The 110,488-nt window shown below is 68.9% G+C and carries 111 protein-coding genes and 2 tRNA genes (2 of these 113 running past the window's edge); 21 read left to right on the forward strand and 92 right to left on the reverse strand.

Annotated elements, in window-relative coordinates:
• The 13 genes from AC6CHX_RS13655 to mpaB form a co-directional block, all read right to left on the reverse strand.
• Positions 1–448, reverse strand: the 5' portion of a protein-coding gene (locus AC6CHX_RS13655; protein WP_498273254.1) for an ABC transporter permease. 281 nt of this gene lie to the left of the window's left edge; 448 of the gene's 729 nt are visible here — the first part of the coding sequence; the start codon lies at positions 446–448; its stop codon lies beyond the left edge, outside the window.
• A complete protein-coding gene (locus AC6CHX_RS13660) occupies positions 445–1,161 on the reverse strand; it encodes an ATP-binding cassette domain-containing protein (protein ID WP_498273255.1) in 717 nt (238 codons plus the stop codon). The genes AC6CHX_RS13655 and AC6CHX_RS13660 overlap by 4 nt, the downstream gene beginning before the upstream one ends.
• A 156-nt stretch (positions 1,162–1,317) precedes the next feature.
• On the reverse strand, positions 1,318–2,154 hold the full coding sequence (locus tag AC6CHX_RS13665) for a protein kinase family protein (RefSeq protein ID WP_498273256.1): 837 nt from the start codon (positions 2,152–2,154) through the stop codon (positions 1,318–1,320).
• Entirely contained in the window at positions 2,151–3,860 is a 1,710-nt protein-coding gene (mpaP, locus tag AC6CHX_RS13670) for a daptide biosynthesis intramembrane metalloprotease (RefSeq protein ID WP_498273257.1), read from the reverse strand. Before mpaP ends, AC6CHX_RS13665 begins: the two co-directional genes overlap by 4 nt.
• A complete protein-coding gene (mpaM, locus tag AC6CHX_RS13675; RefSeq protein ID WP_498273258.1) occupies positions 3,854–4,666 on the reverse strand; it encodes a daptide-type RiPP biosynthesis methyltransferase in 813 nt (270 codons plus the stop codon). The genes mpaP and mpaM overlap by 7 nt, the downstream gene beginning before the upstream one ends.
• Before the next feature lie 97 nt (positions 4,667–4,763).
• Entirely contained in the window at positions 4,764–4,889 is a 126-nt protein-coding gene (locus AC6CHX_RS13680; RefSeq protein WP_498273259.1) for a hypothetical protein, read from the reverse strand.
• 44 nt (positions 4,890–4,933) lie between these two features.
• Positions 4,934–5,053: a daptide-type RiPP gene (locus AC6CHX_RS13685; RefSeq protein WP_498273260.1), complete on the reverse strand. Its 120-nt coding sequence runs from the start codon at positions 5,051–5,053 to the stop codon at positions 4,934–4,936.
• A gap of 49 nt (positions 5,054–5,102) precedes the next feature.
• Positions 5,103–5,234 (reverse strand): hypothetical protein, encoded by a 132-nt coding sequence (locus AC6CHX_RS13690; RefSeq protein WP_498273261.1) that lies wholly within the window; start codon positions 5,232–5,234, stop codon positions 5,103–5,105.
• Between the two features lie 14 nt (positions 5,235–5,248).
• On the reverse strand, positions 5,249–6,502 hold the full coding sequence (locus tag AC6CHX_RS13695; RefSeq protein WP_498273262.1) for an iron-containing alcohol dehydrogenase: 1,254 nt from the start codon (positions 6,500–6,502) through the stop codon (positions 5,249–5,251).
• Positions 6,499–7,746: a daptide-type RiPP biosynthesis aminotransferase gene (mpaD, locus tag AC6CHX_RS13700; RefSeq protein ID WP_498273263.1), complete on the reverse strand. Its 1,248-nt coding sequence runs from the start codon at positions 7,744–7,746 to the stop codon at positions 6,499–6,501. Before mpaD ends, AC6CHX_RS13695 begins: the two co-directional genes overlap by 4 nt.
• Complete coding sequence (locus AC6CHX_RS13705; RefSeq protein ID WP_498273264.1) at positions 7,743–8,798, reverse strand: hypothetical protein; 1,056 nt, start codon at positions 8,796–8,798, stop codon at positions 7,743–7,745. Before AC6CHX_RS13705 ends, mpaD begins: the two co-directional genes overlap by 4 nt.
• On the reverse strand, positions 8,795–9,010 hold the full coding sequence (locus tag AC6CHX_RS13710; protein WP_498273265.1) for a hypothetical protein: 216 nt from the start codon (positions 9,008–9,010) through the stop codon (positions 8,795–8,797). Before AC6CHX_RS13710 ends, AC6CHX_RS13705 begins: the two co-directional genes overlap by 4 nt.
• Positions 9,007–10,083: a daptide biosynthesis RiPP recognition protein gene (gene mpaB / locus AC6CHX_RS13715; RefSeq protein WP_498273266.1), complete on the reverse strand. Its 1,077-nt coding sequence runs from the start codon at positions 10,081–10,083 to the stop codon at positions 9,007–9,009. The genes AC6CHX_RS13710 and mpaB overlap by 4 nt, the downstream gene beginning before the upstream one ends.
• A 177-nt stretch (positions 10,084–10,260) precedes the next feature.
• Here mpaB and AC6CHX_RS13720 point away from each other — a divergent pair.
• Together AC6CHX_RS13720 and AC6CHX_RS13725 are read left to right on the forward strand one after the other, a co-directional pair.
• Positions 10,261–10,348: transfer RNA gene (locus AC6CHX_RS13720), tRNA-Ser, on the forward strand.
• 126 nt (positions 10,349–10,474) lie between these two features.
• On the forward strand, positions 10,475–10,921 hold the full coding sequence (locus tag AC6CHX_RS13725) for an NUDIX domain-containing protein (protein ID WP_498273267.1): 447 nt from the start codon (positions 10,475–10,477) through the stop codon (positions 10,919–10,921).
• A gap of 25 nt (positions 10,922–10,946) precedes the next feature.
• Here the strand turns inward: AC6CHX_RS13725 and AC6CHX_RS13730 are convergent, their stop codons facing one another.
• From AC6CHX_RS13730 to AC6CHX_RS13765, 8 genes are all read right to left on the reverse strand, one after another.
• Complete coding sequence (locus AC6CHX_RS13730) at positions 10,947–11,549, reverse strand: GNAT family N-acetyltransferase (RefSeq protein ID WP_498273268.1); 603 nt, start codon at positions 11,547–11,549, stop codon at positions 10,947–10,949.
• Between the two features lie 28 nt (positions 11,550–11,577).
• Positions 11,578–12,207, reverse strand: coding sequence for a phosphatase PAP2 family protein (locus tag AC6CHX_RS13735; RefSeq protein WP_452326604.1), 630 nt, complete (start codon positions 12,205–12,207; stop codon positions 11,578–11,580).
• A 31-nt stretch (positions 12,208–12,238) separates the two neighbouring features.
• Positions 12,239–13,633 (reverse strand): multidrug effflux MFS transporter, encoded by a 1,395-nt coding sequence (locus tag AC6CHX_RS13740; RefSeq protein WP_498273269.1) that lies wholly within the window; start codon positions 13,631–13,633, stop codon positions 12,239–12,241.
• 159 nt (positions 13,634–13,792) lie between these two features.
• A complete protein-coding gene (locus AC6CHX_RS13745) occupies positions 13,793–14,947 on the reverse strand; it encodes a cystathionine gamma-synthase (RefSeq protein WP_498273270.1) in 1,155 nt (384 codons plus the stop codon).
• A 71-nt stretch (positions 14,948–15,018) separates the two neighbouring features.
• Positions 15,019–16,395 (reverse strand): cystathionine beta-synthase, encoded by a 1,377-nt coding sequence (locus AC6CHX_RS13750; protein WP_498273271.1) that lies wholly within the window; start codon positions 16,393–16,395, stop codon positions 15,019–15,021.
• A 96-nt stretch (positions 16,396–16,491) separates the two neighbouring features.
• Complete coding sequence (locus AC6CHX_RS13755) at positions 16,492–17,451, reverse strand: carbohydrate ABC transporter permease (RefSeq protein WP_136040768.1); 960 nt, start codon at positions 17,449–17,451, stop codon at positions 16,492–16,494.
• Positions 17,448–18,587 (reverse strand): carbohydrate ABC transporter permease, encoded by a 1,140-nt coding sequence (locus AC6CHX_RS13760; RefSeq protein ID WP_136040770.1) that lies wholly within the window; start codon positions 18,585–18,587, stop codon positions 17,448–17,450. The genes AC6CHX_RS13755 and AC6CHX_RS13760 overlap by 4 nt, the downstream gene beginning before the upstream one ends.
• Positions 18,588–18,690: 103 nt before the next feature.
• Complete coding sequence (locus AC6CHX_RS13765) at positions 18,691–20,007, reverse strand: ABC transporter substrate-binding protein (protein ID WP_498273272.1); 1,317 nt, start codon at positions 20,005–20,007, stop codon at positions 18,691–18,693.
• A 288-nt stretch (positions 20,008–20,295) separates the two neighbouring features.
• Here AC6CHX_RS13765 and AC6CHX_RS13770 point away from each other — a divergent pair, with 288 nt between their 5' ends.
• Positions 20,296–21,300 (forward strand): LacI family DNA-binding transcriptional regulator, encoded by a 1,005-nt coding sequence (locus tag AC6CHX_RS13770; RefSeq protein ID WP_498273273.1) that lies wholly within the window; start codon positions 20,296–20,298, stop codon positions 21,298–21,300.
• An 80-nt stretch (positions 21,301–21,380) separates the two neighbouring features.
• Here the strand turns inward: AC6CHX_RS13770 and rplL are convergent, their stop codons facing one another.
• The 3 genes from rplL to AC6CHX_RS13785 all read right to left on the reverse strand — a co-directional run bounded on the left by rplL (position 21,381) and on the right by AC6CHX_RS13785 (position 23,684).
• Positions 21,381–21,764: a 50S ribosomal protein L7/L12 gene (rplL, locus tag AC6CHX_RS13775; protein WP_029261007.1), complete on the reverse strand. Its 384-nt coding sequence runs from the start codon at positions 21,762–21,764 to the stop codon at positions 21,381–21,383.
• 48 nt (positions 21,765–21,812) lie between these two features.
• Entirely contained in the window at positions 21,813–22,301 is a 489-nt protein-coding gene (rplJ, locus tag AC6CHX_RS13780) for a 50S ribosomal protein L10 (RefSeq protein ID WP_029261006.1), read from the reverse strand.
• 396 nt (positions 22,302–22,697) lie between these two features.
• Positions 22,698–23,684: a hypothetical protein gene (locus AC6CHX_RS13785; RefSeq protein WP_498273274.1), complete on the reverse strand. Its 987-nt coding sequence runs from the start codon at positions 23,682–23,684 to the stop codon at positions 22,698–22,700.
• Between the two features lie 289 nt (positions 23,685–23,973).
• Here AC6CHX_RS13785 and AC6CHX_RS13790 point away from each other — a divergent pair, with 289 nt between their 5' ends.
• Positions 23,974–24,657, forward strand: coding sequence for a YqaJ viral recombinase family protein (locus AC6CHX_RS13790; RefSeq protein WP_498273275.1), 684 nt, complete (start codon positions 23,974–23,976; stop codon positions 24,655–24,657).
• Between the two features lie 15 nt (positions 24,658–24,672).
• On the opposite strand, the gene AC6CHX_RS13795 is transcribed toward AC6CHX_RS13790, so the two are convergent.
• Genes AC6CHX_RS13795 through AC6CHX_RS13815 form a run of 5 tightly spaced genes read right to left on the reverse strand, consistent with a single transcriptional unit; the run spans position 24,673 to position 27,674 of the window.
• Positions 24,673–25,215, reverse strand: coding sequence for a hypothetical protein (locus AC6CHX_RS13795; RefSeq protein WP_498273276.1), 543 nt, complete (start codon positions 25,213–25,215; stop codon positions 24,673–24,675).
• The gene (locus AC6CHX_RS13800; RefSeq protein ID WP_498273277.1) at positions 25,212–25,856 is read right to left on the reverse strand and encodes a hypothetical protein; all 645 of its coding nucleotides are present in this window, start codon (positions 25,854–25,856) and stop codon (positions 25,212–25,214) included. The genes AC6CHX_RS13795 and AC6CHX_RS13800 overlap by 4 nt, the downstream gene beginning before the upstream one ends.
• Positions 25,853–26,476, reverse strand: coding sequence for a signal peptidase I (locus tag AC6CHX_RS13805; protein WP_498273278.1), 624 nt, complete (start codon positions 26,474–26,476; stop codon positions 25,853–25,855). Before AC6CHX_RS13805 ends, AC6CHX_RS13800 begins: the two co-directional genes overlap by 4 nt.
• Before the next feature lie 8 nt (positions 26,477–26,484).
• Positions 26,485–27,150, reverse strand: a complete 666-nt coding sequence (locus tag AC6CHX_RS13810; protein WP_498273279.1) for a SipW-dependent-type signal peptide-containing protein — start codon at positions 27,148–27,150, stop codon at positions 26,485–26,487.
• On the reverse strand, positions 27,117–27,674 hold the full coding sequence (locus tag AC6CHX_RS13815; protein WP_498273280.1) for a SipW-dependent-type signal peptide-containing protein: 558 nt from the start codon (positions 27,672–27,674) through the stop codon (positions 27,117–27,119). Before AC6CHX_RS13815 ends, AC6CHX_RS13810 begins: the two co-directional genes overlap by 34 nt.
• 278 nt (positions 27,675–27,952) lie before the next feature.
• Between AC6CHX_RS13815 and AC6CHX_RS13820 the strand changes: the two genes are divergently transcribed.
• Positions 27,953–29,689 carry a DHA2 family efflux MFS transporter permease subunit gene (locus AC6CHX_RS13820; RefSeq protein WP_498273281.1) on the forward strand — a complete coding sequence of 579 codons (1,737 nt, stop codon included), beginning with the start codon at positions 27,953–27,955 and terminating at the stop codon, positions 29,687–29,689.
• Complete coding sequence (locus AC6CHX_RS13825) at positions 29,676–30,164, forward strand: MarR family winged helix-turn-helix transcriptional regulator (protein WP_136040686.1); 489 nt, start codon at positions 29,676–29,678, stop codon at positions 30,162–30,164. The genes AC6CHX_RS13820 and AC6CHX_RS13825 overlap by 14 nt, the downstream gene beginning before the upstream one ends.
• Here AC6CHX_RS13825 and AC6CHX_RS13830 read toward each other — a convergent pair.
• A complete protein-coding gene (locus AC6CHX_RS13830) occupies positions 30,103–31,047 on the reverse strand; it encodes a LysR family transcriptional regulator ArgP (protein ID WP_498273282.1) in 945 nt (314 codons plus the stop codon). The genes AC6CHX_RS13825 and AC6CHX_RS13830 overlap by 62 nt on opposite strands.
• A 70-nt stretch (positions 31,048–31,117) precedes the next feature.
• Between AC6CHX_RS13830 and AC6CHX_RS13835 the strand changes: the two genes are divergently transcribed.
• Positions 31,118–31,786: a LysE/ArgO family amino acid transporter gene (locus AC6CHX_RS13835; protein WP_498273283.1), complete on the forward strand. Its 669-nt coding sequence runs from the start codon at positions 31,118–31,120 to the stop codon at positions 31,784–31,786.
• Positions 31,787–31,790: 4 nt separating this feature from the next.
• On the opposite strand, the gene AC6CHX_RS13840 is transcribed toward AC6CHX_RS13835, so the two are convergent.
• The 9 genes from AC6CHX_RS13840 to AC6CHX_RS13880 all read right to left on the reverse strand — a co-directional run bounded on the left by AC6CHX_RS13840 (position 31,791) and on the right by AC6CHX_RS13880 (position 37,549).
• Positions 31,791–32,147 (reverse strand): iron chaperone, encoded by a 357-nt coding sequence (locus tag AC6CHX_RS13840; protein WP_498273284.1) that lies wholly within the window; start codon positions 32,145–32,147, stop codon positions 31,791–31,793.
• A 48-nt stretch (positions 32,148–32,195) separates the two neighbouring features.
• Positions 32,196–32,999: an amino acid ABC transporter ATP-binding protein gene (locus AC6CHX_RS13845; RefSeq protein WP_498273285.1), complete on the reverse strand. Its 804-nt coding sequence runs from the start codon at positions 32,997–32,999 to the stop codon at positions 32,196–32,198.
• Positions 32,986–33,651, reverse strand: coding sequence for an amino acid ABC transporter permease (locus AC6CHX_RS13850; protein WP_498273286.1), 666 nt, complete (start codon positions 33,649–33,651; stop codon positions 32,986–32,988). The genes AC6CHX_RS13845 and AC6CHX_RS13850 overlap by 14 nt, the downstream gene beginning before the upstream one ends.
• 3 nt (positions 33,652–33,654) lie before the next feature.
• Positions 33,655–34,467 carry an amino acid ABC transporter substrate-binding protein gene (locus tag AC6CHX_RS13855; RefSeq protein WP_498273287.1) on the reverse strand — a complete coding sequence of 271 codons (813 nt, stop codon included), beginning with the start codon at positions 34,465–34,467 and terminating at the stop codon, positions 33,655–33,657.
• A gap of 190 nt (positions 34,468–34,657) precedes the next feature.
• On the reverse strand, positions 34,658–35,347 hold the full coding sequence (rplA, locus tag AC6CHX_RS13860) for a 50S ribosomal protein L1 (protein WP_029260994.1): 690 nt from the start codon (positions 35,345–35,347) through the stop codon (positions 34,658–34,660).
• 11 nt (positions 35,348–35,358) lie between these two features.
• Positions 35,359–35,790 (reverse strand): 50S ribosomal protein L11, encoded by a 432-nt coding sequence (gene rplK / locus AC6CHX_RS13865; protein ID WP_017829145.1) that lies wholly within the window; start codon positions 35,788–35,790, stop codon positions 35,359–35,361.
• A 284-nt stretch (positions 35,791–36,074) separates the two neighbouring features.
• Entirely contained in the window at positions 36,075–37,121 is a 1,047-nt protein-coding gene (gene nusG / locus AC6CHX_RS13870; protein WP_498273288.1) for a transcription termination/antitermination protein NusG, read from the reverse strand.
• A 42-nt stretch (positions 37,122–37,163) separates the two neighbouring features.
• A complete protein-coding gene (gene secE / locus AC6CHX_RS13875) occupies positions 37,164–37,436 on the reverse strand; it encodes a preprotein translocase subunit SecE (protein ID WP_029260992.1) in 273 nt (90 codons plus the stop codon).
• Positions 37,437–37,476: 40 nt separating this feature from the next.
• Positions 37,477–37,549, reverse strand: a tRNA-Trp gene (locus AC6CHX_RS13880).
• Positions 37,550–37,744: 195 nt separating this feature from the next.
• Between AC6CHX_RS13880 and AC6CHX_RS13885 the strand changes: the two genes are divergently transcribed.
• The gene (locus AC6CHX_RS13885; RefSeq protein WP_498273289.1) at positions 37,745–39,568 is read left to right on the forward strand and encodes an HSP90 family protein; all 1,824 of its coding nucleotides are present in this window, start codon (positions 37,745–37,747) and stop codon (positions 39,566–39,568) included.
• Positions 39,569–39,591: 23 nt separating this feature from the next.
• Positions 39,592–42,390, forward strand: coding sequence for a hypothetical protein (locus AC6CHX_RS13890; RefSeq protein ID WP_498273290.1), 2,799 nt, complete (start codon positions 39,592–39,594; stop codon positions 42,388–42,390).
• A gap of 3 nt (positions 42,391–42,393) precedes the next feature.
• On the opposite strand, the gene poxB is transcribed toward AC6CHX_RS13890, so the two are convergent.
• The 8 genes from poxB to gabT all read right to left on the reverse strand — a co-directional run bounded on the left by poxB (position 42,394) and on the right by gabT (position 53,447).
• On the reverse strand, positions 42,394–44,118 hold the full coding sequence (gene poxB, locus AC6CHX_RS13895) for a ubiquinone-dependent pyruvate dehydrogenase (protein WP_498273291.1): 1,725 nt from the start codon (positions 44,116–44,118) through the stop codon (positions 42,394–42,396).
• A 110-nt stretch (positions 44,119–44,228) separates the two neighbouring features.
• On the reverse strand, positions 44,229–45,119 hold the full coding sequence (locus AC6CHX_RS13900) for an endonuclease domain-containing protein (protein WP_498273292.1): 891 nt from the start codon (positions 45,117–45,119) through the stop codon (positions 44,229–44,231).
• Between the two features lie 173 nt (positions 45,120–45,292).
• Entirely contained in the window at positions 45,293–46,657 is a 1,365-nt protein-coding gene (locus tag AC6CHX_RS13905; protein WP_498273293.1) for an NAD-dependent succinate-semialdehyde dehydrogenase, read from the reverse strand.
• A gap of 25 nt (positions 46,658–46,682) precedes the next feature.
• Positions 46,683–48,149, reverse strand: coding sequence for an NAD-dependent succinate-semialdehyde dehydrogenase (locus tag AC6CHX_RS13910; RefSeq protein WP_136040700.1), 1,467 nt, complete (start codon positions 48,147–48,149; stop codon positions 46,683–46,685).
• Positions 48,150–48,171: 22 nt separating this feature from the next.
• Positions 48,172–49,719 (reverse strand): APC family permease, encoded by a 1,548-nt coding sequence (locus tag AC6CHX_RS13915; protein WP_498273294.1) that lies wholly within the window; start codon positions 49,717–49,719, stop codon positions 48,172–48,174.
• The gene (locus tag AC6CHX_RS13920; protein WP_498273295.1) at positions 49,719–50,603 is read right to left on the reverse strand and encodes a universal stress protein; all 885 of its coding nucleotides are present in this window, start codon (positions 50,601–50,603) and stop codon (positions 49,719–49,721) included. Before AC6CHX_RS13920 ends, AC6CHX_RS13915 begins: the two co-directional genes overlap by 1 nt.
• On the reverse strand, positions 50,603–52,006 hold the full coding sequence (locus AC6CHX_RS13925; RefSeq protein ID WP_498273296.1) for a flavin monoamine oxidase family protein: 1,404 nt from the start codon (positions 52,004–52,006) through the stop codon (positions 50,603–50,605). The genes AC6CHX_RS13920 and AC6CHX_RS13925 overlap by 1 nt, the downstream gene beginning before the upstream one ends.
• Before the next feature lie 79 nt (positions 52,007–52,085).
• Positions 52,086–53,447: a 4-aminobutyrate--2-oxoglutarate transaminase gene (gabT, locus tag AC6CHX_RS13930; RefSeq protein ID WP_136040705.1), complete on the reverse strand. Its 1,362-nt coding sequence runs from the start codon at positions 53,445–53,447 to the stop codon at positions 52,086–52,088.
• 97 nt (positions 53,448–53,544) lie between these two features.
• Here gabT and AC6CHX_RS13935 point away from each other — a divergent pair, with 97 nt between their 5' ends.
• Positions 53,545–55,053 (forward strand): PucR family transcriptional regulator, encoded by a 1,509-nt coding sequence (locus tag AC6CHX_RS13935; RefSeq protein WP_498273297.1) that lies wholly within the window; start codon positions 53,545–53,547, stop codon positions 55,051–55,053.
• A 418-nt stretch (positions 55,054–55,471) separates the two neighbouring features.
• Here AC6CHX_RS13935 and AC6CHX_RS13940 read toward each other — a convergent pair whose 3' ends face one another.
• Complete coding sequence (locus tag AC6CHX_RS13940) at positions 55,472–56,116, reverse strand: response regulator (protein ID WP_498273298.1); 645 nt, start codon at positions 56,114–56,116, stop codon at positions 55,472–55,474.
• Between the two features lie 281 nt (positions 56,117–56,397).
• Between AC6CHX_RS13940 and AC6CHX_RS13945 the strand changes: the two genes are divergently transcribed.
• Positions 56,398–58,110, forward strand: a complete 1,713-nt coding sequence (locus AC6CHX_RS13945) for a sensor histidine kinase (RefSeq protein ID WP_498273299.1) — start codon at positions 56,398–56,400, stop codon at positions 58,108–58,110.
• 25 nt (positions 58,111–58,135) lie between these two features.
• Here the strand turns inward: AC6CHX_RS13945 and AC6CHX_RS13950 are convergent, their stop codons facing one another.
• The 3 genes from AC6CHX_RS13950 to AC6CHX_RS13960 all read right to left on the reverse strand — a co-directional run bounded on the left by AC6CHX_RS13950 (position 58,136) and on the right by AC6CHX_RS13960 (position 59,653).
• Positions 58,136–58,474: a sporulation delaying protein family toxin gene (locus AC6CHX_RS13950; RefSeq protein WP_498273300.1), complete on the reverse strand. Its 339-nt coding sequence runs from the start codon at positions 58,472–58,474 to the stop codon at positions 58,136–58,138.
• 238 nt (positions 58,475–58,712) lie between these two features.
• Positions 58,713–59,147 (reverse strand): riboflavin kinase, encoded by a 435-nt coding sequence (locus AC6CHX_RS13955; RefSeq protein ID WP_498273301.1) that lies wholly within the window; start codon positions 59,145–59,147, stop codon positions 58,713–58,715.
• Complete coding sequence (locus AC6CHX_RS13960) at positions 59,144–59,653, reverse strand: flavin reductase family protein (RefSeq protein WP_498273302.1); 510 nt, start codon at positions 59,651–59,653, stop codon at positions 59,144–59,146. Before AC6CHX_RS13960 ends, AC6CHX_RS13955 begins: the two co-directional genes overlap by 4 nt.
• Before the next feature lie 102 nt (positions 59,654–59,755).
• Here AC6CHX_RS13960 and AC6CHX_RS13965 point away from each other — a divergent pair, with 102 nt between their 5' ends.
• Positions 59,756–60,361, forward strand: coding sequence for a PadR family transcriptional regulator (locus tag AC6CHX_RS13965; protein ID WP_498273303.1), 606 nt, complete (start codon positions 59,756–59,758; stop codon positions 60,359–60,361).
• Between the two features lie 4 nt (positions 60,362–60,365).
• Here AC6CHX_RS13965 and AC6CHX_RS13970 read toward each other — a convergent pair whose 3' ends face one another.
• From AC6CHX_RS13970 to AC6CHX_RS14005, 8 genes are all read right to left on the reverse strand, one after another.
• Positions 60,366–61,250: a ribokinase gene (locus tag AC6CHX_RS13970; protein ID WP_498273304.1), complete on the reverse strand. Its 885-nt coding sequence runs from the start codon at positions 61,248–61,250 to the stop codon at positions 60,366–60,368.
• Positions 61,243–62,622 (reverse strand): NtaA/DmoA family FMN-dependent monooxygenase, encoded by a 1,380-nt coding sequence (locus AC6CHX_RS13975; RefSeq protein WP_498273305.1) that lies wholly within the window; start codon positions 62,620–62,622, stop codon positions 61,243–61,245. Before AC6CHX_RS13975 ends, AC6CHX_RS13970 begins: the two co-directional genes overlap by 8 nt.
• A gap of 108 nt (positions 62,623–62,730) precedes the next feature.
• Complete coding sequence (locus AC6CHX_RS13980; protein ID WP_498273306.1) at positions 62,731–63,579, reverse strand: ABC transporter permease; 849 nt, start codon at positions 63,577–63,579, stop codon at positions 62,731–62,733.
• Positions 63,572–64,369 (reverse strand): ABC transporter ATP-binding protein, encoded by a 798-nt coding sequence (locus AC6CHX_RS13985; protein WP_498273307.1) that lies wholly within the window; start codon positions 64,367–64,369, stop codon positions 63,572–63,574. The genes AC6CHX_RS13980 and AC6CHX_RS13985 overlap by 8 nt, the downstream gene beginning before the upstream one ends.
• Complete coding sequence (locus AC6CHX_RS13990; RefSeq protein WP_240744969.1) at positions 64,369–65,472, reverse strand: ABC transporter substrate-binding protein; 1,104 nt, start codon at positions 65,470–65,472, stop codon at positions 64,369–64,371. The genes AC6CHX_RS13985 and AC6CHX_RS13990 overlap by 1 nt, the downstream gene beginning before the upstream one ends.
• Positions 65,473–65,724: 252 nt before the next feature.
• On the reverse strand, positions 65,725–66,351 hold the full coding sequence (locus tag AC6CHX_RS13995; protein WP_498273308.1) for a TetR/AcrR family transcriptional regulator: 627 nt from the start codon (positions 66,349–66,351) through the stop codon (positions 65,725–65,727).
• Between the two features lie 37 nt (positions 66,352–66,388).
• Positions 66,389–67,945 (reverse strand): glucoamylase family protein, encoded by a 1,557-nt coding sequence (locus AC6CHX_RS14000; protein ID WP_498273309.1) that lies wholly within the window; start codon positions 67,943–67,945, stop codon positions 66,389–66,391.
• 246 nt (positions 67,946–68,191) lie between these two features.
• Positions 68,192–69,664: a helix-turn-helix domain-containing protein gene (locus AC6CHX_RS14005; RefSeq protein WP_498273310.1), complete on the reverse strand. Its 1,473-nt coding sequence runs from the start codon at positions 69,662–69,664 to the stop codon at positions 68,192–68,194.
• Positions 69,665–69,796: 132 nt separating this feature from the next.
• Here AC6CHX_RS14005 and aceA point away from each other — a divergent pair, with 132 nt between their 5' ends.
• The 3 genes from aceA (at position 69,797) to AC6CHX_RS14020 (ending at position 73,426) form a co-directional block, all read left to right on the forward strand.
• Positions 69,797–71,122 carry an isocitrate lyase gene (gene aceA, locus AC6CHX_RS14010; RefSeq protein ID WP_498273311.1) on the forward strand — a complete coding sequence of 442 codons (1,326 nt, stop codon included), beginning with the start codon at positions 69,797–69,799 and terminating at the stop codon, positions 71,120–71,122.
• 106 nt (positions 71,123–71,228) lie between these two features.
• Entirely contained in the window at positions 71,229–72,884 is a 1,656-nt protein-coding gene (gene aceB / locus AC6CHX_RS14015; protein WP_498273312.1) for a malate synthase A, read from the forward strand.
• A 110-nt stretch (positions 72,885–72,994) separates the two neighbouring features.
• The gene (locus AC6CHX_RS14020; RefSeq protein WP_498273313.1) at positions 72,995–73,426 is read left to right on the forward strand and encodes a hypothetical protein; all 432 of its coding nucleotides are present in this window, start codon (positions 72,995–72,997) and stop codon (positions 73,424–73,426) included.
• A 13-nt stretch (positions 73,427–73,439) separates the two neighbouring features.
• Here AC6CHX_RS14020 and AC6CHX_RS14025 read toward each other — a convergent pair whose 3' ends face one another.
• Positions 73,440–74,438: an aldo/keto reductase gene (locus AC6CHX_RS14025; RefSeq protein WP_498273314.1), complete on the reverse strand. Its 999-nt coding sequence runs from the start codon at positions 74,436–74,438 to the stop codon at positions 73,440–73,442.
• 67 nt (positions 74,439–74,505) lie between these two features.
• Here AC6CHX_RS14025 and pdxR point away from each other — a divergent pair, with 67 nt between their 5' ends.
• Complete coding sequence (gene pdxR / locus AC6CHX_RS14030) at positions 74,506–75,933, forward strand: MocR-like pyridoxine biosynthesis transcription factor PdxR (RefSeq protein ID WP_498273315.1); 1,428 nt, start codon at positions 74,506–74,508, stop codon at positions 75,931–75,933.
• Positions 75,934–76,042: 109 nt separating this feature from the next.
• Here pdxR and AC6CHX_RS14035 read toward each other — a convergent pair whose 3' ends face one another.
• Entirely contained in the window at positions 76,043–76,561 is a 519-nt protein-coding gene (locus AC6CHX_RS14035) for an Lrp/AsnC family transcriptional regulator (RefSeq protein ID WP_136041027.1), read from the reverse strand.
• A gap of 102 nt (positions 76,562–76,663) precedes the next feature.
• On the opposite strand from AC6CHX_RS14035, the gene ald reads away from it, so the two are divergent.
• Together ald and AC6CHX_RS14045 are read left to right on the forward strand one after the other, a co-directional pair.
• Positions 76,664–77,749, forward strand: coding sequence for an alanine dehydrogenase (ald, locus tag AC6CHX_RS14040; RefSeq protein WP_452326635.1), 1,086 nt, complete (start codon positions 76,664–76,666; stop codon positions 77,747–77,749).
• A gap of 180 nt (positions 77,750–77,929) precedes the next feature.
• Positions 77,930–79,129, forward strand: a complete 1,200-nt coding sequence (locus AC6CHX_RS14045; RefSeq protein WP_498273316.1) for a pyridoxal phosphate-dependent aminotransferase — start codon at positions 77,930–77,932, stop codon at positions 79,127–79,129.
• 131 nt (positions 79,130–79,260) lie between these two features.
• Here the strand turns inward: AC6CHX_RS14045 and AC6CHX_RS14050 are convergent, their stop codons facing one another.
• From AC6CHX_RS14050 to AC6CHX_RS14110, 13 genes are all read right to left on the reverse strand, one after another.
• A complete protein-coding gene (locus tag AC6CHX_RS14050) occupies positions 79,261–79,662 on the reverse strand; it encodes a VOC family protein (protein WP_136041030.1) in 402 nt (133 codons plus the stop codon).
• Positions 79,663–79,708: 46 nt separating this feature from the next.
• Positions 79,709–80,842 carry a UDP-N-acetylmuramate dehydrogenase gene (locus AC6CHX_RS14055; RefSeq protein WP_498273317.1) on the reverse strand — a complete coding sequence of 378 codons (1,134 nt, stop codon included), beginning with the start codon at positions 80,840–80,842 and terminating at the stop codon, positions 79,709–79,711.
• A gap of 13 nt (positions 80,843–80,855) precedes the next feature.
• On the reverse strand, positions 80,856–81,254 hold the full coding sequence (locus AC6CHX_RS14060) for a MaoC/PaaZ C-terminal domain-containing protein (RefSeq protein WP_498273318.1): 399 nt from the start codon (positions 81,252–81,254) through the stop codon (positions 80,856–80,858).
• Positions 81,254–81,721 carry an FAS1-like dehydratase domain-containing protein gene (locus tag AC6CHX_RS14065; protein ID WP_498273319.1) on the reverse strand — a complete coding sequence of 156 codons (468 nt, stop codon included), beginning with the start codon at positions 81,719–81,721 and terminating at the stop codon, positions 81,254–81,256. The genes AC6CHX_RS14060 and AC6CHX_RS14065 overlap by 1 nt, the downstream gene beginning before the upstream one ends.
• A 46-nt stretch (positions 81,722–81,767) precedes the next feature.
• Positions 81,768–82,970 (reverse strand): glycerate kinase family protein, encoded by a 1,203-nt coding sequence (locus tag AC6CHX_RS14070; RefSeq protein ID WP_498273320.1) that lies wholly within the window; start codon positions 82,968–82,970, stop codon positions 81,768–81,770.
• A gap of 119 nt (positions 82,971–83,089) precedes the next feature.
• On the reverse strand, positions 83,090–84,733 hold the full coding sequence (locus AC6CHX_RS14075; protein WP_498273321.1) for an SLC13 family permease: 1,644 nt from the start codon (positions 84,731–84,733) through the stop codon (positions 83,090–83,092).
• Complete coding sequence (locus tag AC6CHX_RS14080; RefSeq protein WP_136041035.1) at positions 84,730–85,389, reverse strand: response regulator transcription factor; 660 nt, start codon at positions 85,387–85,389, stop codon at positions 84,730–84,732. The genes AC6CHX_RS14075 and AC6CHX_RS14080 overlap by 4 nt, the downstream gene beginning before the upstream one ends.
• A 1-nt stretch (position 85,390) precedes the next feature.
• On the reverse strand, positions 85,391–86,953 hold the full coding sequence (locus AC6CHX_RS14085; RefSeq protein WP_498273322.1) for a sensor histidine kinase: 1,563 nt from the start codon (positions 86,951–86,953) through the stop codon (positions 85,391–85,393).
• On the reverse strand, positions 86,946–87,230 hold the full coding sequence (locus AC6CHX_RS14090) for a hypothetical protein (RefSeq protein WP_498273323.1): 285 nt from the start codon (positions 87,228–87,230) through the stop codon (positions 86,946–86,948). Before AC6CHX_RS14090 ends, AC6CHX_RS14085 begins: the two co-directional genes overlap by 8 nt.
• A gap of 70 nt (positions 87,231–87,300) precedes the next feature.
• Complete coding sequence (locus AC6CHX_RS14095; RefSeq protein WP_136041038.1) at positions 87,301–88,098, reverse strand: sulfite exporter TauE/SafE family protein; 798 nt, start codon at positions 88,096–88,098, stop codon at positions 87,301–87,303.
• A gap of 51 nt (positions 88,099–88,149) precedes the next feature.
• Positions 88,150–89,697 (reverse strand): tripartite tricarboxylate transporter permease, encoded by a 1,548-nt coding sequence (locus AC6CHX_RS14100; protein WP_136041039.1) that lies wholly within the window; start codon positions 89,695–89,697, stop codon positions 88,150–88,152.
• Positions 89,697–90,227, reverse strand: coding sequence for a tripartite tricarboxylate transporter TctB family protein (locus AC6CHX_RS14105; RefSeq protein ID WP_498273324.1), 531 nt, complete (start codon positions 90,225–90,227; stop codon positions 89,697–89,699). Before AC6CHX_RS14105 ends, AC6CHX_RS14100 begins: the two co-directional genes overlap by 1 nt.
• 40 nt (positions 90,228–90,267) lie before the next feature.
• Positions 90,268–91,290: a Bug family tripartite tricarboxylate transporter substrate binding protein gene (locus AC6CHX_RS14110; RefSeq protein ID WP_498273325.1), complete on the reverse strand. Its 1,023-nt coding sequence runs from the start codon at positions 91,288–91,290 to the stop codon at positions 90,268–90,270.
• 163 nt (positions 91,291–91,453) lie between these two features.
• Between AC6CHX_RS14110 and AC6CHX_RS14115 the strand changes: the two genes are divergently transcribed.
• Positions 91,454–92,674, forward strand: a complete 1,221-nt coding sequence (locus AC6CHX_RS14115; RefSeq protein WP_498273326.1) for a PAS domain-containing protein — start codon at positions 91,454–91,456, stop codon at positions 92,672–92,674.
• A gap of 92 nt (positions 92,675–92,766) precedes the next feature.
• Entirely contained in the window at positions 92,767–94,341 is a 1,575-nt protein-coding gene (locus tag AC6CHX_RS14120) for an AMP-binding protein (RefSeq protein WP_498273327.1), read from the forward strand.
• Between the two features lie 28 nt (positions 94,342–94,369).
• On the opposite strand, the gene AC6CHX_RS14125 is transcribed toward AC6CHX_RS14120, so the two are convergent.
• From AC6CHX_RS14125 to AC6CHX_RS14180, 12 genes are all read right to left on the reverse strand, one after another.
• On the reverse strand, positions 94,370–95,803 hold the full coding sequence (locus tag AC6CHX_RS14125) for an FAD-dependent oxidoreductase (RefSeq protein ID WP_498273328.1): 1,434 nt from the start codon (positions 95,801–95,803) through the stop codon (positions 94,370–94,372).
• A complete protein-coding gene (locus AC6CHX_RS14130; protein ID WP_498273329.1) occupies positions 95,800–96,084 on the reverse strand; it encodes a (2Fe-2S)-binding protein in 285 nt (94 codons plus the stop codon). Before AC6CHX_RS14130 ends, AC6CHX_RS14125 begins: the two co-directional genes overlap by 4 nt.
• Positions 96,081–97,253 (reverse strand): NAD(P)/FAD-dependent oxidoreductase, encoded by a 1,173-nt coding sequence (locus tag AC6CHX_RS14135; RefSeq protein ID WP_498273594.1) that lies wholly within the window; start codon positions 97,251–97,253, stop codon positions 96,081–96,083. The genes AC6CHX_RS14130 and AC6CHX_RS14135 overlap by 4 nt, the downstream gene beginning before the upstream one ends.
• A 2-nt stretch (positions 97,254–97,255) precedes the next feature.
• A complete protein-coding gene (locus tag AC6CHX_RS14140) occupies positions 97,256–98,185 on the reverse strand; it encodes a dihydrodipicolinate synthase family protein (RefSeq protein ID WP_498273330.1) in 930 nt (309 codons plus the stop codon).
• Positions 98,186–98,214: 29 nt separating this feature from the next.
• Positions 98,215–98,601, reverse strand: a complete 387-nt coding sequence (locus AC6CHX_RS14145) for a nuclear transport factor 2 family protein (RefSeq protein WP_498273331.1) — start codon at positions 98,599–98,601, stop codon at positions 98,215–98,217.
• Complete coding sequence (locus tag AC6CHX_RS14150) at positions 98,598–100,292, reverse strand: DUF885 domain-containing protein (protein ID WP_498273332.1); 1,695 nt, start codon at positions 100,290–100,292, stop codon at positions 98,598–98,600. Before AC6CHX_RS14150 ends, AC6CHX_RS14145 begins: the two co-directional genes overlap by 4 nt.
• The gene (locus tag AC6CHX_RS14155; RefSeq protein ID WP_498273333.1) at positions 100,289–101,515 is read right to left on the reverse strand and encodes an amidohydrolase family protein; all 1,227 of its coding nucleotides are present in this window, start codon (positions 101,513–101,515) and stop codon (positions 100,289–100,291) included. The genes AC6CHX_RS14150 and AC6CHX_RS14155 overlap by 4 nt, the downstream gene beginning before the upstream one ends.
• Positions 101,512–102,348, reverse strand: coding sequence for an ABC transporter ATP-binding protein (locus tag AC6CHX_RS14160; RefSeq protein ID WP_498273334.1), 837 nt, complete (start codon positions 102,346–102,348; stop codon positions 101,512–101,514). The genes AC6CHX_RS14155 and AC6CHX_RS14160 overlap by 4 nt, the downstream gene beginning before the upstream one ends.
• A complete protein-coding gene (locus AC6CHX_RS14165; protein WP_376100692.1) occupies positions 102,345–103,169 on the reverse strand; it encodes an ABC transporter ATP-binding protein in 825 nt (274 codons plus the stop codon). Before AC6CHX_RS14165 ends, AC6CHX_RS14160 begins: the two co-directional genes overlap by 4 nt.
• The gene (locus AC6CHX_RS14170; protein ID WP_498273335.1) at positions 103,166–104,071 is read right to left on the reverse strand and encodes an ABC transporter permease; all 906 of its coding nucleotides are present in this window, start codon (positions 104,069–104,071) and stop codon (positions 103,166–103,168) included. The genes AC6CHX_RS14165 and AC6CHX_RS14170 overlap by 4 nt, the downstream gene beginning before the upstream one ends.
• Positions 104,068–105,090 carry an ABC transporter permease gene (locus AC6CHX_RS14175; RefSeq protein WP_498273336.1) on the reverse strand — a complete coding sequence of 341 codons (1,023 nt, stop codon included), beginning with the start codon at positions 105,088–105,090 and terminating at the stop codon, positions 104,068–104,070. The genes AC6CHX_RS14170 and AC6CHX_RS14175 overlap by 4 nt, the downstream gene beginning before the upstream one ends.
• An 80-nt stretch (positions 105,091–105,170) precedes the next feature.
• Positions 105,171–106,769, reverse strand: coding sequence for an ABC transporter substrate-binding protein (locus tag AC6CHX_RS14180; RefSeq protein WP_498273337.1), 1,599 nt, complete (start codon positions 106,767–106,769; stop codon positions 105,171–105,173).
• Between the two features lie 178 nt (positions 106,770–106,947).
• Between AC6CHX_RS14180 and AC6CHX_RS14185 the strand changes: the two genes are divergently transcribed.
• Positions 106,948–107,493 carry a helix-turn-helix domain-containing protein gene (locus AC6CHX_RS14185; RefSeq protein ID WP_498273338.1) on the forward strand — a complete coding sequence of 182 codons (546 nt, stop codon included), beginning with the start codon at positions 106,948–106,950 and terminating at the stop codon, positions 107,491–107,493.
• 88 nt (positions 107,494–107,581) lie between these two features.
• Here AC6CHX_RS14185 and rplQ read toward each other — a convergent pair whose 3' ends face one another.
• The 6 genes from rplQ to infA form a co-directional block, all read right to left on the reverse strand.
• On the reverse strand, positions 107,582–108,148 hold the full coding sequence (gene rplQ / locus AC6CHX_RS14190; RefSeq protein WP_498273339.1) for a 50S ribosomal protein L17: 567 nt from the start codon (positions 108,146–108,148) through the stop codon (positions 107,582–107,584).
• A 33-nt stretch (positions 108,149–108,181) separates the two neighbouring features.
• Entirely contained in the window at positions 108,182–109,171 is a 990-nt protein-coding gene (locus AC6CHX_RS14195; RefSeq protein ID WP_029260932.1) for a DNA-directed RNA polymerase subunit alpha, read from the reverse strand.
• Between the two features lie 133 nt (positions 109,172–109,304).
• Positions 109,305–109,703: a 30S ribosomal protein S11 gene (gene rpsK / locus AC6CHX_RS14200; protein WP_017829189.1), complete on the reverse strand. Its 399-nt coding sequence runs from the start codon at positions 109,701–109,703 to the stop codon at positions 109,305–109,307.
• 31 nt (positions 109,704–109,734) lie between these two features.
• On the reverse strand, positions 109,735–110,109 hold the full coding sequence (gene rpsM, locus AC6CHX_RS14205; protein WP_017829190.1) for a 30S ribosomal protein S13: 375 nt from the start codon (positions 110,107–110,109) through the stop codon (positions 109,735–109,737).
• Between the two features lie 178 nt (positions 110,110–110,287).
• Positions 110,288–110,404: a 50S ribosomal protein L36 gene (rpmJ, locus tag AC6CHX_RS14210; protein WP_005050492.1), complete on the reverse strand. Its 117-nt coding sequence runs from the start codon at positions 110,402–110,404 to the stop codon at positions 110,288–110,290.
• 64 nt (positions 110,405–110,468) lie between these two features.
• Positions 110,469–110,488, reverse strand: partial view of a translation initiation factor IF-1 gene (gene infA, locus AC6CHX_RS14215; protein WP_017201569.1) — the 3' end only. It continues 202 nt past the right edge of the window; the window shows 20 of its 222 coding nt (coding positions 203–222); the start codon falls outside the window, past its right edge; its stop codon occupies positions 110,469–110,471.

Raw genomic sequence — 110,488 nt, forward strand, 5'->3', positions numbered from 1 at the left:
CCGCCCCCAGCAGAGCGCCTGCGTACATGCGCCAGGCATCCGTCGTGAGCGCAAGCACCAGTCCGTCTTGGATCAGGACGAAATGAACGCCCACGGTCCACAGCACCATGATGCAAGAAGACAGTGCGACGGCGACGAGGGCACCGGCCACGAGCTTCCCGGTGAACACTCGACGGAAGCCGACTCCGGTGAGTGTCCGGTCCATCGAGCCGTAGTAGTACTCACGGGTGACACCGTATGCCCCGACGAACGCCGCAGCGACGGCGGACCAGGCGAGCGGCTCCAGGAGCCGGACGGTCGCCGCACCGGCATCGAGGCCGGCGAGATCGAAGCGGGAGCCGTCGGAGAAGAGCACGAACAGAGGCATGAGGATCGCTATGAAGTACACCGGCAGAATAGAGAGTCCGCTCACCGCACGCAGCACTTCGCTTCGAATGGCGCTTCTCATGCGGGTGCTCCTTCGACGAGGTCGAAGTACTTGCTCTCGAGCGAGTCGCCGTCACTCGTCACGAGGTCGCCGAGCCGTCCGGCGTACAGCGCGCGCCGCTTGATGACGACGACCTCATCCACGACCTGTTGCAGTTCGGGCAGTTGATGACTGGCGATCAAGCCGGTGCCGCCGCTGTCCGCGAAGCCGCGGAGGAACCGCCGGAGCCACCGGATGCCGTCGGGGTCCAGCCCGTTCGCCGGCTCGTCCAGGATGAGAGTCCGGGGCGAACCGATGAGAGCAGCAGCGAGTCCGAGCCGCTGGGCCATTCCCGTCGAAAAGGTCTTCACGCGGCGACGCGCATCTGCTGCGAGTCCGACCACCTCCAGCACCTCGTCGACCCGGTCGGGTGATGCGCCCGCCGCGACTCGGGATATCTCCAGATGCCTTTTCGCGGTGATACCCAGCTCGAACCCGAACCCGTCCATGTGGACGCCGACGTGCGATGCGGGGTTGTCGAGTGCGGTGAACGGCGCACCATCGATGAGGCTGTCGCCGCTGGTCGGCGCGAGCAGGCCCACGATGCTGCGCAGAGTCGTCGACTTGCCCGCGCCGTTGGGACCGAGCAGACCGACGATGGAACCGCGCGGCACAGCGAAAGACAGCGCTTCGACGGCCGTCCGCTTCCCGTATCGCTTCGTGAGTGCTCGGACTTCGATTGCATGATCGTTCATCTTGATCCTCTTCCTACTTCTCGCTCGGGTGGGCCGACAGCCGGCAGCCAGCAGCCGTCGCAAGAGTGCGACGCGTGGGAGGCCGGAGCGATAGCCGGCGGCAGTCGTCGACCCGGTGAAGGTTATCCGCGGTGCGGATGCGCTGGGACTCATCCACTACCTCTGTGGAGAAGCAAATCGGCGGACGGCGGCGTGAACCGGATCGATGAGTTCCGGGTATTCGCCTGCCATCGCGCGCGCCATCATGCGCGAAGCCTGGAACACGAGTCCGATCTGCCCGGACGCCGAGAGCAAGTCGCTCTCGAAACGCTCGAGGATCGTTGCGGCCACCTTCGGAACCAGCAGCGAATGCAGATAGAGACCGGCGATGTCGCTGCCTATCGGCGCATTCCCCCAGGCCTCCCAGTCGATCAGAGCGAACTCCGGCGCGAACAGGTTCGCCCAGTGCAGGTCTCCGTGCGACGTCGCCCATACGGCGCGGGAGAGATCGAAGCGCCGACCAAACAGCACATGGCTCCTATGCGCGATCGATTCCGCTGTCGTACTCGCCCGATTCGTCGGATGCGCGGCGAGCACCGCGAGGTTCTCCTCGAGGGCCGACCACCATCGCTCATCCAACGAAAGATCCTCGCGGAGTTCGGGCGTCGTGGAGCAGGCGCTTCCCGGAAGGAGTTCCATCAGTTCGGCGCGGATGCACGCGGCCCCTTCCTCCCAATCGTGCACGGCGAGCACCCGCGGTCGCCGGATTCCCCGCAGCTTCCCCGCATCGGTGTTACCGTTCCACCATTCCCCGCGCGCCAGCTCCTTGCGGGCGACGACCACTCGCAGCCATGCGAGATCTCCGCGGGAGTCGCCCACCTTGACCCCCGCGGTCCTTCCTTGCCAACCGAAGAGCGGGACGCCGACAACAACGCGCTCGAACCGATCCGCCGCACGCATCAGGGCTGCGGTCAGCAGCGGTGCAGGACGGAGATCCGCGGCGTTCGCCATCATGCGCTTGCTCCCTCGAAGACGACCCGCAACGGCTCGATCACGAGGACATCGAGGAGGAACACACCTGCCGGACATTGGCGGCCTATGCCGATGTCCGCCGCGCCGGCCGGCGGTAGGGGACCGGACGATTCGACATCCCGGAGGGGAATGCCCCATCCCGCCATCGTCGAATCGGGAGCGGACACCGGAGCGATCGCCGTCAGATCGACATCGACGTCGCGGCCGCTGCCACCCACGACGCCCGTGCCGATCTCGGGTCGAAAGACGATGCCGTTTCTCGACAGGCGGACTCGATCTCCTCGATGCACCGGTTCGAAGAGGGACTGAGTGCCGGCCACAAGAAGAACCTCGTCACCGCGCTTCATGAACCCCGCATGCACCGCGACCTGCACCGGCGCGAGAAGAACGACGGCGACGACGATGAATGCCACGCCGGAGCCTGCCGCGGAGCGCCAGAACCCGGGGCGCCTGCGCAGACCTGCGGCGAAGAACCCTGCGATCCGGCGCGCCATGACGAAGAGGAAGGTGACGACGAGGGCGAGATATGTCAGCGCCATCCACCGCCCCATACCCAGGAACGCCGGCTGCAAGCGGATGGAAGCCCAGACGAAGAGCAGGATGGGGAAGAGAACGCACAATGCTCCGAACACGACGAGCGCTGGCGAGCTCCGCGGGGCATCCAGGGGCGCCCTCCCACCGAACAGGAGTCGCACCGATGCGCTCCGCGCGGCTGCCACGGCATTCGCGCGCAGGTACGGGGTATCAGTGATGGCCACCAGCGCCAGGTAGCCGTCGAGCTTGAGGAAGGGGATCAGGTTTGCGACCACGGCGACCGCGCACGCCGATCCGTAGAGGACGAGGAACGCACGTGGTCCCGGCGTATCGACGACCAGCAGGATCGTAAAGGCCGCCGCGGCCAGGACCAGGTGCAGGGCAGGTCCCGCGAGTGCGACGGCTGCCCGTCGCCGCCGCTCGCCTATCCGCCACCCGTCCGTCACGTCGCAGAAGAACGCGGGCATCAGGTACAGCAGCATGAATCCCATGCGAGAGGGGCGCCCGCCCATCGCAGCCAACGTCACTGCATGACTCAACTCATGCAGGCACCCGGTCAGGACGATCGCAAGAAGAATTCCGGGAAAGAGGCCGACCGGCACGGGAGCGGCGAGCACGCCGAAGATCGAGGCGAAGTCGACGGCCACCGAGAGGACGGCGAGGACTAGCAGAACGCCGACCGCGACCGCGCACGCGGCAACGAACCCGCGGTGTCGAAACGGACGGGCGAGCATCCGGGCGAGCGGCGACGGGTCGAAGATCATCCATTGAAGGGTCAGCGGTGCGCGGAAGCTGAAGCGGGTGTGGGGTCGGCGGGCGCCGCGCCGGGTGCCGTGAGCTCGACGTCCCCGGTCGGTTTCGTGCGGACCGTCGGTGCGGAGAAGACTGGCGTCCGCGAGGGCGTCCACCACGGTGAGCGCTTGCGCCGAATCCGCCACCACCCCTGCCGAACGAACGGCCTCGCGCAGTGAGCGCCGTCCGTCCAAGAGCCGCGCGACCCGCGCGAAGTCCTCGCCGACTCGGGCGCGCGGAACCGCATCGACCGCGATCACCCACGGCGCCCCGTCCGCCAGTGGCGGATCCACAGTGACCCCAGTCGCCAGCTCTGGCCGCAGAGCATCCCAGGACCGCACGTCCGATGTCTCGCTCAGCATGCCGCGTACCCCGCGATCCGCAACGCACCGTCAACCTCACTATCCTCGACGCCGATCGATCCGATGGGGACGAGGCCGACGGCCGCCAGTTCCGCATCGAGCTGCTCCTCGGAGATGAGGAAGACCGTGGAACCGAAGGCAGTGACCTCGAGCGCGCCGTCGTCACCGCGGGCCACGCGGAGCGCCAAGACTTCCCTCGTATACGCCTCCGCGTCGACGACATCGCTGAGGACGACCACCGCGGGGCGGTCGCCGGATAGTGGTACAACACGGGTGGAGGTCACGCCTGCGCGCAGCGGTGACGCGTGGACGGTCACGAAGAACCTCCCGTCCGAGTCCAGATGCCTCTTCACGGACTCGAACAACGCCTGCCGACCGCGACGATCCAGCAGCGATATCGAGGTCGCTGCGAGGACGATCGCGCCGAACCGGCGGTCGAGCTCGAAGCTCCGCATGTCGGCGATCAGCGTCGTGAGGGTGACATGGCGTCGCGATCCAGGAAGGCGATCGTACCGGGCGCGAAGCATGCGGATCATCTCCGGAGAGAGGTCGAGGCCCACGACAGGACGGCCGAGTGCGAGCAGGGGCAAGGTGAGTCGTCCGCCTCCGCAGGCGAGCTCGAGGATGTCGCCTCTTGTCCGCGAGAGACATCGCAGAAGCTCCTTCCGCTCCGAGCCGTCGAACTCGGCGATCTCCTCGTACAGCTGCGATCCTGCGACGGAGTAAAGGTCCGCCGGCTCTCGTCCACCCGTCAGAAGCGTGGCCAGGAGATGCGGGGCTGTCTTCCGAGGGGTGGCGCTGACCATGATCTGTCTCCTTTTCCGAATCGGGTGAACGGGTGCTCGAGGTGCGGCCGGTTCCGCACGATGGGTGGACGGCCGCGATCACGACCGTCCACCTCGGTCACGTGGCGAGCCCGACGAGCGCGACTCCGAACGTGATGATGTTGAAAGCCCATTCCTCGGGACTCATCGGTGCGTCGGCCTCGTCGAGTTCCTCGAACCACAGGCCGGGCGACTTCGCGTCCATTCGTCACCCCCCTTCATTGGTCGATGAATATGCTCATGGTGGAGTCAGGTGGCTACGGCGATGACCGCGAGCACGATCGCCAGCTTGAGACCGACGTAGAAGTCGGAATCAGGAGCATCCATTCCTTCGATCTCTTCGAATCGAAGCTGCGGAGAAAGTTCCATCCGGTTACCTCCTCTCTGGTATCGGGTTCTGAACGACGGGTCGTGGGCCTCAGGTGAGGAACACGACGCCTGAAACGATGCCGAGACCGGACCACATGCCCCACCAGAACGTGTCAGCGCTCGGGGCGTCCGCCGCTTCGATCTCTTCGAAGGCGAGCTCGCCTTCCCATTTCCTGTTCATCGATTCACCCCCTTTCATTTCCGTGACATCGGCTTGTCGAGCGGCGCTCTCGCGAACGCCGCCACGTAGATCGAGACGATTTCTGTTTCAGTGAGTCCGGGCAGCGCCGGACGCCCGTCAGCCCAGATCTCGAAGCACCTCCGCGCGGCGGCGATGACCAGATCCGCCGCGAGGGACGGGACCTCGATGCCCCAGCGGCGCCCCCATGCCACCGCCCCGCGCACCGGATCGCCGGGAAGGTCGAGCCGTCCGGCGACGATCTCCCACAGCCGCCGGAGGCGTCCCGCATCACCGAGGCGGCCATCGCCGTCGAGGATCCGCTGCCAGATCGCGGGGAGCAGACCGAGGGTGATCGGCACCTTGCGGGCGCCGGCCGCTGAGGAGAGCTCGTTGGCCAGGTACCAGTGCTTGGCACCGAACGGCGATCGCCCCACCAATGTCCACCCGGTGTGAGTCTCAGCCGAGGCCAGCATCAGGCTCTCGCGAAGCGGCTCGTCGAAACCCTCGCGGATACCGAGGTCGGCGAGGCCCGCGACGCGGAACACCAGTTCCTCCGCCGCGAGGTCCGGAACTCTGCGCGGAGGGCTGCCGACGTACCCCCCGATCACGCGGAGCAGGATCTCCGCGACCCCCTCCCGTACGGCACCGTCGTCGAGGGATCGGGTGAGCGCGGCGTCGAGCACCATGACGTCGGCGCGCATCAGGCCACCGACGACGAGCCGACGTGCATGGTGCGCGCGGTCGTCGAGCAGACAGGCGACAGCGCTCGCCTCCGAGCCGGTTCCCAGGGTTGTCGGGATCAGGGTGAGCTTCGGCGTGCCTCGCCCCCAGGCGTCCGGCACCATCGATACGCCGAACGTGTGGGCGCCGTGCCGCGCCGTGCGATAGGACGATGCGCTGAGCAGGCGGAGACGCAGCAGCTTCGCCGCATCCATGACCGACCCCCCGCCGATCGCGACGACATCGTCGTGGGCAGGCGCTCGCGAGCGTCCACCAGTGTTCGCGGCGACGTCAGTCCGCAGTACGTCGGCGCACGTCCGCTCCAGAAGGTCATGCTGGGACTCGGTCTCAGGATCGAAACGAAAGACGTGCCGCATGCGGATTCCCAGCTGCGGATGCCGATCGTGGACGTGCGCGTCGATGAGCATGAGGCCGCCGGCGCTCGAACCCGAGCGCGGTGTCATCCGCGCCGCAGACCCGACGCCCACCACCATTCGCGGAGTCCCTCCATGGGTGAGCAGCGGCGTCAGGCCAGCACCGGCGCTCACGCGGCATTCCCCGCGTTCAACGCCTCGAGGATCGCGTCGGTGGCTCGATCCAGATCGGCCGGGGTCGAGACTGCAGCGGGGATCAGCTGCACCCCGGACGGTCCGGGGTGCACCAGGACGCCGTGCCGACGGGTCCGCTCGACGAGATGCAGGACTTCTTCGCGCGATATCCCCTGCCCGGTAAGAGCCTCGGCAATGTGGAGAGCTCGGAAAGCACCCCGCCCGTGCACGCCGAGGACCCGCGGATTCTCAAGCAGCCGCTCCTGGACACGATCGAGCTCGACCGAAACCGACCGCAACAGCTCGTCGGCGCCCATCGCCTCGAAGAGATCGAGCGTGGCGATGATCGCCGCGCAACTGGCTGGCGTCCCCGCCTGGGTCTCACCGTGGACGAGCAGGGCGTCGCGCTGGTGAAAGGCCGAGGCGACGCGTTCATTCACCGCGACCGCGGATGCCGGACACGCCCCGTTCGTCAACGCTTTGGACATCACGAGCACATCCGGATGCTCCGACCACTCGCTCGAAGCGAAACGCGTGCCCGTACGCCCGAACCCGGTTGCGACCTCGTCCGCGACGAGGAGGAACCCGTGATGTTCTCGCAGGCGCTGCATCGCCTGCAGGAAGTCCGCGGGCACCTCGAACGCTCCCGTACCCAGCACCGGTTCGATCACGACCGCGGCGATCCGAGCGCCCTCGCGTCGGAACAACGACTCCAGAGCAGCCCCGCCATCGTCGAAGGGCACGTGCCGCACGTCTCGCCCATCCACTCCGTAGAGCGCCTGACCGAGATCCTCACCGCCCAGCGCGTGGGCTCCGAAAGTGAGCCCGTGGTAACTCCCGCGGAGGCCCACCACGACGCGCCTCTGCGCCCCGCCCTCGATTGACCAGTACTGCCGACAGAGCTTCATCGTCAGATCGTTGGCCGCCCCACCGGAGGTCGCGAAGAGCACGCGGGAGAACGGCATCCGGGTGAATTCGATCAGCCGCTCGGCGGCGTCTTCGGCGTAGACGTGCGATCTGCGGAAGAGCGTGAGATAGGACGCGTCGCGCAGTGCGCGGGCGACAGCCTCGGAGATCTCCTCGCGACCGTATCCGAGCGGCACGTTCCACAAACCGCTGGTGGCGCAATACGTCTCAAGCCCGTCGGCGAAGACCACACGCGTCCCGCGGGCCGAGACGGCCCAGTCCGACGGAGGCGGTTCTTCGCTCGGACGCATCAAGAAGGTCCAGGATCGGGACATCATGACTGCTCGCTTTCTGATGTCTCCACGTCCACGCCGACCGCAGCGAGCCTGATGCGCAGATCGTCGAGCTTGGCGTCCAGATTTGATCGGGAGAGCCCCGCCGCACTCGCGGTGGCGACTGCCTCGTGTCGGGAGGACGACTCGAGAAGGGAATCGACCGCGATCGCCGACTCGCGATCCAATTGAAACCGTCGTCCGGACTCCGCCACGAGCCGGTACTCGTCGTCGCGCCAGATGATCAGGTGTGCCGATCTACGGCCTCCGGGACCACCCTCCGGCGTCGTGAGACGATCGCCGAACCCCGAAATCGTCCACGTCTCCCCGTCGTCGCCACCCACGACGCGCAACGCCGCCAAGTACTGACGGATCCATGGACGCGCCGCGAGTCGCTTCTCGAGGGCGACCCCGGCGATCTCGGGCTCTCGGTCCGATCGCAGCACGACCGACGCCGGCTGATCTCGGAGGTCGGCTGTGGCGACGGATCCGACGACGGCACCGCCGAGACGATATCGAACGGACGCAGCGGTAGGGATCGAGAGTCGATCGATTGCCACCGCAGTCCCTCGGATCGCTGCGTCGACGGCGACGCGGTCGCACAGCACCGTCGAAAGGGACGCGAGTTGAGGTATGAACACGCCTGTCGTGCGCGCCTCCTCGGCGTCCTCGATGAGCGCGCTCCACGAGGCGGAGGTCGTGCAGGCGACGATCGTCGGACGCGTGATCGGCGTGAAGGGAAGAGCCAGGTAGTCCTTCAGCTCGATCTCATAGCCGCTCCCGATGTGCATCACGTCGCCCGGTTCGTCGAAGCGTCCGTCGAAGGTGAGCACCTGGTCGCGGTCGACACCATCGGGGAGCGTGCTGTCACCGGACGGGGCCAGGTACACATCAGCAGCGCTGCCCCGACCGGCGAAACCTCCGAAATCCTCGAGAGTTCCGCACAGCATCACGCGGCCGGATGCGCCGCGCGAGTCACCTGTCGCCCATCGGAAGATCGTCGCCGAAAGGCGCTTCTCTTGTGAGGGCGCAGAGCCGCCAGCACTGCCGTCTTTCATTCGCCGCTCCGTTCAGCTCGCTGCCTGCTGATGCGCTTCTGCTCATGCCATGGGTCGCGAAACGCGAAGCCGATGTTCAGAATCCCGCCGAGTATGCAGATGACCCCGCCCACGTAGCCCTCGATCTGCCTGTCTGCCCCCGTGAGAATCACCGCCGCGTTCACGAGCAGGATCACGCCGACGACGAGCACCCACTGCCGGTCCCGCGTCATGCTCCATCCCGCCGCATCGCCGTGAGGTCGAGCCCTGCCGCCGCGAATCTGTCTCGCAGCTCGCGCACCAACGGAGTCACACTGCTCACCCGGCGCCCGAGTTCGATCGCAAGCAGTGCCGCGGCCTCCGACTCGTCAGACGTGGCGATCAGACATTCGGCCGCCCTCGCGGCATCGACGGTGAGACGTAAGTGTCTGCGGTTGATCCGATCGACCAGGACGTATTCATCGCCGTCCCCCGTGACGAGGAAGGGAGCGCGTGCCGACAGCGCCGCGGGGTACGACCCGCCCTCGTCGAGCGCCGCGACAAGGTGGCCACCGAAGCCGGAAATGGCGGGGCGCTCGGGCGCTCTGCCCCAGAGTCGCAGCAGGTCGAGAGCGGCCAGATAGCGCTCGAACCACGGGCGGTCGTCAAGGTCCGCCTCGAGGACACACGGGTCGACGATCCCGGCGAACGATCGGCCGCGCCCCGCCCTCGACGCTGCCTCCGACTCGACGTCGGCCCGTTCCTCCCCCACTTTCCCGAGGAGAAGCCCATCGGGTCCGTCTCGATACTCACCCCGACGCGTGACGTGGATTCGTACAAGAGAATCGCCGACGGAGTCAGCCGGGAGAAAGGAGTCCCGGGAATCCAACTGCACGTCGGCACTCAGGAGCTGCCCGACGAAGGCCCCGGACTCCCACGCCGTGTCGGCATCGCTGAGGAAGGCGGCGATGGCTGCTGCCGAGCGCTGCCGGACGACGGTCGGTCCGACGACGGAGAGGAACGGGAGGGCGATGTAGTCCTGCAGCTCGAAGGTGTGTCGTCCGTTAAGGGTGATCTCGTCGCCAGGCTCCATGTAAGAACCGTCGTATCCGATGGTCCGGGGATCCGCATGTGGGGCGAGGGCGGCGGCGGGGGCGATCACGACGTCGCAGGGCTCTGCCACACGAAGCACTTCGTCGAGGTGGTCTCCGGATTCGAGAAAGAACACCGCACCCTCGACGATCCCCCGCCTTCCGGTGACGTACTGCTCGAAAGCGGTCGCCGTGCGGTGGCCGGGCCGTGACGCCGTGGTCGAGCTGTATTGCATGTTTCCCCCAGAAGCACGAATCCCGTTTGAAGATGATCTGTCCTCATCTGAGGTTATACACGCGACGTGTGACATGCAATATTCCGTCCACAGGCCCGTCGGAAGCAGCCATCGCTGAGCGCGACGACCCTGTCACGCCGCCCTCCCCCGATCGGATAGGATGGACAGGTTGTTCCTGGTGACGTGTCCGAGCGGCCGAAGGAGCACGCTTGGAAAGCGTGTGTTGTGCAAGCAACCGCGGGTTCGAATCCCGCCGTCACCGCCAGAAACGCAAGAAGGGTCTCCGCGCCAGCGGGGGCCCTTCTTGCGTTTCTATCGAGTACTGGGGATTCGGGGAGGAGCGAGCACCGGAGTCCCGCCGCCAGCGCCGAGTGAGAGCTAAGCTCCCGACATGCCAAGGTCTGACTACGTCGAATCGATCCGGACGCGCATCGGAACCGATCTGCTCCAGCTCCCCGCGGTGACGGCGGTGATCCGAGACGCGGACCGGTTCATGCTGGCACGCAATGCACATTCCGACCTTTGGAGCCTGATCGGCGGGGCCGTGGAACCTGGGGAAGAGCCTTTGGACGCCGTTATACGCGAAGTCGAGGAAGAGGCCGGGGCGCGTTTGGGTGTGAACGCGATCGTCGGCGTATACGGTGGGTCACCGCTGGTGGTTCAATACCCGAATGGCGATCGGGTGGCCTATGTGACCACCGCATACGACTGTCATCTCCTGTCGCCTGCTGAGCCGGACATGGACGAGCTACTCGAGCTCGGATGGTTCACGCGCTCTCAGATCTTCGAGTTGCCGCGACGAGAGTGGATCGACCGAGTCATCGCCGACTGCGCGTAGAGACGGTGGCGAAATACCTCAGCCGTCAGCCGTCGAAGTGCACGCCGTAGATCTGCCCGCCGGGCGCCGCGGGCAGCCGCGTCATCCCGAGCCGCTCGTAGAACGCGGCCGCTCCGGCGTTGTTCGGGTCGATCCCCAGGTGCAGGCCGCGCACCCCGCGGCGGGTGAGCTCGGCGAACAGGGTCTCCATGAGCCCACGCCCGAGCCCCTGCCCCTGCGTCTCCGGCAGCAGATCGATGTGGAGGTGCGCGGGGTATTCCACTGCGTTCGGCTCGATGCCGGGAGCGCGCTCGTACCCGTACTCCACCATGCGGTCCTCGCGGGTCGTGGGCTCCGCGGGCCGCGGGTAGCGCTCCTGCAGCGTGGGCCACCACTCGTCCCGGAACCAGGCGTAGAACACGTCGGTGTCATCCGTCGCCACGATGTAGCCGATGGTGCGCTCGTCGTCGCTCTCCACTACCCAGGCGAGGTCAGGGTGCCGTTCGGCATAGGGAACGGCGAACAGGTCGCCCCACAGCGAGTCGTCGGGGAGGATGCCGGTCGCATCGCCTCCCGCATCGGCGGTCTTCACGCAGATGTCGTACAGCGCGGCACGATCGGTGGGGCGGTAGGGACGGATGCGCGACACGAAGACTCCTCTGACTGAACGGTCGGAATCAGCCTATCGGCGCGTCGACCTCGGACTTCTTCCGCTGCACCCACGGCAGCAGCCAGGCCGCCAGCACGAGCACCACGCCGGCGCCGACGAGGGCACCGCCGAGCGTGTCGGTGGCCCAGTGCACCGACAGGAACGTGCGCGAGAGCGCCATCGCGAGCACCCACAGTGCACCGAGGATCGCCGTCCACACGCGCGGGAACAGCACCCAGATCACGAGCGCGATCGTGGCGGCGTTCGCGGTGTGGCCCGACGGGAACGAACCGTAGTCGCTCACGACCAGCATGTCCTCGGGCCGCGCTCTCCCGAAGAGCTGCTTGAGCAGCTGCACCGCCCCGGCGCTCACGGCGAAGCACACGGCCGCGAACACCGCGCTACGCCACCGGCGCGCCAGCAGGAGAGCGAGGATCGCCAACAGCGGCACCCCGAGGATCGCCACCCAGCCCCCGCCGATCCAGTCCATGACCAACGCGAACTGCAGCAGCCAGTCGCCCCGGATACCCGCGACCATCTCGTTCCACCAGTGGTCGAAGCCGGGCGTCTCGGGATAGACGAACACCACCACGGCACCGAGGGCCGTCGCGAGGGCGAGCAGGCCCACTCCCCACCACAGCAGCATCCGTCTGTCCATCGTCCCATTCTGCGGGACGACGTGGTGCCGATCAGGGATTGAGCATTCCTACGGTCCGCGGTCGCACGACGAACCAGAGCGAGAGGATGCCTATGACGGCGCAACCCACCATGACCGAGGCCATGGTGGTCGCGGTGATCCCGGAGCCGTGGGAGAGCCATCCGACGACCGGGGAGATGAGCCCGGCGACACCGAAGTTCGTCGCGCCGATGATGGAGGCCGCGGTGCCGGCCGCCTTCCCGTGACGATCCAACGCGAGCACCTGCACGTTGGGGAACGTGAAGCCGCAGGCGGTCATGAACACGAAGAGCGGGATGACCGTTCCCCAGAGCCCGAGACCGAGCTGATCGGTGACGATGATCGCGACGCCCGCGAGCAGCAGCACCCCGGTGGAGTACGCCATGACCCACTGCGGTCCGAAGCGCGCGGCCAGCCGAGACGCGGTCTGCACGCCGGCGACCACGCCGAGCGAGTTCACGGCGAACAATAGGCCGTACTCCTGCGCATCGAGCCCGTGCGTCTCCTGGAACAGGAAGGGCGATGCCGAGAGGTAGGAGAACAGGCCGGAGAAGGTCATGCCGCCGATCACCAGCACTCCGATGAACACCCGGTCCGAGAGCACCGAGCGGTAGCGCTGCAGCATGGTCGCGCCCCCGCGGTCCTGCCGGCGGGCGACGGGCAGCGTCTCGGGGATGAACAGGATCGCCGAGAGGAGCATCACGATGCCGTACGCGGCGAGGACCACGAAGATCCCCCGCCAGGGCATGAGGGTGAGGAGCCACGAGCCGATCAGCGGCGCGATGACGGGGGCGACACCCGACACGAGAGCGAGCCGCGAGAGCATCACGACCAGGCGGCGGCCGCCGAACAGGTCGCGCACGATGGCCATCGCCACGACGCCACCGGCCGCGGCCCCCACTCCCATGAGCACGCGCGCGGCACTGAGCAGGGCGAGGTCCGGGGCGAAGGCGGCGCCGATGCTGGCGAGGACGTGGAGCGCCGTGACCGCGATCAGCGGCACCCGGCGGCCGACCTTGTCGCTGAGCGGACCGACGACGAGCTGCCCGAGGGCGAAGCCGATCATCGTGCCGGTGAGGGTCAGCTGGATCGCGGCGGCCGTGGTCTGGAAGTCCTCCTCCAGCACCGGGAAGGCCGGGAGGTAGAGGTCGATCGTGAACGGTCCGAGCGCCGTGAGCGCGCCGAGCAGGATGATGTAGAGCGTCCGGCGACCGAGGGGGATCGCGTCCCCCGGGTGCAGCATGATCGGGGCGGTCGCCGGGTTCGCACCGAGGGTGCGGATGGCGCCGGTGGCCGTGGAGGTGCGGATGCTGCCCGTGGCGGTGCGCTCGGGTTCTGCGGACGGAACGGCGTCCGACCCGTCGGGTCGCGAGGTGGGGATGGAATCAGTGCGGGGAGCGTCGGACACGACGTCCTTCCAGAGTTCGGGTGCGCGCGGTCGAATCGATTCGGCCGGAGGGGAAGCCCCCATGTTACCGCCGCAGCGGCGTCGCCATCCCTCGCCTAGATCGAGAACGCACCCCCGACCGTGCCGGAGGTGCGTTCTCGGAGCCGCGTGATGCGGAGATCAGGCGGTGATCCGCTCCAGCCCCTGCTCGAGGTCGGCGATCAGGTCGCCGATGTCCTCGATCCCGACCGAGAGCCGCACGACGTTCTCGGGTACGGCGAGCTCGGTGCCGCGCACCGACGCGTGCGTCATGTCCGGCGGGTACCCGATGAGGGATTCCACACCGCCCAGCGACTCGGCCAGCTGGAACAGCGAGGTGCTCTCGGCGAAGGCCCGTGCGGCGTCGGCGCCCGCGGCGAGGCCGAGCGAGAGCATCCCGCCGAAGCGGGTCATCTGCTTCGCGGCGATCTCGTGACCGGGGTGCGAGGCGAGTCCGGGGTAGTACACCTGCGCGAATTCGGGACGCGCCGCCGCCCACTCCGCGATCGCCTGCGCGTTCTCGGAGTGCTGCCGCATCCGCAGTGCGAGCGTCTTGATGCCGCGAGTGGTGAGCCAGGCGTCCAGGGGCGCGGACACCGCACCCACGGCGAACTGCTGGAACTTCACCGGCTCGAAGAAGCGGTCGTCGCCGAACACGACGGCGCCGCCGAGCACGTCGGAGTGTCCGCCGAGGTACTTCGTCGTGGAATGCACGACCAGGTCGGCCCCGAGCGCGAGCGGCTGCTGCAGCGCGGGCGAGGCGAAGGTGTTGTCCACGACCGCGATCGCGCCGGAACCGTGTGCGATCTCGGCGATGAGCGCGATGTCGACGACCTTCAGCAGCGGGTTGCTCGGCGTCTCCAGCCACACGATCTTCGTCTCGGGGCGGATCGCGGCGCGGAGCACGTCCGCGTCCGAGAGCTCGACCGTCGTCGTGTCGATGCCCCACGGCGCCAGCACCTTGGTGAGCAGTCGGTAGGTCCCGCCGTACACGTCGTTGCCGAGGAGCACGTGATCGCCGGGCTTCAGGATGCCGCGCAGCAGCGCATCTTCGGCGGCAAGTCCCGAGGCGAATGAGAGGGCGCTCGCACCGCCTTCGAGCGCGGCGAGCTGCGTCTCGAGCGACGACCGGGTGGGGTTGCCGGCGCGATTGTACTCGTAGCCCTCGCGGAAGCCGCCGATCCCATCCTGCACGTGCGTGGAGGACTGGTAGATCGGCGGGATGATCGCCCCCGTCGTCGGATCGGGAGCTTGTCCTGCATGGATGGCGCGGGTGGCGAAGGCGTGGTCGGACATGCCCTCAGCCTACGACCGCCCTCGCGGCGGCGGCCTTCCCGTTACGCCCGGGGTCATCGGCCGCCCGACGCTCAGCGGGACAGGTACCCGAGCAGATCCTGGCGCGTCAGCACGGTGTGCGGCTTGCCGTCTTCCGTGACGAGCAGCGCATCGGCGTCGGCGAGCGCCGTCTTCGCCTGGGCGACCGAGGCATGGATGCCGATGAGCGGAAGCCGCTCCCCCACATGTGCGCCGACGGCATCCGTCGCACTCGCGTCGCCACGGAACAGCAGGTCGAGCAGTCCCTTCTCGTCGACCGTGCCGACAACCTCGCCCATCATGACGGGCGGTTCGGCGCTGAGGACGACCAGCTGCGAGACGTCGTATCGCGTCATCATCCCGATGGCCTCGAGCACCGTGTCCGTCGGGTGCGCGTGCACGAGGTCGGGAATCCCCTCCCCCTGGCGCGACGCCCGTGCGGCGAGCACGTCGGCGACGGTCTCTCCCTCCTCCACGTCGCTGAATCCGTAGGACCGCATCCACCCGTCGTTGAAGATCTTGCCGAGGTAGCCGCGGCCACCGTCCGGAAGGAGCACGACCATGACGGCATCCGCGGGCAGATCCCGCGCCACGCGCAGCGCGCCGACGACGGCCATGCCGCTCGATCCGCCGACGAGGATCCCCTCCTCGCGCGCCAGCCGCCTCGTCATCGCGAACGAGTCCGCATCGCCCACGGCCACGATCTCGTGCGGGACGGTCGGGTCGTAGGCACCGGGCCAGATGTCCTCCCCGACGCCTTCGACGAGGTAGGGGCGACCGGTGCCGCCGCTGTAGACGCTGCCCTCCGGGTCGACGCCGACGATGCGCACGCGGCCTTCCGACACCTCGCGGAGGTATCGTCCGGTACCCGTGATCGTGCCGCCCGTACCGACTCCGGCCACGAAATGCGTGACCTTCCCGTCGGTGTCGCGCCAGATCTCCGGCCCGGTGGTCTCGTAGTGGCTGCGGGGGCCGTTCGGGTTCTCGTACTGGTTCGGCTTGAACGCGCCGGGGATCTCACGGGTGAGTCGGTCGCTGACGCTGTAGTACGACTCCGGGCTGTCCGGCGCGACCGACGTCGGGGTCACGACGACTTCCGCCCCGTAGGCCCGCAACACGTCGATCTTGTCCTCGCCCACCTTGTCGGGCAGCACGAACACGCACTTGTAGCCGCGCTGCTGGGCGATCAGCGCGAGACCCACTCCGGTGTTGCCGCTGGTGGGTTCGACGATGGTGCCACCGGGCTTCAGGTCGCCTGATGCCTCGGCGGCATCGATGATCCGCGCGGCGATGCGATCCTTCGACGACCCACCCGGGTTCAGGTATTCGAGCTTGACGAGCACCGTGCACGCGACGCCCTCGGTGACGCGCGTGAGCTTCACGAGGGGCGTGTCGCCCACGAGGTCGACGATCGAGTCTGCGTACTTCATGACTTCAGGGTAGACGCGCGGATGCCGCGGGCGGGGCTGTGTTTCGCCCGCCCGCGGCATCCGTTCTCACGAAGGCCCTCGGAGTCCTTCGATGCGTCAGCCCTTCGTCGATCCCGCCAGCAGCCCGCGGACGAAGTAGCGCTGAAGTGCGAAGAACACGATCAGCGGAACGATGATCGACACGAACGCGCCCGCCGTCAGCAAGTACCAGCCCTCGCCGCGACCCGTGATCTCGGCGAGCACCTTCGTGATCGGCGACGCGGCTCCGTCGGCGAACACGAGGGCCACGAGCAGATCGTTCCAGACCCAGAGGAACTGGAAGATCGCCACGGACGCGATCGCCGGCATCGTGAGCGGCAGCACCACCCGGAAGAAGATCTGTCCGCGTGAGGCACCGTCGACGCGCGCGGCCTCGATGATCTCGCCGGGGATCTCCGACATGAAGTTGTGCAGCAGATAGATCGCGAGCGGCAGCGCGAACATCGTGTGGGCGAACCACACCTGCGCATAGCCGCCGGCGACGTCGAGTCCCTCCGTCACCTGGACGCCGAACAGGTTGATCCCGCGGGAGAACGACGACAGGAGGGGGACGAGCGCCATCTGGATCGGCACGATCTGCAGCGCGAACACGAAGATGAACAGCGCGTTGCGGCCCTTGAAATCGATCCACGAGAACGCATACGCCGCCATCGCCGCGATCATCAACGGGATGAGCGTGGCCGGGATGGTGATGACGATCGAGTTGAAGAAGGACTCCAGGATCGTCAGCTGGGTGGTGCCGGACTGCAGCACCGCCACGTAGTTGTCCAGCGTCAGCTGCGGGTTGGTGAAGACCGTCCACCACCCGGTCGTCTCGATCGCGTCCCGCTCGCGGAACGACGAGATGAAGAGCCCGAGCGTCGGAACGGTCCACATGACGGCGATGATGATCGCTGCGACACTCGCCCAGGGCCGGCTGAGGCGCTTGCGCGCGCGTCCGGCGGAAGCATCGAACCGGCCTGCGGTCGTGATGGCCCGCGTGCTGTCGCCGGTGTCTGTCTTCACGGTGTCGGTCATCGGATCTCCCGCTGCTTCTTGATCTGGCGTGCGTTGTAGATGACGATCGGCAGCACCAGGATGAACAGGATGACGGACAGCGCAGCGCTGCGACCCGCCTCGAACTTCGAGAACTGGGTGTACATCTCGTTCGCCAGAACCGAGGTGCCGTAGTTTCCACCGGTCATCGTGCGCACGATGTCGAACACCTTCAGGGAGGCGATCGAGATCGTGGTCAGCACGACGATGAGCGCCGGACGGATCGAGGGGATCGTCACCGACTTGAAGCGCTCCCAGGCATTGGCGCCGTCGAGCTCCGCCGCTTCGAGCAGTTCGGCCGGGACGCCCTTGATCGACGCGGAGAGCACGACCATCGCGAAACCGGTCTGCACCCAGATCAGCACCACGATGAGCGCCAGGTTGTTCCACGGCCCGTTCAGCAGGAACTGCTGCGGCTCACCGCCGAACCAGACCAGGATCTGGTTGAGCAGACCGATCTGCTCGAACTCCGGGCCGCGGTAGGCGTACACGAATCGCCAGATGATGCTGGCGCCCACGAACGAGATGGCCATCGGCATGAAGACCAGCAGCTTGTAGATCTTCTCGCCGCGAGTCCGGTCGATGAACACCGCATACGCCAGGCCGATCATGGTGGAGAGCGTCGGGACGAGCAGCACCCACACGATCGTGTTGATCACCGCGGTCACGCCGTCGGACTGGGTGAAGATCCAGAGATAGTTGGAGAAGCCGACGAAGTCGCTCCCGGTCGAGTTCCAGAACGACGCGTACACGGTCTGGATCGACGGCAGGATGAGGCCGGCGAGGAGCAGCAGCATGGCCGGGGCCATGAAAGCCACGAGCTGGATCAGGTATCCCGCGCCGTCGCGGGACCGGTAGTCCAGGAAGAAGAACAGCGCGCCGACGGCGACCGCGACTCCCATCGCCCAGTAGTAGGAGTTGAAGAACCACATCACCGCGAGCGGGATGAGCAGGCACATCGCGAGACGGATGCCGGTGTAGAGCGCGCCCTTGCGCGGCGCGATGTCGACGAGCAGCAGGATGATCACCACGACCACCGCGAATGCGATGACCACGGCCACGGCCTGGAGGATCGGCGGGAGTGTCCCGATCCATTGGAAGAACACAGTCGCGTTCATGGAATCCCCTTCATGAGACGGAGCTGATCAGCGGTCGGCGCGGCGATGCGCTGACCGGGTGTGAGAAGGAGGGCCGCCCATCGGGGCGGCCCTCCTCATCCGATCAGCTGGAAGGCCAGCCGGTCTCGATCTGGGTCAGCACCTCATCGGTGGAGGTCCCGTTGATCCAGGCGACCATGCCCTTCCAGAAGGTGCCGGATCCGACAGCACCCGGCATCTGGTCCGACCCGTCGAAGCGGAACGTCACCGAGTCGTCCTGGAGCAGCTTGATCGACTCCTGCAGGATCGGGTCCTCGACCACGTCGAGGTCGACGCCCTTGTTGGCCGACGTCACGCCACCGAGGGCGAGACGGCTGTTGGCCCACTCGGGGCTGGACAGGTACTCGAGCACCTTCTGCGTCGCCTCGGAGTCGCTGAACGCGCCGACGATCTCGCCACCACCGGTGATGAGGGTCTCATCCGGGTTCGGGCTCGGCGTGAGGAACGCCCAGACGTCGCCGTCCTCGGCGAAGTTCGTGCCCTCGGGGTAGAAGCCCGACAGGAACGAGGCCTGGTGGGTCAGCCCGCACTCGCCGCTGGCGACCTTCGCGGCCACGTCACCGAACGCGGTGGAGTTGATCGAGCGCACGTCACCGAAGCCGGCGTTGACGTACTCCGGGTTCAGTAGGATCTCACCCGTGGCGTCGAACGCCTCCTTGATCTGCGGGTCGGTGAAGGGGACCTCGTTCTTGACCCACTGGTCGTAGACGTCGGGGCCCGCGTTGCGGAGCACGAGGTCTTCGATCCAGTCGGTACCCGGCCACCCGGTCGCGACACCGGACTCGAAGCCGGCGCACCAGGGGGCGGCACCGCTCTTGTCCTTGATGGTCTGCGTCAGCGTCAGCAGCTCGTCCCAGCTGGTCGGCTCCTCGACACCCCATTCGGCGAACTTGGTGGGCGAGTACCAGACCCAGCCCTTGACGCTCGCCATCAGCGGTGCGCCGTAGAACGTGCCGTCGTAGGTGCCGAAGTCGACCCAGCCCTGCGTCCAGTACTCCTCGGCGTTCTTCTTGACCGCTTCCGGAGCCGGCTTCAGCAGATCACGCGAGGCGTAGTCCGCGAACAGACCGGGCTGCGGGAAGATCGCGATGTCGGGCGGGTTGCCGCCCTGTGCACGGGTGCCGAGCTGCGTCTCGAAGTCCTGGCTGCCCTCGTACTTGATCTCGATGTCGTTCTCCTTCTCGAAATCCGCCCAGGATTCCGCGAGGAGTTCGGCTTCGCCCTCGACGATCGTGCCGTAGATCGTGACGGTGTTGTCTCCGGCGCCACCTCCGCCGCCTCCGGAGGTCCCACCGGGAGCCCCGCATCCGGCGAGCGCGATGCCCGCGACCCCCAGCAGGGCGAGCGGCGCGTAACGCCGGGAACGCTGTGACAGAGCCATGTGAATTCTCCTCTTCGAGTACAGGGTCCCGACCTGATGCGATGCCACCCCGCGGCATCGGTAGGGAACCGATTCCAGGCCAACCTACTGGCGATCGATATCCCGGCACAACACGGAAGGGTCACAAGCTCACAACCATTCGACTCTCCTCCATGACGTCGGTGGGAGCGCTCCCTCGCGCGCAGTGTGGAACCGGTTCCTTTTGAGCGCCTCGGCGACTACGCTGTCACCCGGCGCGGCCACCGCGCCGCCACCCGCGCAACCGCGTGAACTGGTCGAGGAGGACCGATGAGCACGATCGCAGACGTCGCTGCGCGTGCCGGGGTGTCGAAGGCCACCGCGAGTCGAGCACTGAGCGGACGCGGCTACGTCTCGGACGACACCCGTGCCCGAGTCGCGGATGCGGCCCGCGAGCTGTCGTATGTCGCGCACTCCTCCGCGACGAGCCTGGCCACCGGTCGGACGCAGACCGTCGGCGTCGTGATGCCGCCCGTGGACCGCTGGTTCTTCGCCGAGCTGCTGGCGGGGATCCAGGAGTCTCTGTTCGCGCTCGACTACGACCTCTCCCTCTACGGGGTACCTGAGCGCTCGCAGACCCGGGAGCGGCTGTTCGAGAACGTACTGCCGGGGCGGCGCTTCGACGGCATCATCGCGGTGGGCATCCAGCCCAGCGCGCGCGAGCTCGAGCGCCTGCAGCGCACCGGGCGCCCGCTGGTGAGCGTGGGCCCGTACAGCGACGGGTCGAGCGCGGTCTCGATCGACGACACGGCTGCGGCGCGCATCGCCACCGAGCATCTGATCGAACTCGGCCACACCGACATCGCCTTCGTCGGCGGATCCGGGGACGGCACCGAGCAGAGCTTCGGGGATGCCCGGCGTCTGGCCGGCTACAACGATGCCATGCAGGCCGCCGCCCTCGAGGCCCACGCGCGTATCGTCGGCGCGGCACCGACCATGCCGGGAGGGTTCACGGCGACAGCCGGGCTGCTCGGCGACCGTCGCAGCCGCCCGACCGCGATCGTCGGGGTATGCGACGAGGCGGCCATCGGTGCGATCATCGCCGCTCGCCGCCTGGGCATCGCTGTGCCGACCGAACTCAGCGTGGTGGGCATCGACGACCACGAGCACGCCGACATGTTCGCCCTGACCACGATCGGCCAATCACCCCGCGAACAGGGGCACGAGGCCGTGCGACTCCTGATGCAGCGGATCGACCGGCCGGATGCTCCGCTCGATCACCTCGCCGCGGCGTCCGCCCTGGTGGTGCGCAACTCCACCGCTCCGCCGCGCTGATCCGCTCGGGAAGCGCCGGGGAAGCACGAAGGCCCCGGGCGAACCCGGGGCCTTCGATCAGAAACGCGTGAGCGTCGCGATTACTTGAGGGTAACCGTTGCGCCTGCCTCTTCGAGAGCAGCCTTGGCCTTCTCGGCGGTCTCCTTGTTGGCGCCCTCAAGGACAGCCTTCGGGGCACCGTCGACGACAGCCTTGGCCTCGCCGAGACCCAGCGAGGTGAGCTCGCGGACGGTCTTGATGACCTGGATCTTCTTGTCGCCAGCAGCCTCGAGGATGACGTCGAAGGAGTCCTTCTCTTCCTCAGCCTCAGCAGCGCCTGCGCCACCCGCAGCACCGGCAACGGCGACGGGAGCAGCAGCGGTGACCTCGAACTTCTCCTCGAACGCCTTGACGAAGTCGTTGAGCTCGACGAGGGTCAGGCCGGCGAACTGCTCGAGCAGCTCCTCAGTGGTGAGCTTAGCCATGATGTATCTCCTAGATAGATGGGGTTTGTAGACGAGATCGCAGGTCGCTTACGCGGCCTCTGCGGTCTCCAGCTTTTCGCGAAGAGCATCGATGGTGGCGGCAGCCTTGCCCATCGTCGCCTTCATCATGCCCGCAGCCTTCGCCAGCAGAACCTCACGGCTCTCGAGCGCGGCGTACTTGTTGACCTCGTCCGCGGTGAGGGCGTTGCCCTCGAAGATGCCGGACTTGATCACGAGAAGCGGGTTGGCCTTGGCGAAGTCACGCAGAGCCTTGGCGGTGGCGACGAAGTCACCGTGCACGAACGCGACAGCCGACGGACCCTTGAGGTCGTCGTCCAGCGCGGAGATGCCAGCCTTGTTGGCGGCGATCTTGGTCAGCGTGTTCTTCACCACGGCGTACTCAGCGTCCTGACGGATGCTGTTGCGCAGCTCCTTGAGCTGGGCAACCGTCAGACCGCGGTACTCGGTCAGCAGGACGGCGTTCGAGTTCTCGAATGACTTCGTGAGCTCGGCGACCGATGCATCCTTCTGCGCCATGGTCACTCCTTGGTGTGTACGAGGCGCCGCACGGTGGTGGGGCGCCGACCTGGACCACCTGCACAGAAAAAAGCTCCGGCGCAAGCGCACGGAGCTTTGAGAAGTTCGTGTCCTGCGCGGGCCCCTGCTGTGCAGAGCTTCGATCCTGCGTGATTGCGCACGCCTGATGACCAGCGGTCTTCGGTTGTCACAACTCTACCCCACCCGCTCCCGTCCCCCAAATCCCCCTCCCCCTCCCCCTCTCTCCCTCCCCCTCCCTCCCTCCCTCCCCTCCCTCCCTCCCCTCCTCTTTCCTTCTTCGCCGAGCCACCCCTTTCCGTTCGACCCACCCCTCTTCGTGCGCACGCAAGGGGCCGGACCGAACGCAGAGGGGTGGGTCGGCGAGCTCGACGCACATCACGGGCGGGCATTTCGGGAGAAGAGGCCGACCGCGCGGAAGTACGCGGCTGCAGCATCCAGGCTTGCGACGTGCTCGGTCATCACGCGCACGACCCGCCAGCCGGTGACAGCGCGCACCCAGTCCTCCCGCGCCTTCTCATCCAGAACCACACGCTCCGCGCTCCGTTCAGCGCGCAGTTCGTGGTCCGTGTACTTCCCTCGCCCATCGCACTCGATGAAGACCTCCGCCTGGTCGACGGCGATGTCCATCCAGAAGTTCCCGCCGTCCGAACGCCGCACCGGCACCTGCAGACGGGGGCGTGCGAAACCGAGCTGGAAGAGCCGATATCTCGTGAGACTCTCCAGCGGCAACTGCGCCCGTCCATCCGCCAGGGTGACGGTGCGGCGCGCCTGGAGAATTCCACGAACACCGGTGGCGCGCACTCTGGCCTCGAGATCGGCGTGCATCTCCCCCGCCGCATCGTCGTCGTATCCCCATGGTTCGCCACCGACACGCGCGACGGCTGCGTCCGCGAGCGCGATGGCGGTCTCCGGGCCGACCGTACGAACGACATCGAAGACGGTGCGCGAGAGCGACGTGCAGCGGAGACCGTCGATCTCATCGATGTCGGCGTCCGCCAGCGCCCCCTCGTGGCGGAGCAGCCCCGCTGTGCTGTGTCTGCGGTTCGGCCGGGTCAGGACGTGCACACGCTCCGGCCTATGCCGGAACAACGGCAATCCCCAGAGCACAGCGGCCGAGACGTGGGAGAAGATCGGGTCACTACCCGCCGCTGCGAGCGCGGCAGCGACGACCTCGGCGCGATGCCGGGACTCGGGCTGGAGGTCCTTCCACCGCGTCATCTCGATGAACCACCCGCGTCGCACGCGGTGCAATCGACGTGCTTCCACGGCGGCCCGCAGCGTGCGCGAGGTCCACCCTTCCTGATCGAGCCGCCGTCGGCTGATGAGCATGTCCGTGATCTGGTCGAGCGTCGCCTGGCGCATCTCGCGATCCTGCCCTCTCCCGTCACCCTGCAAGGCCCCTCCAAGCGCGCTCCGTGGAGATCCCCGCCGTCATTCGCCTTGTGGAGGAGCGCTGTACACATGTCGACCCGGCCCCTTGCGTGCGACCCGTCCCTTTGCGTGCGCACGCAAAGGGACGGGTCGCACGGAAAGGGGCCGCTCGACCTCGGGAGGAAGAGGGAGCGAGGAGAAGAGAGGCGGAGCGGGGTGGGGAGGCGGGAGGGCGGCGTGTGGGGACGGGAGGGTCGGCGGGCGGGGTTAGGGTCGTAAGGTGACCCCGGAACTCGCTGCACGCATCGTCGCGGACTCTCGCGACCGCGTGGCGTGGATGCGGGCACGATCCCGCGGCATCACCGCCACCGACGTCGCCGGGCTCACCTCCGAGAAGTCGATCGCCCGCGCCGCGGACTCCAAGCTCGGCGGAGGCCCCCGCTTCGGCGGCAACGCCTACACCGACCACGGCCGGCGACGGGAACCCGAGATCGCCGCATGGGTGGCAGCGACCCACGGCATCCTCCCCTCGTCCGCCCTGTTCCGCGCCGAGATCGAGCACCGTCACCTCGCCACACCCGACGGCATCGCGGTCGACGCCGAGGGGCGCGTGAAGCTCGCCGAGATCAAGACGACGAACAAGGCGTTCCGCGGCATCCCCCGCACCTACCTCCGCCAGATCTGGTGGCAGCAGCACGTCCTCGGTGCCGAGCGGACGCTGTTCGTCTGGGAGGAGCACGTCGACTTCGCCCCGATCCACGACGAGCCGCGCTGCGTATGGATCGACCGCGACGACCGCGAGATCGCCAAGCTGGTCGGCCTCGCCACCAACCTGATCGACGAGCTCTACCGACGCACCACCGGTCGGCAGGTTCCGAGCAGGACCCCGGATGACGCCGCGGCCAGCCGCCGCGAGCAGCTCCGCGAACGCGACGCGTTCCGCGCGCTGGCACTCGCCGACTGAGCCGTCTGCTTCCGCCTAATAGCTGCGCGCTGTGGCCATCGCGCACTGCGGGTTCGCGCCGAGGAGCCCCATGCTCGCGTTCGCGACGAGCCAGTCCGACCGCCACCCGCCCGGCCCGATGAAGCGGATGCCGAAGGTCTTCGTCGCCCCGAGGAGCCCCGTGAGCAGCCCGCCGTCGATGACCGTGACGTAGGCGGCCGCGTTCCCCGACGTCTGGACGTTGCCGAGAAGGTTGCTCAGGATCGGCTCGAGGAGTCCCTGATTGGCGATCTGCCCGAACTCCGCCTTCGTGAGGTCGTACCCCGTCGCGGCGGCGGGCGCCCGCCACGAGATGGTCACCCGGGGGTTGGCGCCCAGCAGCCCGCTGCTGGCCACGCACCCCGGGGAAACCGAGGCGATGGGTTCGGGGATGTTGATCGAGGTTCCCGTCGCGGTCGCCCGCTCGGCGTCGGTCCACGCCGCCTCGGTCGAGGGGACGGTCGGGACGAGACCGACGGCGACCAGCAGCGAGATCCCGAGCACGGCGCCCGCCGAACGCAGGCGCTTCGCCGGGCTCACCGGTCACCGCCCGGTTCAGGCGGAACGACGGCGATCGCGACGACACGACGACGAGCGACGAGCAGGATGCCGACGACGACCAGCGCAGCCCCTCCGGCGAGCGCCCAGGGCGGCAGCGGCGATGCTCCGGTCGCAGCCAGTCCCCCACTGGGGCCCACTGTCACGTCTTCTCCGACACCGCTGGCATGGAGCCGGACGTTCGTCGAGCCCGCGCCCGCGCCCTCACCGAGCCCGATGGAGAGCCGCACATGCGCGACGTCGGTGTCGGCGACTTCGCCGAGCTGCACCTCCCCACCGTCGCGCGGGATCGGCCATGCCGAGCGCTCCACCATGGCGCCACCCGGGCACCGGCTCTCCTGCCATTCGCGCACACAGATCGACACGTCGAGGACGAGCGGCGCGTCACCCGTGGCACTCAGAGCGATCGTGACGATCCCCGGATCGGGCGCCTCTGCGCTGACCGCGACGTCCCATCGCACCTGCTGCCCGGGGAGCAGGGATCCGGCGGCTTCCCAGTCCGCGACCGAGACGAGCCGCAGGATGCGCCCCTGGATGATCTCCGTGGTGGGTGCCGCCCAGGCCGGAGCGGCCGAGCCGAGCAGCAAGGCGAGCACGGCGACTCCAGCGCTCAGGCGTCTCATGAGCGTCGATCCCTGCGCCGCGTTCCCGCCGCGACCAGCGCCTCCGTAGCCGCGGGCTCTTCGTCAGCCGCTGGCTCTACGACGCCCCCGGAGGATCCCTCCGCCGCCGCGCGCTCCCTCCGCGGCCAGAATGCCCAGACCACCAGCAGCGATGCGCCGAGCGTGACCCCGCCGAGCACCCACGGGCTGCCGAACCGGACGATCACGTTCGCGAGAGCGGGCACCGAGCCGCGGACGATACGGACATCGGAAACCGTGTACGGCGCCGGATCCTCGACGTCGTTCGCATCGCCCTTCATGGTGATGGTCCGGATGTCGCCCGCATCCGCCGGCTCGATGCCGATGACGCGGTGCGTGATCGGCAGGGCCGCATCCCGGTCCACCGTCACGACATCACCGACGGCGATGTCGGAGGCGGGGATCTTCTGAACGAGGGCGACGGACCCCGCCGGGATGGTCGGAGTCATCGACCCGGTCTTGAACATGATGAGCGAATAGCCGCCGGTGAACGCCAGGATCACGAGCACGATGCAGATCACGCCCCCGACTGCCGCCAGGGTGAGCAGCACCTCGCGCACTCCGCGTCCCACTGCGCGGGCGCCGCGTGCGATGGTGGCCATGTCGTCGCTCAGCTCGTGCTTCCGGTGAAGGTCCAGGTCGGTTTGACGGTGCCGCCCTGCGCCGTTCCAGTCGCGTCCGCCGGCAGCTCGAGCACGATGCAGTACGTGATCGTGTTGAGCGGGGTCACGGTCAGGGTCTGCGGGGGAAGCGCGGGAACAGCGGTCAGCGCGGCCGCCGCGGTGGCACCCGTCGTGCAGTTGGCGGGTGCCGCGACCACGGCGATGTTGACCCTGATCGCATTCTGCAGCGCGAGGTCGGCTCCGGTCGGCGTCGTGCCCGCGTTGTTCGTCACCGCGACTCCGGTGAGGTTGACGGTGCCGCCCAGGGTGCCCGATGCCTGCACCTGCACGTACGCCGCCTTCTTCACCCCGGGGTAGAGGCCCGATGCGTCGAGGGGCACGGTGAGCACGGTCTCGGTGGGACCGTGCGAGACGAACGCTCCCTGATCCGACCGCGATGCGATCGAGAAGCTCCCCGCGCTGACCGTGGTCGTCGCGAGTTCCTGGTCGGTCCACGCCGCGATCGTCATCGTCGCGCCGACGCCGAGCACCAGCCCGCCGGCGAGCAGCGCCCGCACGCGTCGAAAGGTGCGCGAGGGCTTCGAACGGACGGATGCACGCAAGGAGCGACGGGTGGGCGCTACGGCTGCACCGAGGTCGCGTTCCACTGCCATGTGACGGTCCCCGTGTCGCCCTGTTCGATCCCGCCCGCACCGGAGGCGGCGGTGACCTGGATGCACAGGTTGACGTCCGTTCCGGGAGTCATCGTCGCGGGCACTGCGGTTCCCGCGGCGAACGCGGTCGCATCGCATCCGAAGGTCGCCCCCGTCGACACGATGCCGTAGGTCAGCTTGCCGGCGGTGGCGAAGTCGCCCGCTCCCACCGGGGCCACCGAGTCGAGCGTCGCGTCGTAGGTGCCGCCGAGCCGCAGGGCGTAGGGCGCGTAGACCACATCCCCCGGGCTGAGGTTCGTCGGGTCGAGCTCGAAGGTCAGCGCAGCTGCCGCATCGTCGGTGGCATGGTCACTGAACGTCGTCCCATCCGTCGACCCCGTGAACGTGAAGGAGCCGGCGGTGAAGGTCCCGTTCGCGAACTCGGAGTCGTTCCAGGCGGCGAGCGTGACCGCCGCCCCCACCCCGAGAACGAGTCCACCCGCCAGAAAGGCGAGAACCTTGCGCTTCGTGTCTTTGGCAGCCATCGGAGTCCCCCTCAGGAATCAGGCGTTCCGCGTGAATGCTTGGGAACGGCCTCCTCGCGGTGGCCCCGGCATCCCCGCCGTGCCCTCATCCTCACTGACGCCTTCCCACAGAACAAGGCGATTTCGCGCACGTTGCCCGCACATCGCGCGCACTTCGAGACGCCATCCCGCGATGGTTGATGTAGATCAACGATTGCGATATAGTTGACCCAGTTCAACCATTTCGTGCGCGCCAGAGCTGTCGCGGCATCCTCCCTTCCGACCGCGAAAGGTCTCGCATGACCACGGACTCTCCCGTCAAGATGACGCATCGCCAGGTGCTGGAAGCCCTCACCGGTCTCCTGCTCGGCATGTTCGTCTCGATGATCGCCACCACGGTGGTCTCCACCTCGATGCCCGTCATCGTGCACGACCTCGGCGGCGACCAGGCCGCCTACACCTGGGTCATCACGGCGACCCTGCTCACCACCGCGATCTCCACCCCGATCTGGGGCAAGCTCGCCGACCTCTTCAACCGCAAGCTGCTGATCCAGATCGCGATCGTGATCTTCGTCGGTGCGACCGCCGCCGCCGGCTTCGCGCAGGACACGAACACCCTCATCGCCTTCCGGGCGATCCAGGGCATCGGCGGTGGCGGACTCGCCGCCCTCAGCCAGGTCATCATGGCCGACATCATCAGCCCGCGCGAGCGCGGCCGGTACATGGGGCTGTTCGGCGCCGTGATGGCCGTCGCCACCGTGGGCGGTCCGCTGCTCGGCGGCTGGATCACCGACGTCGCGAACTGGCGCTGGAACTTCTTCGTCGCGCTCCCCTTCGCCGTCGCCGCGCTGATCATCCTGCAGAAGACGCTGCACATCAGCACCGAGCGCACCCGCAAGGTCTCGATCGACTACGTCGGCATCGTGCTGCTCTCGGCTGCAGTCTCGTTGATCCTCATCTGGATCACGAACGCCGGCTCGACGTTCGACTGGTGGAGCACCGAGACCGTGCTCATGGTCGGCGGCGCGATCGTCTCGGCCATCGCCTTCATCATCGTCGAGCTCAAGGTGCGCGAGCCGCTCATCCCGCTCACGCTGTTCCGCGGTCGCACCTTCACGCTGTCGGTGCTGGCCTCGATCTCCATCGGCGTCGCGATGTTCGGCACCTCGGTGTACCTCGCGCAGTACATGCAGCTCTCGCGCGGCGCCACGCCCACGGAGGCGGGGCTCATGACGCTGCCGATGATGGCCGGCCTCCTGATCTCGTCGATGGTGATCGGCCAGCTCGTGACCCGCTTCGGCAAGTGGAAGGGCTACCTGATCCTCGGCTCCGTGCTGCTGATCGCCGGTTCCGTCATGCTGTCGACGCTGCACTACGACACGAACTTCGTCCTCGTCTCGATCTACATGTTCGTGATGGGCGCCGGTGTCGGCATGACCATGCAGAACCTCGTCCTCATCGTGCAGAACGTCGCGAAGCCGAGTGAGATGGGTGTCGCCAGCTCGGGCGTCACCTTCTTCCGCAGCCTCGGCGGCACGGTCGGCGTCTCGGTCATGGGCGCCGTGCTCGCGAACAGCCTCACCGGCCTGTTCAGCGACGGGAAGGAGCGCCTGGGCACCGCGATCGCGAAGCTGGGCGACAAGGGCGCCGAGGTCGCAGCTCAGCTCTCCAGCGGAACGCTGCCCGAGGTCCGGCTGCTGCCGGAGCCGGTGCGCTCGATCGTCGAGGACTTCTACGCACAGGCCATCTCGCACGCCTTCCTGATCGGCATCCCGCTCGCGGTGATCAGCCTCATCGCGATCCTGTTCCTGCCGAACCGTCCGCTCACCACGATGACGACGACCGAGCGCGCACAGGCGGATGCAGCGAAGTCGGATGCAGCCGCAGACGGCAGCGGCACCCCGGTCGACGACGCGGCAGACGTCGCGATCGACGACGCCGCAGCGCTCTCCGGTGCACCGACGACGGGCACCGTCGGCGTGGTCGGTCGCGCCCGCGACGCCCACGACGATGCGGCCTCCGATGCCGGACGCTGATCACCTCTCCGATACCCCCGAGGCGCGGGCCACTGCGGTCCGCGCCCTCGAGGCGGAGTTCGGCGAGCTGATCACGCACTTCCGCCGTGTGATCTCGGAGAACGCGAATCGCGTGAGCCCCGGTCTGCTGCCCGGCGCGTACAAGACCTTCACCACGATCGCGCGATGCGAGACGGTCACGGTGTCGGCGCTGTCCGAGCGGATGCTGCTGGACAAGGGCCAGGTCAGCCGGATGGTGCGGGAACTCGAGGAGCTCGGGCTCGTCGAGCGCTCGACCGATCCCGCGGATGGACGCTCCTTCCTGCTGCAGCTCACCCCGTTGGGCGAAGAGCGCCTCGCGGCCGCGCGGCTCCCTCAGGAGGGCAGGCTGCTGCGCACGCTCGAAGACTGGAGCCTCGCCGACATCGGCAGCCTCACCCGTCTGCTCCACGCCCTGGCTTCGGGCGCGAGCCCGGACGCGACCGCGGCCGAGTGACGGGCCCCTCGGCGAGCACGCGGCGCGCTTCGAGGGCGACCTCGGCGGCGATGGTGTCGAGCATCTCCGATCGCAGGTTCCACTGCTGCCAATAAAGCTGGACGCGAAGGGTCGGGCCACCCAGCGGGACCAGCCCGGACGACTGCTGCAGGAGCGGGACCATCCCCCACCCGAGCCCGAGCGCGACGGCGACCGCATAGTCGTGCGATGCCGGGACGTAGTGCCGCGGCACCCCCGCCTCATCGACGGACATCGCCCGGAGCCACTCGTGCTGCAGTGTGTCCCGCCTGTCGAAGTCGACGAACGGTGCGGCTGTCAGGGCATCCGCCGTCACCCCGTCAGGGAACCACCGCGATGCGAATCCCGATTCCGCCATCGCCCGGTACTCGAGCACGCCGAGGGGCGACACCGAGCATCCGGCGACCGGCGCGGCCTCGCTCGTGACCGCGGCCATCACGGTGCCGGATTCCAGGAGCCGCGCGGTGAAGTTCTGGTCGTCGCGGTGCAGGTCGAAGTCGATGTCGTGGCCGGCCGCGAGCCGGGACAGTGGCGCGAGGAACCACGTCGCCATCGAGTCGGCGTTCACGGCGAGCGGGATGGTGATCCGCCGACTGCCCGCCACCTCATCGATGCCCACCCCGATGAGCGCGTCATGTTCGAGCAGCGCGATCTGGCGGGCCAGACGGACGACGGCCTCTCCCGCCTCGGTCAGCCGCGCGGGCTTCGTCCGCACCACCAGGATCCGACCGAGTTGCTGCTCCAATGTCTTCAGGCGCTGGCTCACCGCCGACGGCGTGATCTGCAGTCGCCTCGACGCGGCATCCAGTGTGCCCTCGTCGACGATCGCGGCGAGCGTGGCGGCCAGTTCGGGATCGATCCTCACATTAGCGATGCTAACGGCACAGAAGGAATCTTCGCTTCTCTTCATGCTGGGGGATTCCTAGGCTGGAACCATGCTCACCGTTCTCGCCGGCCTCGGACTCGGCCTCTCCCTCATCGTCGCCATCGGCGCGCAGAACGTCTTCGTGCTGCGCCAGGGGATCCGCCGCGAGCACGTATGGGCTGTCGTGATCATCTGCGCCCTGTCGGATGCCGCGCTCATCGCCGCCGGCGTCGCCGGACTCGGATTCGTGCTGTCGGCCGCCCCGTGGCTCATCGTCGTGGCCCGCTGGGCGGGGGCGCTCTTCCTGCTGAGCTACGGCATCCTGGCCGCTCGGCGGGCCTGGCGCGGCGGCGAAGAGCTTCAGGTGGACGTCGCGGATGCCCCCGGCCCCGGCCCCGGGTCGACGACATCGGTCGGCTCAACGGCGACCGCCACCCGCACCCGCCTGGCGCCCGTGATCCTGACCACGCTCGCCCTCACGTGGCTGAACCCGCACGTCTACCTCGACACGGTGCTCATGCTCGGCTCGATCGCGGCGACGCACGGCGACGACCGCTGGCTCTTCGCGGGCGGGGCCATGGCTGCCAGCCTGCTGTGGTTCACGGCTCTGGGGTTCGGCGCGCGCTATCTGGGTCGCTGGCTGCGCACGCAGCGCTCCTGGCGCATCCTGGATGCGGTGATCGCTGTGGTGATGATCGCCATCGCCATCAGCCTCGTGCTGCCGGTGCTGGGCGGCTGACGGATCAGCTGCCGTCGATCTGGGCGAGCCGGGCCTTGACCAGGCGGTCGAGCACGTCGTCGGGAATCGGATGCTCCGGCTGGAACCGGATGGTCCCCTTGTCGACGCTCACTCCCGGCTCCCCCTCCAGCGCGCTCGCAACTGCCGCAACCGCATCCGGGCTGAAGGGATAGATCCCGATGTGTTTCTTGGCGCGCATCACGGACAGGAGCGGCTTGCCTCGATACACGAGGGCCGGCATCCCGTAGCCCTTGCCCTGCTCCGCGTCCGGCGCCTCCCGTCGCGCGACCGCATAGACCCGCTCGATCGCGTCGCGGTCCGCAGGGAGGAGTTCTTCGAGGTAGTCGTCGACGGTGCCCATCACGGCATCCTTCCACCGTTCCGCACGCAGGGCGAGGTCCGGGCGGGATCAGGCGCCGTCGAGCGGACGCATGATGCGCGTGAGGAAACGCTGCGTGCGCTCGTGCTTCGGCGCGCGGAAGAGTTCGGCCGGCGGGCCCTGCTCCACGACCACACCGGCATCCATGAACAGCACATGATCGGCTGCCTCGCGCGCGAAGCTCAGCTCGTGCGTCACGACTGCCATGGTCCAGTTCTCATCCGCCAGCTCCTTGATCACTAGCAGCACCTCCCCCACCAGCTCCGGGTCGAGCGCGCTGGTCGGCTCGTCGAAGAGCAGCAGGTCGGGCTTGAGCGCGAGCGCCCGCACGATGCCGACGCGCTGCTGCTGACCACCCGAGAGCTGATGCGGGCGCGCGTGCGCCTTGTCTGCCAGGCCCACGCGGTCGAGCAGGAGGAGAGCGTCGGTCACGACCTCGGCCTTGGGACGCCCCTGCACCCGCCACGGTCCCTCGATCACGTTCTCGAGGACAGTGAGGTGCGGGAAGAGATTGTGATGCTGGAACACCATCGCCGACCGGTCGCGCAGGGCGAGCCGCTTCTGCTTCTGCTCGCGGTTCCCGGGCTTGGCGGCGGGTGCGAAGTCGATCGCGGGCCCTCCCGCGACGGCGATGGTTCCCGCGTCGGGGGTCTCGAGGCCGTTGAGCGCGCGCAGCACCGTCGTCTTCCCTGAACCGCTCGGACCGATGAGGACGACGACCTCGCCGCGATGCAGCGTCAGGTCGATGCCGCGCAGCACCTCGTTGTCTCCGAAGCTCTTGCGCAGACCGCGGGCTGTGAGGAGCGGTTCGGGTGCGTTGTCAGTGGGCGACACGGCTGTCGAGCCTCCTTTCGAGAGCACTCTGACCGAAGGAGAGCACCAGGCAGAACACCCAGTACACCAGCGCCGCGGCGAGGTAGACCACCATGAACTCGAGGGTCGTCGCAGCGATCTGCTGCGCCACCTTGAACAGCTCCGTCACCAGGATCAGCGAGGTGAGAGAGGTGTCCTTGACGAGCGAGATGAACGTGTTGGACAGCGGCGGCACCGACACACGTGCCGCCTGAGGCAGGATGATCCGGGTCAGCGTGCGGGTGCGGTTCATCCCGACCGTGTACGCCGCCTCCCACTGCCCCTTCGGGACCGAGAGGATCGCCGCGCGCACCACCTCGGCGCCGTAGCCGCCCACGTTGAGCGAGAGCGCGATGATGGCGCTGGGCCAGGGGTCGAGCGTGATCCCGATCGACGGCATGCCGTAGAAGATCACGAACAGCTGCACGAGCATGGGCGTGCCGCGGATCACCGAGATGTAGAACCGGGCGACGCCGGAGACGACCGGGTGCACCGAGATCCGCATCAGTGCGACGCCGACGGCGATGACGAGCCCCAGGACGAACGACAACAGGGCCAGGGGCACCGTCGCCGTCAGACCCGCCCAGGCGATCGGCCCGAGCGAATCGAAGAACAGCTGCCAGGGGCTCTCCATCGACTACTTCGTGACGTCTTCGCCGAAGTACTTGTCGCTGATCTCGGCCAGGGTCCCGTCAGCGCGGAGCTCTTCGAGGGCACCGTCGACGGCCTCGACGAGCGCCTCCTTGTCCTGGGTGAACACGAAAGCCTGCTTGCCGGCCTCATCCGTCTCGGCGGCGATCTTCAGTCCGGTCGGGCTGTTGGTGGTCTCGTAGTCGAGGAAGGTCAGCTTGTCGTTGACCGTCGCGTCCACGCGGCCCTGGCGCAGCAGCTCCACCGCCTGCGCCCAGCCTTCGACCGCTTCGACCTTCGCACCCGAGTCGGTGGCCAGCTCGTACCAGTTGCTGGTGAGCGACTGTGCGGTGGTCTTGCCGTCGAGGTCGTCGAACGAGGAGATCGAGTCGTCGTCCTCGGCCACGACGATGACGCCGGGCGAGACCGTGTACGGGGCGCTGAAGAGGTACTTCGCCTCGCGCTCGTCGTTGATCGAGACCTGGTTGGCGATGACGTCGAAACGTCCCGCGTCGAGGCCCGCGAAGATCGCATCCCACTGCGTCTCCTGGAACTTCACCTCGAGGCCGAGCTTGTCGGCGACGGCCTGGATGATCTCCACGTCGAAGCCGGTGAGGTCGCCCGAGCCGCCGTCGCCGTGGAAGCTGAAGGGGCGGTATGTGCCCTCGGTCGCGACCGTGAGCGTGCCCTCCTGCACCAACCCGAAGTCGGAACCCTCTGCGCCGTCGGATGTGCTGGCGGGCGTGCTCGACCCGCTGCAGGCGGTGAGCGCCGCGGCGGCGACGACGAGTGCGGTGACGGCGATGAGACGACGGGACATGGACCCTCCTGGGGTGAGAAGCGCGGTGCGAGTTTACGCGACCGTCGCGGGAACTCCCTCACAGTACGCGGACGGGGCCGCGTCTCCGCATCCGATGACGTTTCGTTTCGCGCGGGATGGAACGCAGGAACGCCCCCGGGCGGACCCGGGGGCGTTCCTCTGCGACTGGGTCGCTGAGCTTGTCGAAGCGTCAGATGGAGTTGACGTCCAGCGGGATGCCGGGGCCGAACGTGGTCGACACCGCACCCTTCTGGATGTAACGGCCCTTCGAGCTCGACGGCTTGAGGCGGACGATCTCCTCGAGCGCTGCGCCGATGTTCTCGTCGAGCTGCTCAGCGGTGAACGATGCCTTGCCGACGACGAAGTGCACGTTGGCGTGCTTGTCGACGCGGAACTCGATCTTTCCGCCCTTGATCTCCTCGACGGCCTTGGCCGGGTTCGGGGTCACGGTGCCGGTCTTCGGGTTCGGCATCAGACCACGCGGTCCGAGCACCTTTCCGAGACGACCGACCTGGCCCATGAGCTCCGGGGTGGAGACGGCGGCGTCGAAGTTGGTCCAGCCATCGGCGACCTTCTGGATGAGCTCGGCGCCGCCGACCTCATCTGCACCTGCGGCGATCGCTGCCTCGGCCGCGGGGCCGGTGGCGAAGACGATGACGCGGGCGGTCTTACCGGTGCCGTGGGGCAGGATGACGGTGCCGCGCACCATCTGGTCTGCCTTGCGGGGGTCGACGGCGAGCTTCAGCGCGACCTCGACGGTCGAGTCGAACTTCGACGAGCCGGTCTCCTTCGCGAGGGCGACTGCCTCGGTCGGGGTGTAGAAACGGTCTGCCTCGATCTTCTCGGCGGCAGCCTTGTAAGCCTTGGACTTGGTAGCCATGATTATTCTCCTCAGCCCTCGACCGTGATGCCCATGGAGCGGGCGGTGCCGGCGATGATCGAGATCGCGGCCTCGATGTCGTTCGCGTTCAGGTCGGCCTGCTTGGTCTCGGCGATCTGGCGGACCTGGTCCTTGGTGATCTTCGCGACCTTGACGGTGTGCGGGGTCGCAGAGCCCTTGGGGACGCCTGCGGCCTTCTTGATGAGCTCCGCCGCCGGCGGGGTCTTCAGGACGAAGGTGAAGCTGCGGTCCTCGTAGACGGTGATCTCGACGGGGATGACGTTGCCGCGCTGCGACTCGGTCGCGGCGTTGTACGCCTTGCAGAACTCCATGATGTTGACGCCATGCTGACCGAGCGCGGGGCCGATCGGCGGCGCCGGGTTGGCTGCACCGGCGTTGATCTGAAGCTTGATCAGGCCGGTCACCTTCTTCTTCGGTGCCATTCTCTTTCCTTTCTTCGAATCGGATGCCGGAGCATCCGCTTCTCCCACAGATCCGGCGTTTCCGGAGCGTGGTCGTCTCTGCGCACGCCGAAGCGGCACACAAACCACGTAAGTCTACCCGATCCTGCCGCACAGCACGAACGCCGCATCGCCCCGAGCTGAGGAGCCAAGACACGCCGCAATCGCCCGACGTGCTGCGGCGTGTTCTGACCCCTCGCGAGAAGGGAGCGAACGCAAGAACGGCCGCCCCGGAAGGGACGGCCGTTCTCGTGAGGATGTGTGGGTCAGACCATCTTGGTGACCTGGTCGAACGACAGCTCGACCGGGGTCTCGCGCTCGAAGAGGGAGACGAGCACCGTGAGCTTGCCGCTCTCGGGCTTGATCTCGCTGATCGAACCGGGAAGACCCGCGAACGAGCCCTCCTTGATCGTGATGGTCTCGCCGACCTCGAAGTCGACCTCGGCCGGCAGCGGACGAGCGACGGCGACGCCGCCCTTCGACGCGATGTTCTTGGCCGTGGGGACGTCCTTGACCTCGACGAGCGACTTCAGCATGTTGAAGGCCTCTTCGAAGCGCAGCGGCGTGGGGTTGTGGGCGTTGCCCACGAAGCCGGTGACACCCGGGGTGTGACGCACGACCGACCAGGTGTCTTCCGTGAGCTCCATGCGCACCAGCACGTAGCCGGGGATGCGCACGCGGGTGACCATCTTGCGCTGGCCGTTCTTGATCTCGACCACGTCTTCCATCGGGACCTCGATCTGGTAGATCTCGTCCTCGACCTCGAGCGTCGACTTGCGCTGCTCGATGTTGGCCTTCACCTTGCGCTCGAAGCCGGCGTAGGAGTGGATGACGTACCACTTGCCCGGGAGCATGCGGAGGTCCATGCGGAAGGCCTCGTACGGGTCTTCCTCTGCATCCTCGTCGTCGCCATCGGCGGAGTCCTCGTCATCGGCGGAGGAGTCCTCGTCGCCGTTGACATCCGGACCGTCGTAGGGGGTGACCTCGTCGGCCGCAGCCGCGTCGAGGTCGGCGGCCTCTTCGGCCACAGATTCGTTGAGGACCTCAGCGGCAGCCTCAGACTCAGCCGCTTCGTCCAGGTTCAGAGCGTCGTTCACGATCGCGTCCGCCTCCGGGTCGTCGATGTCGATGTCGATGTCAGCCGTGTCATCCGCTTCGCCGTCTTCGTCTTCGACGTGGACGGCGACGTGCTCGGCCGAAGTGGCCGAGAGCTCTTCCTCGGCGAGGACGTTGCCCTCCTGGGCTTCGTCTTCCTCGCTGGACTGCTCTGCGGCGGTCGCCCAGTCGGCGTCGTCGGAATATCGTTCAGACACGTTGTTTCTTCTCCATAGCTGCGGCGCGAGCCGCGGGGGTCATCAGCCAGGGATTCCGAACACCCAGTGCGTCAAGAACGCGAACAGCGTGTCCAAGCCGTAGACGATGCCCATGACGATCAGAACGAAGACGAGCACCACCAGGGTGAACTTGAACAGCTCCTTGCGAGTCGGAGTGACGACCTTGCGGAGCTCGGCGATGACCTGGCGGATGAACAGGGCGATACCCCCGAAGAACCGTGAGAAGGGGTTGCCCTTCTTCTCGCGGGTGGCGCCGGCCGCGACGACCTCGCCGCGCGGTTCGTCCTGATCCATCCTGAATGTACCTTTCGTGTGTCAGCGTTGCGCTGACGCGCAGGGCGGACAGGAATCGAACCTGCAACCTGCGGTTTTGGAGACCGCTGCTCTGCCAATTGAGCTACCGCCCTAGAGACCGGGAGGTCTCGGGGTTCTCTCTCCACTCTGCCACCGTGACTGTGATCGGGAGACCCCAGGCATGGCGAAAGAATGCAGAGAACAACTGCCCCACAAGCATACGGCATCGATCCGGTGGCGCCGAACCGGGATCGCGAAGGCGTGTTCTTGTTAGGCTCAGCGAGCGTATGCAGGAGGAGGGAGCGCCGGTGAGCGCTGAGGTGCAGCAGTTCCAGGTGGATCTGCGCGGTGTGGTCGATCTGCTCAGCAGACACATCTACTCCAGTCCCCGGGTGTACCTGCGGGAGCTCCTGCAGAACGCCCGCGACGCGATCACCGCACGCCGCGAGGTCGACGGCGGAGGCGGACGCATCCGGATCACCCCGCTGACCGCGGAGAACGGCGAGTTCGTGCTGCGCGACGACGGCGTGGGTCTCACCGCGACGGAGGTCGCGGATCTGCTGGCCACTGTCGGGCGCAGCTCCAAGCGCGACATCTTCGACCTTCCCCGCAGCGACTACCTCGGCCAGTTCGGGATCGGCCTGCTCAGCTGCTTCATGGTCGCCGACACCATCGTCATCCGCTCCCGCAGCGCCCGCGGCGGCGCGTCGGTCGAATGGACGGGAAGCGCCGACGGCACGTTCCAGGTGGCCGAGATCGAGGAGGAGCTTCCCATCGGCACCAGCGTGCACCTCGTGCCGCGCTTCGACGCCGACGAGCTCCTGCGCCCTGCCGCCGTGCACGAACTCGCCACCACGTTCGGCGAATTCCTGCCCGTGCGGGTCACGCTCGACGGCCCCGGCGGCGACATCGACATCACCAGGGATGCGCCGTTCCTCGACGCCGCCCGCGACCCCGAGGCCGCCGTGCTGTATGGGCGCGACCTCCTCGGCGCGGGGCCGCTCGACGTGATCGAGCTGGGCGAGCCCGCCACCGGGACCCGCGGCCTCGCGTACGTGCTGCCCTACGCCCCGCCGCCGGGTGCGCGTCAGGCGACGCGCATGTATCTGGGACGGATGCTGCTCTCCGAGCGCGTCGACGACGTGCTCCCCGAGTGGGCGTTCTTCGTCCGCGCCGTGATCGACTCCACCGGGCTCGCGCCCACCGCAAGCCGGGAGTCTCTGGTCGAGGACGCGGCGCTCGAGCGCGTGCGTGAACAGCTCGGCGCCGGCATCCGCCGCTGGGTCCTGGAGCTGGGCCTGAGCGAGCCGCATCGTCTCGCGCAGTTCGTGGCCGTGCACGAGGTCGGGCTCAAGTCGCTCGTGCGCCACGACGAGGAGCTTGCCCACTTCATCTCGCGCTGGCTGACCGTCGAGACCACGCACGGCACGATGCGGATCGGCGACCTCGCGGAGCGATACCCGCACGTGCGGTATGCGCAGACCGTCGACGAGTTCCGCCAGGTGGCCGGCATCTCCCCCGCCGACGAGGTGCTCGTCAACGGCGGATACCTCTACGACGCCGACCTGATCCGGATGCTGCCCGACCTCTACCCGCACGTCACCGTCGAGAAGGTCGACGTCACCGGAGAGCTCGACCGCCTCGACCCTCCCCCGCTCGACGACCGCGACGCCGCCGTCGCCCTGGAGACGCGTGCGGGCGCTGTACTGGCCGCGTCCGACTGCTCGGTGGTCGTGCGTTCGATCGACCGCCCCGACCTCGCCGGACTCTACGTCGCCGACCCTGAGGTGCTGCGCGCGATCGACCGCGGACGCACCAAGGGCGTCACGGGCGCGCTCTGGGGCGGCGTGCTGGACCGCATCGACAAGACGATGTCCTCGGCGCGCGAGGACGACCTCCGCGCCCGCCTGTGCCTGAACTGGTCGAACCGGGTGGTTCGCGCCCTGGTTCGCGTGCAGGACGACGCCGTCTTCGCCCGCACCGTGCAGCTGCTCTACATCCAGGCGCTGCTCGCCGGGCACCATCCGCTCGCCGACGCCGATCGTGCCCTGATGACCAGCGCACTCGCCGACCTCGTCTCCCTCTCAGCCGGCATCGAAGGGGACCAGATCCCGTTCGTCGAAGGCCGCTGACACATCCCACCGAAGGATCCCCCATGGCACGTCCGAAGAAGCGCTTCCAGCAGCTGATCGAGGAGATCGACCGCACCCCGTGGGGGCCCGCCGAGCAGGCCCTCGTCGCGGAAGCGGTGGCTCTCGCGATCGAGATCGGCGATGAGCGGCTCGAGTACGAGGCACGGATGCGGCAGACGGCGTCGGCGAACATGGGCGGCGCGACCGATGTGATGCTGAACTCGTTCGCCTGGTGCCTCGCGCACCACGAGGCCGACCCGCAGCGATTCCCCGCCGACCTCGACAACGGCGGCGCCGACCTGATGTGGCAGTTCAAGTGGATGGCGTCATCCCTGCGCTCTTCGCCGGCGTTCTCCCAGGAGCAGATCGCCGCGGTGCTCGATGACATGGAGAAGCACTACCGCGCCGGCGGCCTCGGAGTGAGCGGTGTGCTCACCGCCCGCTTCGAGGATGCCTGGGATGCCGGACGCATGGACGAGGCCGAGGCGTTGCGGGTGCAGCTGGAGGCCACGCCGCGCGACGACCACAGCCACTGCGACGCCTGCGGCCGGAGCCAGATCGCGGGCTTCTTCGCGGACACCGACCGCGACGCCGAGGCCATCGTCCTGGTGGAGGAGATGATCGAGGGCGGCTTCTCGTGCGGCGAGGAGCCGGAGCACGCCCTCTCGCGCGTGCTCCTCCCGTACCTCCGGGCCGGACGCTTCGACGAGGCGAAGACCGCGCACCTGCGCAGTTACCGCTTGGCCAAGGACAACCCCGACAACCTGCGCATCGTCGCCAACAACATCGTGTTCACGGCGCTCACCGGCAACGAGGCCCGTGCACTCGCACTCGTCGAGAAGCACATCGCCTGGCTCGCCCATGACGGGCTGAACGTCGACGCGCACTTCGCCGCCCTCGCCGCCCTCGCCGTCGCCCTGGATCGGGTCACGGCAGTGGGCCACGGCGACACCCCCGTGCGCGGAGCGGAGTCGCCCGCGCTCGTCCCCTTCTTCGGAGAGCATGAGGGCCGCTGGAGCGCTGCCGAGCTCGCGGCGTCCGCCTGGTCGGCGGCGGACCGCATCGCCGCCGCGTTCGACGAGCGCGACGGGACCGATGGCCACGCACGCAGCCTGGCCCGCATGCGCGCACTCGCCGATGAGCAGTACGACGTGCCGATCCGATCGGACGCGTTCGTGGCTCCGACCCCCTCGAACACGCCGGCGGACGCCGACGGCTGGTTCGAGCGCGCCATGCAGCTCGCCCAGTTCGGAGCGGAGCACGAGACCCTCGAAGCCCTCCCCCGCGCCCTCGAGGTGGAAGACCCCTATAAGCGCGCCCAGCTGCTCTCGATGCGCATCGGGATCCTCATCGCCCTCGAACGCGCCGACGAGGCCCTGGAACTGCTTCCGCAGCGGGTCGCCGCCCTCCGCGCCGCCGGCCGCGTCGAGCAGGCCGACCTGGAGGAGCGCCTCGGGCTCGCGACCTTCGGGATCGACACCCCCGAGGCGACCGCCGACCTGGAGGATGCGATCGCCGATGCCGCATCGCTGCCCGCCTGGTCGCGCGGCGATCTGGCCATCAGCCGCGCCGCGCTGCACCTGCGAGCCGGGGAAGCGGATGCCGCGCTCGACCTCGCCGAGCTCGCCGCGCGCTCGTTCGCCGAGGCCGATGACGCCCGTCTCGCCAACACCACGACGCTCATGGCGATCTCGGCCGTGCTGAGCAAGGGCGACATGGAGGCGGCGACGGCACTGCTCGACCGCTTCCTCGCACAGGACGACCTCAGCACCGGGCATCGGGCGCAGGCGCTGCAGACCAGGGCGCGCGTGCGCGGCGGCAGCGACTCCTATGCGGAAGGCGCAGTCGACGCCGACGAGGTGTGCCGGCTGCTCGCCGAGCTGGGCGCGACGCGCGCCCTCGGTGAGGCCCACCTTCTCGCCGGAGCGCTCTGGGAGGATGCGGATGAACCGGAGAAGGCCGTCTCCCGCTACCGCGTCGCCGCGCGCATCGCGAGCGAGGGCGACGGCGACTCGACCGGCGTGGACTTCCGGCTCGCCCGGACCATGCTGCGCATCGGCGACGCCGAAGAGGCGGCTGAGCTGTTCGGCGACGTGCTGCAGCGCGAAGAGGAGGCAGAGGTGGCCGCCGGCTCGCGCGCGATGACCGCCTCGATGCTGGCGCGCTCGCTGAGCGCCGCCGGTGAGTTCGGCCAAGCAGTCGGTGCTCACGGCTACGCCTCCGAGCTGTTCGGGCAGGCGGAGGAGCACGCCGACCAGGCGATGTCGATGACCGAGCAGGCCAAGATCCTCGCGCGCTTCGACGAGCACGACGACGCGATCGGCCTGCTCGAATCGGCGGCCGACATCGTACGCCGGGCCCCGGATGCCGTGGGAGCCGTGACCGAAGTGCTGCACAGCCTCGGACAGGCCTACGGCGGACGCGGCGACGAGCGGGCGTTCGGGCTCTTCGACGAGGTCGCCGCCCTCGCTCAGCAGCACGAGGCCGAGTGGCTCCTCGCCGACGTCACCGATTCGCGGGGACGGGCGTTCGCCGAGCTCGGCCGGATCGACGAGGCGGTCGCGGCCGCGCTCACCGCGGCCGACGGTTTCGCGGCACTCGGAGATCTCGGCTCGGCCGGTGGGTCCGAGCTGTTCGCGGGGCGCGTCCTGGCAGGGAACGACCGCTCAGCCGACGCCGTGCCCGTCTACCGCAGCGCGATCGACCACGCCGCCGGCCACCCGCCGTTGCTCCAGGTGGCAGCCCTCGAGCTCGGCAACGTCCTCGAGTCGCTCGGGCGTCACGGCGAGGCGGCCGAGGTGCGGACTCTCGCGCAGAGCTGACGGTCAGAACAGCTGGCGCCAGTTGGCCTTGGCGAGGTCGAGGAGCTCGTCGCCGCGGCCGGACATCACCGTGCGGATCGCGTAGAGCGCGAAGCCCTTGACCTGCGCGGCCTCGATCGCCGGCGGCATGGACAGCTCCTGCCGCTCGGTGACGACGTCGAGCAGGGCGGGTCCGTCGTGCGCGAGCACCTCGCGCACGGCATCCGGGAGGTCTTCGCTACGCTCCACCCGGCGCGCGAAGATGCCCATGGCTTCGGCGATCGCCGCGAAGCTCGGGTTCTCCAGCCCGGTGCCGTAGGTGACGAAGCCGGCGGCCTTCATCTCGAGCTCGACGAAGTTCAGCGAGGAGTTGTTGACCACGATCGTCTTCACCGGCAGCTTGTTCTGGGTGAGGGTGAGGAGCTCGCCGAGCATCATCGCGAGTCCGCCGTCGCCGGCCAGCGCGACCACCTGACGGTCGGGGTGCGCGACCTGCGCGCCGATGCCGTGCATCAGGGCATTCGCCATCGAGCCGTGCGTGAACGAGCCGATCAGACGGCGATCCTCGGTCATCGAGAGGTACCGAGCGGCCCACACGGTCGGCGATCCCACGTCGGCGGTGAAGATCGCGTCGTCGGCCGCGTACTCGTCCAGGAGCCGGGCCAGGTACTGGGGGTGGATGGGGCGCTTGCCCTTCGCGGGCACGGCGAGCTCGTCGAGCTTCTTCCTCGTCTTGCGGTAGTGCGCGATGGCATCCTCGAGGTGGCCGCGGTCGTCCTTCCTTGCCACCCGCGGAAGGAGCGCCTCGGAAGTCGCGCGCACGTCGCCGACCAGGCCGAGATCGAGCGGATGCCGCTTGCCGAGCTGCGCTCCGCGGATGTCGACCTGGATGGTCTTGGCGTGAGCCGGATAGAACTGCTCGTACGGGAAGTCGCTGCCGAGCACCAGCAGGGTGTCGGCGGCTTCCATGGCCCGGAATCCCGAGGCGAAGCCCAGCAGCCCCGTCATGCCGACGTCGAAGGGGTTGTCATACTCGATGAATTCCTTGCCGCGGAGGGCGTGCACGATGGGGGCGCCGAGCTTGTCGGCAAGGGCGATGACCTCGTCGTGTGCGCCTTCCACGCCTGCTCCGGCGAGGATCGTGACGTTCTTGGCGGCATTGAGCAGAGTCGCCGCCTTCTCGAGCTCCGCCGCGTTGGGGACCACCACGGGTCGGGCCCGCTCGATCACGACGGCACGATCGTCCGCGATGTCGGCGAGAGCCACGTCGCCCGGGATCACGAGCACCGCGACACCGCGTTCCTCGATCGCGGCACGCATGGCGATCTCCATCAGTCGCGGCATCTGCTTCGGGTCGGCGACGTATTCGACGTACACGCTGCACTCGCGGAACAGCTCCTGAGGGTGCGTCTCCTGGAAGTACCCGGTTCCGATCTCGGTGGTGGGGATGTGCGCGGCGATCGCGAGCACGGGCACGCGCGAGCGGTTGGCGTCGTAGAGGCCGTTGATCAGGTGGAGGTTGCCCGGACCGCAGGAGCCGGCGACGACCGCGAGCTCTCCCGTGGTGGCGGCATCCGCGGCGGCGGCGAAGGCGGCGGATTCCTCGTGCCGCACATGCACCCAGCGGATCGTGCCGTCCTTGCGGAGCGCGTCCGTGAAGCCGTTCAGCGAGTCACCGGGGATGCCGTACACACGGTCGATCCCGTTGGCGTGCAGAGTCTTGACGATATTCTCAGCGACGTTGGCCATGCTTCGACCCTACGCCCGGTGCGCTCGTGCGGGGCGGGCTACGCCCCTGCTGAGAGGTCAAGACACGCCGCGCGCACACCGCGGCATCCGACTTCTATTGGCTCCTCACCTCAACGAGCCGCCGCGAGCAGACGACGAATCCGGCGCACGAGCGCATCAGGATCGTCGAAGTCTCGGCGGGTGACCACGATCATGCGATAACCGAGCGATTCGAGCTCGGCACGGCGGATCTGATCCCGACTCCACTGATCAGGGTCCCGGTGGTGATCCCCGTCGTACTCGATGACGAGCCGTTCGTCGGCGTAGAGCATGTCGACTCGCGCCACGAATCGGCGATCGTGCCAGATCTCGACGTTGCACTCCGGACGCGGCAGACCCGCCTCGATCAGAATCAGCCGCACCATGGATTCGCGCGGGGACTCGGCACGACCGTCCGCCAGTTCGAGTGCGCGCTGCCGCACCCTCGCCCCGCGCCCACCCGCGAATCGTTCGTGATGACGTGCGAGTTCCTCCGCCGAGACGAGCGGATGCCGGGCACTGAGGAGCGCATCCGTGAGGGCGAGGAACCGCGGCAGACGCATGACGCGAGACACGTCCACCCACGTCCGCGCAGGCGACAGCACCGCCAGCCCTCGGCGTCGGACCACGTCGTCACTTTCCACCTCGAGCCGATGACCGAGAACACCCTTCCTGCGAATTCGCGTCTCGTCCGGGGGCACGCCGATCCGCGGTCGCGCCCAGGCCTCCGCTTCCTGCTGCGCCGCCAATGGCAGACCCCACAGGCAGGCGGCCGTCGTGCCGCACACGAACGCGTGCGGCGGAAGCGCTGCCAGCAGAAGGGATACGGTCTCCGCGCCGTCGAGCCGTCTGCGCGCGCGCGTGCCGTGGAAGGGGCTCGAGAGATCCTTCGCTCGCAGCCGGCGCGGGGTGATTCCCCGTGCGAGCGCATCGGGGACGGTGAAGCCGATCGGAGTCCCGGACGGCAATCGCGATGGGTGCATCCGCCGATCTTGACCTCTGCGCGTGACTGCGGCGTGCGCCAGTCCCGCGTGCTGTGCACACCCTCCCCACGCGTCCTGCCGTGCAGAGGGACATAAGCAGCAGGTGAGGAGCCAAAGAACGCCGCCTCCTGAGACCAGGAGGCGGCGTTCTTCGACTCTTCAGGGCGAGAGACTCAGCCGATGCGGATCAGCTTCTTGTTGACGAACTCGTCGGCCGCCAGGTGGCCCAGCTCGCGCGCGGTGCCGCTGCGCTTGACGCCGCCGAACGGCAGCTCCGGGCTGTCGGCCAGCACGAGGTTGACGTAGACCATGCCCGCCTCGATCTTGTCGGCGACGCGCTCGGCCTGCTCGGCGTCCGTCGTGAAGACGTAGGAGCCGAGGCCGAAGGTCGTGTCGTTCGCGAGCTCGACCGCCGCGTCCTCGTCCGCCACGCGGTACACGACCGCGGCGGGGCCGAAGAGCTCTTCGCGGTACACGTTCATCTCGGGTGTCACATCGGCGAGCACGGTCGGCGCGAAGAACGCGCCGTCGCGGGTGCCGCCGGTCAGCAGCGTCGCGCCCTGCTCGACGGCCTGGTCGACCTGCTTCTGCAGATTCACCGCCGCCGTCTCCGACGAGACCGGGCCGAGGACCGTTTCGTCGAGCATCGGGTCGGTCGCCTCGACCGCCGCCATCGCCGCCGTGAACTTCTCGACGAACGCGTCGTAGAGACCATCGACGATGATGAAGCGCTTGGCGCCGTTGCACGCCTGACCGTTGTTGTCGAGGCGCGCGTCGACGCCGGCCTGCACGGTCGCGTCGAGGTCGTCGGTGGAGAGCACGATGAAGGGGTCGGAGCCACCCAGCTCCAGCGCGACCTTCTTGAGGTTGCGACCGGCGATCTCGGCGACCGCGGCACCGGCACGCTCGGACCCCGTGAGCGAGACGCCCTGCACGCGCGGGTCGGCGATCATCGTCGCGATCTGCTCGTTGGTGGCGAGCACGTTCTGGTAGGCGCCCTTCGGGAAACCGGCGTCGTGATAGATCTTCTCGATCGCGGTCGACGACTCCGGGCACTGCGGCGCGGGCTTGAGCAGGATCGTGTTGCCGACGATCAGGTTCGGAGCGGCGAAGCGCACGATCTGGTACGCCGGGAAGTTCCACGGCATGATGCCGACGAGCGGGCCGAGCGAGGAGCGGCGGATGATCGCCGACCCCTCCCCCAGGATCGCGATCGGCTGGTCGGCCATGATCGACTCCGCCTGGTCGGCGTAGTACTCGGCGATGTCCGCGGCGAAGTCGACCTCGCCGAGGGCGGCCTCGCGGGGCTTGCCCATCTCGCGCACGAAGATGTCGGCGAGCTCCTCGCGACGCTCGCGGTGCAGCTCGGCCGCACGGCGCACGAGGGCCGCGCGCTCGGCGACCGTCGACGAGCGCGACCACTCGCGGTGGGCCTCGTCGGCGGCAGCGACCGCCTGGTCGATCTGAGCGTCGGTGAAGGTGTCGAAGGACGCCAGCGTCTCTCCGGTGGCGGGGTTGATGACGGCGTAGTCGGTCATGTTCTCTCCTCCTCTGGCTGCTCGGTCAGGAGACCGGGATCAGCGTGTACTTGGTGGACAGGTACTCGTGGATGCCCTCGAACCCGCCCTCGCGGCCGACGCCGGACTGCTTGACGCCGCCGAAGGGGGCCGCGGCGTTGGAGACCACGCCCACGTTGAGTCCCATCATGCCCGTCTCGAGCTTGTCGATCATCCGCTGGCCGCGCTGCAGGTTCTCGGTGAACACGTACGACACGAGTCCGTACTCGGTGTCGTTCGCGAGGTGCACGGCCTCGTCCTCGGTCTCGAAGGTCGCGATCGCCAGCACCGGGCCGAAGATCTCCTCGCGGAGGATGGCACTGCCCGCGACCACGTCGGTGAGCACGGTGGGCTCGTAGAACGTGCCGGTGCCCTCGACGGCCTTGCCGCCGGCGAGCAGCGTCGCACCGCGGTCCACGGCGTCACCGACGAGCTCGCCCGCCTTGGCGACGGCATCCGCGTCGATGAGCGGTCCGATCGCGACGCCCTCTTCGGTGCCGCGGCCGATCTTCATCCCGTTGACACGCTCGGTGACCCGCTTGGCGAACTCACCCGCGACGTCCTTGTGCACGATGAAGCGGTTGGCTGCGGTGCACGCCTGTCCGATGTTGCGGAACTTCGCAGCGAGTGCGCCCTCCACCGCCTTGTCCAGGTCGGCGTCGTCGAACACCACGAACGGTGCGTTGCCGCCGAGCTCCATCGACACGCGCAGCACGCCCTCGGCCGCCTGCGCGATGAGCTTGCGTCCGACCTCGGTCGATCCGGTGAAGGAGAGCTTGCGCAGACGCGGGTCGGCGATGATCGGGGCGGACAGCGCGCTGGACTTCGACGTCTGCACGACGTTGACGACACCGGCAGGGAGCCCTGCCTTCTCGAGCAGCGAGACGAAGAAGATCGTCGTCAACGGGGTCAGTGCCGGGGGCTTGATGACGACCGTGCAACCCGCCGCGAGTGCCGGCGCGATCTTGCGGGTGGCCATCGCGAAGGGGAAGTTCCACGGCGTCACGAAGAACGACGGGCCCACCGGACGCTGCGACACGACCATGTGGCCGGTGCCCTCGGGGTTGATGCCGTAGCGGCCGCTGATGCGCACGGCCTCCTCGCTGAACCAGCGCAGGAACTCGCCGCCGTAGACGACCTCGCCGCGTGCTTCCGCGAGCGGCTTGCCCATCTCGAGCGTCATGAGCAGCGCTAGATCCTCCTTGTGCTCCTGCACGAGGTCGAACGCCTTGCGGAGGATCTCGCTGCGGACGCGCGGCGCGGTGGCCGCCCACTCGTCCTGAGCGGCGACCGCGGCGTCGAGGGCACGGATGCCGTCGGCCGGTGTCGCGTCGGCGATGGTCCGGATCACGGAACCGGTCGCCGGGTCCTGCACGTCGAAGGTGCCGCCGGTCTCGCCGTCGATCCACTGGCCGCCGATGAAGAGGCCGGTGGGGATGCTGTCGAGGAGCGCCTGTTCGGTCTGAGTGCTCATGATTCTCTTTCTGTGAGGAGGGCTATGCGCGCTTGCGTCGGCTGGGCGGTGCGTCGATGCCCAGCGTCTGGCCGCGGAAGAAGGCGGGCCGACGGACCGCGTTCCAGATCATGACCGCGATGCCGACGACGATGATCAGCATCCCGAGGATGAAGACGATGCCGACGCCGCCGATCTGCGATCCGGAGCCGTACTCCGGGTCCATCGAGTCGATCAGCGTCGTGAAGAACAGCACCGCGAGGATCGCGCCGCCGACGAGCGGGAAGAGGAACGTGAAGAAGAAGTTCCGCGTCGAGTCGAACCACTGCTTGCGGAAATACCAGACGCACGCGAACGCGGTGATCCCGTAGTAGAAGCAGATCATCATGCCGAGGGTGAGGATGGTGTCCCACAGGGTGTCCTCGCTGACCACGCGCATCACGGCGTAGAACGCGGAGGCCACGATCGCCGAGACGATGGTCGCGTACCCGGGGGTGAAGAAGCGGGGGCTGACCTTCGCGAACGCCTTCGGCAGGGCGCCGTAGTGCCCCATCGCCAGCAGCGTCCGCGCCGGGCCCACGAACGTGGACTGCAGCGACGACGCCGAGCTGGTCAGCACCGCCAGCGACACCAGGAAGGCCAGCGGTCCGAGGATCGGTCCGGAGAGGTGGAAGAACACGTTCTCCTGGATGTCTTCGTTGCCGAGCCCCAGCGCGCCGGTGCCGACACCGGCGAACATGATCATCGCGACCGCGAGCAGGAGGTACAGCGAGACGATCGTCAGCACCGTCACGGTGGCCGCGCGGCCCGGCGTCTTCTCCGGGTCCTTGGTCTCCTCGTTCATGGTGAGCGTGACGTCCCAGCCCCAGAAGATGAAGATCGAGAGCGAGAGACCGGCGGCGACCGCGCTGAAGGAGGAGATCGCGAACGGGTTGAACCAGTTCAGGTCGAACGGCTGGTAGTCGAAGCCGTTGCCGTTCACCGCCTGCACGATGGCCGCGACGGCGAAGAACACCAGCACGAGGATCTGGAAGCTGACGAGCCAGTACTGCAGCTTCTGCGTCGTCTGCATGTCGCGATATGAGATCCACGTCGCCCCGAGCATGAACAGCAGGCAGACGCCGATGTTGATCCAGGTGACACCGGCGAGGTCGCCGATCTCCGGATTTCCGGTGATCTGCGACAGCAGAAGGAAGAGGAAGTCGACCGCGACGCCGGCGAGGTTCGACAGCACCAGGATCGTCGCGACGACCAGCCCCCAGCCGGCCATCCAGCCGATCCACGGGCCGAACGCGCGGGCCGCCCAGGTGAAGGACGTGCCGGAGTCCGGCATCCGGTTGTTGAGCTCGCGGTAGCCGAAGGCGACGAGGAGCATCGGGATGAAGCCGACGAGGATGATCGCCGGGATCTGGGCTCCGACCTCGGATGCCGTGGGGCCGACGGCGGCGGTGAAGGTGTAGGCGGGGGCGATGCACGAGATGCCGATCACGACCGCGCCGATCAGGCCGACCGTTCCGGCGCTCAGACCTTTAGTGGAGATGCCGGTCGTGACACCGGATTCGGGCTCCGTCGCCCGGTTCGTGCTGCTCATCAGCGGTCTCCTGCTTCGTTGCGGGTGCGCGGGACGACGATCATGGGAACGGGCAGTTCGTGCAGCATCTTCGCCGCCGTGGAGCCCAGGAACAGACGGCGCGGTTGCGCCAGCCTGCTGGAGCCGACCAGGACGATCTCGCCCGGAAGCCAGGAGAGGTGGGCGACGGCGTCTTCGACAGAGTCGCCCGGTGCCTGTTCGACCGCGGCGGAGCGGCCGTCGGGCAGCAGTTCCGACGCGACCGCGAGCACCTCCTGGCCGTGCGTGTCACCGACCGTGCGGATCGCTCCGGTGTCGAGTCCCGGGGGCACGTCGAAGGGCACGAGGGACACGAGCCGCAGGTCGACGCCGCTGTCCGCCGCGAGCGCCACGGCCTCGTCGAGAAGGGCATCGGCACCCGGCCGGGATCCGACGGCGACCGTGACGCGCGGCAGGACGTGATCGTCCTGCAGGGCGACGCCGACAGGCGCGAGCGCCACCGGGATGGTCGACGAGTGCAGCAGCTCGGAGGCGACGCTGCCGAGCCGGTGACGGCCGAAGATGCCTCCGCCCGCGGCGCCGATGACGATCACGCGCGCGCCGAATTCCTCACCGGCGGCGATCAGCCCCTCGGCGAACGACTCGGCGAACCGCACGTGACCGCTGCGGGTGAGCTCCTGAGGGAGCCGGACCACAGCGTCCGCGAGCCACTTCCTCGCCTGCGATCTGAGGTGCTCCTCATACGCTCGCTCGGGCGGAACGGCCGCACTGCGCGTGCCCTCGTTCGGCAGCACGATCACGAGGTGCAGGGTCGCACCGAGGCTGCGGGCGAGCCGGGCGCCGAGCGCCGCGGCATCCGCTCCCGCATCCGTCGCCGTGTATCCGACGACGACAGAGCCGGTCATCAGCTGCCGCTCTCAGAGGAGCCCGTGTCACGGCTCGCGTCGACGATGTTCGATGCCACGAGGTGACCCATGCGGATCGCCCCGTCGACGTGCTGGTATCCGGCGCCGGCCATGTCGCTGCAGGCGAAGTGGATGGGTCCGACCGCGGTGCGGAGGTCGGCGCCGTAGCGGTGCAGCCCTCCCATGTCGAAGCTGGCGGCGTACGCGCCCCGCGTCCACTCCTCGCTGCCCCAGTCGCTCTCGTAGTAGACGACGGGATTCTTGGCCTCGGGGCCGTAGTAGTGCGAGAGCGACTCGAGGATGCGCTCCTTGCGCTCCTCGGCCGAGAGCTCGAACACGCCGTCGGCGTTGGCGTCGGAGACGAAGCCGACCAGGGTGCCGCGCTCGTCGCCGTGGTTGGTGTTGTCATAGGCCTCGTGCGAGAGCTCGTACGGGCTGAAGGCGGTGCCGCTGAGGCCCTGCTCGCGCCAGAACGGCCGGTCGTACACGGCGTGCACCTTGATGACGAACCCCATCGACAGGTGCTGGTGCAACTGGTGCTGTCGGCGCGGCAGCGGCGGGTCGAACGCGATGCGGCTGTAGAGCACCGGCGCGTGCGCGAGGATCGCGTGGCGGGCGCGCACCGTGTGCTCGTCGGTGGTGGCCACCACAGCCTGGGTCCCTGAGCCCGTCGAAGGGTCGGACCATTCCAGGCTGCGCACGGGCTGGTTCAGCAGCACGTCGTCGCCCAGGCGCTCCGCGAGCCGCAGCGGAACCTGCTGCAGTCCGCCGACCACGCGCTTGTCGAGGATGAAGTCCGCGTCGACGAGGTTCGAGTACGACCCGGCGGATGCCGCCATCAGCAGCGACTGCAGCAGCGAGAAGGAGTGCGTGGGCTTGGTGAGCATCGCCGACCCCGTGGCGAAGGCCAGGTTGCGCACGGCCTCGTCGTCGTCGGTCTGCGAGCGCAGCCAGGCGTCCCAGGTGATCGTGTCCCAGTCTTCGGCGTTGGGGTGGGCCCAGGGACGGTCCGGGTCGATCTCGGCGACGAGCGCGTCGAGGATCTCGGTGATCCTGGCGATCTCGGCCTCGGTCTCCGGCGCCACCGGGAACATCTCGCCGGTGAAGCGGTGTGCCTGTCCGTCGGGGCCGACGTAGACGCTGTCGCCTTCGCGGTAGCGGCTGTACGTCTCGAGCCCCAGCTCCTCGATCGTGTCCTTGAGCGCGTCCTGGTCGGGCGAGACCCACTGGCCGCCGATCTCGAGCATGGCGCCCTCGATGACGTCGGTCCACAGGCGCCCGCCGACGCGGTCGCGGGCCTCCAGCACGGCGACCGACAGGCCGGCCTTGCGGAGGTCGTTCGCCGCCGTGAGCCCTGCGGCTCCGGCACCGATGATCAGTACGTCGCGAGTGATCTCAGCCATCTGCAACTCCTTCGTTGGGGGAAGTAGTGCCGGTCGCGACCCGAAATCCCCCGATCGGGGTCGCGACCGGACAGGGGTGTCAGGCCGCGGCGAGCGCCGCGGCGACGATGTCGAGTCCCTCGTTCAGCAGATCGTCGCCGATCGAGAGCGGGGGAAGGAAGCGGATGACGTTCCCGTAGGTTCCGCAGGTGAGGACGACGACGCCCTGGGCGATGCACGCCTTCGCGACGGCGGCCGTGAGGGCGGCATCCGGAGCCTTGGTCTCGGGATCGACGAACTCGGCGGCGATCATCGCACCGTGTCCGCGGACGTCGCCGACGCGCGGGTCGTTCTGCTGTATCGCGGTGAGACGCTCCGTGAGGATCACGCCGATCTCCCGGGCGCGCTCGATCACGCCGTCGTTCTCGAACACGTCGATGGACGCGAGGGCGGCGGCGCAGGCGATCGGGTTGCCGCCGTAGGTGCCGCCGAGACCGCCGGAGTGCGAGGCGTCCATGATCTCGGAGCGACCGGTCACCGCCGCGAGCGGGAGACCGCCGGCGATGCCCTTGGCCGTGGTGATCAGGTCGGGCTCGATGCCGAAGATCTCGCTCGCGAACATGTGCCCGGTACGAGCGAAGCCGGTCTGCACCTCGTCGGCGATGAAGACGACCCCGTTCGCGCGGCACCAGTCGACGATCGCCGGCAGGAAGCCGTCGGCCGGGACGATGAAGCCGCCCTCGCCCTGGATCGGCTCGATGATGACCGCGGCGAGGTTGTCGGCGCCGATCTGCTTCTCGAGCTGGAGGATGACGCGGGCGGCAGCCTCGCGGCCGTCGAGCCCGTCGCGGAACGGGTACGACATCGGAGCGCGGTACACCTCGGGGGCGAACGGACCGAAACCGCTCTTGTACGGCATCGACTTGGCGGTGAGCGCCATGGTCAGGTTCGTGCGGCCGTGGTAGCCGTGGTCGAAGGCGACGACCGCCTGACGGCCGGTGTGCTTGCGGGCGATCTTGATCGCGTTCTCGACGGCCTCTGCTCCCGAGTTGAACAGGGCGCTCTTCTTCGCGAAGTCACCGGGGGTGACGCGGTTGAGGGCCTCGGCGACGCCGACGTACGACTCGTAGGGCGAGATCATGAAGCAGGTGTGGGTGAACTGCGCGGCCTGCGCCGCCACGGCTGCGGCGACCTTCGGGTGCGCGTTGCCGACCGTGGTCACCGCGATGCCGGAGCCGAGGTCGATGAGCGAGTTGCCGTCGGCGTCGACGATCACTCCGCCGCCGGCGGCCACGGCCGCGATCGGCACGGTGTGACCCACACCGGCTGCGACGGCATCGGCCTTGCGTGCGAGGATCTCAGCCGAGCGAGGGCCGGGAAGGTCCGTGACCAGGCGACGCTCCTGCGGGAGGTCGGGTCCGCCGAGAGGGACTGCGGGTGCTGCGGTGTCGAGGAGTGCCATGTTCGCGAGCGTACGGCGGCGACGGAGACCCTCGCACTCGCCGACTTGTACAATCTGAGCAGACTCTTCGCCACACTGTACATCCGGGAGATCGGTCATGGCCGTCACTGAACATCCGACCCTGCGGGCGCTGCTTCACCGTCGCGATCTCGGGCTCGTGCTCGTGCCGCTCGAGGACGACCTGCCGGAAGGCGCGCTCGACCGCCCGCTGCGCTGGGTGCACAGCTCGGATCTCGCCGATCCGACCCCGTTCCTCTCCGAGGACCTGGCGCTGCTGACCACCGGCACCCAGTTCGACGACGCCGTCGACATCGACACGTATGTCGCCCGCCTCGCCGATCGCGGCATCCTCGGACTCGGCTTCGGCACCGAGGTGCACCGCTCCGGAATTCCGGAGGAGCTCGTCGTCGCTTGCGCGGAGAGAGGGATCCCCCTGTTCTCCGTGCCGTATCGCACCCCGTTCATCGCTGTCGCCCGCGCACACGCCGAGGCGATCGCCGCCCAGGCGTACTCGCGCCGGTCGTGGGCACTGGACGCCCAGCGCGCACTCGCACTCGCGGCGCTGCGCCCGAGCGGACTCGAAGCGACCATCGCAGAGCTGGGACGACGACTGGGGGTGTGGGCGGGCATGTTCGACGCCGCGGGAGCGGTGATCGCCTCGCATCCTCGCGACCGATTGGATGCCGCGGTCCGCGACGCACTGGGCGAGCGTGTGATGGACATCCTCACCCGCGGTCTCGAGGCAGGGCAGTCCCTCACTCTCGGGGAGAGCACCTTCATGCTGTTCACCGTGGGGCGCGGAGGCCACCTGCGCGGGGTGCTCGCCCTGGCGGTCGACGCGCTCGACCCCGAGGCACGCTCGGTGGTCACTTCGGTGATCGCGATGGCCGGACTCGCGATGGAGCAGAGCGAGCAGCTCGCCAGGAGCCGGCGGCGCCTGCACGCCCAGCTGCTCGGGTCGCTGCTCACCGACGACCCCACTCTGGCGCGGAGGGTGCTGGGCGGTCTGCCTCCTGCCCCGATCGTCGTGGCCGTCACCGCGGATGCCCCCGCCGGTCCGCTTTCCGACTGGTGGGAGCGGCACCGCGCCGAACACGGCACCCCGGTCTTCCTCGCCGAGTCCGCGGACGGCGTGACGATGTGCATCTCCGCCGGCGAGGAGGCCCTGCTCGACGAGGTCGCCACCCGTTTCGGCATCCGCATCGGCGTCTCCGACCCCGACGCCTACGACTCGTTCGCCCGTGCGCATGCACAGGCTCTCACGGCTCTCCGCCAGCAGGGTAGGCACGGGGTGGCGCGGTACTCCGAGACGGTGGGCTCCCATATCCTCACCGCCCTCGCCACCGATGAGGCTCGTCTCGTCGCGGAGTCCCGGCTCGCGCCGCTGCGCGAGCATGACGCCCGCACCGGCGCCGAGCTGGAGCGTTCACTGCGCACCTGGCTGGAACACGATGCTCGGGCCGAAGCCGCAGCCGCCACCCTCGGCGTGCATCGGCACACCCTGCGGTCCCGCATCGCGCAGGCGAGCGGTCTGCTCGACATCGATCTGTCGACGTTCCCCGCTCGCGCCGAGCTGTGGACGCTCCTGCAGACCGCGCGGGATTGACACCTGCACCGACCCGCGCGGGCGATCAGCGAGGGGCGGGCGCCCTCCCCGCCCCTCGCTGCCGGACAGCCCCCACAGCCACCCGTTCCATCCCCGGACGACTCCCACAGCCGTCCACATCCCCAGGACGGCTCCCCCGCCGTCCGCGACCCCGGACAGCCATCCGCGCGGCTCCCACAGCCACCCGTACGGCCCCGCGACCACCCGGACGGCTCCCCCTGGCCGACCGCGCAGTCCCCATCACCGGTCGAACGCCCCCATGTCCGTTCGCGCCGCCCTTCATCCCGATCGTGCGCAGCCCAGCGGATTCGCTGTGGATCACACTGCTCACGGTCTCGCCCCTTCGTCGGGCGTCGATCGCCCTCTGCCACCCTCGCTCGGGAGGAAGACGGCCGTAGGGCCCTTCGTCCCTCGGCCGTCAGCCGTCGTCATGGATCCGCGAGAGCTCGAAGACCGCCGCCTGGGTCCGGTGGGTGAATCCGAGCTTCCCGAGCATCGACGTGACGTAGTTCTTGATCGTCTTCTCGGCGAGCCCCAGACGGTCCGCGATCTGTCGGTTCGTCAGCGCATCGGCGATGAGCGCGAGGATCTGCCGTTCACGCAGGCTCAGGGACGCGAATCGCGGATCGGCCGAATCAGTCGATCCGGGAGCGACCTGCCCGGTCGCTCGACGCACCGCCGCCGGGTCGAGCAGCCGGCGGCCCGCAGCGACAGCGCGCACCGCATCCGGCAGGTCCGCCGCACGGACGGTCTTGAGGAGGTGACCGTCGGCGCCGGCCATCACGGCCGCGATCACCGCGTCATCGTCGTCGTAGGCCGTGAGGATCAGGCACCGCATCGCAGGATGCCTCTGTCGGATCGCGCGGCACAGGTCGATCCCGCTGCCGTCGGGGAGGTGCACATCGAGGACTACGACGTCAGGAAGCGTGGCCGCGATCCGTCGCGTCGCCTCACGGCAGGCTCCCGCCTCCCCGACGACCTCGAGGTCCGGGGTCGCCTGGATCACCCCGGCGACGCCCCTTCGCACCATCTCATGATCATCGACAAGGAACACTGCCGTCATCGCCCACTCGCTCCTGTTCCAGCCGGCCGCTCGTCCGGGGTCGCCCGTCGGCGCCCCTGGCACACTAACGGCCCTGTCGTCGCATAAGTGGGGACCATGGTCCCCGCCGATCGGGTACGCGGGTCGCCGGTCGCGTACGCGGTCGGCGACGCGTCTGCCATATACCGGCTGAGCGTTGCAGACCGGTCGGTCTCCGGGGAAGGTGGAGGGATGCAGGACAGATGCCGACACAAACGCATATCACGCCCCGCCATCAGCAGGACGACGGGAACGATGCTCCCGTGACACGCGCCACCCGGCTCCTCGCCACTCGCCGCCAGCTTCGCGGCCTTCACGACTCCACGCCGGACGCATCCGGCCCCGAGCCCGATGCCGACAGGACTCTCAACCGGATCGTCCGCGCGGCCGCTGATCTCATCGAAGCGCGCGACGGAGTTCTCATCGTGATCGATGCGGCCGGAGCCGTCGAGCGTTTCGTCCATGTGGGCGTGGACAAGGGGAGCGCGCAGACGATCGCCGACCTGCCGGAACCGGGCAGTCTGGTCAACGCCGTGCTCGACAGCGGCCGTGCGATCCGACTGAACAAGTTGAGCGATGATCCTCGGTCCCCGGGCTTTCCCGTGCATCATCCGCCCCGGGAGGGTTTCCTCGGGGTCCCGATCCGGTCGCAGGGCGAGGTGTGCGGCGTCCTCGTGCTGACGAACCGCCGCACAGGGGTCTTCACACTCGAGGATGAAGAGCTCATCGGATCCCTGGCGGCGACGGCTGGCCTCACGATCCGCAATGCGCGCGAGCACGAGGAAGCCCGCCGTCAACGGCGGCTGAGTCGGGCGCTGTCCGATCTCCGCGCCGCCCTGCTGACTCCGGAGCGCGAAGACATCCTGGACGTCATCGCCGAATGCGTCACCCACGTCGTGTCCTGCGACCTCGTCACGGTCGTCGTCCATGCGGACGCCGACCACCTCCGCATCGACGCGGCTCATGGGCCGCTGTCCGCTGCCTTCGAGCACGGAGTACTCCCTGCGGAGACGTCGATCGCCGCGAGCGCGATCGCGAGCGGGAGCATGTCGAGCGGACGACTCACCGACGACGCCACGCACACGAACCTCGCCGGAAACCAGGATGCCGCGGGGCCGACCGTGGCCGTCCCGCTCGTCGCTGCCGGTCATGCGATCGGAGCCCTGTGCGTCACTCGTGGGGCGTCGGGTGGCAGCTTCTCTCCGAGCGAGATCGATGCCATCTCCGATTTCGTCGTCCAGGCGGGTGTGGCGACCTCGCTCGCCTGGGCTCGGGAGGATCGGCAGCAGCTCGACATCATCGAAGAGCGGAACCGCATCGCCCGCGATCTGCACGACAACGTGATCCAACGGTTGTTCGCGACGGGCATGAGCCTGCAGGCGTTCGCCGCCACCCAGCCGGGCCACACGGAGGAGCTCGAGCAGCACGTCACAGAGATCGACGCCGCCATCACCGACATCCGGTCGGGGATCTTCTCACTCCGTACGCGCCACGGGAAACGCAAGGACCGCCCGGTGCGCAAGCGGGTGCTCGACGTGATCACGGAGCTGACTCCCGCGCTGCCGTCGGCACCCACGATCACGTTCGTCGGTCCGGTCGACCCGGTCGTCACCGGGAAACTCGCCGACGACGTGATCGCCGTCGTCCGCGAAGCCCTCGCCAACGTCGCCCACCATGCGCAGGCTCGCAACAGCGCGGTCACCCTCACCGTCTCGGAGAACGAGGTGGTCGTCGCGGTGCAGGACGACGGCAACGGGGTCGCCGCATCGCCCGGCGACCCCGGCGGCACGGAGAACCTCGCCGAGCGCGCTGCGCTGCACGGAGGCACGTTCACGCTGGATCAGCAGACGGAGCGGGGAACCGGGGCGCGTTGGCGGGTGCCCCGCCCTCCGGCCCCCGGTGGACCGGCGAGCACGGAGGCACGTCGCCGCGAGGATCGCGCTCGGCACGATCATCCCGGGACTGCGTCGGCATGAGCACGGCTGAGGCCGGATGCCCGGTTCAGACGGTGCACGAGGGACGGCAGTACGACTGGACGTAGGCCAGGAAGTCGGTCATGAACCCCGAGATGCCCTCGGCGACCACGGCCGGGTCGGTGCTCCTGATCGCGGGCGCCCAGTTGGCGGAGAACGCCGGCGAGACGGCGAGGAATTGCTGGGCGACGGGTGCCATCGCGTCCGCTTCCGACTGAGCGGAGACGGTGATGCCGAGTTCGGCGATCAGCTCGGGGTACGCATCGGCCAGGGTCCCGCGCCCCGTCATGATCAGCATCAGCAGATCCAGATCGGTCGAGGAGGCGAGGCGCGGATCGAGAGCGGCACCGAGCGCCGCGGCGTGCACGCCGGAGCTCGTCGCAGCGGCGACTTGCGGTGCGGCGTGACCCGTCGCAGCAGAGGCCGACGATACGCCCGTGAGCGACAGGGGTGAGCGCCACGACGGCGGATGCGAGGCAGGTGGTCTTCTGGCGAACGAGCATGGGGATTCCTCCGGATGTGGGTGATCCGGTGAAAGTACCACAGGAGTGAAATGTAAAACAGTACTCATCCCTTGCTTCTGCCCCGTGCTCGCGGCGCTCCGCTCAGCGGTCGCGCGAGCGCGGCGCGTCACGTACCCCCTCTCGGTCGCGACCGGCCAGGAGCACACGACACCGGCTGACATCGTCCTCGCTCTGCGAGACCAGCGCCTCGATCCCCTCGAAGTGCAGCGTGGGGCGCAGGTGGGCGACGAGCGTCACCGCCAGCGTCCGACCGTACAGATCGAGGTCCACATCGTGCAGGTGCACCTCGACCCGCCTCTCCCGGTCGCCCGCGAAAGTCGGATTCGTGCCAACACTGACGCTCGCCGGCCATACCTCGGGGTCATCGTCGATACGCGTCCATGCCGCGTAGATCCCATCGGCGGGCAGGTCGTCGAGGTCGATCGCCAGGTTCGCCGTCGGAAAGCCGAGCTCGCGCCCCCGACCGTCGCCGGGCACGACCACGCCGACGATGGTCGTGAGCGGCGGAGCGCTCACGCGCTCCCGGATCCTGCGATGGACCGATAGCGGCTCTGGTGGAAGACGAGCGGCTCGACATCGTCGAAGAGCGTGACGTCGCCGATCTCGTACAGGGTGATCTCGTGATCCCCGCCGTCGAACGTGCTGTGCAGGCGGCAGGTGAGCCAGAGCGCCGCATCCGAGATCAGCACGGCACCACCCTCGGTGCGCTGCCACTCGTGCCCGCCGAAACGGTCGCCCTCGCGCGCCGAGAGCGAGCGGCTGAGCGGCTCGTGGTGCGCAGCCAGCACGCTCATACCGAGCTCGGGCACCTCGCGGAGCACCGGCCAGGTCTTCGACGTGCGGGCGGCGCTGATCGCGACCAGCGCCGGTTCGAGGGAGATCGAGGTGAAGGAGTTGACGGCCATCCCGACGGCACGGTCATCGACGTGCGCGGCGAGCGCGACGACGCCGGTCGGATACACCGAGAAGGCCCGGCGGAGGGCGAGGTCGCGCGGCAGGGCGTCGGTCACGGCAGTCGTCATTTCGGCTTCCTTTCGTTAGTCAACTTTGACTAGTTCTCATAATAGACAAGTTTGATCATGCAAACAACAGGAATCTGAGAGGCCAGCCGTTAGCATGAGGGCATGTCGACCACCCGCCTCGTCGTCCTCGGCGCCGTGAAGCAGTTCCAGCCCGTGCACGGATACTTCCTCCGCCGCGAGCTCATGACGTGGCACGTCGACGAGTGGGCGCACATCCAGCCCGGCTCGATCTACAACGCCCTGCGCGCCCTCGAGGTCGACGGCTACATCGCCGAGAGCGGCACCGAGGCCGAGGGCAAGCGTCCGGCACGCACGACCTACCGCATCACTCCGGCCGGCGAGGTCGAACTGCAGCGCATGCTGCGCGAGAACCTCTGGAACGTCGCGGCGTTCGACACCCAGGCCATCATGACCGTGGCATCGTTCATGTTCGTGCTGAGCCGTCAGGAGGTGATCGCCGGCCTGGAGCACCGCCTCATCAAGAGCGACGCGATCATCACGCAGAACGGCTTCGACGTGCAGGACACCCTGCGTTCCGAGACGACCCCGAAGTACGTGCGGGAGATCTTCGACCTCTCCACCGCCCGCCTCACGGCCGAGAAGCAGTGGCTGCTCGACCTGCTGGAGCGACTCCGCGCCGGCGAGTACACATTCGCGGGCGAGGCCACCGAGGGTGCAGCACGGGCCGACGCCGCGTCTTCGAAGTAGCCACTCAGCGCGAGGCCACGAGCGCCGCGATCGATGCGGGTGAGAGCTCCGGCGTCGTCGCGCCGCGGTGCTGCGCCACGACCGCCCCGGCCGCGTTGGCGCGGACCACGGCGGCCTCGATGGCCTCACCCTGCGCGAGGGCCGCGGCGAGCGCGCCGCAGAATGCATCACCAGCCCCCGTGGTATCCACCGGATCGATCCGGAAGGCGGCGACGTGCACAGCGCCCTGCCCTGCGCGATGCAGCGTCACTCCCCCGGCCCCCTGGGTGAGCACGACGGTCTGCGCGCCCGACGCGTGCAATCCGTCGATGCCGCCGAGCTCCGCGCATTCGGTCTCGTTGACGACCAGTACGTCGACATCCGGGAGCATCTCGATGGCTGCCCGGTGCGCGGGGGCGGCATTGAGGATCGTGACCGCTCCGGCCATCCGGCCCGCCCGCAGCGCGGCAGCCACGCTGGCGACGGGAACCTCCAGTTGCGCGAGCACGACCGCCGCGTCCGCGACTCCCGCCGCGGCGTCTTCGGGCGTCAGCTCCGCATTCGCGCCGGCCGCGACGATGATGCTGTTGTCCCCATCGTCGAACGCCAACACGTGGGCGACGCCGGTCGGAGCAGTGGCACTGCGTCGCACGGACACCCCCACCCCGGCATCCGTCAAGGTCTGCAGCAGCACGTCAGCGGCCTCATCGTCACCGACCACCGCGCAGAATCGGGTCGGTGCTCCGCTGCGGGCGGATGCGACGGCCTGATTCAGCCCCTTGCCTCCGGAGAAGCGGCCTCCCGCCCGACCGAGGAGCGTCTCGCCGACGCGCGGGGGGCGCGAGACCTCGACCACGAGGTCGAGGTTCGCGCTCCCCACGACGGCGACACCGATCAGGGTGTCAGACACGCGACATCGTCCGTCGGTACTGCGATCCGGTGTGCGAATCGGCGAGTGCCGGCGTCGGAGTGCCGATCAGGCGCTCACGAAGCGACTGCGGCTCGGCCGACGGCTCCACGATCGCGCCGCGCTCCTTGAGGATCGGCAGCACGTGCTCGATGAAGTCGACGGTCGACGCCGGCGGGATGACGGGGGCGAAGAGGAACCCGTCGAGGTCGGCGCCGTCGGCGAGCTCGATCATCCGGTCGGCCACCTGCTCGGGGGTGCCCACGATCGGGCGGGCGCCGACACCGTGCGCGTGCCAGTCGCCGAGCACGTCGCCGACGGTCTTATCGGCGAACCGGGCGACCTGGGTCTGCGACAGCTCGGTGCTGAGCTCCGACATCGGCGTGTTCGGCGCGTACGCCGACAGGTCGAGGCCGGTGAACCAGGCGTAGGAGGCGACCGTGACGTCGGGGTTCTGGGCGTCGGCGACCTCGGTGTACTTGCGCTGCGCCTCTTCCTCGGTGCTGCCGACGATCGCGGCGAACGCCGACATGATCTTCACCTCGTCCCCTCCACGGCCGTTCTTCACGGCCTCCTCGCGGATCGCAGACGAGTGCGCGCGGAGCTGCTCGACCGACCCGCTGCCCACGAAGATCGCCTCGCCGTGCTTGCCGCCGAACTCCCGCCCTGCCGGCGATGCGCCGGCCTGGAACAGCACCGGGGTGCCCTGCGGCGAGCGCTGCGTGTTGCCGTAGCCGTGCGAGCGGAAGTAGGGGCCGTCGTGTGCGATCCGGTGCACCTTGGAAGGGTCGGCGAAGCGACCGGACTTGTCGCGCTCCAGCGCCCCGTCCTCCCAGGCCTGCTCCCAGAGCTTGTAGACGACCTGCATGAAGTCGTCGGCCATCAGGTAGCGCTCGTCGTGGCCGACCATCGGCACGCCGAAGCCCTGCACCGCGGTGTCGGCGGTGCCGGTGGTGACCACGTTCCAGCCGATGCGTCCGCCGGAGAGGATGTCGAGGGTCGCCATGCGGCGCGCGAACGAGTAAGGCGGCTCGAGAAGCGTGGATCCGGTGGCGACCAGCCCCAGGCGCGTGGTCTCGGGGATGAGCGCGGCCAGGATGATCGCCGGGTCGAGACGCGGCAGATCGAGGCCCTCGACGGAGCAGATGTCCGGCCGCTCGCCCGCGACGTCGGCCCAGCCCCAGGCATCCGCGAGGAACAGGAAGTCGAAACCGGCGTCCTCGACCAGGCGCGCGGTGTCGCGCCAGTACTCGAGCTTGTCGAACAGGTAGCGGCCGTTGTCGGGGTGCCGCCAGGTCGCGGTGCCGGAGTCGTTCGCCTGGGCGTTCTCGAAGAGGCCGAGACGCAGCTGCTTGACGGTCTTCTGATCGGTCATGTGCGGGTGCCTTCCTTGGGGGTGGATCTGTTCGTTGTGGAGTGATTCCGGGCACGCCGGAGGAATCCCGGGACGGACGGGGGTCCATCCCGGGATGCGGATGCCGCGTCAGCCCTTCGCCGTGACCTCGCCGTCGCTCCACCAGAGCACGCGCTTACGTACCAGGGCGAGGACGATGATGAGGAGCACGCCGAGGAGGCAGAGCAGGGCGATGCTGGCCCAGGTCACAGCCAGGTTCGCCTGTGCAGCCGATGTCGTGACGAGCGAGCCGAGTCCGGCCTGCTGCCCCGCCGCGACGAACTCGGCCACCGCGGCACCGACCACGGCGAGCGGCAGGGCGATGCGGAGACCGGCGAACACGTAGGGCATGCTGCCGGGGAAGCGCAGCTCACGGAAGATCTCCCACCGCGAGGCGTGCAGCGTCTTGAAGACGTCGAGCGCTTTCTGATCGACGTCACGGAGCCCCGCGAGCGAGTTCACGAGCATCGGGAAGAAGACCACGAGCCCCGTCACGATGAACTTCGGCACCATGCCGAAGCCGAACGCCACGACCAGCGCCGGGGCGATCGCCACGATCGGGGTCACCATCACGATGATCACGAGCGGCATCACGGCGCGCTCGATGATCTGGAACTCGGCCATGACCACGGCCAGCAGGAAGCCGGCGAGAATGCCGGCGGAAGCGCCGACCACGACCTCGAGCAGCGTGACGAGGAAGTTCGACCAGTACATGCCGGCGTCGTCGACGAGGCTCGCACCGATCGCCTCCAGCGTCGGGAGCACGTACGGGTTGGTCCAGGCCACGACCTGCCAGAGGAGAGCGGCGATCACGAAGGTGATCAGTGTGGGTCCCCACGATCCCCAGCGCAGCCAGGTCGGAACGCCGCGGCGGGGCTGCGCCTTCAGGCGGGCGGTCGCGAGGGTCGCGGTGGTGTCTCTCATCGTCAGCTCAGACATGGGCCTTCTCCGTCTGCGCGCGCAGCGCACCGCGCACGACTGCTTCCAGTTCGCGGAACTCGTCCGTCGCGTAGGCCTCCTCGGTGCGCGGCCGCGGCAGGTTCACATCGATCACCTGGGCGATGCGCCCCGGGTGGGCAGCCATCACCACGATGCGGTCGGAGAGCATGATCGCCTCCGGCACGGAGTGCGTGACGAACATCACGGCCTTGCGGTTCGACTGCCAGAACTCCAGCAGGGCGATCCGCTGCAGGTCGCGGTTCATCTCGTCGAGGGCCGAGAAGGGCTCATCCATCAGCATGATGGCCGGGTCGAACACGAACGCCCGCGCGATCGCGGCGCGTTGCTGCATGCCGCCCGAGAGCTGGCCGGGGTACTTCTTCATCGCCTGACCGAGCCCGAAGGTCGCCAGCAGCTCGGCCGGATCGCGCAGTGCGCGTCCGGAATTCGCCTTGGCGTTGATGCGCACCGGCAGCTCGACGTTCTCGCGCACCGTCTTCCACGGCAGCAATGCCGGAGACTGCGGCACGAGACCGATCTTCTTGTCGCGCGAAGCCGCGGTGACGCTCTCCCCGTCGATCGTGACGGTCCCGGAATCGGCGTCGAGGAGACCCGCGACCACCTTGAGCAGCGTGGACTTGCCGCACCCGCTCGGGCCGATCACGGACACGAACTCGCCCATGCCGATCGTCAGGCTCACATCGTCGAGCACCGTGACCCGGGCACCTTCGACGCCGAAGGACTTCGAGACGTTTCTGACCTCGACGCCTGCTCCCTGTGCGACCGACATCACTTCGCGGTCCAGGTCAGGGTGTCGCCGTCGTACAGGTCGGCGACCAGGTCGGCGTCCATCATGTCGGCGATCGCGGGCAGGTCCTTGACGCCGCCGTACTTCTTCACGAGTGCGTACTCGGGCTCCCACATGGACTCGTTCTGCACACCGGGGTTGCCACCGGCGCTCTCGCGCACCCAGGCGGACTCCACCTCCCACGTGCGGGCCAACTGATCGCGCGGGAACGCGGCACCCTGGTTGTTGTCCTCCGCCAGCTTCGCGAGCTTGTCGATGCAGGCATCCGACTCGTCGAGGCAGTACTGCAGGGCCTTCAGGCTCGCGCGCATGAAGTCGGCGGCGACCTCGCGGTGCTCGTCGAGGAAGCGGGAGTTGACCTCCATCACGTTGTACGTGCCCTCGACGCCCAGGTCGGCGGGGAGGAACTCGCTGAACGGCAGGTCCTGCGCCTTGAGCGACTGCGGCTGGTTGGAGGCGTAGCCGACGATCGCGTCGACCTGCTCACGGACGACGACCGTCGGGTCGTAGTTGGTCATCTTCACCATCTCGACCTTCGAGACGTCGACGCCGGCCTCGTCGAGCATGGCCGAGGCGATCGGGGTCAGGTTGATGAAGTAGCCGAGCGATCCGCCCTCGAGGTCCTTCAGGCTCTCGAGCTTCTCGTTGCCGAAGATCGAGAACGGCGGGGTCGTGCCGTAGGTGGCGACCGCCGTGAGGTTCTTGCTGTTCGCGGCTGCCAGCATCACATCGGATGCCGAGCCGAGCGCCGTGAACTGCGCCTGACCGGATGCCACGAGCTGCTGCCCGTTCGCCCCGGAGGCGTTGATCTCCACGTCGAGGCAGAGATCGTCGAAGTAGCCCAGCTCCTCGGCGAGGAACACGTCGAGCTGACCGGCGCTGGCGGAGTAGCCGTAGCCGGAGATGTAGGTGATGGTGCCGGCATCCTGATTGCGCTTGCAGGCGTCGGTGTCGCTCGCACTCGTGGGGGCGGAATCGCCGCCTGGCGTCTGCGCGGAGCATGCTCCGAGCGTCAGCGTGGCGGCGAGAACGCACGTCAGGGTGGCAGTGATGCGGAATCGGGTTTCCGCAGAGGAAGTAGCCATGAGGGTCCCTTCTCGGCCGTTCGTCATTGATGGCTCGTCGAAAGTAACATAGTCAAGATTGACTAAGCAAGATCAAACTAAACGGGGCGAGAACGCGTGCACCCCCGCCCGCCCAGACGTCGAGCGCACGGCTTCGCGCCGAGCGCACGGCGTGTTGACGCGAATAGGCGGTGCACTCGGCAGGATCCCGTGCGCTCGAGGACGCGGGGCGAAGCCCGAGTGGGGCGAGGGGCGACGCCGGAGCGGGGCGAGTCAGGACTGGGGCGCGTCAGCCGGGTAGAGGTAGCGGCTGACGAACTCGTCGAAGAGGGGAACCATGTCGACCGACTCATCGAGAAGCCACTGCAGCTGGATGCCGTCCATGACCGCACTGATCAGACGTGCGGCGAGCGCGGGGTCGATGTCATCCCGGACTTCTCCGGCCTCCTGCCCGCGACGGAGGATCTCCGCGGCTTCATCGGCACGCGCCCGATAGCGCGCGGCGAAATCGGCATGCGACGGATGCTCGGGGTCGGTCGCCTCGGCAGACACGATGGCGTAGAGCGACGTGAGACCGCGCGAGGTCTGGTTGTGCGCGACGACCCGCTTGGCCTGCTCGACCAGGGTGTGCTCGGCGGGGTCGCCCGCCGCCGCCCGCACCTTCTCGTCGCGCTGGTGCAGCACCTCGGCGAACAGCTCCTCCTTGTCGGCGAAATGGTGCAGGAGCCCGGCCGGCGTCACGCCGACGCGCTTCGCGATCTCCCGCAGGGATCCGCCGCGGAACCCGGTCCGAGAGAAGGCGACCAGCGCCTCGTCGACGATCGCCTGCCGCCGCGCCTGCCCCGTTGCGTAGGGGCCGCGAGAGCCTCGCCCCGCCGTCGACTGCCCGTCCGTTCCCACCGCGCGCTCCTGTCTGTCGACGCGAGGAAGCGAGGGCTCAGCCCTGGTGACCGTCGCCTCCCGAACCCCACGACGAGCTGAAGTCCTGCTGTCGCATCGCGGGACGCAGGAGCTTCTCCATCTCGCGATCCACGAAGTAGTCCTTGAGCTTATCCTTCGTGAGCTCGTTGCCGATCGCCGCCATGATCATCGACTGGTCGAGCGAGAGATAGCGCTCGGCGATCGTGCCGCTCTTCACGGCGACCGCGTCATAGAAGCCGCCGGGACCATAGGCGCCGAGGTCGTTCTCGATGCTCTCGAGGTTGCTCAGCACGCCCTTGCGGTCATAGGGGAGCGCGAGGAACGCCGCATGCGGGGTCACCACTCCGTCCCCGAAATCCGGGGAGGGATTCGTGCCCGCCGCGCACCCCGGCCGATCGATGTCGACGTCGGTCTTCTCGACGTCGGACGTATAGCCGTCGGACCGCATTCCCGCGATGTCGACGCCGTACTCCGCGTAGCCGCCGAAGGGGTTGCTCGCGGGCGAGAAGCCCCAGTACCCGTATCCGGCCTCGTCGAGACCGTGCTGCTTCTGCACGGCCACGGTGATCGGATGGTTGAGCCGCCAGGACTTCGGCCCCCACTTCGTCTCCGGGACCAGCAGGTCGGGCATCAGCGACTCGAACATGCTGCCACCCCAGCTCGGAACGAACGACATCCCCGCGTAGCTGTATGCACCTTCCCAGACCTCGACTCCGCTGTAGGTGCGGTACTCGCCCTCGGGGAGCTGCTCCTGCCAGGCCCAGTCGCAGCCGGGCGGCATCGTGCGGTGCGTGCCGTACAGCGCCGTCGCCGGAATCTGCCCGTTGGCGATGCCGAGGTAGGTGGCGATGCGGCTCTCGCTCACCGTGGTGTCGTAGTGGTGGCAGGTGTAGTACGCGGTCTCCCCCGATCCGTTGTACATCGGAGCCGCGACACTGCAGTCCGGCGGGGCCTGCTCCCAGAAGCCGCCGCGGTTCGTGCCGGCGGGGAGGCCTGCGGCGCCGGCAAGGTCGAAGAACGCGGCGAAGTCCATCGAGTCGTAGAGGGCGTCCGCCTGCGCAGCCAGCGCGGGATCGGCCTCACCGACGATGCGCAGAGCTGCGGCCAGCCACCCGTTGTCCACGGTGCTGAGGAACGGATGCACGGGGTCCCCGGAGTCGGGCCAGGTCGTCAGCTTCTCCCCCGTCGTCGGCGAGTACCAGTTGTAGAACATCCCGCTCGCTTCGTTGCGCTCGAGCCCTTGCAGGGTGTCGAGCGTGGCGGACAACCGGCCCCGCGCCTCGTCGGCACTGATGATGCCGAGGTCGCGCGCGGTGACGGTCGACCACAGATACCCGCCGATGTTCGTCGGTGAGGTGTAGGCGCTGGATGTCTGCAGATCGCCGGTGATGTTGTCGGCGGGAAGACCCGTTTCCTCGTCGGTCATCGCCACCAGGGAACCCCAGGTGTCCTGCGCCCAGCGCTTGAGCTCCGCGTTGCCCTGGCGTCCGTCTCCCGCTGCGGCCGGCCCCGCGAGGGCCAGTCCCGAGACGACCAGTCCGACCGTCGCCAGCGTGCTCATCCATCGCTTCATCGCGTCTCCTCATCGAGAACGGCGCCGTGGATCGCGGCGCACTCAACACGCGAAAACCTAACACGCGTTCAGTGTTCACTCAACCCCCTCCCGTGGAGGAGCCACCCCATCCGTTCCGGTCGCACTTTCTGTCGCGCTCGCGGCTCCCGGGCGGCAGAAAGTGCGACCGGAGCGGGGGCTGGGCCGGAGGCGAGGGGCGAGGGCTGGAAGCGAGGAGCTGGAGGCGAGGGGGAGGTGGGAACGGGATCAGCGCGGAGCGTGCGCCTCGAGGAACTCGTACACGTCGGTCGTGTCGACGCCGGGGAAGGCGCCGGTCGGCAGGGTCGCGAGCAGCGTGCGCGGCGTCTTCACGTTGGGCCAGGAGTTCTCTCGCCAGCGGTCTTCCAGCTCGGCGGGCGCCCGGCGGCAGCACACCTCGACCGAGTGCTTCGAGACGCCGCGATGCGAGGTGTCGCGCCCCACGAACCACTTCGTGTCGTCGAAGCGCACGCCTACGCTCACGGAGTGCAGCCCCTCGCTCGACGACTCGACCCGGGCGGTGCACCAGTAGGTGCCGTTGCCGGTGTCGGTGTACTGGTAGTACGGGTTGAAGCGGTCGTCCTCATCGAACACCACGCGCGACGTCCACCGCCGGCAGCACATCTGCCCCTCGATGGCCCCGAGACGATCGGTCGGGAAGTTCACGTCGTCGTTCTCGTACGCCTTGGTGATCGTGCCCGACTCGTGCACCTTGAGGAAGTGCACGGGGATGTCGAGGTGCCGCGTCGCGAGGTTCGTGAAGCGGTGCGCCGCCGTCTCGTACGACACCGAGTACGCGTCGCGCAGGTCTTCGATCGAGATCGCCCGCCGCTGCTTGGCATCCTTCAACGCGGGGACGACATGCGCCTCCGGGATGAGGAGCGCACCCGTGAGGTAGTTGGTCTCGACGCGCTGCCGCAGGAACTCGGCATAGCTGCGCGGCTCGGAGTGGCCGAGGATACGGCTCGACAGCGCCTGCAGCACCGCGGTGCGGGCGTCCCCCTTCGCGGGCACGCTGCTCGACAGGTACAGCCGGCCGTTCGCGAGGTCGGCGACGCTGCGGGTGGTCTGCGGCAGGTCGGGCGCGTAGTGCAGGGTGAAGCCCAGGTAGGCCGCGATCTCGGAGGCGGTGCGCTGCGTCAGAGGACCCCCGGGGTGGCCGACGGCGGCGAGGATCTCGGCGGCCTTGGCCTCGAGGTCGGCGAAGTGGTTGTCCTGCCGGCGCATCAGGTGCCGCAGCTCCACGTTCGCCCGCCGGGCCTCCTCTGGCGTCGCGGCGCGCTCGTCCTTGAGCCGATCGATCTCGCCGTGCAGCGCGAGCAGGGCCTTCAGAGCATCCGTCGGCAGACTCTTCGCGATGCGGAACGGCTCGATGCCCAGCGCCTGGAACGTCTGCCCCTTCATAGCGCGCTCCAGGGCGATCTCGATCGCGCTGCGCTCGTCGAGCGGCTCCCCCTCCAGCAGCGCGTCGATCGTGACCCCGAGCGCTCGGGCGATCGCCTGCAGCTGGGTGAGCTTGGGTTCGCGCTTGCCGGTCTCGATCATCGACATCTGGCTCGGCGCCCGATCGACGGCCGAGGCCAGGTCGTCGAGGGTCATCCCCTTCGCCGTACGGAGCCGGCGGATCCGTCGACCGATCGTGAGGGCGTCGGTCTCTTCTGCCTCAGAGCTCTGGGTCCCTGAGCTCGTCGATGGGCTCATGGCGGCGATTCTGTCACAGAAACAGAATTTCGTTCGATCTTCTCACCGAAATCGGTCGTCGGATATCCCGAACTTCACCCACAGTGGAACCACGCCACCCGGCACCGCAGCCGGATCCACCGAGGAGACACCATGACGAACACCGCCCACACCCCGACGCCCCGCCCCGCCGGTCTGCGAGCCGGCGACCAGGTTCAGACGGCCGCCGAGCTCCAGGAGATCTGGGACACCGATCCCCGCTGGGACGGCGTCGAGCGCACCTACTCGGCCGAAGACGTCATCCGCATCCGCGGCTCGGTCCGGGAGGAGTCGACCCTCGCGCACCGCGGTGCCGACAACCTCTGGAACCTCCTGCACACCGAGGACTACGTCCGGGCGCTCGGCGCCTACACCGGAGGGCAGGCCGTGCAGCAGGTGCGGGCAGGCCTCAAGGCGATCTACCTCTCCGGATGGCAGGTCGCCGCCGACGGCAACCTCGCCGGTCAGACCTACCCCGACCAGTCGCTGTACCCCGCGAACTCGGTACCGGCGGTCGTGCGCCGCATCAACAACGCCCTCATCCGCCAGGACCAGCTGGAGCACGCCGAGGGCGAGATCACGCAGGATTGGCTCGCGCCGATCGTCGCCGACGCCGAGGCGGGCTTCGGCGGACCGCTGAACGCCTACGAGCTCGCGCAGTCGCTCATCCAGTCCGGTGCCGCCGGCATCCACTGGGAGGACCAGCTGGCCAGCGAGAAGAAGTGCGGTCACCTCGGCGGCAAGGTGCTCGTGCCCACCCAGCAGCACATCCGCACCCTGAACGCCGCGCGTCTCGCCGCCGACGTCGCGGGCGTGCCGACCGTCATCATCGCCCGTACGGATGCTCTCGCCGCCGACCTGCTCACCAGCGACGTCGACGAGCGCGACCAGCAGTTCACCACCGGCGAGCGCACCACCGAGGGGTTCTACCGGATCCGCCCCGGTCTCGAGTCGGTCATTAGCCGCGGCCTCGCCTTCGCCCCCTACGCCGACCTGCTGTGGGTCGAGACGGGAGAGCCCGACATCGAGCTCGCGCGCAACTTCGCCGCCGCCATCCACGCACAGTTCCCGGGTAAGCTCCTGGCCTACAACTGCTCGCCGAGCTTCAACTGGAAGAAGCACCTGTCGGACGCGGAGATCGCGACGTTCCAGCAGGAGTTGGCAGACCTGGGCTACAAGTTCCAGTTCATCACCCTCGCCGGCTTCCACGCCCTGAACCACTCGATGTTCGACCTCGCCCGCGGCTACGCCGATCGCGCCATGAGCGCGTACGTCGAGCTGCAGGAAGCCGAGTTCGCCGCCGAAGCCCACGGTTACACCGCCACCAAGCACCAGCGCGAGGCGGGTACCGGCTACTTCGACGTCATCTCCACCGCGCTCAACCCCGACAGCGCGACGCTCGCCCTCGCCGGCTCCACCGAAGCCGCGCAGTTCCACTGATCCGTCGAGACCCCCGGTTCTCGTCGAGACCCCGCGCTGTCAGCATCCACAGTCCGGGGTCTCGGCGACAGGCCGGGGTCTCAGCACACGTAAAGGACTCACGATCATGACCACTCCCACCGCTCCCCCGACCACGGCTCCGATCCAGACGACCCAGCAGGGTCCCGCGATCGAGGTCACCGGCGCCCTGCGCAACCGGTACGACGAGATCCTCACCCCCGAGGCCATCGCCTTCCTCACCGAGCTGCACCACCGGTTCGCCTCCCGCCGTCACGACCGCCTCGCAGACCGCATGCGCCGCCGGTTCGAGATCGGAAACGGGCACGACCCGCGCTTCCGCGAGGACACGGCTCACATCCGCGAGGACCGCGACTGGCGCGTCGCCGGTGCCGGGCCCGGTCTCGAGGACCGCCGCGTCGAGATCACCGGGCCGACCGACCCGAAGATGACCATCAACGCCCTGAACTCCGGGGCCCGGGTGTGGCTCGCCGACCAGGAGGACGCCACGAGTCCGACCTGGAAGAACGTCATCGAGGGCCAGCTCTCGCTGCGGGACGCCATCCGCGGCGAGCTGTCGTTCACCTCGCCGGAAGGCAAGGAGTACCGCGTGACGGCCGAGCGCACGCCCACGATCGTGATGCGTCCGCGCGGGTGGCACCTGCCCGAGAAGCACATCGCGTTCATCGACCGTGCCGGTCGTCGCACCTCGGCATCCGGATCGCTGGTCGACTTCGGCCTCTACTTCCTGCACAACGCGCAGGCGCTGATCGACGGAGGCCGTGGACCGTACTTCTACATCGCCAAGCTCGAATCGAGCGAAGAGGCGAAGCTGTGGGACGACGTGTTCTCGTTCAGCGAGGAGTACATCGGCCTCCCGCACGGCACGATCCGCGCGACCGTGCTGATCGAGACGCTGCCGGCGGCGTTCGAGATGGACGAGATCCTCTACGAGCTGCGCGATCACTGCGCGGGGCTGAACGCCGGCCGCTGGGACTACATCTTCTCGATCATCAAGAACTACCGCGGCCGCGGAGCGCGCTTCGTGCTCCCCGACCGCAGCGAGGTCACGATGACGGTGCCGTTCATGCGGGCGTACACCGACCTGCTCGTGCAGACCTGCCACAAGCGGGGCGCCTTCGCGATCGGCGGCATGAGCGCGTTCATCCCCAACCGCCGCGACCCCGAGGTGACGGCACGCGCGATCGAGAAGGTCACCGCCGACAAGAAGCGCGAGGCCGGAGACGGCTTCGACGGCACCTGGGTGGCACACCCCGACCTGATCCCCACCGCTCAGGCGGAGTTCGACGCCGTGCTGGGCGACCGCCCCAACCAGGTCGACCGCCAGCGCGACGACGTGCACGTCGAGGCCCGCGACCTGCTCGACCTGCACATCGGTCGGCCGATCACCGCGCAGGGCGTGCGGGACAACGTGTCGGTCGCCATCCGCTACCTGGAGGCCTGGCTGCGCGGACTCGGTGCCGTGGCGATCGACAACCTGATGGAGGATGCCGCGACGGCCGAGATCAGCCGCTCGCAGGTGTGGCAGTGGATCCACCAGGACCGCACCACACAGGACGGCACCCCGATCACGGCGGAGTACATCGAAGGGCTGATCACCCAGGTGCTCGCGCAGGCGACGCGCAGTCACGGTGACCGGTACGACGATGCGGCGGAGATCTTCCGCGAGGTCGCCCTGCAGGAGGAGTTCCCCACCTTCCTCACGTTGGGCGCGTACAGCCGGTTCCTGATCGACGAGGACTGAGCGCACGGAGAGAGCCCCCGGGCTGCGGCTGCTGCCGTGGGTCCGGGGGCTCTTCCGCATCCGGAGCCGGCGCCGGAGCCCGTGTCGGCAGGCAGGCGTAGCCTGGAGGCATGACCGACGCCTGGGCGGACATCGCCACCGAGTTCCTGCACTTCTACCCGCGCGGCCGACGGCTGCTCGCGGTGGCCGGCGCGGACGCCGAGCGCTCGCGACAGGCGGCAGACGACCTCACGACCGCGCTGACGGCGTCGGGGCAGCAGGTCATCCGCGAGCACTCGCCGGAAGGTGACGAAGCCGGGCTCCGCGCCGTGGTCACCGCGTTCCGCGAGGGCCCCAAGAGCGACGAGGTCCTGCTCGTCTCCGGGCCGGCGGCCCTGCTCGGCGAGCGCACCAGGGGCATGTGGAACTACGCGGTCTGGCAGCTCGCCGGCGACGAACCGCCGCACACGGTCGCCGGGTCGATCGTCGACGTGAGCGACCCCGCGCATCCAGCGCGACGCTTCGCCGACTACTGCTCGCTGCCCGCCTCGTACGGAGCCTGATCCGCGAGACCGCTCAGCGCGCGTCGCCCGGTTCGGCGTCGAGGCGCGCGCGGACCTCGTCGTCCAGCACCAGGTCGGCCGCCCCCAGCGCCTCGTCCAGCTGCGCGAGAGACGACACCCCGACGACGGGGATGACCGGGACCTCGCCGCCGAGGAGCCACGCGAGCGCGACCTGATTCGGCGTCGCGCCGATCTCGGCCGCGACCTCGTGCAGCAGCGCACGACGGGCATGGCTGGTCGGATGATCGACCCCGCCCCACAGCGGCTTGTCGAGACGCGCGATCCCACCCTGATGCAGCGGGGAGTACACGGTGATGGCGAGCGGCGGCCGCTCGGGAGTACCGGTGGATGCCGCGTAGTCGAGCAGGTCGGGCGTGACGAAGTTGTTCCGCCCGATGCGCGGCGCGGGATACAGGTAGCTGTACTGCTGCTGCACGACGCCGTACGGGGCGATGCCCTGCCGCTGCGCCTCCAGTCGCGCTTCGACCACGCGCCAGGTGGGCACGTTCGAGATGCCGGTGATGCCGACGAGGCCTCCTTCCTGAAGCTCACCGAAGGCGCCGACCGTCTCGGCGAGCGCGACGTCGCGGTCGTCGACATGGCCGTAGAGGACGTCGATGTGGTCGATGCCGAGGTGGCGGGCACTCTCCGGCGCCTGCCGACGGATGACCTCGGCCGAGAGACCCTCGAAGTTCGTCGGCGGCGTGTTCGACAGCGGCTTCGACGGGTCCTTCTGCGCGGCGCCGAGCTTGGTGGCGATGCGGAGCGTGTCGCGATTGCCGCGGTCGCTCATCCAGCGCCCGAGCAGATCTTCACTGTCGCGGCCGGCACCACCCGCCCAGAGGCTGTAGTTGTTGGCGGTGTCGATGAAGGTGCCGCCCGCCTCGACGAAGCGGTCGAGGATGGCGCGCGAGGTATCCCCGTCGGTGCGGGTGCCGAAGTTCATGGCTCCCAGGCACAGCGTCGAGACGTCGAACGAGGTGCGGCCATCGGAGAGGGTGCGGTACTGCATGGTGTTCCTTTCTCGGGGATGGCTCCACCGTAGGGAGTGATCGGCTCGGGGATACACTCCAATCACGATGCAGAACACCAGACCGATTCTTGCGTGGGAGACGCTCCTCGACGTCGTTCCGGCGAGCGGCTCCGGCTTTGCCGGACCGCTGCGGGACCGAGTGGAGACCGCGCTGCGCCGCGCGATCGACGAGGGTCGCCTCTCCCCCGGCGCCGCCGTGCCGCCCAGCCGCATTCTCGCGGAGACGCTCGGGGTCTCGCGCTGGGTCGTGACCGAGGCGTACGGACAGCTGGTGGCCGAGGGGGTGCTGGAGGCCAGGACCGGATCGGCCACCCGCGTGGCGGAGCGGCAGGAGATGCCGGACGCCACCCGGGGCATCGAGCATCCCGTGCCGCGCGACCCCGCGCCGGCATCCGCACCGCCCATCCGCTACGACCTGCGTCCGGGCATCCCCGACCTGCGCGCCACTCCCCGATCGCGGTGGGCGGCAGCCCTGCGCGCCGCCCTCGCAGCGCTCCCCGACCAGGACCTCGCCGCCGCTCACCCGTCCGGCTACGCACCGGCGCGCGAGGCGGTCGCCGCGTACCTCTCGCGCTCCCGGCACGCGGTCGCCGACGCCACCCGGATCACGATCACCCACGGCGCCACCGACGGCATGGGACTGCTCGCCCGTGAACTGCACCGCCGCGGCCATCGGACGATTCTCGTGGAGGATCCGAGTTGGCCGCGGCTGCGCGCAGTCGCGGAAGACAACGGCCTACGCCCGATTCCGGTGCCCGTCGACGGCGACGGCATCGACACCGGGCAGCTGCGCGCGCTCGCATCCGGCACCGCGGCCAGGGCCGCCCTCGTGACTCCGGCCCACCAGTTCCCCCTCGGCGCGGCGCTCGCCCCCGCCCGCCGCGAGGAGTTGGTGCGCTGGGCCAGGGATCACGACGCGCTGGTGATCGAAGACGACTACGACGCCGAGTTCCGCTACGACCGCCGACCCGTTCCCGCCCTGCAGCGCCTCGCACCGGACCGCGTCGCGCTCATCGGCTCGCTGTCGAAGTCGGTCTCGCCCGCGCTGGGCCTCGGATGGATGCTGCTCCCTCCGGGCATCGCTCCCCCGGTCTCGACGGCGCCGCCGTCGCTGATCGACCAGGCCGCCCTCGCGCATTTCGTCACTCAGGGTGACTTCGAGCGGCATCTGCGCGCCTCGCGCACGCGCTTCCGTCGCCGTCGGCAGCGACTGCTCGACGCCCTGACGATCGAACTCCCCGAGTTGTCGGTCGCGGGTATCGCCGCCGGTATGCACCTGGTGCTGGGGCTCCCGTCGCATGTACCGGCTTCCGCCGTGGTCGACGCCGGTGCCTCCGAGGGGCTGGCTCTCACTTCGCTGCGCCGCTACACCGACGCGGCCGATCGCCCGGACGCGCTGGTCCTCGGATACGGAGATCTCGACGACACCCTCGTCGAGGAGGCGGTCGCTCGCCTCGCCGCTCTCGTCCGATGAAGGCTCGAGCCACGCACACCCGCATCTCCGGTCGCACTTTCTGCCGGATGTCGCGCGTCGAAGCGACAGAAACTGCGACCGGAACCGAACTCGAGGCGTTCGACCCCCGTCAGCGGAACGAGGCCGCGACCGAGTTGCGGTGATAGTCGAACACGATGCTCGTGCGGGTGGAGGCGACGCTGCTCTGCGCCGAGAGGTGCTCGAGCACGAACTCGCGCATCTCGGACGAGTCGGCGACCGCGATGTGCAGCAGGAAGTCGTCGTCGCCGCCGAGGAAGAAGACCTGGATCACCTGCGGCAGCACACGCACGCGGTCCGCGAACTCGACGATGCTCTCGCGCCGTCCGCTCGGGCGCAGGGTGACGCCGATGACGGCCTGGAGTCCGGCGCCCAGCATCCGCTCGTCCACACTCGCGTGGAACCCCGTGATCACGCCGCGGTCGACGAGGGCCCGCAGCCGCGTGTGCGCGGTCGAGGGGGCGACGCCGAGGCGACCGGCGAGCTCGGCATTCGTCATGCGTCCGTCGGCCGTCATCAACTGCACGATCCGCGCGTCGATCGCGTCGAGGGCGGGCGCCCGAACGGTATTCGGCTCTGAGGCTCCGGAAGTCGTCTCCATACGAAGCATTATTCAGGATGCTGCCTCAAGTCGAATCATCTTCAGTGATTCTGTTGTTCCGTCGATGTTTCTGCGATCCTGGTGCCGCACCGCATCAACCCAGGAGGATCAATGAAGATCGGCGTCCCCACCGAGGTCAAGAACAACGAGAACCGCGTCTCCCTCACCCCCGCCGGCACCGATCGTCTGGTGCACGAGGGCCATCGCGTGCTCGTGCAGTCCGGCGCGGGCCTCGGCTCGCGCATCACCGACGACGACTACCGCGCAGCCGGCGCCGAGATCGTGGAGACCGCCGCCGAGGCCTGGGGCGACGCCGACCTCGTCATCAAGGTCAAAGAGCCGATCGCGCAGGAGTACGGATTCCTGCGCGAGGACCTCACCCTCTTCACCTACCTGCATCTCGCCGCCGACCGCGCACTGACCACGGCGCTCGTGGATGCGGGTACCACCGCCGTCGCCTATGAGACGGTGCAGCTGCCCGACCGCAGCCTGCCGCTGCTCGTGCCCATGAGCGAGATCGCCGGACGACTCTCGGTCGTCATGGGCTCGCACTCTCTGCTGCGCTCGCAAGGCGGCCGCGGGATGCTGCTGGGCGGGATCGCCGGCACCCCGCGTGCCAAGACCGTCGTGATCGGAGGCGGCGTCGCCGGAGAGCACGCGGCCGCGAACGCGCTCGGCCTCGGATCGAAGGTGACGGTCGTCGACGTCTCACTGCCGCGTCTGCGCGAGCTCGAGCACCGCTACGGCGGCGCGCTGGAGACCCGAGCGTCGAGCCGCTACGACATCGCCGAAGAGCTCAAGACGGCCGACCTCGTGATCGGATCCGTGCTGATTCCCGGCGCGGCCGCCCCCAAGCTCGTGACCGACGACATGGTCGCCGCGATGAAGCCCGGCTCGGTGCTGGTCGACATCGCGATCGACCAGGGCGGATGCTTCGAGGGCTCGCGGCCGACCACCCACGACGACCCGACGTTCGCGGTGCACGACTCGATCTACTACTGCGTCGCGAACATGCCGGGCGCTGTTCCGGAGACCGCGACCCGCGCGCTGACGAACGCGACCCTGCCCTACGTCTCGGCCATCGCCGGCAAGGGCTGGGAGCGCGCGGCATCCGAAGACGCCGCACTGGCGAAGGGTCTGAACGTGCAGGGCGGACGCATCACGCTCGACGCGGTCGCCCGCGCGCACGGGCTCTGAGGAGGAGATCCTCCGGGCGGCGCGGGCAGCCGCCCGGACCTGAGGGGTCAGAACACGCCGCACGCCCACTCCCCGATACGGCGTGCCCTGACCCCTCACGGGGGCGCCGCGGAAAGAATCGACGATCTTGCCGGCGTCCTCGCCCGCACGACGCCCGCGCCCCCGAGTACGCTCGTAGTCGTGACCGAACGCGCTCCTCTCTCCCGCAAGCTGTCCGCCATCGCCGAGTCCGCGACCCTCAAGGTCGACGCCAAGGCCAAGGCCCTCAAGGCCGAAGGCAAGGACGTCATCTCGTACGCCGCCGGCGAGCCCGACTTCGCGACGCCGCAGTTCATCGTGGATGCCGCCGCCGAGGCTCTGGCCGACCCGGCGAGCTACCGCTATACGCCGGCTCCGGGCCTTCCGGCACTGCGCGAGGCGATCGCCGCGAAGACGCTGCGCGACTCCGGTCTCGAGGTCGCACCGAGCCAGGTCATCGTCACCAACGGCGGCAAGCAGTCGGTCTACCAGGCCTTCCAGGCGGTGGTGAACCCCGGCGACGAGGTGCTGCTGCCCGCGCCGTACTGGACCACGTACCCCGAGGCCATCCGCCTCGCCGACGGAACGCCGGTCGAGGTGTTCGCCGGCGCCGACCAGGAGTACAAGGTCACGGTGGAGCAGCTCGAGGCCGCTCGCACCGCCCGCACCACCGCCCTCGTGTTCGTCTCGCCGTCGAACCCCACCGGATCGGTGTACACCGCCGAGGAGACCCGGGCCATCGGCGAGTGGGCACTCGAGCACGGCATCTGGATCATCAGCGACGAGATCTACCAGAACCTCACGTACGAGGGCGTGAAGGCCACCTCGATCGTCGAGGCCGTTCCCGAGGTCGCCGGTCAGACGATCCTGGTCAACGGCGTCGCGAAGACCTACGCCATGACCGGCTGGCGCGTGGGCTGGATGGTCGGCCCCGCCGACGCCATCAAGGTGGCCGGCAACCTGCAGTCGCACCTGTCGAGCAACGTGAACAACGTCGCGCAGAAGGCGGCGATCGCCGCGCTCAACGGCCCGCAGACCGAGGCCGAGCAGTTCCGCGAAGCATTCGACCGCCGCCGCAAGCTCATCGTCTCGGAGCTGTCGAAGATCGAGGGCCTCGTCGTGCCGAACCCGCTGGGCGCGTTCTACGTCTACCCCGACGTGCAGGGTCTGCTCGGTCGCACGTGGGGCGGCGTCACGCCGACCACCTCGCTCGAGCTCGCCGACCTCATCCTCGACCAGGCCGAGGTCGCGGTCGTCCCCGGCGAGGCCTTCGGCCCCTCCGGCTACATCCGCATGTCGTACGCCCTGGGCGACGACCAGCTGCTCGAGGGTGTGCAGCGCCTCCAGCGACTGTTCGCCTGATCCGGGGAAGCACCGATCCGGTGCGCCGAAGCCCCGCTTAATCGCCCAGACCCCCTCTTATACGCGTTGCAAGGAGGGGGTCTCGGCATCTACCCGGGGCTTCGACCTCCGGCCCAGGCCTCCCGGCCGCGTCAGTCCTCGGGGTGGAAGCCGATCAGCCAGCGGATCCCGTAGCGGTCGACGAGCGTGCCGTCGAAGTCTCCCCACGGGCGCTTCTGCAGGGCGTCGATCACTCGGCCGTCGGCGGCAAGTTTGTCGTACCACCCCGTGAGGGTCAGCGCATCGGCCGTGCCGAGCAGCGAGAGGAACATGCCGCTCATCTGCACGGCGTCGTCGTCGGCTCCGGCATCCGCACCGGCGAGCTCGACCGGTCCGCTCAGCTGGCCGTGCGCGATGGCATCGTCGGGCCCGTCGCGCCGACCTGCCGTGGCGTAGTCGAGCAGCTGCAACTCGCCGCCGAACACCGAGCGGTAGTGACGCAGCGCCTCTGCGGCATTGCCGGGGAACAGCAGGTACGGGATCAGTCCGCTCATCCCGCGAGTGTAGCCGCGACGGCCGACGCCCTACAGACGGATCGCCCTACAGGTCGACGCCGACGAGCACCGGCTCCGGTTGCAGCACGAGACCGAACTCCGCGTGCACCCGGCTCTGGATGAACCGGGCGAGCTCGGCGACCTCGCCCGCGGTCGCGCCGCCGCGGTTGGTCAACGCGAGCGCGTGCTTCGTCGACACGGATGCGCGGGAGCGCGGGAGCTTGAACCCCTTGCGGATGCCGGCCTGCTCGATCAGCCAGGCCGCACTGACCTTCACGTCGGAGACGGTCGTCGGCTTCGACAGCGGGACCTGGCCGTCGTAGGAGGCGAGGGGGATCACGGTGACCGCATCGAGATCGGGGGCGACCGGCCAGCGCGGGCACTCCGGCGGCAGCGCGCCGGCGACCGCCGCGGTCACGATCGCGTTCTGGAAGAAGGAGCCCACGCCGTGGGTGTCGGGGTCGGCCTCGTCGAGCAGCATGCCCTTCGACGCACGCGTCGCGAGGATGCGCTCGCGCACCCAGCTCAGCGGGACCGGTGTCTCGTCGGTCAGTCCGAGTGCACGACGCAGCTGCTCGCCGCGCACCACCCGCTCACCGGCGATCGCCAGGTCGACGGTGACCGAGAGGATCACGGCACGCCGGAGCGGCGCACTGCCGTGGTGGTGCTTGAGGACCGAGGTTCGGAAGCCCAGTCCGAGCTCGGCCGCCGGAACGGTCGAGATCTCACCGGTCGACTCGTCGATGAGCTCGACCTCGACCAGCGTCTCCTGGATCTCCTGCCCGTACGCCCCGATGTTCTGCACGGGGGACGCGCCGACCGTACCCGGGATCCCGCTCATGGCCTCGAGGCCGGCGTAGCCGTGCGCGACCGCGTAGGCGACCAGGTCGTCCCACGAGTGCCCGGCCTGCGCGCGAAGACGGATACGGCCCGCATGCGGAGACGGCAGCTCTTCGATGCCCTCGGTGCGCACCCGGATGACGGTGCCCTCGAAGGGTTCGTCGCCGACGAAGAGGTTGGATCCGCCACCGAGGACGAACCACTCGTCGCCGCGCGCCCAGGTGTCGCGCAGCGCCTCGATCAGGCCCTCGGTCGTCGTCGCCTCCTGCATCCGCTCGGGTGCGGCGCCCGTGCGGAGCGTGGTCAGCTCTGCCAATCGGACCGGCTCGATCTCCCGCATCACCGCGTCCTCATCAGACGGCGACGCGCAGCTGCGCCTTGACGAGCACGGTGGTCTCGCCGAACGTGACCTTGAGGTCGATCCGCGCGACCTCTTCATCCACCGCGCCGACCGTGGCGACCACGGCGATGTCGGCACCGTCGACCGGATCGACGACGACCGGCTTGGTGAAGCGCACCCCGTAGTCGAGGATCTTCGTCGCCGGGTCGAGGGCTGCGACGACCACCGACGAGGCGATGCCCATCGTGAGCATGCCGTGCGCGAGCACGCCGGGAAGCCCGACGGATGCGGCGACATCGTCGCGGTAGTGGATCGGGTTGAAGTCTCCGGATGCCCCTGCGTAGCGCACGAGGGATTCACGGGTGAGATGCACGGTGCGCTCGGCGACCACGTCTCCGACGGTGTAGCCCATCAGGCGGCCTCCCCTTCATACGTGCTCTCCGCGCCCACCAGAAGCACGCTCGTCGCCGTGACGACATGGGCTCCCGCGGCATCCGCGATCGCAGCCTCGCTGGTGATCATCGCGTTGCCGCCCATCATGCGGATGCCGGTGACGCGCAGCTGCGCGGTGAGCTCATCGCCCGCGACGATCGGTCGCGTGTAGGTGAAGCGCTGCTCGGCGTGGATGGTGCGGGCGAGCACGATGCCGGAGTCCTCCTGCCCGAGCAGCTGCTGCAGCGTGAGGTCCTGGATCACCATCGCGAAGGTGGGCGGCGCCACGACGTCGGAGAAGCCGGCCGCGCGCGCCGCCTCGACGTCGGTGTGCTGCGGGGCGTCGGCGAAGACGGCGCGAGCGAACTCGCGCACCTTCTCGCGTCCGACGAGGTACGGGGCCGTCGGCGGGAACTCCCGGCCGACCAGATCTTGGTTCACTGCCACCCCTCGATCCTACCGAGGGGTGGCGGTGAACCAGGCCGCGAGGGTGTCAGGCTGCCCGCGCCGACATCGCCGATCCGAGGAGGACCATCCGCATGCAGCGTTCCGCAGCGTCGCGGAGCAACCCCTCCCCCTGCTCCACTGCCTGTTCCAGCGGCATGGGCACCGGGATGATCGAGGCGATGGCACCGATGCCGATGTCGTGCACGGTCGGAGCCCCGACGCCGAGGGAGCCGGCGATGCCGAGCACCGGCACACCTGCCGCTCGGGCGCGCATCGCGATCTCCGCCGGCACCTTGCCACGGGGAGTCTGGAAGTCGATCGCGCCTTCGGCGGTGATGACGAGATCGGCGACGGCCATCAGGTCGTCGAGCGCGTCGGGCAGCAGACCGCCGTCGAGCAGCACCTCGAAGCGCGGAAGGAGGCGTGCGCCGAGCACGGCAGCGAGTCCGGCGCCCAGTCCGCCGGATGCTCCCGTGCCGCCGCCGGTGCGCACATCCATCGCCGCGCCGTATGGGCTCTGCGCTTCCAGCACACCGGCCCAGACGTCGAGGGCGTCCGCGAGCTGGTCCACCTGATCCGGGGTCGCACCCTTCTGCGGACCGAACACCCTGGCCACGCCTCGGGGTCCGCACAGCACGTTGTGGATGTTGCACGCGAGCACGATCTCGACCTCGCCGATGCGCGGGTGCAGGTCCGTGAGATCCAGGTGCGCGGCTTCGATGAGGTGCCGTCCGCCGACGGGAAGCGGCTTCCCATCACGGTCGAGGATGCGCGCACCGAGCGCTTCGAGCGCCCCCGCGCCACCGTCGCTCGTGCCGGAGTCGCCGCACCCGACGACGATGCGCTCGACATCGGAGTCCAGCGCCGCGACGATGAGCTCTCCGACCCCGCGGGTGGTGGTCTCCCCCGGATCGCGCCGATCCCGCGGCACGAGCCGGAGTCCCGCCGCAGCGGCCATCTCGACGACGGCAGTATTGCTGGCGTGGCCGCCGAGCCGCGCCCAGTGCGCGTCCACCGGATCGCCGACCGGGCCGGTGACCCGCGCAGTGACCAGTTGGCCGCCCGTGGCTGCGGCGAGCGCGGCGGCAGTGCCCTCCCCGCCGTCCGGCACCGGATACTCGTCCACCTGGACGCCGGGGATCACCCGACGGACGCCGGCCGCGATCGCCTGCGCCACGGTCTCAGCACTCAGGCTCTCCTTGAAGCCGCTCGGTGCGACCAGGATCCGCTGCGGGGTGTGGATCGACATGATTCCTCCTTCTGCGCCCGAACGGGCGACGACCGCCCGATCTTCGGGCACGACGAACAGCGGTGCACCGACGGCGCACTCGGGGTGATTGCGGGTGGTTATGGGGCGATCGCCGCGACTCAGAGCAGCAGCGGCAGCCCCATGAGGGGCCAGACCCACAGCGCGAAGACGGCGACCAGGATGAACATCGCCGGTGCCAGCAGCGCCGAGAGTCGACGCAGATCCTGCGCCCTGAACCCTCCCCTGACGATGTCGGGATCGGCGAACATCGCGACCGGCTTCGCGGAGCTGGGCAGCGTGTGGCAGAAGCCGGCCGCGGCCGTCGAGGCGAACGCGGCCGCCATCGGGGAGACGCCCAGCGCCGGGGCGAGGGCGATCACCACGGGGATGATCGCGGCCGAGCGTGCAGACCGGGACGGGATCAGCAGGTGCGCGGCGATCGAGATCGCGATGACCACGATCACGAAGGCGACGGCTCCCGCGGCCCCCAGGCCGCGGAGCGGCGCGAGGGCCGAAGAGCTCAGCCAGGCCGCGGCGCCCGTGGTGGTGAGCGCGGAGGCGAGAGCGAGGGTGGCGGCGAGGAACAGGAGCAGAGACCACGGCACACGTTTGATCGCGGCCGGAAAGGTGAGACAGCCGATGCCGGGTGTGACGGCGGCGACGGCGCCGATGAGGGCGACCAGAGCCGGAGGCAGGTGGTGCATCGGCTCGGTGCTCCAGAGCAGGATCACGCCGCCCAGCAGCAGGGCCGCCCGCCGCTCCATCGCACTGAGTGGTCCTGTCACCGCCGTCGAGGCGGAACGGCCGATCTCGGCGGCATCCACGCGCAGTGGCGTCGCGCGGTCCTCGGGGCGCAGGAAGCGCCAGAGGATGAGCTCGCAGGCGAGATGCGACGAAACGAGGGCCAGGGGCAGCCCGAACCAGAGCCAGCTCAGGAACGTGAAGCCCTGCTCGCCGGCCGCCCGCAGCAGCTGGTCCGTGATGACATGGGCACCTGCGCCGAGCAGCGATGCGACGGCCGATAGCAGCACGACGGTCGGCATCAGCAGCGCCAGGGATCGAATCACGCGCTCGCGCCCGGGAAGGGTTGCGGACACGGCCGTGAACACCGGGACGGCGAGCGCCGCACGCCCCGAGGTGGCGGGGACCGCGAAAGCGGTGACGGTGAGGGCGACGGTCGTGAGGTGAAAGAGGCTCCGCGGTCCCCGCGCGAATCGGAGCAGATGCGAGGCGCCGCGCAGGGCGAGCCCCGAGGACGAGACGGCGGACGCGATCACGAATGCTCCGATGAGCAGCCAGATGGTCTCATCCCCCAGCGACGCGAAGAAGTCGCTGGCCGGGAGCACGCCCGTGACGATCAGGGCGATGGCCGCGAGGAAGGCCACGAGCGTGTCGTCGAGGCGCGTGGATGTCCAAGCCCACACCGCGAGCAGGAACACCGTGACGGTGATCGTGATCGGCAGAGTGATCGAGCCCGGCCCCGAGGGAGACGTGATCGACGACAGGGCCATCGCGATACCGATGGCGAAGACGAGCACGAGGACAACGAGGCGAAGGACGGTGCCTCGCCGAGGCCGAGCCACCGCGAGACGTCGCCCGGACGAGCGGGGCCCGGATGAGCGGCGTCCGGTAGGGCGGACCCGAGCCGGACGTCGCCCGGCGGGCAGGGCGTAGCTCTGCGGCGGCACCGTCGTGAAGCGTGCACGCTCTCCCGGGCCTCGGTCCAGGTCGGCAGCGGACTCCGCATGCGTCTGGTCGGTCATCGGAATCGGTATCCCGCCCCGCGGACGGTCTCGATGCGATCGACGCCGATCTTGCCGCGCAGGGCCCGCACGTAGACATCGACCACGTTGGATGCCGGATCGAAGTCCATCCCCCACACGTGCCCGATCAGCTGGTCCCGTGACAGCACCTGCCCCGCGTTCTGGAGGAACACCTCGAGCAGCGAGAACTCCCGCGAGGTGAGCTCGCGCATCTCCCCGTCGACGGTGACGGTGCGGGCGCGGACGTCGACCCGGACGTCGTCGTGAGTGAGGACGGGGCCCGCCGCGCGCCCCTCGCCGTCACCGATCCGCAGTCGCACGCGGGCGATGAGCTCGGCGAACTGGAACGGCTTGGTGACGTAGTCGTTCGCACCGCTCTCGAGCCCCCGCACGGTGTCGATGACCGAGTCGCGGGCGGTGAGGATGATGACCGGAGTCGTCACGCCCTCGCCGCGCAGGTTGGCGACGACGTCGAAGCCGTCCATGCCCCCGAGGCCGATGTCGAGCAGCACCAGGTCGAACATGCCGCTGCGCGCCATCAGGAGAGCACTGTGCCCGTCGTCGGCTTCGGCCGTCTCGTAGCCGGCCGCGCGGAGACCGCGACGGACGAACGAGGTGATGTGCGGGTCGTCTTCGGCGATCAGGATGCTGCGCATCTCACACGCTCCTCTCTGCGGCGGCATCCTGCCGCTCATCGGTGGCGGCGGGGAGGTCGATCCCGAACGTGGCGCCCTCGCCGAGCACGCTGTCCACCCAGGCCGAGCCGCCGTGACCATCGGTGATGGCACGCACGATCGCCAGCCCCAGTCCCGACCCGCGCCGCACGCCGGAGCTGTCACCGCGCGCGAAGCGCTCGAAGATGCGCTCGGCATCGGCAGCCGCGACGCCCGGACCCGAATCACGAACCCACAGGCGCAATCGCCGCTCGGCGCCATCGCCTTCGAAGCGAGAGCCGATCAGGATGCGGTCGCCCTGTTCGGTGACCTGCACCGCATTCGCCGCGAGCTGCAGCACCGCCTGGGTGACCCGCTGAGGGTCCAGCGGCGCGACTCCCTCTGCGACCTCCATGAGCTGCCAGCGACGATCGCCGAGGTTCTGCGCCTTCGCCTCGATGTCGAGGGTGAGCGCCGAGACCTCGCAGTTCGCGACCCGCACGAAATCAGGCTGCTCCGCCCGCGCGAGGACGAGGAGGTCGGTGACGATACGGCTCATCCGGTCGAGCTCATCGCTCACGAGACGCAGGGTCGCAGCACGCTCCTCGGGCTCTTCGCTGAGCAGCTCGAGCTGCCCCCGCACGATCGTGATGGGCGTGCGCAGTTCGTGCCCGGCGTCGTCCACGAAGCGCTGCTGCGTCGCATGCACGGCTTCGAGGCGGTCGAGCATCTGGTTGAAGGTCGTGGCCACCGCAGCGATGTCGTCCGTGCCCTCGACCGGGACCCGGGCGCTGAGGTCGTGCTCGCCGATGTCGCGGGCGACGCGGTAGACCTCCCGCACCGGTGCCAGGATCTGACCGGCCACGAGCCAGGCGACACCCGAACTGAGGAGGATTCCCACCAGGGCCACCCACGCGATCGTCGTGAACTCCGCGTCCACCTGGGCGCGCGCCTCCTGCGTGTACTGCACGATCAGGATCGCCCCGGAGCGGTCTCCCGCCTCGAAGTCGAGCCGACCCCATCGCAGCGGACCGGCCTCCGGCGTCTCGGTCGCTCCAGAAGCTGCCGTCTCACCGAGCAGCGTCGTCACGAGCGCCTCGCCGCCGGGCACAGCCGACAGCGTCGAGGGGTCGGTCGCCGCCGTACGACCGTTCGCGATCGCGACGACCCCGCCCTCCACCGTCCCGATGACGACCTCGTCCTCGTGCACCGACTGGTGGGCGAGGTACTCGCTCAGCATCGCCTCGGCTGTGCTGTGTCCGCTCCCCGCGGCATCCGCGGCGAAGCGCGAGAATTCGGCCGCCTCCTGCTCTATCTCGGCATTCGCCGCCTGCTCGACGCTGGCGAGGAAGATCCCCCGCCCGATCATGCCGACGGCGAGGATCGTGATCACGGTGCTGAGGATGATCCACAGGGTGATCCGCCAGCGCGCAGGGAGGGTGCGCCGGCGGAGCGTGCGCAACGGAGCTCCTGCGACGATGTGGCCGCGAGGCGGCAGAATCGGCTGGCGTCCCGCCGGTTTCTCGTTCGCACCGATCGCGAGCGGCAGCGTGGGAGCGTCAGTCATCGTCGCCGCCATCATCGTCGTCGTCGCCGCCGAACGGGGCGGGAGCGGGGGCCGGCGCGGGGGCGGGAGGCAGCACCGGGCTGCTCTTCGCCGGCGCACCCGATGGTGCAGGAGCGGGTGGGGGCACCGGGGCCGTCGGGTCCAGTTGCACCGACACGGGCTCGGGCGGTATCCGCGGCGACGGCGGCATCTGCGCCAGCACGACGCTGCCGACCGCGAAAGCCACCGGGATGGCGATCAGGGCACCGGGGATCAGGAGGCGTCGGGGGCTGGTCATCCCCCCATGATGTCGGGCGATGATGAGGCGCAGATGAGCCGAGGATGAAGATCCTTTCATCCTCAGGTGGTCAGGCGCGCTTGCGCCCTCGGACCGCCTTGATCGCCATCTGCACCGCGATCACGACGAGGTATGCCGCGAACAGCATGTTGCCCAGCGTGGGGTCGACGATGGTCGCGAGCCACGCTCCGAGCGCGGTCGTCGTACAGGCGGAGACGCCGATGAGCACGGCGGCGAGCAGGTCGACGTTGCGGTTGCGGAGGTTTCCCACGGTGCCCGAGATCGCGGTCGGGATCATCATCAGCAGCGAGGTCCCCTTGGCGACCAGGTCGCTCGTGCCGAAGGCGAGCATCAGCACCGGGACCACGATGACGCCGCCGCCGACACCGATCAGCCCGGCGAGGATGCCGGTGCCGATGCCGACCCCGACGAGGGCGATGCCGGTCAGCCAGGTGAGCTCGAAGGCCGCGTCGCGCGAGGGGATCACCAGGAACAGGCTGACGATCACGACGACGAGGAAGCCGACGAATCCCCACCGCAGCGCGGTCTGCGAGATGCGCGGCAGCAGTCGCGTGCCGATCTGCGCGCCCACGACGGCCCCCGCCGCGAGGATGATGGCGGGGATCCAGGCCACCGACCCCGTCGTGGCGTAGGAGATGACGCCGACGCTGGCCGTCGGCACGATCGCCGCGAGCGAGGTCCCGGCCGCGAGTCGCTGGTCGAAGTGCAGCAGCAGCACCAGCAGCGGGACGATGACGGTGCCGCCGCCGACGCCGAAGAGTCCGGAGAGGAGACCGGCGAGAAGGCCGATGCCGATGAATGCTGCGTAGGCGCGAGGCCCTCGTGCGGGGGCCTGTACGTCGCTCACCGGATCAGCCTACTCGCGGCCCGGTCTCCTCTCGAACCGCCCGCCTCGGACTCAGACCTCCGAGTCGGCCTTGATCGGCACGGCGATCGACTCGGTCAGCGCCTGCTCGTACCGGCGCTGCCGTCGACGCAGCCACAGCCCGCCGACGATCAGGAGCGCGAGCACGCCGTAGGCGATCGCCGCGAACGGCTGCATGACCAGGGTGCTCAGGTCGCCCTGGCTCAGCTGCAGCGCCTTGCGCAGCTGCTCCTCGGCCATCGGCCCCAGGATCATCCCGACCACCAGTGGCGCCACGGGGTAGCCGTAGCGCCGCATGAAGTAGCCGAGGATGCCGACGATCAGGAGGATCACGATGTCGGTCGGCGAGCTGTGCAGCGCATATGCGCCGAAGACGGCGAAGAGCAGGATGCCCGCGTAGAGGTACGGCCGCGGGATCTGCAGCAGCTTCACCCACATGCCCACCAGCGGAAGGTTGAGCACGATCAGGATGACGTTGCCGATGTACAGGCTCGCGATGAGCGCCCACACCAGGTTCGACTGCCCCTCGAACAGCAGCGGCCCCGGCTGGATGCCGTACGACTGGAACGCCGTGAGGATGATCGCCGCGGTGGCCGTCGTCGGCAGGCCGAGCGTGAGCAGGGGCACCAGCACACCCGCCGCGGCCGCGTTGTTCGCCGACTCGGGACCCGCGACGCCCTCGATCGCACCGCGTCCGAACTCGTCGCGGTGCTTCGACAGCTTGCGTTCGGTCGCATACGACAGGAACGTCGCGACATCCGCTCCGCCGGCCGGGATGGTGCCGATCGGGAAGCCGATCGCGGTTCCCCGCAGCCACGGTTTCCAGGAACGACGCCAGTCCGCCTTCGTCATCCACGAACGCCATCCGCGCGTCACGGGGATCACATCGACGCCGCCGTGCCGCAGTCGCGCGGCGATGTAGAACGTCTCCCCGACAGCGAACAGGCCGACGGCGACCAGGACGATGTCCACGCCGTCGGACAGAGCGGGGAGTCCGAGCGTGTACCGCTGCTGCCCGGAGAGCCAGTCGGTGCCGACGAGACCGAGGAACAGGCCGACGCCGAGTGAGAGCATGCCGCGGGAGACCGAGCTGCCGATCAGTGCGCCGACCGTGATGAACGCGATGACGATGAGGGCCACGTAGTCGGCAGGCCCGAGGTTCACCGCGAACTGCGCGAGCAGCGGGGCCAGCATCGTGAGTCCCAGGGTCGCCAGGGTGCCGGCGATGAACGATCCGATGGCCGCGGTGGCGAGCGCCGCTGCGCCGCGCCCCATCCGAGCCATCTTGTTGCCCTCGATCGCCGTGACTATCGACGCCGACTCCCCTGGTGTGTTCAGGAGGATGCTCGTCGTCGAGCCGCCGTACATGCCGCCGTAATAGATGCCCGCGAAGGTGATCAGCGCGGCGGCGGGGTCGAGCGTGTAGGTGAGGGGAAGCAGCAGCGCCACCGTCATGGCGGGGCCGATGCCCGGGAGCACGCCGACCGCGGTGCCGACGAAGACGCCGAGGAAGGCGAACGCGAGGTACTGCGGCTGCAGCGCCGTCGCGAATCCCTCCAGGAGCAGGGTCCAACTGTCCATCAGAACATCCTTCCGAGCCAACCGAGGGCAGGACCCCAGGGCAGCGACAGGCCGAGCAGACCGCCGAAGACGATCTGGATCACGAGGGCCACGAGGATCCCGATGAGGAACGCCATCCACCACCGTTTGGCGGCGAGCGACCACGCGACTCCGCCGAACAGCAGGGCGGCCGCGGGCACCCATCCCAACGGCTCGATCAGGAGCAGGTGCGCGACGACGAGCCCCGCGAGCTTGGCGAGGGTGACCCAATCGGTCGGGAGGCTCTGATCGACGTCCTCCGCCTCCTCCGCCCCGCCGCGCTCCCCGCGCAGCACACCGATCAGGACGGCGACCGCCGAGGCGAGCAGGATCACCGAGACGAAGATCGGGAAGACCGTCGGCCCGGCCTTCATGCCGACGGGGACATGGATCAGGAAGATGCCGACCACGGCGAAGACGCCGAGGGCGACCATGATTCCGGCGAACACGAGCTCGCCGATGGGGACGGAGGGAGCACGGCGTGCGAGCCGGCCGTCATGGCCGTCTCGCACGCCCCGCTCCTCGGTCCCCGACGATGCGGGGACCGTCATGTCACTGCACCAGGCCGATGTTCTTCAGCGTCGCCGTGACCTCTTCGATGTCCCCGGTGAGGAACTCGTCGAACTCGGCTCCGACCAGGAACGCATCGGTCCAGCCCTTCGTCTCCAGCTGTTCGGTCCACGCCTCGGACTCGTGCAGCTCGGTGACCACGCGCACCAGCTCGTCCTTCTCCCCGTCCGAGATGCCCCCCGGCGCGATCACGCCGCGCCAGTTGGTGAGCACCACGTCGTAGCCCTCCTCGGTGATGGTCGGCACGTCCGGGAGCTGCGGGACCGGCTCCTCACTCGACACCGCCAGCGCACGGAGGTCGCCGCTCTCGATGTGCTGAGCGAACTCCCCCACGCCGGAGATGCCCGCCGCGACCTTGCCGCCGATGAGCAGCGGGACCGCCTCGCCGCCGCCCGAGTTCGGGGTGTAGTTCAGCTTCTCCGCGATCTCCGCACCGTCGAGGCCCGCCTCCTCGAGCATGAGTCCGGCGAGGATGTGATCGGCGCCTCCGGCCGAGCCGCCGGTGATCGTGACCGATTGCCCGTTGTCGGCGACGTCCTCCACCAGATCCTCGAGCGTGTCGTACTTCGAATCCGCGGGGACGACCACGACGAGCGGCTCGTCCGTGAGACGGGCGATCGGCGTCGTGTCCTCGATCCGCACCGCCGAGGCGTTCGTCTCGACGGCGCCGACCATCACGAGCCCCATCACCATGAGGGTGTTCGGGTCCTTCTCGTTCGCGAGCTGCGCCAGGCCCACGGTTCCGCCGGCACCGCCGACGTTCGTCACGGGCGCCGAGCTGACGATGTCCTCCTCGGTGAGCACCTGCGACAGGGCGCGACCGGTCTGGTCCCAGCCTCCGCCGGGGTCTGCGGGGACGACGATCGAGACGTCCGTGACAGCCGCGACCTCGGCTTCGCCGCCGTCGCCGTCGCCGTCGGCCGTGCTCCCTCCGGCGCACGAGGTCAGTGTCAATGCGGCCACCGCCGCGAGTGCGGTCAGGGTGGCGATGCGTGCGTTCTTCATGTGCGCTCCTCCTTGAGCGTTCGTGCTGCTGTCCGTCCACCCTGGGAGGACAGCCGCCATCGCTCAAGCTTCGGAAACCATTGGTCGGAGTTTCGGAACTATTGGTCGGAGACGGTGCCCGCCCCTGCTCGCGGGGCCCTCACGCACACGCGACAATGATCAGGTGGCCTCGAAGATGACGCTCCGCGTGCAGCTGCTCCTGCTCCAGGCGCTGATCGTGTTCCTGGTGACCCTGGCGACCGGCATCGTGGCCGGGGCCTTCCAGGAGCAGGCTCTCCGCGAGGCCTACAAGGATCGGATGCAGGCGGTGGCGCAGTCGGTGGCCGCGCTGCCGACCGTCCTCGACGCCTTCGACGATCCAGAGCCCTCGACCACCATCCAGCCGATCGCCGAGGTCATCCGCGAGGCGTCCGATCTCGCGTACGTGGTCGTGGCCGACGAGGACGGCATCCGCTACTCGCACCCGAATCCGGACCGCATCGGCGAGGAGGTCTCCACCGACCCCTCGATACCCCTCTCCGGTGAGATCTTCGTGGGCACGCAGACCGGAACGCTCGGCACGTCCTGGCGGGTCAAGGTGCCGATCCGCGACGACGACGGCATCGTCATCGGCACCGCGTCGGTCGGGATCCTCGAGTCGGAGCTGAACGAGGAGTTCACCGCCAACCTCGCCTGGTTGATCTCGGCGATGCTCGCCGCCGCCGTGTTCGGGGTGTTCGGCTCGGCGTGGGTGACCTCGATCATCCGTCGTCGTATCTACGGCCTCGAGCCCCATCAGATCGCCGCGCTCGTGAAGAACCAGGAGACCACGCTGCACGGTCTCAGCGAAGGCGTGATCACGGTGGACGGAGCCGGGCGGATCACACTGGTCAACGACGCCGCCGCGCGATTCCTCGGCCGGGATGCCGCCGACCTCGACGGCGCTCCCGCCGCGGAGGTGCTGGGTGCCGAGCTGACGACCGTGCTCCGCGAGGGAGAGTCGGCGGGGCGGCCCGTGATCATCGGCTCCCACGTGCTCGTCGCGCGGAGCACCGGCAGCGACGCGGACGGCGGCGGCATCGGGGCGACCCTGCTGCTCCGGGATCACACCGAGCTGCACGACGTCGTCCGCCGTGTCGAGGCCGCGGATGCGATCATCGCGTTCCGTCAGCGGTTCGGCGTCCCCAAGGGACTCAGCGCCGAGACCCTCGACCGTGTCTCCGCGGCGCTCGCGGCGCGCCCCGATGCCTCGGCGACGGAGATCGGCGAGGACGTCGACATCTCCCGGGTCAGCGCACGACGCTATCTCGAGCATCTCGCGAGCACCGGCCGAGCGATCCGCACACTCGACTACTCGACGAAGGGCCGGCCGAGCACGCGCTACCGGTTGAACGGTGCAGTCTGACCCTTTCCGATCTCTGGGACCCGGTGCCGTTGTGTGCGACACTGGATCGCATTCGACGACGACGTCGGCACCCCCGGATCGAAGGAGATCTCATGGTTCGCAGCGCCTATCCCGATGTGGAGATCCCCGCGGTCTCCATCCACGAGTTCCTCTTCGGCGGGCTCGACGAGACCGACCTCGACTCGATCGCGCTCATCGACGGGGTGAGCGGGGCGACCACCAGCTACCGGCAGCTCGTCGGGCAGATCGACCTCTTCGCAGGGGCCCTCGCCGCCCGCGGAGTGGGTGTGGGGACCACGGTCGGCGTGCTGTGCCCGAACATCCCCGCGTTCGCGACGGTGTTCCACGGCATCCTCCGCGCGGGCGCGACGGCGACGACCATCAACTCCCTCTACACGGCGGAAGAGATCGCGAATCAGCTCACCGATGCCGGGGCGACCTGGCTCGTGACGGTCTCCCCGCTGCTCCCCGGGGCGCAGGCGGCTGCGGAGAAGCTCGGCTTCGCCGCCGATCACGTGATCGTCCTCGACGGAGCGGAGGGCCATCCGTCGCTGCTCGCGCTGCTGAGCGAAGGGCATCACGCACCGGAGGTGTCGTTCGATCCGGCGACGCACCTGGCCGTCCTGCCCTACTCCTCCGGCACGACCGGGCGCCCCAAGGGCGTGATGCTCACGCATCGGAACCTCGTGGCCAACGTGTCGCAGTGCCGGCCGGTGCTCGGCGTCGGGGCGAGCGACCGACTCCTCGCGGTGCTCCCCTTCTTCCACATCTACGGCATGACCGTGCTGCTGAACTTCGCCCTCCGTCAGCGCGCCGGACTCGTCACGATGCCGAAGTTCGATCTGCCCGAGTTCCTCCGCATCATCGCGGAGCACCGGACGACCTGGGTCTTCGTCGCGCCCCCGATCGCGGTCGCGCTGGCGAAGCATCCGATCGTCGACCAGTACGACCTCTCGTCGGTGAAGGTCGTCTTCTCCGGAGCCGCTCCGCTCGACGGCGCTCTGGCGTCGGCGGTGGCCAACCGACTCGGATGCATCGTCACCCAGGGCTACGGCATGACCGAGACGAGCCCGGCCGTGAACCTCACCTCCGAGACGCGCACCGACATCGACCGCTCGGCCATCGGTCCCCTCGTACCCAACACCGAGGCGCGGCTCGTCGATCCGAAATCGGGCGAGGACGTGGCCGTGCCCGCCGAAGTCGCCAGCGAGCCGGGCGAGCTGTGGGTGCGCGGCCCGCAGGTCATGGTCGGCTACCTGAACCGCCCCGACGCCACGGCCGAGATGCTCGACGCCGACGGCTGGCTGCACACCGGCGATGTCGCGACCGTCACCCCCGACGGCATCTACCGCATCGTCGACCGGCTCAAGGAGCTCATCAAGTACAAGGGCTACCAGGTCGCCCCCGCGGTGCTCGAGGCCGTGCTGCTCGAGCACCCCGCCATCGCCGACGCCGCCGTGATCGGTGCGCTCGACGAAGACGGCCAGGAGGTGCCGAAGGCCTTCGTGGTGCGGCAGCCCGATGCCGACCTCGACGCGGATGCGGTCATGGCGCACGTCGCCGCCCACGTCGCCCCGCACGAGAAGGTGCGACAGGTCGAGTTCATCGACGTGATCCCGAAGTCCAGCTCCGGGAAGATCCTCCGCAAGGACCTGCGCGTCCGCTGACCCGCGGCCACCCGGGCGCCGACCGCGCTCAATCCGCGTCGAGGAGGTCGGCGTACGTCTGCAGGGACACCGGTTTGACGGGCAGCTGGGCGGCGAAGCGACCGGCCTCGGCGGCGGTCCCTCCGCGGGCGGCGGCGACAGCACCGGCCACGGTCGTCTCGCAGTACCGACCCTGGCAGGGCCCCATCCCCGTCCGGCAGCTCAGCTTGACCGCGTCCACGGTGTCGGCATGCCGGTTCGCCTCGAGGAATCCGTCGACGTCCGATCGCGGGATCCCCTCGCACCGGCAGACCGTCGTCGCCGGCGTGGCGAGCGCCGTGAGCCCGGGTCGCTCGGGCGCGAACATCCGCTGCACGACCGCGGCGAATCGTCGGGCACGACGCAGGTCCCGGTCGATCGCACGCGCGCGGCCGGCCTCGACGGGTCTGCCGAGACCGGCGGCGATCGCCGCCGCAGCCGCGGCCCCCTCCGCCCGTGACTGCTCGGCCCCGGAGACGCCGGTGGGCTCGCCCGCGACGAAGACCCCGGGCACGCCCGTCTCGAAGTTCCCGTCGACGTCCACCAGCCATCCACCGGCGGCGGAGTCCCAGCGCACCGGGCAGCCGAGCTGACGCGGGAGCTCGGTGGACGCCTGGAACCCGTAGCCGAGAACGACGGTCCGCGCCGGAACGTCGCGCTCGCGGCCGCGCACGCGCCACGCCCGGTCGGCCTTCGCCAGTCGGATGCCACTCACGCCACGGTCGCCGATGATCGCGGTGGGGACCGTCGACGTCGTGATCCGGACGCCGTGCCGCACGAGGGTCAGCACGCAGCCGGCGAGCTCGGCCAGCAGGCGCACATGCCCAGGGACGGCCGGGGCGGCAAGGAACATCTCGCGTAGTGAGGGCAGTCCGCGAGCGAAGACCACCTCCGCCACGTCGGCCCCGGAACGGACCAGCTGGGCTGCCACGATCAGCATCAGCGGATGCGAGCCGGCCAGCACGACCGGGCCCGCTGCGCGCAGGTGCTGCGACTTCAGGAGCCCCTGCGCCGCGCCGGCCATCAGCACCCCCGGCTTCGTCCATCCGGGGATCGCCACCGGCATGTCGTAGGCGCCTGTGGCGATGAGCAGCCTCCGGGCGTGCGCGCGTCGTGCGCCCTGAGGACCCGTGACGAGCACCTCGAAATCGTCGTGCCCGGTCGAGCGCGCATCGAGCACGCCGAACACGGTCGACTCGAACCACCAGTCGATGGCGGTGGTCCCGGCGGCATCCGCGAGCAGATCCGCCGCCCAGGAGTATCCGACCGGAGAGCGCACCGGCTCGTCGAACTCGGCAGGCGGCTGACGGAAGATCTGCCCGCCCGCGGCGCGCTGCTCATCGATCACGAGCGTCCGGAGTCCCTGCGCATCGGCCTGGAGCGCCGCCGCCAGACCGGCGGGCCCTGCCCCGACGATCGCGAGGTCGTAGAGGTCGGCGCTCATGCGTCGGTCCGCACGTTCATGCCGTCGCGGACGGTAGTCAGACAGGTGCGCGTCATCGGCACGCCGTCGACCGTGATCGCGCATTCGAAGCAGGTACCCATGTTGCACAGCGGCGCGCGCTGCTCACCGCCGCCCCGTCGCGCGAAACACCGCTCACCCTCAGCGAGCATGGCCGCCGCCACGGTCTCCCCCGCGGCAGCGCGCACCGATCGGCCGTCCACGACGAAGGTCACGTCCAACCGTCGCGGCACCGCGCGATCGGCGAGGGGCTGGTCGTTCATGCCATGACTCCGAATCTGTCCGGGGCATACGGCCGCAGGTCGATGTGGGGTGCGCGACCGGCGGCCAGGTCGCAGAGCGAACGGGCGAAGCTCGGCCCGAGCGTGAAGGCCGACCCGCCGGTAGCCACGAACATCCCCGGGCAGCCAGGCACCTCTCCCACGAGGGGCAGCTGATCCGGGGTGATCGTCGTGGTGCCCGCCCACGACCGCACGATGGGCAGACGGGCCGTGCCCGGCACCACGCCGATCGCTGCCCGCGCATTGCCCACGATGGACTCGGGGAGAAGGCGAGGACGCGTCTCCAGATCCGGGTGTCCCCCGCTGCGGCTGAGTGCCGCGGGCCAGCCCCCGCCGATCAGCACCGTGCCGTCCTGCGTCTGCTTGAGCGAGAGCTTGGCGCCGGCGTGCTGGATCAGGTGGCCGATGAACGGCTCGACCGGCGCGCTCACGCTCATCATGAGAGCCAGCGGGATGGTCGGCAGATCGGCTCCGGCGAGGGCGCCCACCTCGGTGGTCCACACTCCCGCTGCGATCATCACCGTGTCGGCGTGGATGCTCAGCGTGGAGTCCAGACCGGCGGCGGTGATCTTCCAGCCGTGTCCGTCGCGCTCGATCCCGGTCACGCGGGTGTGCGTGCGGACTTCGGCGCCGAGCTTCACGGCACCCCGCACCAGCGCGGGCCCCGCGGTGCGCGTCTCGGCCTTGCCCTCGATCGAGCAGAACGCGGCTGCGAGCACGGACGGCGACAGGTAGGGCGCTATGCGCCGCGCCTCATCGCCGTCGAGGAGCGTGACACCCAACCCCCACTCCTGCTCGAGACTGACTTTGCGCTCGAGGACAGCGACCTGCTCCGCCGTCTCGGCGAGCATGAAGCCACCGCGTTGCACCACGCCGACGGATTCGCCCAGTTCGTCGCCCAGCCGGGTCCAGGCCTCGGCGGCATCCAGATGCAGGGGCATGGCTGCGGCAGCGGTTCGTGCCGACTCCCACCCGTTCTCGACCATCCGATACTCGAGCTGGAAGTGCAGGCTGCCGGCGTTCTGACCGGAAGCGTGTTGATTCAGCTGGTCTTTCTCCAGCAGCAGTACGGAAGCGCCCTCGCGTGCCAGCATCCAGGTCAGCGCCCCGCCGAGCAGGCCACCGCCGATGACGACTGCGTCGTACCGCATGCTCACGACAACGGCACGGTCGCGATGCCGAGCCCTTCCAGCGTCGTGCGGACGCGGTCGACCTGCTCCGCCGAGAGCTCGAGCAGCGGGCGGCGGACGTAGCCGGCCGGAACGCCCTGCAGGCGCAGAGCGGTCTTCATGATCGCCTGCTGGTTCCCGAACTGCGCACCGTAGTCCGGCCCGAACCAGCTGGTCATGACCACGCGATCGCGGGCGCCGAGTTCGATCGCCCGCGCCCGATCCCCCGCGGCGAGCGCGTCCCAGAAGCCGGGGTGGTCGTTGCCGAGCGGGGCTCCGGAGCCCATGAGGCCGTCACCGTGACCGAGCGTCGCGAGATCGGCTCCGAGCGCGTTGGTCGGAACTCCGAAGTAGCGCACGCGGTCCTCCACGAGGTACATCGCATCGAGGAACGCACGGAAGTCGCCGGTGGAGTTCTTGATCGCCACGACGTTCTCGATGTCGGCGAGTTCGCTCAGCAGGTCCGGGCTCAGGTCGACGATGCAGCCGCGCGGCCAGTTGTACACGGTGATGGGGAGCGATGTGCCGTCGGAGACCTCCTGGTAGAAGGCCACGGTCTCTTCGCGGGTCGGCACCATGTAGGGCGGCGGCGTCACGAGGATGCCGTCGAGCCCGGCCTCCTCCGCTGCATGCGCGTGCCGGATCGCCTCGGCCGCCGTGAACGCGTTGCAGCCGCCGATCACGCGCATGCCCGCACGGAACCGGCCGCCGAGCGCGAAGAGCTCTGCGCGTTCGGCTTCGGTCATGCTGAACCATTCGCCGGAGGTGCCGGCGAGGATGACGCCGTGCATCCCCTGCTCGGCGAGCCACTGCATCTGCTCCTCGAACGCGACGGGATCCAGCGCCCCCTCGCGCGTGAACGGGGTGGTGATCGCGGGAATGTACCCGTGCCAGTCGACGGTGTTCCGGTCCATCTGTCTCTCCTTGCTACGACTCGGGCGACTCACTCGACCGGCATGTCCTGGGCGTGGTGATGCACGATCCGCCATCCGTCTGCGTCTCTGCGGACCACATCCGTGACGCGCACCACCTCGACCAGCGGCTCGCCTGCCGCAGGGCGGACCTCGAGCACGTAGCGGATCATGCCGGTGTCGCCGAAGTCGCTCGTGACGATGCCGGTCGGCACCACGCTCGGCAGCGTCCGCCGGCGCTCCTCGGGGTCGGCGGCGGGTCCGCGCAGTTCATCGAGCTCGGCGATGCCGTGCATGAGCGTCGGCCAGGGCGTCTCCCACACCGTCACGTCGTCGGCGAGGCGCGCATCGAACGCGGCGCGGTCGGCGAGGTCCTCGTACAGCGCGACGATGAAGCGCTCGAGTTCGGTGGTGGTCATGCGTGTTCCTTCGTCAGGTCGTGCAGCAGGCGCTCGCGCAGTGGCGCGAGCCCCATCGGTCCGAGCGCGAGCGCCCGGGTATGGAAGTCGAGTGTGGATGCGGTGCTCGCCGTGCGGGCCTCGGCCCAGAGCTTGGCGCCGACCTTGAACGCCAGGGCCTGGCCCGGCCAACCGAGGTAGCGGTCCACCTCGAACCGCGCGGTCACGGGATCGACGAGGCCGTAGTGCACAAGGAAGTCGCGGGCGATCTTCGGCGCCCATGCCGTGTGGTCGGTGACCTCGTTGCGCCGCAGCGGTCGACCGGTGTGCAGCCCGATGTCGGCCACGATGCGCACGGTGCGCCACAGCTGGCCGAGCAGCATCCCCAGCCGTTCCGGGGCGTCGCGCAGCAGGCCCAGCTCATCCGACAGCGCCTCCGAGTAGTGCGCCCACCCTTCGGCGTACCCGTGGATCTCGCACAGGTAGCGCTGCCACGGGTGCAGAGACGTGTTGGCCCGGTTCACCGCGTGCTCGAGGTGGTGACCGGGGACGCCCTCGTGGTGGAGACTCGTGAGCTCCTGCCACGTCGGAACCGACGTGGCTCCGGCGGGAATCGTCCACACGATCTTGCTGCGCACCGAGCCGTCGGGCGCACCGGGCGTGTAGTAGACGACGCCCTTCGCCGCCCGCGGCACGACGATGTCGACATCGCGCACGTCCCCGGGCAGAGCGAAGGCCGTGCCGTCGACCCGTTCCAGCGTCCAGTCCAAACGGTCGCGCAACCAGCCGACGACGTCGTCGGCGTCGACGCGGTGAGCGGCATCCTGCGCGAGTGACCGTGCGGCGACCGAGACGTCAGCCGGCGCCCCGGTGCCGAGGATCTCTCCCGCGACGCCGCGCGCCTGCCGCCACAGTCGGTCGAGCTCGCGCCAGCCGTAGTCGTACACCTCGTCGAGGTCGAGCTCGGTACCGAGGAAGCTCTGCGCGGTCGCGCGATAGACGCTCTCGCCCACGGCATCCTGCTGCGGCGCATGCGGAAGGAGCTCGTCGCGCAGCATCCGCTCGAAGCCCGCCATCGCCTCGGTCGCCGCGACGGCCGCGCGATCCAGGGCGGCGCGACGGGCGGCGGAGAGGTCTGCCGCGCGCAGGGAGCGGAAGTAGTCGACCCCATCCGGATCGATCCAGCTCGCGACCTGATCCGCGACCTCGCGCACCTGCCGTTCCGCGGCGATGCCGGTGCCGATAAACTCGCCCCGCTCCCCCGCCGCTCGTGCCCACTTCAGACGGTCGTCGAGCTGGGCGAGTGCGTGGGGCACGGCCGTCAGACGGGTGATGATCTCGTCGCCGGCGGCATCGTCCGTGACTGTGACATCGTCGAACGCCTCGCGCACCAGATGCACCGGTGTCGCCAGCGGGGCGAGCAGTCGCGCGGTGAAGCCGGTGTCGAACAGGGCGATGTCGCTGTCCATGCGCTCCCGGAGGGCCGCGTGCAGCGCCGCATCCGCCGGCGTCGGCTCGACGTCCGCCAGGGCGTCGCGCGTGCGTGCGGCGAGCGCGCGGCGTTCGACCGCCCACTCGGCGCTCAGATCGGGCAGTCGATCCTGCGCGGCGGCGCCGAGCGCCTGCGCGGCCGCCGGCTCGTGGTCGGCGAGTGTCGCCACGTACCCGTCGGCGATGGTCGTGGTCGGGGTGCCCGTGGTCGGGGTGCTCACCGTCCGGCCCGGTCGTCCCGCAGCACGGCGCCGCCCTGCATGACCCAGTCGATTCCGCGCAGCGCCGCCACATCCGCTGTCGGATCCGCGTCCGTGGCGATGAAGTCCGCTCGCGCGCCGACCTCGACGACACCGAGGTCATCGGCGCCGAGCAGCTCGGCCGCGTACGAGGTGGCCGAGCGCATGACGTCCAGCGAGGTCATGCCCGCGTCGACCATGAACTCCATCTCGCGCACCGTCGCGGTCGTGCCGTCGAAGTCCGCGGCCGGGGGCATGTCGGTGCCCATGGCGATGCGCACCCCGCTCGCGATCGCGTTCTCGAGGCTCTCCCAGTGACGCGGACCCGCACCGAGCGCGCGCTCCTTCATCCAGGAGGGCACGCCCTGCGCGTCGAAGAACTCCTCGCACCGGCTGACGGTGATGGTCGGCACGTACCAGACCCCACGCTCGCTCATCAGGTCGGTGACCTCGCGGGTCAGCTCGTAGCCGTGCTCGACGCAGTCCAGGCCGAGCTCGATGGCGCGCCGCAGCGTCTCGGACGGCCCGACGTGCGCGGTGACCTTGCGGCCCCAGTCGTGCGCGGTCTGGATGACGGCGGCCATCTCGTCGTCGGTGAGCTGCGGGGTGTCGATCTGCTCGTGCTCTCCCGCGATCCCGCCGGAGATGCAGACCTTGATCAGGTCGGCGCCGTGACGGATCTGCAGGCGCGTCAGTCGGCGCAGGTCGTCGGCGCCGTCGCCCTCCAGCGCGTCGGATTCCCACCCGTGCCCACCGGTGCAGCACAGCGCGTGCCCGGCGGTGTAGAGCCGCGGGCCCGCGACGATCCCGGCGTCGATGCCGCGGCGCAGGGCGAAGTCGAGGTAGCGGCTCTCGCCGACCAGCCGCGCGGTGGTGATGCCGGCGTGCAGGGTGCGTCGGGCGCTGTCGGCCATCACGAGCAGCAGGTCGGGGTCGCCCTTGGAGGCGATCTCGGCGCCCGCGGTCCCGGGAAGCGCGAGCCCCAGGTGCACGTGCATGTTGATCAGGCCCGGGCTGAGGACGCGTCCTGCCAGGTCGATCACGCGTGCGTCGCCGGCGTCCAGGGTGCCGGTGGCGCCGACCCCCGCGATCACTCCGTCGGCGTCGACGAGGATGTCGAGCCCGTCCCGCAGGTGCTCGGAGCGCCCGTCGAAGATACGGGCTCCGGTGAGGAGGACGCGACGGTCCTCGGCGATGGTGATCATGCTTCTCCTCCCGTGGCGGGGACCGCACCGGCCTCCGCGAGGTCTTCTTCTCTGCCCGGCAGCCGCTTCGTCGGGCCGATCTCCGGGATGGCGTCGATGAGGCGCTGCGTGTAGGGGTGCTGTGCGTCCTGCCACAGCTGTTCGCTGGGCCCGCGCTCGATGATCTCACCCGCGTACATCACCGCGGTCTCGTCGGCGATCGCCCGCACCAGCGACAGATCGTGCGAGATGAACAGCATCGCCATGCCGAGCTCGCGCACGAGGTTCTGCAGCAGCTCGACGATCTGCGCCGACGAGAAGGCGTCGAGGGCCGTGACCGGCTCATCGGCGACGACCACGCTGGGCTGGGCGGCGAGCGCACGGGCGATCGCGAGTCGCTGTCGCTGACCGCCGGAGAACTGTGCCGGGTAGCGGGAAGCGGCCGACTCGTCGAGCCCGACCAGCCGCAGCAGTCGCGAGACCTCGGCGGCGCGGGCGGATCGTTCCAGCGCGTCGGGGGCGCCGTCCAGCAGCTGCGCACCGATGGAGCGACGCGGGCTCAGCGAGGCGTACGGGTTCTGGAACACCATCTGCAGCCCGCGGTCGCGACTCGGGCGGCGGCGCATCGTGAGCGGATGCAGCGGCTCCCCGTCGAAGCGCACGGTGCCGGAGGTCGGACGGTCGATCCCGACGGCGACCCGGGCGAGCGACGACTTTCCGCACCCCGATTCCCCCACGAGGCCGACGATCTGCCCTCGCTCCACGGTCAGCGAGACGCCCTTCACCGCGTGCACGGGCGGAGCACCGCGCCGGCGGTGCGTGACGACGACGTCGTCGATCTCCAACGCGCTCATCGTGCGCCTCCTCGGTGGGTGCGCTGAGCGGCCAGCGACTGCGCCCTGGATGCGATCAGCGCGCGGGTGTAGTCGTGCGACGGCGTGTTGAGGATCTCATTGGTCGGACCGTGCTCGACGACGGTGCCGTCCTTGAAGATGTAGGTGCGGTCGGCGATCGCGCTCATCACCCCGAGGTCGTGCGTGATGAACAGCATCGACACTCCCGTCTCTCGCGCCAGGCGGTCGAACAGGCGGAGGATGCCGGCCTGCACGGTGACGTCGAGCGCGGTCGTGGGTTCGTCGGCGATCAGCAGGCGGGGCTCGCACGCGAGAGCGATCGCGATGGCCGCACGCTGGCGCATGCCTCCGGAGAACTGGTGCGGGTACGCCGTGATCGCCTGATGCGGGTCGCGGATGCGCACGAGATCGAGCAGCTCGATCGCCCGCGCCTGTGCCTGCTTCTGGCTGACACCGGTGTGATGGACGAGGTGTTCGGTGATCTGCGTGCCGATCCGCAGCAGCGGGTGAAGTGCGGCGGTCGGATCCTGGAACACGATCGAGATGCGGTTGCCGCGCACCTCGTTGAGCTCCCGGGTGCTGAGGGTCAGCAGGTCGCGCCCCTCGAACAGGACCCGGCCGGAGGCGGTCGCCCCCTCGGGGAGGATGCCCATGACCGCCGAGGCCGTCATGCTCTTCCCGGAGCCGCTCTCGCCGGCGAGGCCGACGACCTCGCCCTGGCCGATCCGGATGCTCGTGTCGTGCACGAGCTCGATCTCGCCGTCCGGCGTCGGCATGACGACGGAGAGGTCTTCGATCGAGAGCAGCGTCGCGTCGCTCATCGCTTCCTCGCATTCCGTGAGCGCGGATCCAGGTAGTCCTGGACGGCGTCTCCCAGCAGGTTGAAGGCCATCACGATCGTGAGGATCGCGAGGCCCGGGAACAGGCTGATCCACCAGTTCCCGAGGTTCTGCGAGCCGAGGGCGATCATCGCACCCCATTCCGCTGCGGGGGGCCGGGGGCCGAGGCCGAGGAACGACAGCGCGGCGAGCATGAGGATGGCGTTGCCGAGCTCGATCGTCGCCATCACGAGCGCGGGGCCCGCACTGTTGGGGATGACGTCCTTGGCGATGGACTTCAGGGTGGTCGATCCGAGCAGGCGTCCGGAGAAGACGTACTCCTGCTCGCGCACGCTGAGCACCGAGCTGCGGATGATCCGCGCGTACAGCGGCCAGGAGACGATCACGAGAGCGAGCACGGCGTTGCCGACGCTCGGCCCGAATGCCGCGGCCACCGCCATGGCGAGGATGATCTGCGGAAACGCCAGCACGAGGTCGGCCACCCGCATCAGCACGTTATCCGCCGCCTTGCCGAAGTACCCGGCCGCGAGGCCGACGGTCCCGCCGACGAGCAGCGAGAACACGACGATCGCGAGGGCGAGCGGCAGCGAGAGCTGGGCGCCGTAGATCACTCGGCTCAGCACGTCGCGGCCGAGATCGTCCGTCCCCATCCAGTGGGCGGCCGACGGTGCGTCCAGGAACGGTCCGCTCGTCTCGAGCGGGTCGTACGGCGCGATGACCGGGGCGAGGAGCGCCGCGATGATCCACGCGGCGATCACGCCGACGGAGATCACCGTCACCGGCGTCCAGAACGAGGTGCGCGGGGTGAACCGGCGGCTGCGACGGAATCCACGACGGCGCGGCTCCTTCGCGACGGCGAGCCGGTCGGAGGACAGGATGGTCATTTCGCTCCGATCCGGGGGTCCACGATCGTGTAGAGCACGTCGACCAGGAGGTTGATCAGGGTGTAGACGACGGCGATGAACAGCGTGACGCCGAGGATCGCCTGAAGATCGAGCGAGAGTGCGCTCTTGTAGGCGTACTGGCCGAGCCCGGGCCACGACAGCACCTGCTCCACGAGCACGGCGCCACCGAGCAGGGAGGCGAACATCAACCCGGTCACCGTCAGCACGGGCAGCAGACCCGCCTTGAAGACGTGCCGCCAGGTGATGGTCCGCGCCGGGAGCCCCTTCGCGGTGGCGGCGCGGATGTACTCGGCATCCAGCACCTCGATCATGGCGGAGCGGACGAAGCGCAGCAGGCCCGAGACGGTGAGCGCGGTGAGGATGCCGACGGGGAGAATGAGGTGCCAGACGGCGTCGGCGAACACATCCCACTGCCCGGCGAACACGGCGTCGAGAGTGTACATGCCGGTGACGGTGGGCGGCGGATCGTACTCGTTGCTCAGTCTCCCGCCGTTGGGGACGAGCCCGAGCGCGTAGAAGAAGACGTAGAGTGCGACGAGCGCGAGCCAGAACGGCGGGGTGGAGAGTCCGACGAGGGACGCGCCGCGGATGCCGCCGTCGATGGTCGAGCCCTTGCGGGTGGCGGCGATCATGCCCAGCGCCACGGCGATGACGATCGCGAGGATCATGGCGGGCAACGCCACCTCGAGCGTCGCGGGGATGTACTGCGCGAGGTCCTGGGTGATCGGGCGATGGGTCTGCTGCGAGATCCCGAGGTCACCCTGGAAGAGGTTCGCGATGTAGCGGCCGTACTGCACCCAGATCGGCTGGTCCAGCCCCCACTTCTGCTCGAACGCGGCGCGCAGCTCGGGGTCGTCGTAGGCCTGCTGCGACAGGTTCGCGGCGGCCGGATCCCCGGGGACGATGGTCATGAGCGCGAAGGTCACCACGGTGACCCCCCAGAGGAGGATGATCGCGCTGATCAGCCGGCGGCCGATCATCTGCAGGAGAGCTGGCATTGCTCGTTCGCCTTCGGTGAGGTGGTGAGAACCGGAGGTCGGCCGCCCGACAGGAGGGACAGGCGGCCGACCGCGGCGGACTACTTCGCGGAGATGGCCGCGAGGTCGACCGTCCAGCCTGCCGGCGTGTACGACGCACCGACCAGGTTCGACGTGGCGACGACGATGCCGGCGTTGTTCGCGAGCACCACGAAGGGCGAAGTCTCGTTCATGACCTTCTGCCAGGCGATCATGGCCTCGGCACGGCCTTCCGGCGTCACCTCGGCGTTCACGGCGTCGCTGGCCTCGACAGCGCGCGGGTCTGCGCGCTCCACGGTCCATCCCGCACGGGTCGAGGTCGAGGCGCCGGGGGCCATGTTGTTCACGAGCGAGTCGGCGGCCGGGTAGTTGAGGCTGTTCGGCGAGAAGTTGATCTCGTTCTTACCCTCGGACTGCGACTGCAGGAAGACGTTAATCGGCTCGGGCTGGAGCTCGATCTCGATGCCGGCCTTTTTCGCGTCCTGCTGCACCTTCGTGACGATGGTGCCGAGGTCGACGCCGCGGTACGTGATCGCCGGGTAGACGAGGTTCACCTTCGGCGAGGGGATGCCCGCCTCGTCGAGCAGCGACTTCGCCTTGTCGATGTCCTGCGGCTGCACCTCGGACTCGTCGAGCGCGCCACCGAATGCCGGCGGGACCAGTCCGGCCGCGGCCGTCGCGCCCTCACCGAAGATCTCGGCGATGCCGGCGCCGTCCACGCTCGCACGCAGCGCCGCGAGGAATGCCGGGTTGGAGGTGATCTCCGAGACGGCGGGGTCCTGGTTCACGCTGAGGAAGTACGAGGTGTCGGCGACGCCGGAGACCTGGAGGTCGTCGGAGAGCTCGGCGGCCTGTGGTCCGGAGAGATCGAGTGCGATCTCGTCGGCCTTGGCGCGGGAGATCGTGAGCTTCTGGTTCTGCACGTCGACGTTCTGCACGACCACGCGCGAGTAGGCCGGGGCGTCGCCCCAGTAGTCCTCGTTCGCCTCGAGGACGACCTTCGAGCTCGAGTCGTAGCTCTTGATCGTGTACGGGCCGGAGCCGAGGCTGACCTCGTCGAGCTGCGTGCCCACCGTGTCCGCGGATGCGGCATCGGCTGCGTCGGTCGCTCCGAGCTTCTCCGCTTCCTCGGCGTTCAGGATGCTCGCCGCCGGCATCGCGAGGACGACCGGGACGTTCGGGTTCGGGGTCGGGCTGGTCACGACGACGGTGTCCTCGCCGTCCGCGGCGAAGGTGAGTCCCTCGACGGTCTGGGAGGAGGATCCCTTGAGGTTCTGCAGGCGGGTGAGGCTGAACACGACATCGTCCGCGGTCACCGCGGAGCCGTCGGCGAACGTGGCGTCCGGGTTCAGCGTGAAGGTCCAGGTCGTGCCGTCGTCGGACTGCTCCCACTCGCTGGCGAGCTCCGGCACGACGGTGGTGACGTCGGAGCCTTCGTAGGTGACGAGCGTGTCGTACAGCGCGTGCACGATGATGTTGCCGGTCTGCTCGTAGACGAGTCCCGGGTCGAGGGTCTTCAGCACGAACGACGTGTCGACCGTGAGGGTCCCACCGCCGCCCGAAGCTGCGTTGTTCGATGAAGCTGAACAACCGGCGAGCACGAGTGCGGCCACGGCGAGAGATGAGGCCAGTGCGAGGGGTTTCGCGAAGGATGAAGTCATCGTCGATCTTCCTGTGATCATGGGGCAGGACGCATTAGAGTTCTGGGAAGTTGGTCCGGTTGCTCGCGCGTTCGGGGAGAAACGGATTTCAATCTGATCGAGATTTTCAATCCGATTAAAAGATACAATCACATTGAAATCGAACATGCAACAGTCATCCGTTCGATCGAAAGGATCGATGAATCACGTGCTCGGCGAACGCCTCAAGTCCCTCAGGGCCGCGAAGGGTCTCACCCTGCGGCAGCTCTCCGACCTGTCCGGTCTCTCTGTCAGCATGCTCAGCCAGATCGAGAGCGGCTCCGCCGACCCGAGTCTGGGTTCGCTGCGAAAGCTCGCCCAGGTCTTCGAAGCCTCGATCGCCACGCTGTTCAGCGATCCGGATGCTCCCAACGTCTCTGTCAGTCGCCCGGGTGCCCGGCACCGTCTCAGCGGGTCCGACGCCGGATTCGTCTACGAGCGGCTCACGCCGGGGCGCGGCGACCTCGAGGTCCTCACCGCAGACATCCCCCCGGGAGCCGCGAGTTCCGCGCACCCCTGGGGACATCCGTCGACCGAGTGCGTCTTCGTGGTCAGCGGAGAACTCACCGTCGAGATCGCCGGGCAGACGTACGTGATCGTGGGCAGCGAGTCGATCACCTTCGATTCCCGCCAACCCCATCGCTACATCAACGCCAGTGACGCGATGACCTCGATCGTCGTCTCGGTCACTCCCCCGTCCCCCTGACATCACCCCGGTGCAACCACCGGCATCCGGAAAACGAAGAAGCCCGCCACCCCGAATTGGGGCGGCGGGCTCTTCGTGAGCGAAGTACTTACTCGGACTTCTTCTCGACAGCGTCCTCGGCGGCAGCCTCGGCTGCTTCACCCTCGGCCTGCGACTCGGCACCGGCGGCGGCGGCGTCCTCGGCGGGAGCCTCCTCGGCGGGGGTCTCCTCAGTCGGAGCGTCCTCAGCGGGCTTCTCGGCCTTGTCGGCCTTCGGCGCAGCAGCAGCCTTCTTGGTCGACTTCGCCTTCGGGGTGACGGGCTCGAGAACGAGCTCGATCACGGCCATCGGAGCGTTGTCGCCCTTGCGGTTGCCGACCTTCGTGATGCGGGTGTAGCCACCCTCGCGCTCGGCGACGAGCGGTGCGATCTCGGAGAACAGGATGTGCACGACTTCCTTGTCACCGATGACCGACAGCACGCGACGACGCGCGTGCAGGTCGCCACGCTTGGCGAAGGTGATCAGACGCTCGGCGAGCGGACGAAGGCGCTTGGCCTTGGTCTCGGTCGTCTTGATCGACTTGTGGGTGTAGAGCGCCGCCGCGAGGTTGGCAAGCATGAGGCGCTCGTGCGCGGGGCCGCCTCCGAGGCGGGGACCCTTAGTGGGCTTGGGCATAATCGTCTAACTCCTGGTCAGAAAGGTCGGGTTTCAGAAGGACTCGTCTTCGCTGCCGCCGTAGAAGTGGGCGCCGTCGAAACCGGGCACCGAATCCTTGAGCGACAGACCGAGCGAGATGAGCTTGTCGCGCACCTCGTCGACCGACTTCTGGCCGAAATTGCGGATGTTCATGAGCTGCGTCTCCGACAGGGCGACGAGCTCCGAAACAGTGTTGATGCCCTCACGCTTCAGGCAGTTGTACGAGCGGACCGACAGGTCGAGGTCCTCGATCGGCATCGACAGCTCGCTGGAGTTCACAGCCTCCACCGGCGCCGGGCCGATCTCGATGCCCTCGGCCTCGACGTTCAGCTCGCGGGCGAGACCGAACAGCTCGGTGAGCGTCTTCGCAGCCGAAGCGACGGCGTCGCGGGGGCTGATCGCCGACTTGGTCTCGACGTCGAGGACGAGCTTGTCGAAGTCGGTGCGCTCACCGGCACGAGTCGCCTCGACGCGGTAGCTGACCTTGAGGACCGGCGAGTAGATCGAGTCGATCGGGATCTGACCGGCCTCTGCGTACTCGTTGCGGTTCTGCGTCGCCGAGACGTAGCCACGGCCACGCTCGATCGTGAGCTCGAGCTCGAACTTCGCGGTCTCGTTCAGCGTCGCGATGACGAGCTCGGGGTTCTGCACCTCGACACCGGCCGGAGCCGAGATGTCGGCGGCGGTGACCTCGCCCGAACCGGTCTTGCGCAGGTACGCCGTGATGGGCTCGTCGCGCTCCGAGGAGACGACCAGCTGCTTGATGTTGAGGATGATCTCGGTGACATCCTCCTTCACGCCGGGGATGGTGCTGAACTCGTGCAGCACGCCGTCGATGCGAACGCTGGTGACAGCAGCACCGGGGATCGACGACAGCAGGCTGCGGCGCAGCGCGTTGCCGATCGTGTAACCGAAGCCGGGCTCCAGAGGCTCGATGATGAACCGGCTACGGTTCTCGACGATCTTTTCCTCGGTCAGTGTGGGACGCTGTGCAATAAGCACTCTGTGTTCCTTTCGATCACATGCCCGCTATATGACATGTGGTGGGGTGAGGTTTTGAGTTGTGGAAGTCGATGCCCGTACGCGGGCGTCGAGCCGCTCGGACCACGAAGGGCCGAGCGGCTCGAGGCGCGTATCAGACGCGGCGGCGCTTCGGCGGACGGCAGCCGTTGTGCGCCTGGGGCGTGACGTCCTGGATCGAACCGACCTCGAGGCCTGCGGCCTGCAGCGAGCGGATCGCGGTCTCGCGGCCGGAGCCCGGACCCTTCACGAGGACGTCGACCTTCTTGACGCCGTGCTCCGCGGCCTGGCGGGCCGCGGACTCGGCAGCCATACCGGCGGCATACGGGGTCGACTTGCGGGAGCCCTTGAAGCCCACGCCACCCGACGATGCCCAGGCGATGACAGCGCCGGACGGGTCGGTGATCGAGACGATCGTGTTGTTGAACGTCGACTTGATGTGGGCCTGGCCCAGCGCGATGTTCTTCTTTTCCTTGCGGCGCGGCTTGCGCGCGGCGGCCTTGGGTGCAGCCATGAAAGTGTTCTCCTAGTCCCTGGGGCCGCGCTTAGCGGGCCTTCTTCTTGCCTGCGACGGTGCGCTTCGGGCCCTTGCGGGTACGGGCGTTGGTCTTGGTGCGCTGACCACGGACCGGGAGACCACGACGGTGGCGGATGCCCTCGTAGGAGCCGATCTCGACCTTGCGGCGGATGTCTGCTGCAACCTCGCGGCGCAGGTCACCCTCCACCTTGTAGTTGCCTTCGATGTGGTCGCGGAGGGCGATCAGCTGGTCGTCGCTGAGGTCCTTCACGCGGATGCTCTCGTCGATCTCCGTCGCCTTGAGGATCTCGACCGAGCGGGTACGGCCGACGCCGTAGATGTAGGTAAGGGCGATCACCACGCGCTTGTCGCGCGGGATGTCAACGCCGGCAAGACGTGCCATGCGGTTCTCCTGGGTGTTGTGGAGGTGTGGAACAGGATCGGTGCCCGGGCCTCCGCCCCGAGGTGTCCCCCGCTTGCGCGGGTTCTGATCCTGCCGTTGTGTGTTCAGTTATGAGATGTGCGTGAGCGATGCCGCGCAGCTCGGGCCCGTCGATCGGATCGGCGGGCCCGCCGGGGACTCAGCCCTGGCGCTGCTTGTGACGCGGGTTGCTCTTGCAGATCACCATGACGCGGCCGTGACGGCGGATCACCTTGCAGTGATCGCAGATGGGCTTGACGCTGGGGTTGACCTTCATTATGTTTCCTGTTCGCTGTCTTCGTACCGCCCCAGGCAGGGGCAGGCCGTTACTTCTCGACCGATCAGCGGTAGCGGTAGACGA

Source organism: Microbacterium sp. GQ128 (genome assembly GCF_059758615.1).

What these genes read in the sequence shown, in the direction of transcription:
- rplK (WP_017829145.1), bottom strand. Translation starts at nt 35,790, where the DNA reads ATGGCACCGAAGAAGAAGGTGACCGGCCTGATCAAGCTTCAGATCAAC.
- AC6CHX_RS13840 (WP_498273284.1), bottom strand. Translation starts at nt 32,147, where the DNA reads ATGGGCACCGTCGACGACTACCTCGAAGAACTCCTCCCTGCGGACCGC.
- AC6CHX_RS14130 (WP_498273329.1), bottom strand. Translation starts at nt 96,084, where the DNA reads ATGAACGACCAGCCCCTCGCCGATCGCGCGGTGCCGCGACGGTTGGAC.
- AC6CHX_RS13745 (WP_498273270.1), bottom strand. Translation starts at nt 14,947, where the DNA reads ATGTCCGACCACGCCTTCGCCACCCGCGCCATCCATGCAGGACAAGCT.
- AC6CHX_RS14020 (WP_498273313.1), top strand. Translation starts at nt 72,995, where the DNA reads ATGACCGACGCCTGGGCGGACATCGCCACCGAGTTCCTGCACTTCTAC.
- AC6CHX_RS14090 (WP_498273323.1), bottom strand. Translation starts at nt 87,230, where the DNA reads ATGACCAGCCCCCGACGCCTCCTGATCCCCGGTGCCCTGATCGCCATC.
- AC6CHX_RS13685 (WP_498273260.1), bottom strand. Translation starts at nt 5,053, where the DNA reads ATGGAACTTTCTCCGCAGCTTCGATTCGAAGAGATCGAAGGAATGGAT.
- AC6CHX_RS13900 (WP_498273292.1), bottom strand. Translation starts at nt 45,119, where the DNA reads ATGCACCCATCGCGATTGCCGTCCGGGACTCCGATCGGCTTCACCGTC.
- AC6CHX_RS13910 (WP_136040700.1), bottom strand. Translation starts at nt 48,149, where the DNA reads ATGAGCACTCAGACCGAACAGGCGCTCCTCGACAGCATCCCCACCGGC.
- AC6CHX_RS14145 (WP_498273331.1), bottom strand. Translation starts at nt 98,601, where the DNA reads ATGACCACCACCGAACTCGAGCGCTTCATCGTCGCGCTGTACGAGGAC.
- AC6CHX_RS13725 (WP_498273267.1), top strand. Translation starts at nt 10,475, where the DNA reads ATGCCAAGGTCTGACTACGTCGAATCGATCCGGACGCGCATCGGAACC.
- AC6CHX_RS13960 (WP_498273302.1), bottom strand. Translation starts at nt 59,653, where the DNA reads ATGACGACTGCCGTGACCGACGCCCTGCCGCGCGACCTCGCCCTCCGC.
- mpaP (WP_498273257.1), bottom strand. Translation starts at nt 3,860, where the DNA reads ATGCTGAGCGAGACATCGGACGTGCGGTCCTGGGATGCTCTGCGGCCA.
- AC6CHX_RS13750 (WP_498273271.1), bottom strand. Translation starts at nt 16,395, where the DNA reads ATGAAGTACGCAGACTCGATCGTCGACCTCGTGGGCGACACGCCCCTC.
- rpsK (WP_017829189.1), bottom strand. Translation starts at nt 109,703, where the DNA reads ATGGCTGCACCCAAGGCCGCCGCGCGCAAGCCGCGCCGCAAGGAAAAG.
- AC6CHX_RS14165 (WP_376100692.1), bottom strand. Translation starts at nt 103,169, where the DNA reads ATGAGCGACGCGACGCTGCTCTCGATCGAAGACCTCTCCGTCGTCATG.
- AC6CHX_RS13815 (WP_498273280.1), bottom strand. Translation starts at nt 27,674, where the DNA reads ATGGCTGCCAAAGACACGAAGCGCAAGGTTCTCGCCTTTCTGGCGGGT.
- AC6CHX_RS13890 (WP_498273290.1), top strand. Translation starts at nt 39,592, where the DNA reads ATGGCACGTCCGAAGAAGCGCTTCCAGCAGCTGATCGAGGAGATCGAC.
- rplQ (WP_498273339.1), bottom strand. Translation starts at nt 108,148, where the DNA reads ATGCCCAAGCCCACTAAGGGTCCCCGCCTCGGAGGCGGCCCCGCGCAC.
- AC6CHX_RS13980 (WP_498273306.1), bottom strand. Translation starts at nt 63,579, where the DNA reads ATGTCTGAGCTGACGATGAGAGACACCACCGCGACCCTCGCGACCGCC.
- AC6CHX_RS13935 (WP_498273297.1), top strand. Translation starts at nt 53,545, where the DNA reads ATGGCCGTCACTGAACATCCGACCCTGCGGGCGCTGCTTCACCGTCGC.
- AC6CHX_RS13785 (WP_498273274.1), bottom strand. Translation starts at nt 23,684, where the DNA reads ATGCGCCAGGCGACGCTCGACCAGATCACGGACATGCTCATCAGCCGA.
- AC6CHX_RS14050 (WP_136041030.1), bottom strand. Translation starts at nt 79,662, where the DNA reads ATGAGCGGACTGATCCCGTACCTGCTGTTCCCCGGCAATGCCGCAGAG.
- AC6CHX_RS14110 (WP_498273325.1), bottom strand. Translation starts at nt 91,290, where the DNA reads ATGAAGAACGCACGCATCGCCACCCTGACCGCACTCGCGGCGGTGGCC.
- AC6CHX_RS13850 (WP_498273286.1), bottom strand. Translation starts at nt 33,651, where the DNA reads ATGGAGAGCCCCTGGCAGCTGTTCTTCGATTCGCTCGGGCCGATCGCC.
- rplL (WP_029261007.1), bottom strand. Translation starts at nt 21,764, where the DNA reads ATGGCTAAGCTCACCACTGAGGAGCTGCTCGAGCAGTTCGCCGGCCTG.
- AC6CHX_RS13915 (WP_498273294.1), bottom strand. Translation starts at nt 49,719, where the DNA reads ATGAGCAGCACGAACCGGGCGACGGAGCCCGAATCCGGTGTCACGACC.
- AC6CHX_RS14185 (WP_498273338.1), top strand. Translation starts at nt 106,948, where the DNA reads ATGAATCACGTGCTCGGCGAACGCCTCAAGTCCCTCAGGGCCGCGAAG.
- AC6CHX_RS14135 (WP_498273594.1), bottom strand. Translation starts at nt 97,253, where the DNA reads ATGCGGTACGACGCAGTCGTCATCGGCGGTGGCCTGCTCGGCGGGGCG.
- AC6CHX_RS14000 (WP_498273309.1), bottom strand. Translation starts at nt 67,945, where the DNA reads ATGAAGCGATGGATGAGCACGCTGGCGACGGTCGGACTGGTCGTCTCG.
- AC6CHX_RS13705 (WP_498273264.1), bottom strand. Translation starts at nt 8,798, where the DNA reads ATGAAAGACGGCAGTGCTGGCGGCTCTGCGCCCTCACAAGAGAAGCGC.
- AC6CHX_RS13975 (WP_498273305.1), bottom strand. Translation starts at nt 62,622, where the DNA reads ATGACCGATCAGAAGACCGTCAAGCAGCTGCGTCTCGGCCTCTTCGAG.
- AC6CHX_RS13905 (WP_498273293.1), bottom strand. Translation starts at nt 46,657, where the DNA reads ATGACCGACTACGCCGTCATCAACCCCGCCACCGGAGAGACGCTGGCG.
- AC6CHX_RS14085 (WP_498273322.1), bottom strand. Translation starts at nt 86,953, where the DNA reads ATGACTGACGCTCCCACGCTGCCGCTCGCGATCGGTGCGAACGAGAAA.
- AC6CHX_RS14120 (WP_498273327.1), top strand. Translation starts at nt 92,767, where the DNA reads ATGGTTCGCAGCGCCTATCCCGATGTGGAGATCCCCGCGGTCTCCATC.
- AC6CHX_RS13800 (WP_498273277.1), bottom strand. Translation starts at nt 25,856, where the DNA reads ATGAGACGCCTGAGCGCTGGAGTCGCCGTGCTCGCCTTGCTGCTCGGC.
- AC6CHX_RS14035 (WP_136041027.1), bottom strand. Translation starts at nt 76,561, where the DNA reads ATGCTTCGTATGGAGACGACTTCCGGAGCCTCAGAGCCGAATACCGTT.
- AC6CHX_RS13940 (WP_498273298.1), bottom strand. Translation starts at nt 56,116, where the DNA reads ATGACGGCAGTGTTCCTTGTCGATGATCATGAGATGGTGCGAAGGGGC.
- AC6CHX_RS13835 (WP_498273283.1), top strand. Translation starts at nt 31,118, where the DNA reads ATGCTCACCGTTCTCGCCGGCCTCGGACTCGGCCTCTCCCTCATCGTC.
- AC6CHX_RS14060 (WP_498273318.1), bottom strand. Translation starts at nt 81,254, where the DNA reads ATGGGCTACACCGTCGGAGACGTGGTCGCCGAGCGCACCGTGCATCTC.
- secE (WP_029260992.1), bottom strand. Translation starts at nt 37,436, where the DNA reads ATGGATCAGGACGAACCGCGCGGCGAGGTCGTCGCGGCCGGCGCCACC.
- AC6CHX_RS13855 (WP_498273287.1), bottom strand. Translation starts at nt 34,467, where the DNA reads ATGTCCCGTCGTCTCATCGCCGTCACCGCACTCGTCGTCGCCGCCGCG.
- gabT (WP_136040705.1), bottom strand. Translation starts at nt 53,447, where the DNA reads ATGGCACTCCTCGACACCGCAGCACCCGCAGTCCCTCTCGGCGGACCC.
- rplJ (WP_029261006.1), bottom strand. Translation starts at nt 22,301, where the DNA reads ATGGCGCAGAAGGATGCATCGGTCGCCGAGCTCACGAAGTCATTCGAG.
- AC6CHX_RS13965 (WP_498273303.1), top strand. Translation starts at nt 59,756, where the DNA reads ATGTCGACCACCCGCCTCGTCGTCCTCGGCGCCGTGAAGCAGTTCCAG.
- mpaM (WP_498273258.1), bottom strand. Translation starts at nt 4,666, where the DNA reads ATGGTCAGCGCCACCCCTCGGAAGACAGCCCCGCATCTCCTGGCCACG.
- AC6CHX_RS13985 (WP_498273307.1), bottom strand. Translation starts at nt 64,369, where the DNA reads ATGTCGGTCGCACAGGGAGCAGGCGTCGAGGTCAGAAACGTCTCGAAG.
- AC6CHX_RS14080 (WP_136041035.1), bottom strand. Translation starts at nt 85,389, where the DNA reads ATGCGCAGCATCCTGATCGCCGAAGACGACCCGCACATCACCTCGTTC.
- AC6CHX_RS13925 (WP_498273296.1), bottom strand. Translation starts at nt 52,006, where the DNA reads ATGGCTGAGATCACTCGCGACGTACTGATCATCGGTGCCGGAGCCGCA.
- AC6CHX_RS14070 (WP_498273320.1), bottom strand. Translation starts at nt 82,970, where the DNA reads ATGTCGATCCACACCCCGCAGCGGATCCTGGTCGCACCGAGCGGCTTC.
- AC6CHX_RS14180 (WP_498273337.1), bottom strand. Translation starts at nt 106,769, where the DNA reads ATGACTTCATCCTTCGCGAAACCCCTCGCACTGGCCTCATCTCTCGCC.
- AC6CHX_RS13920 (WP_498273295.1), bottom strand. Translation starts at nt 50,603, where the DNA reads ATGACCGGCTCTGTCGTCGTCGGATACACGGCGACGGATGCGGGAGCG.
- AC6CHX_RS14005 (WP_498273310.1), bottom strand. Translation starts at nt 69,664, where the DNA reads ATGAGCCCATCGACGAGCTCAGGGACCCAGAGCTCTGAGGCAGAAGAG.
- AC6CHX_RS13825 (WP_136040686.1), top strand. Translation starts at nt 29,676, where the DNA reads ATGCCGGACGCTGATCACCTCTCCGATACCCCCGAGGCGCGGGCCACT.
- AC6CHX_RS13990 (WP_240744969.1), bottom strand. Translation starts at nt 65,472, where the DNA reads ATGGCTACTTCCTCTGCGGAAACCCGATTCCGCATCACTGCCACCCTG.
- AC6CHX_RS13805 (WP_498273278.1), bottom strand. Translation starts at nt 26,476, where the DNA reads ATGGCCACCATCGCACGCGGCGCCCGCGCAGTGGGACGCGGAGTGCGC.
- mpaD (WP_498273263.1), bottom strand. Translation starts at nt 7,746, where the DNA reads ATGATGTCCCGATCCTGGACCTTCTTGATGCGTCCGAGCGAAGAACCG.
- pdxR (WP_498273315.1), top strand. Translation starts at nt 74,506, where the DNA reads ATGCAGAACACCAGACCGATTCTTGCGTGGGAGACGCTCCTCGACGTC.
- rpsM (WP_017829190.1), bottom strand. Translation starts at nt 110,109, where the DNA reads ATGGCACGTCTTGCCGGCGTTGACATCCCGCGCGACAAGCGCGTGGTG.
- AC6CHX_RS13660 (WP_498273255.1), bottom strand. Translation starts at nt 1,161, where the DNA reads ATGAACGATCATGCAATCGAAGTCCGAGCACTCACGAAGCGATACGGG.
- AC6CHX_RS13710 (WP_498273265.1), bottom strand. Translation starts at nt 9,010, where the DNA reads ATGACGCGGGACCGGCAGTGGGTGCTCGTCGTCGGCGTGATCCTGCTC.
- aceB (WP_498273312.1), top strand. Translation starts at nt 71,229, where the DNA reads ATGACCACTCCCACCGCTCCCCCGACCACGGCTCCGATCCAGACGACC.
- AC6CHX_RS13820 (WP_498273281.1), top strand. Translation starts at nt 27,953, where the DNA reads ATGACCACGGACTCTCCCGTCAAGATGACGCATCGCCAGGTGCTGGAA.
- AC6CHX_RS13680 (WP_498273259.1), bottom strand. Translation starts at nt 4,889, where the DNA reads ATGGACGCGAAGTCGCCCGGCCTGTGGTTCGAGGAACTCGACGAGGCC.
- AC6CHX_RS13765 (WP_498273272.1), bottom strand. Translation starts at nt 20,007, where the DNA reads ATGGCTCTGTCACAGCGTTCCCGGCGTTACGCGCCGCTCGCCCTGCTG.
- ald (WP_452326635.1), top strand. Translation starts at nt 76,664, where the DNA reads ATGAAGATCGGCGTCCCCACCGAGGTCAAGAACAACGAGAACCGCGTC.
- AC6CHX_RS13690 (WP_498273261.1), bottom strand. Translation starts at nt 5,234, where the DNA reads ATGAACAGGAAATGGGAAGGCGAGCTCGCCTTCGAAGAGATCGAAGCG.
- aceA (WP_498273311.1), top strand. Translation starts at nt 69,797, where the DNA reads ATGACGAACACCGCCCACACCCCGACGCCCCGCCCCGCCGGTCTGCGA.
- AC6CHX_RS14175 (WP_498273336.1), bottom strand. Translation starts at nt 105,090, where the DNA reads ATGCCAGCTCTCCTGCAGATGATCGGCCGCCGGCTGATCAGCGCGATC.
- AC6CHX_RS14140 (WP_498273330.1), bottom strand. Translation starts at nt 98,185, where the DNA reads ATGGACCGGAACACCGTCGACTGGCACGGGTACATTCCCGCGATCACC.
- AC6CHX_RS13755 (WP_136040768.1), bottom strand. Translation starts at nt 17,451, where the DNA reads ATGACCGACACCGTGAAGACAGACACCGGCGACAGCACGCGGGCCATC.
- AC6CHX_RS14055 (WP_498273317.1), bottom strand. Translation starts at nt 80,842, where the DNA reads ATGCGGGAGATCGAGCCGGTCCGATTGGCAGAGCTGACCACGCTCCGC.
- AC6CHX_RS13665 (WP_498273256.1), bottom strand. Translation starts at nt 2,154, where the DNA reads ATGATGGCGAACGCCGCGGATCTCCGTCCTGCACCGCTGCTGACCGCA.
- AC6CHX_RS13810 (WP_498273279.1), bottom strand. Translation starts at nt 27,150, where the DNA reads ATGGCAGTGGAACGCGACCTCGGTGCAGCCGTAGCGCCCACCCGTCGC.
- mpaB (WP_498273266.1), bottom strand. Translation starts at nt 10,083, where the DNA reads ATGCAATACAGCTCGACCACGGCGTCACGGCCCGGCCACCGCACGGCG.
- AC6CHX_RS14075 (WP_498273321.1), bottom strand. Translation starts at nt 84,733, where the DNA reads ATGACCGACCAGACGCATGCGGAGTCCGCTGCCGACCTGGACCGAGGC.
- AC6CHX_RS14170 (WP_498273335.1), bottom strand. Translation starts at nt 104,071, where the DNA reads ATGACCATCCTGTCCTCCGACCGGCTCGCCGTCGCGAAGGAGCCGCGC.
- AC6CHX_RS13735 (WP_452326604.1), bottom strand. Translation starts at nt 12,207, where the DNA reads ATGGACAGACGGATGCTGCTGTGGTGGGGAGTGGGCCTGCTCGCCCTC.
- AC6CHX_RS14025 (WP_498273314.1), bottom strand. Translation starts at nt 74,438, where the DNA reads ATGCAGTACCGCACCCTCTCCGATGGCCGCACCTCGTTCGACGTCTCG.
- AC6CHX_RS14160 (WP_498273334.1), bottom strand. Translation starts at nt 102,348, where the DNA reads ATGAGCGCGTTGGAGATCGACGACGTCGTCGTCACGCACCGCCGGCGC.
- rplA (WP_029260994.1), bottom strand. Translation starts at nt 35,347, where the DNA reads ATGGCTACCAAGTCCAAGGCTTACAAGGCTGCCGCCGAGAAGATCGAG.
- AC6CHX_RS14155 (WP_498273333.1), bottom strand. Translation starts at nt 101,515, where the DNA reads ATGATCACCATCGCCGAGGACCGTCGCGTCCTCCTCACCGGAGCCCGT.
- AC6CHX_RS14100 (WP_136041039.1), bottom strand. Translation starts at nt 89,697, where the DNA reads ATGGACAGTTGGACCCTGCTCCTGGAGGGATTCGCGACGGCGCTGCAG.
- AC6CHX_RS14125 (WP_498273328.1), bottom strand. Translation starts at nt 95,803, where the DNA reads ATGAGCGCCGACCTCTACGACCTCGCGATCGTCGGGGCAGGGCCCGCC.
- rpmJ (WP_005050492.1), bottom strand. Translation starts at nt 110,404, where the DNA reads ATGAAGGTCAACCCCAGCGTCAAGCCCATCTGCGATCACTGCAAGGTG.
- poxB (WP_498273291.1), bottom strand. Translation starts at nt 44,118, where the DNA reads ATGGCCAACGTCGCTGAGAATATCGTCAAGACTCTGCACGCCAACGGG.
- AC6CHX_RS13770 (WP_498273273.1), top strand. Translation starts at nt 20,296, where the DNA reads ATGAGCACGATCGCAGACGTCGCTGCGCGTGCCGGGGTGTCGAAGGCC.
- AC6CHX_RS13760 (WP_136040770.1), bottom strand. Translation starts at nt 18,587, where the DNA reads ATGAACGCGACTGTGTTCTTCCAATGGATCGGGACACTCCCGCCGATC.